Here is a 112,053-nt window from a genome sequence, read left to right on the forward strand (position 1 = left end):
CCTTGGACAGGGAAACTCCCACTGCGTACTCCTTCGTCGGGACTGCGCTGCGGGCCCGCCCCTCGCGGACCCCTTCATTTAATCTACAGCACTGTAGAAATTGGCTCGGGGCCGCCGTACGACCCCCGCAGGGGGCTCCGGGTCACTCCGTCAGCCCGGCGGCCACGGTCGCGCCCAGCTCCCAGCACGCCTCCAGGTCCGCTTTGGCGGGCTCCCCCGTCACGCTCACCGCGGGGGCCGCCCGCTGCCAGCCCAGCCCGGTGGTGACCGTCTCCAGGGCGCGCAGCGCGCCGGTCGTGTCGTTGCCGCCGTGCACCCAGGAGCCGAAGGGCCGGCCGCGCGTCTCGTCCAGGCACGGGTAGTAGACCTGGTCGAAGAAGTGCTTGAGGGCGCCGGACATGTAGCCCAGGTTGGCAGGGGTGCCGAGGAGGTAGCCGTCGGCCTCCAGCACGTCGACGGCCGTCGCGGCGAGCGCCGCGCGCCGCACCACCCGTACGCCCTCGATCTCGGGCGCGGTCGCCCCGTTCACGACGGCTTCGAGCAGCGCCTGGCAGTTCGGGGACGGGGTGTGATGCACGATCAGCAAGGTGGCCACACCCGAGAGCCTGCCGTCCGGCCCCGCGGACCGCAACCAAGCGCCGGGCCGCGGGGCGGGGGAGGCGGCGGGCCGCGGGGCGGGGCCATGCCGAGGGGCCGCCCCCCGAAGCGGGAGGCGGCCCCTCGTGACCGCGGTCGTACGCGCCCGTACGACGCCGTGGTGCCGTCAGGCGACCGGCGCCACCGCGTCCTTGCCGGCGGCCGGGCCCTCGCCGTCCGCCGGCCGCGCGGCGGCCGACTCCTCGGCGAGGCGCTCCATGCCGCTGGTGGTCTTCAGCGGCTTCTCCTTGAGGAAGACCACGGCGACCAGCGCCAGCAGCGCGAACGGCGTGGCGATCAGGAACAGGTCGGCGGTGGCGACCCCGTAGGCGTGCTCGACCAGGGCCCGCATCGGCGCGGGCAGCGTCGACATGTCGGGCACCCGGGTCTCGCCGTCCCCTGCCGGGGCGGCCATGCCGGCCTCCCGCAGACCGCGGGCCATCTCGTCGGCGACCCGGTTGGCGAGGATCGCGCCGAGGACGCTGGTGCCGATGGTGCCGCCCATGCTGCGGAAGAAGGACAGCACGGAGGTCGCGGTGCCCAGCTCGGCGGCGGGCACGTCGTTCTGCGCGGCCAGCACCAGGTTCTGCATCAGCATGCCGACGCCGACGCCGAGGATGGCCATGAAGAGGCTCAGCACGGCGAAGTCCGTACCGGCGTCGATCGTGGAGAGCAGCGCCAGGCCGACGGCCATGGTGATCGCGCCGGCCACCAGGTACCGCTTCCACTTGCCGGTCCGGCTGATGACCTGCCCGGCGACGGTGGAGGAGACCAGCAGGCCGAGGATCATCGGCAGGCTCATCAGACCCGCGGCGGTCGGCGTCTTGCCCAGGGAGATCTGGAAGTACTGCGAGAGGAAGACGGTCCCGCCGAACATGGCGACACCGACGAAGAGGCTCGCCACGGTGGTCAGCGTCACCGTGCGGTTGCGGAAGATGCCGAGCGGGATGACCGGCTCCGCGGCACGGGACTCGACGAAGACCGCGCCGACCAGCAGGACGACACCGCCACCGGCCAGGGCCGCGGTCTGCCAGGACGCCCAGTCGAACTCGTTGCCTGCCAGCGAGACCCAGATGAGCAGCGCGCAGACGCCGGCCACGATCAGGAAGGCGCCGAGCCAGTCGATGCGCACCTCGCGCCTGACCGTGGGCAGCCGCAGCGTGCGCTGGAGCAGCGCGATGGCGAGCAGCGCGAACGGCACGCCGATGAAGAAGCACCAGCGCCAGCCCAGCCACGAGGTGTCGACCAGCACGCCGCCCACCAGCGGACCGGCCACCGTGCCCACGGCGAAGACGGCACCGAAGATGCCGGCGTACTTGCCGAGCCGGCGGGGCGGGATCACGGAGGCCATCACGACCTGCGCGAGGGCCGTCAGACCACCCGCGCCGACGCCCTGCACCACCCGGCTGAAGATCAGCAGCTCGACGCCGTGCGAGAAGCCCGCCAGCAGCGAGCCGACGACGAAGAGGCCCAGCGAGAGCTGGAGCAGCAGCTTCTTGTTGAAGAGGTCGGACAGCTTGCCCCACAGGGGCACCGTCGCCGTCATGGCGAGCAGTTCGGAGGTGACGACCCAGGTGTAGGACGACTGGCTGGCGCCCAGGTCGGCGATGATCGTCGGCAGGGCGTTGGAGACCACCGTGCCGGCCAGGATGGCGACGAACATGCCGGCCATCAGGCCGGACATGGCCTGGAGTATCTGCCGGTGGGTCATGGAGGTGGGAGGCGCGTCGGCGGGCGCCTGGGCTGCGGTCACGGGCTTTCTTCGTCTCTTTCGGTGGTGATCGGCTGGTGCGCGCGGCCTGGGCGCCGACCGGCGTCGGCGGGCCCGGGGCGGGGCAGGCGAGGGTGTGGCGGGTGGTGCGGGCGGGGCGGGCGACCGCGCGGGTGGAGCGCGGGCGACCACGGGCCGGGCGGCGGGCCCGGGGCGGGGTCAGGCGGAGGGCGCCGGGAGACCGGCGGCCAGGAGGGCGAACACCTCCCGGAAGACGTCCGGGAAGGCCGTCTCCTGCTCGCGGGAGCACCAGTGCTCGACACTGACCCGCACCGCGGTCCCCGCCAGCGCGGCCAGCAGGCGCGGGTACAGCTCCAGGGCCCGGCGCCGCTCCTCGGCGCCCGTGCCCGGCGCGGCGACCGGCTCACCGGGGCGCAGGCGCGCGGCGATGGCCTCGGCCAGCGCGGTCTCGTCGGCCATGTGGGCGCCGAGGTTGCGGACCAGGAGGTGCGGAGAGGCGTTCAGCACGTCGGTGTGCAGCCGCCACAGCTCCCGCTGCTGCTCCGCCTCGGCCAGTTCGGCGCTGATCGCCTCGCGCAGGGCCTCCATCGGGCCGAGCCCGGCCGGGGCGTCGAGCAGGGCCTGCCGGATGCGGGCGCCCGCATCCGCGTCGATCACCACGAAGGCGTCGTCGCGGGTGTCGAAGTAGTTGAAGAAGGTGCGGACGGAGACGCCGGCCGCGGCGCTGATGGCCTCGACGGTGACCTTCTCGGCCCCGTGCTCGGCGGCGAGCCGGATCGCGGCTTCGGCGAGGGCGGCCCTGGTGGCCCGCTTCTTCCGCTCGCGCAGGCCGCCCCCCGCGGCACCGTTCTCCGACATGGGTTGCATGGTATGCAAAGATGCACGCTCTGCAAAATGAGAGGTCCCGGCCGCCCGCCGTGTGCGGGGGACCGGGACGAGGCCGGGCGTCCGGCCGTACGCGGTGGTCGCCGTACGGCCGTACGGCGACCACCGCGGGTCAGGCCGCGAGCCGTATCAGGGTCTCCTCGAAGGAGACCGCGCCCTCGGCGGGACGGTTGTTGTGCGGCAGCTTGGCCAGGGCGATCGCCATGCCGCAGTGGCCGGTGACCCCGGAGAAGACCAGGCCCCCGCCGATCGCGGCGGAGAGCCAGTGCGCCGGACGCCAGAACCGGCCGGCCACGAACCCCGCGGCGACCAGCGAACCGGCCGCGAACCGCACCTGGCGGTCCATGGGCCACACCGTACGGCCCTGCCGCTCGCGCTCGACCGGATGCCCGGCGGCCGTCCAGGCGCCGGTGCCGCCCTCCAGCCCGGCGGCCTCCACACCGAGGGAGGCGAGCCGGTCGCAGCCCGTGGCGGAGCGGTTGCCGGAGGCGCAGACGAGGAGCAGCGGACGGCGGGCGGCGGCGGCCGTCAGGGCCACGGCGGCCTCGTCCAGCCGGTCCAGCGGCACGTTGTGGGCGCCGGGAAGGTGGCCCCCGGCGTACTCGCCGGGGGAGCGCACGTCCACGACGGTGAACTCGCCGAGCCGGGCCGCGGCCTCGTCGGCGGTCAGGGCGGTGGGCGTTGCGATGGTGCTGGTCACGGAACCGGACCTTTCTCGGGAATGCTCAGGACGGGTCACCCGCACGGTACGATACCCGCGGGGGTATATGGAGGAGGATGTGTGGAACTCGACATGTCGGCCGCCGAGCTGAAGTCGGCGCTCAACCGGCTGCGGCGTGCTCAGGGGCAGCTCGCGGGGGTCATCCGGATGATCGAGGAGGGGCGGGACTGCGAAGAGGTGGTCACCCAGCTCGCCGCGGTCTCCCGGGCCCTGGACCGCGCCGGGTTCTCGATCATCGCCACCGGTCTGCAACAGTGCATGACCGGCGAGGACCCCGAGATGCGGGACTCGGCGCAGATGCGGGCCCGGCTGGAGAAGCTCTTCCTCTCCCTGGCCTGACCCGCCCGGCCGTTCACCGCACCGCCGTGGCGGCCATCGCCACGGCGACGGCCAGCAGCACGGAACCGAAGATCCGCCGCAGCGTGCCCGCGGAGACCCTCGCCGCCAGCCGCCGCCCGTCCCAGGCGCCGAGGACCGCCGCCGCGAGGAAGGGCAGCAGCGGCGCCAGGTCGAGGTGCGCGGCGGTGCCCGCCCGTGCCCCGAGCGCCACCACGGCGTTGACGAGGACCACCAGGAGGCTGGTGCCGACCGCCGCGCCCATCGGCACGGCCAGGACCGACACCAGCGCAGGCACCGCCAGGAAGCCGCCGCCGACGCCGAGGAACCCGGTCACCGCGCCGAGCCCGGCCCCGGCGCCCGCGGCCCCGGCGCCCGCGGCCCGGGGGGCCGACGCCGTGGTGCCGGCGCGGGGCGCGCGCCGGCGCAGCATGGCGAGGGCGGCGGCCCCCGCCAGTACCGCGAACATCAGCGTCAGCACCTGCTCCGGGACGCGCGCCGACAGCGCGCCGGCCACGGCGGCGGGCACCACCCCGGCCGCCGCGAAGAGCAGCCCGGACCGCCAGCGCACCGTGCCCGCGCGGGCGTGGCCGGCCAGCGCGGTGACCGAGGTGACGATCACCACGACCAGGCTCGCGGTGGTCGCCGCCGCCGGGGTGAAGCCGAGCAGCCAGACCAGCGCCGGCACGGTGAGGACGCTGCCCCCGGCGCCCAGCGCGCCGAGGGCCACCCCGGCCACCGCGCCGGCCGCCAGGGCGAGGAGGAGCGCGGTCATGCGGCGCCGACGCCCGCCCGCGCGCCGGCCGGACGGCCGGCCCGGGTGTCCGCCGGGGTGTCGGCCGGGGTGTCCGCCGGGGCGGTGGCCGGGAGGACGACGGTGAGGCCGGCCCCGGCCGCCGCCGCGAACCCGTCGTCGACGGCCACCACGTCGCGTCCGGCGGCGTCCAGCACGGAGGCGGCGATGGCCGCCCGCATCCCGCCGGCACAGTGCACCCACACCGTCCCCGGCTCCACCTCGTCCAGGCGCCCGCGGATCTCGTGGACCGGCAGGTGCGCGCTGCCCTCGACCCAGCCGTCGGCCGCGCGCTCGTTCTCCCGGCGCACGTCGACCACGACCACGTCCTCGCCCCGCGCCCGCGCCGCGGCCAGATCCGCGAAGGTCGCCCGCGGGAAGGAGGCGGGCGCGGTCCCCTCGGGGAGCCAGTCCGCCGGGGAGCCCACCGACGCCGCGGCCGGCCGGTCCACGCCCACCCGGGCCAGCTCCCGCTGGGCGCGGGCCAGGTCCTCGGCGCTGCCCGCGAGCAGCGTGACCGGCTTGCCCCACGGGATCATCCAGGCCAGGTAGGTGGCGAGCTGCCCCTCGACCTCGAAGTTCAGCGACCCGGCGACGTGCCCGGCGGCGAAGGAGACCCGGCCGCGCAGGTCCACCACCCACTCGCCGGCCGCGAGCCGCCGGGCGATCTCGGCGGCGTCCGCCCGCCGCGGCGCGGTGAGGTCCAGCGGCGCCGGGCCCCCGGCGTTCACCGGGCCCATGTGCGCGTAGTACGCGGGGACGTCGTCCAGCCCCGCCAGCAGCTCGGCGACGAAGGAGTCCACGTTCTTCAGGAGCGCCGGGTTGGCCGCCTTCTCGGCGCCTATGGTGCTGTGCGCGCCGCCGGACGGGCCGGAGGAGCAGAAGCTGCCGAAGCCGTGCGTGGGCAGCACCGCCACCCCGTCGTCCAGCTCCGCCGCGAGGCGGTGCGCCGAGGCGTGCTGCGCGCGGGCCAGCGGGGCGGTCAGGCGCGGGTCCACGAGGTCGGGCCGGCCCACGCCGCCGATCAGCAGCGAGCCGCCGGTGAAGGCGGCCACCGCGCGCCCGTCCTCCTCCAGGACGTACGAGGTGTGGTGCGGGGTGTGGCCCGGGGTCGCCACCGCGCGCAGCGCGAGACCGTCCTCGACGAACTCCACGTCCCCGTCGGCCACCGCCACCCGCGCGTACGACACCTCGGCACCGGCCGGCACCAGATAGCGCGCGCCGGTCAGCCGGGCCAGCTCCAGGCCACCGGTGACGTAGTCGTTGTGGACGTGGGTCTCGGCGACGGCGACGATACGGACCCCGCGCCCGGCGGCGGCGGCGATCACGCGGTCGATGTCCCGAGGCGGGTCCACCACGACGGCCGAGCGGGCGCCTCCGGCCAGGTGGCTGCGGTTGCCCAGCCCCTCGGTCTCCAGGACGTCGACAAAGAACACGGCACACTCTCCTCTCCGAATTACCCCCGGGGGTATCTCGTCGGCCAGCGTAGCAAAGATACCCAGGGGGGTATCTCCGGGGAGGGGCTCGGGCCCGCGCCCCTCCCCGGGGAACCCGCCCCAGCCGCCCCCCGCCCGCCCCTTCCCGCCCCCGTTCGGCGCCGCGGGTGACCCGAACGGCCCTGCCGGGTACCCGGCCCGCACGCGCAGGGTGGTGGGATGGCCACCGGGAGCCATCCAGGCCCGGCCGGCGCCCCGACCCGGAAAGGACCCCCGATGTCCGTCGACACGCAGCAGGCGCCCCCCGGTCTCACCGACGGGGAGCTGGCCGGCCTGGACGCCCACTGGCGCGCGGCGAACTACCTCTCCGCCGGCCAGATCTACCTCCTGGCCAACCCGCTGCTGACGGAACCGCTCCGCCCCGAGCACGTCAAACCCCGGCTGCTCGGCCACTGGGGCACGGCGCCCGGCCTCAACCTGGTCCACACCCACCTCAACCGGGTGATCAAGGACCGCGGCCTGGACGCGCTGTGCGTGTGGGGACCCGGCCACGGCGGGCCCGCCGTCCTCGCCAACTCCTGGCTCGACGGCTCGTACACCCGCACCTATCCGGACGTCACCCGGGACGCGGACGGCATGGCCCGGCTCTTCCGGCAGTTCTCGTTCCCGGGCGGCGTGCCGAGCCACGTGGCCCCCGAGACGCCCGGCTCCATCCACGAGGGCGGCGAACTCGGCTACTCCCTCGCGCACGCCTACGGCGCCGCCTTCGACCACCCGGAACTGCTGGTCGCCTGCGTGATCGGCGACGGCGAGGCGGAGACCGGCCCGCTGGCCGCCTCCTGGCACTCCAACAAGTTCCTCGACCCCGTGCACGACGGCGCCGTCCTGCCCATCCTGCACCTCAACGGCTACAAGATCGCCAACCCGGCGGTCCTGGCCCGTCTCCCCGAGGCCGAACTCGACGACCTGCTGCGCGGCTACGGCCACGACCCCATCCACGTCGCCGGTGACGACCCCGCCGCCGTCCACCGCGCGATGGCGTACGCCCTGGACACCGCCCTGGACCGCATCGCCTCCCTCCAGCGCGCCGCCCGTGAGGAGGGCGCCGACGGACGGCCCCGCTGGCCGGCGATCGTGCTGCGCACCCCCAAGGGCTGGACCGGCCCCCACGAGGTCGACGGCGTCCCCGTCGAGGGCACCTGGCGGGCCCATCAGGTGCCGCTGTCGGGCGTGCGGACCGACCCGGACCACCTGCGCCGGCTGGAGGAGTGGCTGCGCTCCTACCGGCCCGAGGACCTCTTCGACGCCCAGGGCGCCCCGCGCCCCGCCGTGCTGAGGTGCGTCCCCGACGGAGACCGCCGCCTCGGCGCGACCCCGTACGCCAACGGCGGGCTCATGCTCCGCGAACTGCCCCTGCCGCCGCTGGAGGAGTACGCCGTCCCCGTCGAGCGGCCCGGCGCCACCCTGCACGAACCGACCCGCGTCCTCGGCGACCTGCTCCGCGACGTCATGGCCGCCACCGCGGACCGCCGCGACTTCCGCCTCGTCGGCCCCGACGAGACCGCCTCCAACCGGCTCCAGGCCGTCTACGCCGCCAGCGGCAAGGCGTGGCAGGAACGCACCCTCCCCGTCGACGAGGACCTCGACCGGCACGGCAGGGTCATGGAGATCCTCTCCGAACACACCTGCCAGGGCTGGCTGGAGGGCTACCTCCTCACCGGCCGGCACGGACTCTTCTCCTGCTACGAGGCGTTCGTCCACATCGTCGACTCGATGGTCAACCAGCACATCAAATGGCTGCGCGTCACCCGCAAGCTGCCCTGGCGGGCCCCCATCGCCTCCCTCAACTACCTCCTCACCTCACACGTCTGGCGCCAGGACCACAACGGCTTCTCCCACCAGGACCCCGGCTTCGTCGACCACATCCTCAACAAGAGCCCCGAGGCGGTCCGCGTCTACCTGCCGCCGGACGCCAACACCCTGCTCTCCGTCGCCGACCACGCCCTGCGCAGCCGCGACTACGTCAACGTCGTCGTCGCCGGCAAACAGCCCTGCTTCGACTGGCTCACCCTGGAGGAGGCCCGGACGCACTGCGCGCGGGGCGCCGGCGTCTGGGAGTGGGCCGGCACGGAGGACGGCACCCGCGAACCCGACGTGGTCCTCGCCTGCGCCGGCGACGTGCCCACCCAGGAGGTGCTGGCCGCCGCCCAGTTGCTCCGCCGCCACCTGCCCGGACTCGCCGTCCGCGTCGTCAACGTCGTCGACATCGCCCGGCTGCTGCCCAGCGGCGAACACCCGCACGGCATGAGCGACTTCGAGTACGACGGGCTGTTCACCACCGACAAGCCGGTGATCTTCGCCTACCACGGCTACCCCTGGCTCATCCACCGCCTGGCCTACCGCCGCACCGGCCACCCCCACCTGCACGTGCGCGGCTACAAGGAGATCGGCACCACGACCACGCCCTTCGACATGGTCGTCGGCAACGACATGGACCGCTACCGCCTGGTCATGGACGTCATCGACCGGGTGCCCGGACTCGCCGTGCGCGCAGCCGCCGTACGGCAGCGGATGGAGGACACCCGGCTGCGCCACCACGACTGGGTCCGCGAACACGGCGTGGACCTGCCCGAGGTGGCCGACTGGTCCTGGGACGGCTGACCCGCCGCACCCCGCCGGCCCGCGGAGGGAGATTCGTGACCGCAACCGCCTCGACCTGGGACTACGTCCACTACGACCCCGCGGAGGAACGGCTGCGCGAGTCCCTGTGCACCCTGGGCAACGGCTACTTCGCCACCCGCGGCGCCCTGCCCGAGTGCGCCGCCGACGACATCCACTACCCGGGCACCTACGCCGCCGGCTGCTACAACCGGCTCACCTCCGCCGTCGCCGGACGCGAGGTGGAGAACGAGGACATGGTCAACCTGCCCAACTGGCTGCCGCTGCGCTTCCGCCTGCCCGGCGAGGAGTGGCTCACCCCCGACACCGGCAAGGTCCTCGACCACCGCCAGACCGTCCACCTGGACGACGGCGTACTGGAGCGCCGCACCCGCTACGGGCTGAGCGCCGGCCGCGTCCTGTCCGTGCGCCAACTCCGCCTCGTCCACATGGGCGACCCCCATCTCGCCGCGCTGCGCACCGAGTTCACCGTCTCGGAGGGCATCGCGGACCTCGACGTGGAGGCCGCCCTCGACGGCGGCGTCACCAACTCCGGCGTGCCCCGTTACCGGGAGCTGGCGGGCCGCCACCTCACCCACGTGCACACCGGCGGCGACGGCGACGGCACGGTGTGGCTGCGCTGCCGCACCCGCACCTCGGACATCCGGATCGGCCTGGCCGCCCGCACCACCGCCGGCGAACCCCTCACCCCGCGCCGCGAACCGCGCCGCATCTCCCAGCACACCACCCTGCGCCTGGAACCGGGCCGCACCACCACCCTCGACAAGATCGTGGCCCTGCACACCTCCCACGACCCGGCGATCAGCGACCCGCTCCAGGCCGCCGTGGACCGGGTGGCCGCCGCGCCCGGTTTCGGGGAACTGCTCGCCGGCCACCGCACCGCCTGGGGCCAGCTCTGGCGCCGCGCCGGACTGGAGGTCCCCGGCGAGGCCGGCGCCATCCTGCGCCTGCACCTCTTCCACGTCCTGCAGACCCTCTCCCCGCACACCGCCGAACTCGACGTGGGCGTCCCCGCCCGCGGCCTGCACGGCGAGGCGTACCGGGGCCACGTCTTCTGGGACGAGCTGTTCGTCCTGCCCTACCTCAACCTCCACTTCCCCGAGGTGTCCCGCGCCCTCCTCCACTACCGCCACCGCCGCCTGGAACGGGCCCGCGCCTCGGCCCGCGAGATCGGCCGGCGCGGCGCCCTGTACCCGTGGCAGAGCGGCAGCGACGGACGCGAGGAGAGCCAGCGGCTCCACCTCAACCCGCGCTCCGGCCGCTGGCTGCCGGACCACACCCACCTGCAATGGCACGTCGGCTCGGCCGTCGCCTACAACGTGGTGCAGTACTGCGAGGCCGGCGGCGACGCCGAGTTCCTGCACACCAAGGGCGCCGAGATGCTGCTCCAGATCGCCCGGTTCTGGGCCTCCACCGCCACCTGGGACGAGCGCCTGGGCCGCCACCGCATCCGCGGCGTCGTCGGCCCCGACGAGTACCACGACGCCTACCCCGGCGCCGCCGCCCCCGGCCTCGACGACAACGCGTACACCAACGTCACCGCCGCCTGGGTGCTCCAGCGCACCCTGGAGGTGCTGCGCGCCCTGCCCGGTCCCCGCCGCCGCGAACTCGTCGAGCGCACCGGCCTGGACGACAGCGAACTCGAACAGTGGGAGGACGTCTCCCGCACCCTGCACGTCCCCTTCCACGCGGGCGTCATCAGCCAGTTCGAGGGGTACGGGGACCTCGCCGAGCTGGACTGGGCGGGCTACCGCGCCCGCTACGGGGACATCCGGCGGCTGGACCGCATCCTGGAGGCCGAGGGCGACAGCGTCAACGACTACCAGGCGTCCAAGCAGGCCGACGTCCTCATGCTCGGCCACCTCTTCTCACCCGCCGAACTGCGCCGCCTCTTCGAGCGGCTCGGGTACCGGCTGGACGAGGAGACCTGGCGCCGCACCGTCGACCACTACCTGGCCCGCACCAGCCACGGCTCCACGCTCAGCGGACTCGTCCACGGCCGCATCCTGGCCCGCGCCCGCCGCGCCGAGGCGTGGACGTACTGCCAGGAGGCGCTGAAGGGCGACGTCGCCGACCTCCAGGGCGGGACCACGGGGGAGGGCATCCACCTCGGCGCCATGGCCGGCACCCTCGACCTCGTCCAGCGCGGACTGACCGGTCTGGAGACGCGCGAGGGCGCCCTCTGGCTCGACCCGGTACCGCTGCCGGAGCTGTCCTCGTACGGTTTCTCCATCCGCTACCAGGGCCACTGGGGCGTGCGGTTCCGGCTGGAGCACGGGCGGCTGGAGATCGCCGTACCCGCCTCCGACCTGCCGCCGATCGAGGTACGGCTGCCCGACCGCACCCTGGCACTCCAGCCCGGCGACACCTGCCGCCTGGTCCTCCCGGAGTGAACGGCCCCGCCGACGCCGTTCGCGGCGCCGGCGGGGCCGTGGCCCGGCTGTGCTAGCCCGGCAGGGGGTAGGTCACCACGGCCGGGTAGCCGTCCGGCCGGCCGTCGGTGTAGGTGAGGCTCAGCCGGGTGAACCGGGTCTGGCCCGCGTCCTGTTCCGCGACGCGCGCCCGGTCGAGCCGCACGGTCACGGGGTACGCGAGGAAGGTGCCCGCCGCGCAGTCGGGGTCGCAGTCGTTGACGTCGTTGACGCCGGTGGCCACCGCCGCCCGCGCGTCCCAGCGCGACCACTGCAACGAGGTCAGGACGCTGTTGCCGTCGCCGCAGGCGATGATGAACGCCTCGGGGCGCACCTCGGGCCGCTGCGCGCAGTCGATCAGCACGGGTTGTGGGGTGCGGTGTCGGGGGGTGGGGTCCCGGTCCGCCGACGGGGCGGCGGACGCGGTGCCCAGGGGCGCTGCGAGCGCGGCGGCGGCACACAGGGTGACCGCCGTCCTCGCCAGGTGTCCGACCATGTCTGCTCCCAGCCGTCTCGTGATCATCCGTCTGTGCCGTCCGTTGACGTACCGACCGTACGACTGTGTCCCGGATCGCACCACTCGTGCGGAGTATCCCCCTGGTCACCGACGGTGGTGGCGGGAGCCGCGTGGGCTGCGCTATGATCATCATGCAAGGAGCCGCCCGGTACCGGGTCCGGCCCCACGCGTTGGTGGTCCAAGGCAAGACGCCCCGCTTCCTGCGGGGAAATGCAGGTGCGAGACCTGCCCAGCGCTCGGAAGAAGGGCCCCGTCGCCGCGGAAGCGGAAGACGGGGCCCTTCTCGTGCGCCCGGCCCGGAAGCCGCCGTGCCCCGATGTGGGTACGCGGTCCACCGACGTTGCCGCGTACGGCGGTTCGTCCGATAACGCGCCGATTGCATCCACCGTGTGGTCCTGCGGTCCAGGCCGCAACTCCGATCCCCGAGCGGGTGTCTCATAAGCGCCAGGAACCGCTCCCCCCGAGCGAAGGACAGCGGTATGCACACCATGACGACCCCGAGCGTCCCCTCACCCGCCCTCCCCGGCGGCGGGTACGGACCGTACAACCCGTACCACTCCTACGAAGCCGACACCGACGGCGATTTCCTGCTCCGGCCGCCCCATCCGGTCGAACGCGTCCCGTGCCGGATCGACCCCGTCGACCTGCGCAGACTGGACCTGCACGCGCTGCTGACGGCGGCGGGCATCGCCCCCTCGCCCGGCGACCTGGAGGCCATCGAGCAGATCAGCCGGCTCCCCGGCAACGTCCACGCGGCCCTGCGCCGCTGGCTCGAACAGGCATGTGAAGGGCCCGGCCTCGCCTGATCCGGCGGTCGCGCCGCCCCGCCCTCCGGTGCCGACGGCCGGCCCGGAGGCTCAGCCGCTCAGGGCGAGGTAGGGCGCGACCGCCAGCAGGGTCACGATCAGCGCCCAGGTGAGGTGCCGGGCCGGCAGCGCGTGCGCGAGCCGCCAGCCGAGCAGCACCCCGGCCAGCTCGGGCACGCCGACCAGGGCGGCCAGCGGCCAGTCGACGGCGCCCTGGGCCACGTAGCCGAGCGTCCCCACACCGGCCACGACCACCGACTGCGCCTGCGCCGCGGCCAGTGACTCCAGCACCGGCACACCCAGCGCGACCAGCAGCGGCACGGTCAGCATCGGCCCGCCGATGCCGACCAGCCCGGAGGCGACCGCCACCGCGAACCCCAGGACGGCCACCACCGGCACCGGCGGATGGGACCGCGCCCCGGCCGGGCGGCGCCGCTCGCGGCACCAGACCAGCGCGGCCACCCCCGCGACGAACACCCCCAGCACCAGCCCGAACGCCCGCTGGGACACCGCCGAGTTGACCAGGACGCCCAGCGGCGTGCCGGCGACCGCGGTCGCGGCCAGGACGAGCGCCGTACGCCGGGTGGCGGGCTCGCGCAACTGCCCCGAGCGGGTGTAGGCGGCGGTGCCCAGCGCGCCGGTGGCGACATGGGTGACGATCGCCGTCCCCGCCACCTCGGCCGGGGTCAGCCCGGTCAGGGCGAACAGGCCGATCGTCGGCAGCACCCCGCCCGGACCGACGGCGGTGATCCCGACGCCCCCGGCCAGCCCGAGCAGGCCCAGGGCGATCAGGACGGGCAGGCTCGCCCCGGACATCGGCGGTCTCCTTCTCGTGAGGGGATGGCGCGGGCGGAGCGGGTCTCAGACGCCGGGGCCCGGCGCGGCGGTGCGGTGGAGGGTGGCGCGCAGGGTCATCCGGTCGGCGCGGACCCGGATCGACTCGACGTCCACGGGACGGCCGTCCGGCAGCCGGGTCAGCCGCTCCAGCGCGAAGACCGCCGCGCCCGCCCCGACCCCCAGCAGCGCCGCCGTGTCCGGGTCCGCGCCCACCGCGTGCACGGCCACCTCCGCCCGGCCGAGCGGGCCGCCCGCCGCCTCCTCGATCAGCGCGAAGACGTCCCGGCCCACCAGGTCACCGGCGATCACCGCCCGGCCGAGCGGCAGCGTCAGATAGCTGGTGTCCAGCGACAGCGGCAGCCCGTCGAGCCACCGCAGCCGCTCCACGTACACCCCGCCGGCCGTCGCGGGCACCTCCAGCCGGGCCGCGATCGCGGCGGGCAGCACCGCCACCTCCTCGGCGGCCCGGACCTCGTTGGTGACGGTGCCGTGGCCCGTCAGCTCCTCGGCGAGCCCGGTCAGCCGGTCCAGCCCGTGCCCGTACTTCGGCAGCACCACCACGGTCCCGACCCCGCGCCGCCGGGTGATGAGGCCCTCCCGGCAGAGCAGTGCCAGGGCCTCGCGGACCGCGTTGCGGGAGGCACCGAACTGCCGGCCGAGGTCGTGCTCGCCGGGCAGCCGGCCCCCGTCGAACCGGCCGTCGGTGATCTGCTGCCGCAGGACGTCGGCCATCCGCCGGGCCCGCTCGGCGCGGGGACGCCCCGCCTGGTGCTCCATGCCGCACACGGTAGACCGCCGCAGGTTTCGCCGGTGTTACGCCACCCATGCTGACCTGCGGAAACGTCTGACCTGCGCGGTCGTACGGGGAACGGGGAGCTGCGCCACCCGCACGCCCGTCCAAGGGGCCTGGCTCAGCTCCCGGTGCGCAGGTCGACGCCGCGCCGGGCCAGGGTGAGGACCCCGGCCACGACCAGCGTCACGCCGAGCAACTGGGGCAGGACCCACCAGCCGGTCCGGATCTCCTCCTGGTACAGGACCACGCCGAGCAGCAGGCTCACCGTCGCGTCCCCGAGGGTGAGGGCCGGCTGCGAGGCGACCAGCGGCCCGCCCTGCATGGCGTGCTCCAGCAGGAGCACCGCGCAGAGCCCGGACGCGGCGAACCCGTACGTCTGCCAGGTGGTCAGGAAGCCGGTCACCCCGTCCTGGCCGAGGACGCGCATCGAGTCCTTCATCAGCCCGGCGGTCAGCGCGAAGCACACGGCGGTGGCGGCGCCCAGGCAGCCGGCGCGGGCCTTGCCGACGGGGCGCCTCAGCCCGGCCGCGGCCAGCAGGACGGCGGCCCCGGCACAGGCGCCGAGCGCGGGCACCCAGCGGTCCATGGAGACGTGGATGTGACCGCTGTCCGGTGCCGCCGCCGCGAGCGCGATCCCCAGCCCGGCCACCACACCGCCCACGGCGAGCCACAGGCCCTGCGGCATCCGGTTGCCGGTGAAGAACGAGGCCAGCAGGAGGGCGAGGGGGAGTTCCAGCACGAACAGCGGCTGGACGAGGGAGAGCGGCCCGGTCGCCAGCGCCGCCGCCTGCCCGACCCCCGCGACGACCACGGCCAGCATGCCGCCGAGCCAGACCGGGCGGCGCAGCAGGTCGAGGACGAGCCCCGGACGGAAGCCCCGGGCCTGCGGCACCGTCAGCGCGGCCCGTCGTTGCAGCACCGTGGCCAGCGCGTTGCTGAACGCGGCGAGGAGGGCGAAGACCACCGGCAGCAGGAACTTCATGAACCGATCGTCACCCTGTTCCGCGCCGCCCGCGCGCCGCCTTGGCCGTCGTCCGTTCGTCGTCGTAGACGAGGAGCCCGTCGGGCCGCAGCCGTACGCCCGGGGTGGGGGAGTGGGGTGTCAGCCGGCCGTCGTGCCAGAGGTGGTCGGCGGGCACCCCGTGGGCGACGACGGCGACGTCCGCGATGATGCGGCGGTGACAGCGCCACCACAGCGACTCGGCGCACATCACGGCGGTGCGTTCGCGCGCCGCCCGCTCCAGCAGCTCGTCCATCGCGGCCAGGAACTCCGGGGTGCGGGTGTGGGCGGCGTAGCCCCGGAAGGAGGCGTTGCGCCACACGGTGTCCGGGGAGTCCGGCGGGGTGCGGCGGAATCCGCCCAGGCGCGGTTCCCACCGGTAGGCGATGCCCTCCTCCGGCATCCACCGGGCGAGCCGGTCGCGCAGCAGATCGGCGTCGCGGCGGCTGCCGGGGGCGGTGCGCACGTCGGTCACGGCCTCGACACCGGCCCCGCGCAGCAGCGCGGCCAGCGTCGCGCGGTCCGCGCTGCCGTGCCCGACGGTGACCAGAGGGGGCTGGGCCATGCCGTCCAGGTCCCCCCGCCGGCCCGGCCCATGCCACCGGCCGCCGCGTCGGGGCGGGGGCCGGTCAGGCGAAGGTGCGCCGGTAGGCGCGGGGGCTGACGCCCGTGGTGCGTTTGAAACGGTCCCGGAAGGCGGTGGGCGAGCCGAAGCCGACCTGCGCGGCGATGCGCTCCACCGTGTGCTCGGTGGTCTCCAGCAGGTGCTGCGCCTGGTGGACGCGGGCGCGGTGCAGCCACTGGAGCGGGGTGGTGCCGGTCTGCTCGCGGAAGCGGCGGATCAGGGTGCGGGTGCTCATCCCGGCGTGCGCGGCGATCTCGGCGAGGGTGAGGTCGCGGCCCAGGTTGTCGCGCAGCCAGTCGAGGAGGGGTTCCAGGGCGCCGCCCCGCGGGGTGGGCGGGTAGTCGTGGACGATGAACTGGGCCTGCCCGCCCTCGCGTTCGAGGGGCATGACGGAGAGCCGGGCGGCATGGGCGGCGACCGCCGAGCCGTGGTCGCGGCGGATCATGTACAGGCACAGGTCCAGTCCGGCGGCGGCCCCCGCCGAGGTGAGGATCTGCCCGTTGTCGACGTAGAGCACGTCCGGGTCCACCTCGACGGCCGGGTGGGCGCGGGCCAGCAGCCCGGCGGCGGCCCAGTGGGTGGTGGCCCGCAGTCCGTCGAGGAGCCCGGTGGCGGCCAGCGTGAAGGTGCCGGAGCAGATGGAGGCGATCCGGGTGCCCTCGGCGGCGGCCGTGCGCAGCGCCTCGTGGACGGCGGGCGAGGGTCCGTGGCCGGGCGTGGCCGTGCCGGGCACGATCACCGTGTCCGCGTCCCGCAGGCCCTCCAGCCCCCAGGGCGCCCGCAGGGTGAAGGCGCCTGCGGCGACCTCCGGGCGCTCGGCGCACACCCGGACCCGGTAGCCGGGCCGCCCGTCGGGGAGCCGGGTACGGGAGAAGACCTCGATCGGGGTGGACAGATCGAACGGGATCACGTGGTCCAGCGCGAGAACGGCGACGGTGTGCATGGCGCGAACCTACCCGCCCACAGGGGAGCGCCGGAGCCCTGGGTTCCCTCGATGTGCCTGGTCGTGGGCTTGTCACGGCGCGTGGCGTGATTTCGTCGGTCATCGGCATTCACGACAGGCGGGCTGAGGGCGGGCGAGCATGCCACTGGCCATCGGGGCACAGGCATTTGCCTACACCCTTTAGGTAGCCGCATAATCGGTGTCGGTGCCGGTGTCGGCACAGAGCGGCGGGAGGACGAGGATGGCGCGTGCGGGACTGACCACGGAACGCCTGGTGCGGGCGGGCGCGGAGCTGGCCGACGAGGTCGGCTTCGACCAGGTGACCGTCTCGGCCCTGGCCCGGCGCTTCGACGTCAAGGCCGCCAGCCTCTACTCCCACCTGCGCAACTCCCAGGATCTCAAGACCCGAATCGCCCTGCTGGCCCTCGCCGAACTCGCCGACCGGGCCGCCCTCGCGCTCGCCGGCCGCGCCGGCAAGGACGCCCTCGCCGCCTTCGCCGACGTCTACCGCGACTACGCGCGCGAGCACCCCGGCCGCTACGCCGCCGCACGGTTCCGGCTCGACCCCGAGACCGCCGCCGCCGGCGCGGGCGTCCGGCACGCCCAGATGACCCGCGCCATCCTGCGCGGCTACGACCTGGCCGAACCCGACCAGACCCACGCCGTACGGCTCCTCGGCAGCGTCTTCCACGGCTACGTCAGCCTCGAACTCTCCGGCGGCTTCGACCACAGCGCCCCCGACAGCGACACCAGTTGGGCGCGCGTCGTCGACGCGCTGGACGCCCTCCTGCGCAACTGGCCCGCCCCCTGACCGCACCCTCCCCGCACCCCAGACCCCCCGCACCACCACGGAGACGCCATGCGCGCCCACGACCACTGGACCACCACCCCGATCACCGCCGGGCTGCTGCGCGGCGCCCTCGACCTGGAAGTCACCGGACACGGCGTCCTCCCGCACCGGCTGCCCGCCCGCGCCCGTGCCCAGAACACCGACGGACAGCTCGCCATGGCCGAGTCCCAGCCCAGCGGCGTACGCCTGGCCTTCCGCACCCGGGCCACCGCCGTCGAACTGGACACCCTGCCCACCAAACGCGCCTACCCCGGCGCCCCGCCCCGTCCCGACGGCGTCTACGAACTGCTCGTCGACGGCCGCCCGGCCGGCCTCGGCACCGTGGCGGGCGGCAACACCCTCACCCTCGACCTGACCACCGGCGAGACCACCCTCACCCCCGGACCGGTCGGCACCCTGCGCTTCGACGGCCTCCCCGGGCACGCCAAGGACGTCGAGATCTGGCTGCCGCACAACGAGACCACCGAACTGGTCGCCCTGCGCACCGACGCCCCCGTCGAACCCGCCCCCGACCGCGGCCCGCGGGTGTGGCTGCACCACGGCAGCTCCATCAGCCACGGCTCCGACGCCGCGACCCCCACCACCATCTGGCCCGCCCTCGCCGCCTCGCTCGGCGGCGTGCACCTGATCAACCTCGGCTTCGGCGGCGGCGCCCTGCTGGACCCGTTCACCGCCCGCGCGCTGCGCGACACCCCCGCCGACCTGATCAGCCTCAAGCTGGGCATCAACCTGGTCAACGCCGACGTGATGCGCCTGCGCGCCTTCACGCCCGCCGTGCACGGCTTCCTCGACACGATCAGGGAGGGCCACCCGACCACGCCGCTGCTGGTCGTCTCCCCGATCCTGTGCCCCCTGCACGAGGACACGCCCGGCCCCAGCGCCCCGGACCTCGACGGCCTCGCCGACGGGCGGCTGCGCTTCGTGGCCCTGGGCGACCCGGCGGAACGCGCGAGCGGAAAGCTCACCCTCAACGCCATCCGCGACGAGCTGGCGCGCATCGTCGAGCAGCGCGCCGCCGACGATCCCCACCTCCACCACCTCGACGGCCGCGCCCTGTACGGCCCGGCCGACGCCGCCGAACTCCCCCTGCCCGACGGCCTCCACCCGGACGCCGCCACCCACCGCCGCATCGGCGAGCGCTTCGCCCGCCTGGCCTTCACCGGCGAGGGAGCCTTCGCGGCCTGAGCCGGGCGGGGGAGGCGGAAAACCAGGGGTGCCCACCACCCCCGCCCGCTACGGTCTCCCGCATGCCGGACGAGGACGGGTACTTCGCAGAGGGCGTCGCCGCACGCTACGACGAGACGCACGCGGACAGATCGGCGCCGGAAGCGGTGGACCCGGCGGTCGACCTGCTCGCCGGACTGGCCGGCGAGGGGCCCGCGCTCGAACTGGGCGTCGGCACCGGCCGCATCGCGCTGCCGCTGTCCCGTCGCGGTGTCCCGGTGCACGGCATCGACCTGTCCCGGGCGATGACCGCCCGGCTGCGCGCCAAACCCGGCGGCGACGCCGTCGCCGTCACCATCGGCGACTTCGCCACGACCCGGGTGCCGGGCACGTTCACCCTGGCCTACCTCGTCTTTAACACCATCAACAACCTGACCACGCAGGACGCCCAGGTGGAGTGCTTCCGCAACGCCGCCGCCCACCTCGCCCCCGGCGGCCGGTTCGTCGTCGAGGTGGGCGTGCCCCCGCTGCGGCTGCTGCCGCCGGGGCAGCGGGCGGTCCCCTTCCGCACCGAGGCCGACCACTGGGCGTTCGACACCATCGACACCGCCACCCAGGCGATGAGTTCGCACTACGTCACGCGGTCCGGCGGACACGTCACCCACGAGTCCATCCCGTTCCGGTACGTGTGGCCCTCCGAACTGGACCTGATGGCCCGGATCGCCGGACTGCGGCTGCGCGACCGGTGGGAGGGGTGGGCGCGGGAGCCGTTCACCCACGAGAGCCCCGGGCACGTCTCCGTCTGGGAGAAACCGGCCGGCTGAGCCCGCCCCGGCGAGGCCCGCCGGCTCAGCGGCGGGACAGGTACACGCCGAGCGCGCGGTGCAGCAGCCGGTTGAGCGGGTACTCCCACTCGCCGAGGTACTCGACGGCCTCACCGCCCGCCCCGATCTTGAACCGGAGCAGCCCGAGCAGCGGGTCGTCCGCGTCCAGACGGTCCCCGATACCGCGGAAGTCGTAGACGGACGCGCCCAGTTCGTGGGCGTCGGACATCATCCGCCACTGGAGGGCGTTGCTCGGCCGCACGTCGCGCCCCCGGCTCGTGGAGGCGCCGTAGGAGTACCAGACGTGGTCCCCGACGGTCAGCATCGTCGCCGCGGCCAGCACGTCCCCGTCGTGATGGGCGAGGTAGAGGCGCATGCGGTCCGGGTGCTCGGCGGTCAGCGCCGTCCACATCCGCCGGAAGTACGACAGCGGGCGCGGCGTGAACCGGTCCCGCTCCGCGGTCTCGACGTACAACTCGTGGAAGGCGCGCAGGTCCTCCTGGTCGCCGCGCACGACCTTGACCCCGGCCCGCTCCGCCTTCTTGATGTTGCGCCGCCACTGCTGGTTGAAGCCGCCCTGCACGTCCTCCAGCGACCGCCCGGCCAGCGGCACCCGGCACACGTGGCGCGGCTGGCCGGAGGCGAAGCCGTCCCCGCCGCCGTCCCCCGGCCGGCGCCAGCCCAGGGCCCGCAGCCGCCCGGCGATCCGGGCCGCGCCCGGGTCCTTCGCCGTGGGGGTGACGTCGCCCAGCCGGCGGACCCGGGGATCGGCGATGGCCGCCTTGACCGCGTCGGCGCTCCAGCACCGCGCCACCACCGGGGGCCCCATCCGCACCGCGAACGCCCCCTGCCCCTTCAGGTACGCCAGCATGGGCCGCAGCAGGCCGGCCAGGTCCACCGTCCCCCAGTGGAGGTCCGGGCCCTCGGGCAGATAGGCGAGGTACCGCTTGGGGCCGGGCAGCGGCAGCGGGCGCAGCAGCACCAGCCCGGCGCCGGTGAGGCGGCCCGCCCGGTCGAACCAGCCGAGGCTCTCCGCCCGCCACTCCGGCTTGACCTCGCCCCAGGCGGGGACCTGGAGGGGGCTGACGGAGGGCCGGTCCGCGATGAAGCGCAGGTGCTCCTCGCGGGTGATCGCCTTCAGCTCGTGGCTCATACGTGGTGCCCTCCGTGTCCGGTGATGTCCGATCCGCCTGGCGGCCGACGGACCCACCGCCCTCCACCCCCACCAGGGAATACCGGCCGCGGCGAAACCGCGCGGGCTACCGGCTGTTCGAGGGGGCCGTCCGGCCGAAGGCCCCCGGACGGCCCCCTCGGCGGGCGGGCGGGTGGGACGGACACCGACCGGGTCAGCGGGGGTCGAGCATGCCCTCGCGCAGGCGCCGCAGCAGCCGCGAGATCAGCCGGGACACGTGCATCTGCGAGACGCCGAGCCGTTCGCCGATCTCCTTCTGGGTGAGTTCCTCGACGAACCGCCAGTGGATGATCCGCCGGTCGCGCTCGCCCAGCCCGGCGATGATCGGCGCCAGGGCGTGGAAGTCGTCGACCAGCGCGAGCGTGGCGTCGTCGGCGCCGATGAAGTCCGCGAGGACCGACTCGCCGTCCTCGCTGTTGCCGATGGCCGCGTCCAGCGACGAGGAGTTGTAGCCGTTGGCCGCCAGCCGGGCCTCCACGACCTCGTCCTCCGGCAGGCTCATCAGCTCGGACAGCTCCCGGGTGGTGGGGTTGCGGCCCAGCCGGGAGCGGAGTTCCTCGGTGGCGCGGGCGAGGTGCACGCGCGCCTCCTGGAGCCGGCGCGGCACGTGCACCGCCCAGGAGGTGTCCCGGAAGAACCGCTTGATCTCGCCCACGATGTACGGCACCGCGAAGGAGGTGAACTCCACCTCGCGGGAGAGCTCGAACCGGTCGATCGCCTTGATCAGACCGATCATGCCGACCTGGACGATGTCCTCCATCTCCTCCGGACCGCGGCTGCGGAACCGGCCGGCCGCGAAGCGGACCAGGGACATGTTCATCTCGATCAGCGTGTTGCGCACGTACTGGTACTCGGCCGTGCCCTCCTCCAGCACCGCCAGCCGGTCGAAGAACCGCCGGGACAGCGCGCGGGCGTCACCGGGCGCCACCTTCGACGGATCGGCGATCTCCGGTACCACGGTGGTCACCCGGGTGGTGGTCACCTCTGTGCTCGCCTGCGCGGTCGTCGTCATCGTCTTCCCTCCCGATCCCGTCGGCGCTGTCACCGGCCGCCGACGACGCTGCGCCTACCCCGCCCGACCCCGGGCATGCCCCGCGTCCGCCGGCCCCGGCCCGCACGGATACGCCGGAGCGGGGGCGAAACGGAGAACAGACGGAGAACAGGCGGGGGGGCAAAGCGACGGAATCCGGACAAAAGGGGGAAGCTGGAAGGGGGTGCGCGCTCCGAGAAGGGAAGACGAGACATGTTCGAGGCTGACAACATCCGCGAGTGGCGTGGCCACGACGTCGTCGACAGCGAGGGCAAGAAGATCGGCAGCCTGGAGTCCATCTACGTGGACACGGCGACCGACCGGCCCGCGTTCGCCGCGGTCACCATCGGTATACCGACCCGTCGCCGGCTGGTCTTCGTCCCCCTGGACCGGTCCACCGTCGGACCGGGCTACCTGAAGGTGGTCTACGACCGTTCCCGGGTCAAGGACGCCCCCGGCATCGACATCGACGGAGAACTCTTCGCCGAGGCCGAGCGGGACGTCTTCACCCACTACGACCTGCCCTACGAGCAGGGCAGCCGGGGCGAACGCCGGCTCGCCCGCCGCTGACCCCGGCCCCTGATCCCCCGCCGGGGCGGCACGCCGGCCGCCCCGGCGAGGACAACGCCGAGGTCGGGCACGCGCGGCCCCGGGAACGCCCGCGTCCGTGACCATCCGTGCCGCCGGCCGGGGCACCCCGGCCGGCTACGTCGTACTCCGGCAACGACCACCGCCCCGTCACTGCCGTGCGCCGCCCCTGACCCGGCGGCCTCGGGCGGGCACCCTGGACGGCATGGCCCGCCTCCAGCACACCGTGACGCTCACGCCCCTGCCCCGGCCCTGGTTCGTCTCGCTGGTGGCCGCCTTCCACGATGTCGCGGAGAGCCTGGAGGCGGACGGGGAGCGGATGCGGCTGCCCGACGGGCGCCCGGCCGACCTGCTGCTGACCGAGGGCCGCCACCTGCGCCCCGGCGCCCGCTACCGGACCCCTGGCGAGGACGGTGTCCGCCCCGCCGACGGCGACCCGGTCGTCACCCTGACCGCCTGGGACCGGCGCCGGGAGACCGCGGTGGAGGCCGTCGTCGTCGAGGAGGACGGGGGACGCCGCACCGTGTTCGCCGGCGAGGCCGGGCTCCGCGCGGCCGACCGCCCCCGGGACGCGTGGCTCTCCGGGAGCCTCCGGTCGAGCGGCAAGGGCGCCCGGTACCTGGGCGGCGGGGCGGAGGCGCGCGTCGACCTCGACCGGTGGTGGTCGGCGGCGGCCGGCCGCGGCCCCCTCCTCGGCGGCCCGCCGTTGCGCGGGACCCTCACCCACGCGCTCGCCCACGCCACCGTGACCGTCGTGCCGCGCCCGGCCGACGACGGGGACTGGAGCGTGACCGTCCGGGTCCGCCTCCGGGGCCGCTCCTTCGCCCGCCCGCTGCTGCCCCTCGTCCTGCTCTTCCTGGGCCGCCGCCTGCGCACGGACTTCGCCGCCCGGCTCGACGACGCCGCCCGGGAGTGGAACGCACGGCTGCCCGCACTGCTCCGCCAGGACGCCGGCCGGCTCCGCGCCGACATCGCGGACGGACTCGTCACCGAGCCCGCCGAGTCGACGGAGCCCGCCGAGCCCACGGAGCCCGCCGGACCCGCGGAGTACAGCCCCGCCGAGGGAGTGGACCGGCGCGCGAGGGGCGCACGCGACACGTAAGTGAGCCCTATACGCGCCCCCTCGGCGGTACGGACAATGCGTCGAGACCGTGATCACGCGGCGGAGACTCGTCGTCGTCCACCCGCCGACTTCCGGGGAAAGCAGGTCGATCGCCGTGCTGTTGCGTCTGCCCACTACCGTGACCGAAGCTCAGGAGTGCCTGGCCGAGGGCGCCGTGCCCATCGGCGGAGCCACCCTCGTGTGGGCCACGTGGCAACGCGACGGCTTCCCGGAGCGCGCCGTCTCCCTGCGAGGTCTCCCCGAGGCCACCGCCGTCGAGGCGGACTCCCTCGGCGGTGCCGTCGTCCTGCACCGCATCGACGACCGCGTACCGGAGGTGCTGCGGCGCGCGGCGGCCTCCGTCGGCACCGGCGCCGTGCGCCGGACCGCGACCGTCGGCGGCAACATCGTCGGCAGCACCCTGCGCTGCCTGCTCCCCGCCGCCCTCGTGCTGGACGCCCGCCCCACCGTCCTCGCCCAGGACCGCGCCTACGAGACCGACCTGGCCGAACTCCTCGCCAAGCGGCACCTGCTGCTCAGCCTGCGCTGGCGCACCCCCCTGGCCAGCGGCTACCGCAAGGAGCCGGCCGAGGCCGGCGGACCGCCGCCCCTGGTCGTCGCCACCGCCGTGCACGAGGGCCCCGGGGGAGAGCGGGAACTGAGGATCGCCGTGCGCGAGGGGTACGACGTCGTCGGCGGCGCCGCCCCCTGCGACGAGGGCGCCGGCCAGGCCCTCGACGGCCTCGCGCGCACCGATGTCGGCGCGCTGCCGGCCGAGGCCCGGGACGTGGTCCGCGGTCAGGTCCGCGACGTCCTGGCGGGGCTCACCGGCCGCTGACACACCGGCCGGTGAGCCCCGCCAGGAGGCCCCCGGTCAGCCGTTCGCCAACTGGACCACCCGGTCCAGCCCCCCGTTGAACAGGTCGTGGTCCCCGACCGTCGGGCCCGACGAGGTGTACTGCCACATCGTGTGGAAGGACCATCCCGCGGGCAGCGGTCCCACCGTGGAGGCGTACCGGGCGATCCACAGCGGGTTCCTGTCGCCGAAGCCGCTGTAGTCCCCGGTGCACTGCTGCCACCAGTTGGTGGAGGTGTAGATCACCGCGTCCCGGCCGGTACGGACCTTGTACCGGTCGAGGAACGCGCGGATCCAGTCGACCATCTGATCGGCCGTGCGGCCGTAGCAGGTCGCGCCGTACGGGTTGTACTCGATGTCCAGGACGCCCGGAAGGGTGCTGCCGTCCTTGGACCAGCCGCCGCCGTTGTCGACGAAGTAGTCGGCCTGGGCGGCGCCGCCGGCGGTGTCCGGGGTCGCGAAGTGGTACGCACCCCGGACCATGCCGACGTCGTACGAGCCGTTGTACTGCTGGGCGTAGTAGGGGTTGCGGTAGGACGTCCCCTCGGTGGCCTTCACATAGGCCCATTTGACTCCGCTGTTCCAGAGGGTCGTCCAGGCGACGTTGCCCTGGTGGCTGGAGACGTCGACACCCTCGGTCTGGACGACCCGGGTGCCGGCGGCGGGCCGCCCCCGTACCCCTTCGTGGGCGAGGACACCCCCGCCCATCGAGGCGGTACCGCGTACCGACGGCCCGTCGTCACCGCCGGCCGAGGCCGGAGCGGCGGCCAGGGACGGGAGGAGGAGCGACGCGGCGAGAACGATGCCTGCCCTGAGCAGGCGTGAGTGGCTGGAGGCCACGGCTATGGGTCTGCGCATGCCCTCATGCATGCCGCCGCCCGGCCCCCGTCCACCGCCCAGTCCCCCGGACGGCCGCACACCTCTCCCCGAAAGGGGGAGGAGAGCACCTCGAACGGGATGTTCCGCTCCGCACCCGCCGTACATCGTGTACCCCCACGTCCACGCCAGAACGCCTGTATCACATCGCTGAGTTCGAGTAGTGGAATTCGAAGGAAATTCGCTCCTGCGCGGGGTCTCCGGCTGGTGCGGCCTCCAGACCGGGAGCGAGAACTAGCATGAACCGCATCCCCCGCCGGAGTGATCACCACGCGTCCGGCGGGACGTCTCCGACCCGCGGCCGACGCCCGTCGGCCGGCCCCCTTCCCCGCTCTCAAGGACCAGAGGGACCGCGGAATGTCAGTGTCTGCACCGCCCAGCCCACCCCGGACCACCCGGCCGCGCCGGCCGGCCCCGGCGCTCCCGCTCGCCGTGCCGGTCATCGCCGCCGCGGCGGCCGGCGCCGCGTGGGCGGTGGCGCCCGAGGCGGCCCGGGGCTGGACCGCGGCCGTCGCCCTGGTCGCCTGGGTCTGCGTCGTCACCGCCGTCGTCACCGGCCACCTCCTGGTCCGCAGGGCCCGCCGCACCGCCGCCGAACAGGCCGCCGAGACCAGCGCCCTGCGCGCCCGCATGGCCCACGAGAACGCCGGCTGCCTCCACCTGGTCAACGTCGTGCTCCCCGACATCGCCCGCCGGCTGCGCGACGGCGCCGGCGCCGACGAGGCCGTGGCGGGCGCGACCCCCGTCGCCGGTTCCCACCTGCACCAGGCCGCCCGCGGCTTCGCCGCCCAACTCGACGAGGCCGTACGCCACGCCGCCGACGCCGAGGCCCGCCACCAGCGCGCCCAGCACGAGCTGCACCGCCTCGGCACCGGCCTGGACCAGCTCGGCGGCACCCTCCTGCCCACCGCCGTCGGCCGACTGCGCGAGGGCACCTCCGCCGACCACGTCCTCGCCGAACTGGAGTGGCCCGAGAGCCCGCCCCTGCGCACCCTCGGCGAGCGCTTCGTCCGCGAACTCGCCCTCAGCGAGCGCCGCACCGCCGCCGCCCAGGCCGCCTCCGCCAAATCCCTCAGCCGCGTCCAGGCCAAGGCCGTCAGCATGCTCGCCGACCTCAGGGAGATGCAGGACCGCCACGGCGAGGACGTTCTCGGCGACCTGCTGCGCCTGGACCACGCCACCTCCCAGCTCGGCCTCATCACCGACCGGCTCGCCCTCCTGATGGGCGGACGCTCCAGCCGCGCCTGGAACAGGCCGATCGTCATGGAGAGCATCCTGCGCGGCGCCGTCGGCCGCATCGCCGCCTACCAGCGGGTCCGCATGCACTGCTCCACCACCGCCGCCATCTCCGGGTACGCCGCCGAGGGCGTCATGCACCTGCTGGCCGAACTCATGGACAACGCCGCCAACTTCTCGCCCCCCATCGACGAGGTCCACGTCTACGTGGAGGAACGTACCGCCGGGATCGTCGTCACCATCGAGGACAGCGGGCTCAAGATGGCCGACGCCGCCATGCGCCACGCCGAGGAGGCGGTCTCCGGACGCAGCACCGACCTGGCCCTTCTCCAGGGCACCCGCCTCGGACTCGCCGTGGTCGGACGCCTCGCCGCCAAGTACCGCATCGGCGTGAGCTACCGGCCCTCCTCCCGCGGCGGCACCGGCGTCGTCGTCCTGCTGCCGCCCCAGCTCCTCGCCCAGCAGCGCGAACCCGTCCCGCACACCAGGGCCACCCGCCCCGCCCCGGCCCCCGCCACCCCCGGACCCGCGCCCACCGCCGAGACCCCCGCCCCCGCCCGGCGCATCCCGGAGGCCCGGCACGCCCTGCGTACCGAACCGGCCGAGCGCCCGGCCAGGCGAGCGGCGGCGGCCACCCGGAACGGACTGCCCGTCCGCGCCCCCGGCCGCACCATGGCCCAGGCCGAACGCGAACGCCACGACCAGCACCTCTCCCGCACCGACGGCCCGGCGGCACAGGAGCCCGCCGCACCCCGCGACGCCGGAACCAGCTTCGGGGCCTTCCACCGAGGCCGTCGCGCCGGAGCGGCCGGCCCCACCACCGGCGGGGCCGCGGACACCGATCCGCCGGCCCCGGCGTAGGGCACCGCCGGCACGACGCATCCCCCCACGGCGCCCGTGCCCCGGCGCCCCTCGCCCTTCCCGCTCGTGAGATTGGAGGAAGGGGCCGGTGACCACAGATCCGGGAGCCACCGGCCCACCACCCGCCATGCAGACCACCGACAACAGCCTCACCTGGCTCCTGCAGAACCTCCTGGACCGCACCCCCGGCACCCGCCACGCCCTGGTCCTCTCCCGCGACGGCCTCAAGCTGTGCTGGACCGAACACCTCACCCTGGACCGGGCCGACCAGCTCTCCGCCATCTGCTCCGGCATCCAGGCCCTCGCCCAGGGCGCCTCCGTCGAGTTCGGCAACGGCTCCGGCGGCGTCCGGCACTCGATGACCGAGTTCCACGGCGGACTCCTCTTCATCATCGAGGCCGGCCAGGGCGCCCACCTCGCCGTCGTCGCCGCCGAGGACGCCGACCCCGGCGTCGTCGGCCACCAGATGACCGAGATGGTCGAGCAGATCGGCGAACACCTGCGGGCCGAACCGCGCCACGCCGCCGTCCCCGGGAGCACCACGTCGTGACACGCAAGCCCGTGGACACCGGCGCCCCCGACCGGCTCTACACCGTCACGGGCGGACGCAGCCGCGCCGACGACTCCTTCGACCTGGTCACCCTCGTGGTCAGCGAGTGCGAGCCGACGGCCGGGATGCAGTCGGAACACGTCAGAATCCTCGACCTGTGCCGGCACCCCACGGCCCTCGTCGAACTCGCCGCGGAACTGGCCCTGCCCATCACCGTGGTCCGCATCCTCCTCGGCGACCTCCACGCCACCGGCAAGATCACCGCCCGCCACCCCCGACTGGGGCAGTCCGCCGCCGCGCACCCCGATACCACCCTTCTCCAGGAGGTGCTCCATGGGCTCCGCAACCTCTGAAGCCTCCGCGCTGCCCGCCACCCGCACGCCCCTGGGCGACGCCGCCGAGACCGGCCTCAAGATCGTCGTCGTGGGCGGGTTCGGCGTCGGCAAGACCACCCTGGTCCGCTCGGTCAGCGAGATCCGGCCGCTCAACACCGAAGAGGTGATGACACAGGCCGGGATCGGCGTCGACGACCTCGGCGGGGTCGCCGCGAAGACCACCACCACCGTCGCCTTCGACTTCGGCCGGATCAGCCTCAACGAGCGCCTGGTGCTCTACCTGTTCGGCGCCCCCGGCCAGGAGCGGTTCTGGTTCCTGTGGGACCGGCTCTTCACCGGCACGCTCGGCGCCGTCGTCCTCGTCGACACCCGGCGCATGGACGACTCCTGGTACGCGATAGACCGCCTCGAACACCACGGCACGCCGTTCGTGGTCGCCGTCAACCGGTTCGACGAGGACACCGCCGCCCACTCCCTGGACGAGATCCGCCAGGCGCTCGCGCTGCCCGAAGGGGTCCCGCTGATCGAGTGCGACGCCCGGGTACGGACGTCGGGCAAACACGTCCTGGTCACCCTCGTGGACCACCTCTACCACATGGCTCTGGCCCAGGAGAGCGCCTCGTGACCGACATCGACCCCGCCCCGGACACCCTCACCGCGCCCGGCTGCCCCGCGTACCCCGACGCCGTGCCGCTGGCCGGACTGGAGTACCAGCAGACGCCGTCCGAGCTGTACCGCAGCCTGCGCCGGCGGCACGGCCCCGTCGCCCCCGTGCTGCTCGACGGGGACATCCCGGCCTGGCTGGTCCTCGGCTACACCGAGGTCACCTACGTCACCAGCCACGACGACCTGTTCGCCCGGGACTCCCGGCGCTGGAACCAGTGGCACGCCATCCCCGCGGACTGGCCGCTCCTGCCCTACGTCGGACACCAGCCCTCCGTCCTGTTCGCCGAGGGCGAGGAACACCGGCGCCGGGCCGGGGTGATCACCCAGGCGCTCGCGGGCATCGACCAGTTCGAACTGGCCCGGGACTGCCGCCAACTCGCCGGCCGGCTCATCGCCGGCTTCGCCGGCAGCGGCCGGGCCGAGCTGATGAGCGGGTACGCGCACGCCCTGCCGATGCGCGCCGCGGTGCGCTTCTGCGGCATGCCGGACGGCAGCCCCGAGACCCAGGGCCTCGTCGAGGACCTGCGGATCTCGCTCGACGCCGCGGAGGGCGACGACCCGGTCGCCGCGTACACCCGGGTCGGCGAGCGCATCCACCGGCTGGTCCGGGAGAAACGGGAGCGTCCCGGACCGGACGTCACCTCGCGGATGCTGACGCACCCGGCCGGGCTGAGCGACGAGGAGACCGTCCAGGACCTCATCTCGGTCATCGCCGCCGCCCAGCAGCCCACCGCGAACTGGATCGGCAACACCCTGCGGCTCCTGCTCACCGACGAGCGCTTCGCCGTGAACGTCTCCGGCGGACGGCTCAGCGTCGGCGAGGCCCTGAACGAGGTGCTGTGGCTGGACACCCCCACCCAGAACTTCATCGGACGCTGGGCCGTCCACGACACCCAGCTCGGCGGCCGTCAGATCCGGGCCGGCGACTGCCTCGTCCTCGGCCTGGCCGCGGCCAACACCGACCCGCAGATCTGGCCCGAGGCCCACGTCGGCGCCGAGAACTCGGCCCACCTCTCCTTCAGCAACGGCGAGCACCGCTGCCCGTACCCGGCGCCGCTGCTCGCCGACGTCATCGCCCGCACCGCGATCGAGACACTGCTGGAGCGGCTGCCCGACCTGGTGCTGGAGGTGGAGCCCGGCGAGCTGACCTGGCGGCCCTCCATCTGGATGCGCGGACTGAACGACCTGCCGGTCCTCTTCACCCCGGTGGCGCCCTGACCGGCGCCGCGCGCCGGATCAGACGGCGGGCGTGAAGCGCACCGGCAGCGACCGCGGCCCCCGGGTGAACACGCCCTCCTCCACCGGGTCGAAGCCGTCGGCGGGCCGCAGGCCGGGCATGGCGTCCAGGAGTCGGCCGACCCCGATCTCCACCTCCGCCTTGGCCAGCAGCGCGCCGACGCAGAAGTGGCGGCCGAGTGCGAAGGCCAGGTGGTCGGCGGCGGCCGAGAAGGCGGTCGACGAGGTGAGGTCGTCGCGGAGGATGTCGAAGCGGTCCGGGTCCCGGTATCGGCTCTCGTCCCGGTTGGCCGCCCCGATCAGGCAGGTGACGGTGGCGCCGGCGGGTATCGTGCCGCCGCTCAGCGTCACGTCGGCCGCCGCCTGGCGCATGATCATGTGCACCGGCGGGGTGTACCGCAGGGTCTCCGCGAAGGCGCGGGCGATTAGCGAGCGGTCCTCCCGTACGGCCGCCAGTTGCTCGGGGTGGGCCAGCAGGTTGGCGAAGATGCCGGCTATCGCCTTGTCGGTGGTCTCGCCGCCCGCCGCGAGCAGCAGGCTGCAGAACGCCTTGATGTCCTCGTCGCTCATCCGCACCCCGTCGACCTCGGCGGCGCAGAGGGTGGACAGCAGGTCGTCGCCCGGGTTCTCCCGGCGCTCCCGGATGATCGGGATCATGTACTCGGCGAACTCCACCCGGGTGCGCGCACCCTCCTCGGCCACCACCGGATCGCCCGAGAGGTTGCCGAGGAAGGCGATGACCGAGGTGTACCAGCGGTGGAAGCGGTCGTGGTCGGCCTTGTCCAGGCCCAGCATGTCCGCGATGACGTCGACCGGCAGGCGGGTGGCGAAGTCGGCCACCAGCTCGGCGCGGCCCGTGTGCCGGAACGCGTCGATCAGCTCCCGCGCGTTGCGCTCGATCACCGGGAGGAACTTCTCCCGCAGCTCCGCGCCGCGGAAGGCGGGGGCGATCAGCGCCCGCCGCACCGCGTGCTCCCGGCCGCTCATCTGGAGGATCGTCCGGCCGTGGACCGGCTCGATCTGCCAGTCGTAGTTGTCGGTGGTGAACCGCCCCTCCCGGTCCTTGAAGACGCGCTCCACGTCCTCGTAGCGGGAGACGATCCAGCTCCGGGTGGCCTCGTGCCAGAGGAGCGGGGCGGTCTCCCGCATCACCCGGTAGGCCGGGTAGGGGTCGGCGGCGAACTCGGGGGAGAGGATGTCGGGGACCTGCTGCGCAGTGGACATGGGGGCTCCTCGGTCGGCAACGTCCTTTTCGGACAAGGCTATTGACGAACCGTCGAACTCGACAGACCCCGTCCCCCGAGCCGGCTCAGCCCCGGATGTCGAACTCCGCCCGCACCGCGAGCAGCTCCGAGACGTCCGTGCCGGGGGCCAGCTCGCGCGGCGCCTCACCCCGGCAAAACAGCCGGGCCGGCCGCTCCCCGCCGAGTCCGGCGCGGCCGTCGGCGACCCGCAGCCAGCTCCCCTCGCGCAGGCCGAGCACGGGGACGTCGTTCTCCTCCAGGAACTCCGTCAGCCGCTCCTCGCGCGTCTCTCCCTTGTGGGTGGAGTCCGGGTCCGGGTCGAGGTAGTGCGGGTTGATCTGGAAGGGGACCAGCCCGAGCGCCGCGAAGGACGGCGGCTGCACGATCGGCATGTCGTTGGTGGTGCGCAGTGAGGGCGCCGCCATGTTGGTCCCCGCGCTCGCGCCCATGTACGGCAGCCCGCCCCGCACGGCCTCGGCCAGCGCCTCCCGCAGACCGGTGCGGTACAGCGCGCAGAGCAGCCGGAAGGAGTTGCCGCCGCCGACGAACACCGCGTCCGCCGCCCCGAGCGCGGCGAGCGGGTCGCCGTCCTCGTGCACGCCCCGCACCTCGATGCCGCTCGGGGCGAGCGCCCCGCGCACCCGGGCGGTGTAGGTGTCGTGGTCGGCGAGGGCGTACGGCACGAAGGCCAGCCGCGCCCCCTCGGGCAGGAAGCCGGTCACGGTGGCGAGGGCGTGTTCCAGGTAGCCGCGGCCGTACTGGGTGGAGTTGGACAGGAGCAGCAGTCTCACGGGGTGGTCCTCATCGGGTGGGTCGGTCTGTCAGGCCGTGCGGGAGCGGGGGCGGCGGTGGTGCTGCGGCGGCTGGGTCAGGCGCTGTTCCAGCAGGCGTACGGCACGGCGCAGGACGTCGAGCCGGTCCTCGGGGCCCTGGGGGAAGCGCTCCCCGGGCCCGCCCAGGCTGAGGCTGCCGTACGGCTCGGAGCCGAGGAAGACGGGCATCGCCACGGTGCCGATCCCGGCGTCGTACTCGCCGACCGTCCAGGCGTGGCCGTTCGCCCGCACCGTGCGGAACTCGCGCTCCAACTCGTCGGGGTCGGTGACGGTCCGCTCGGTGAAGCGGGCCATCGGCCGGCCGCGGAAGAGCCGGTGCCGCTGCTCGTCGGGGAGGAAGGCGTAGAACGACTTGCTGGTCGCCCCGGCGTGCGCCGGGTACAACTCGCCGACCAGCGGGTAGTACCGCAGCGGTCCCTCCTCGCCCTCGACCGCCGCCACGCACCGCATGTGGAAGCTGTCGGGCAGGCAGAACAGCACCGTGTCGCCGGTGGCCGCGCGCAGCTCCTGGAGGACCGGCTCGGCCAGCATCTCCAGGGTCCCCGAGCGCTCCCAGAGCCGGCCGAGCCGCAGCGCGGCCGGGCCGATGCGGTAGCGGCGGGTCGCCGGGTCGGAGACGAGGAAGCCGCGGCCCGCGAGGGTCGACAGCAGGCGCTGGGCGACCGAGGTGTCCCAGCCGAACTCCCCGGCGATCTCCGTCACGCCCCAGTCGGGCCGCGAGCGCTCGAACGCCAGCAGGACCAGCAGGGCGCGGTCGACGGTCTGCAGGGCCCCCGCCGGGGTCCTGCGGTCCGCGGGATGCGCGGTCATGGCGGCTCCTTCCGTCCCGGACGTACGCCACTGCCCCGTCCATCTCGCCATGCAGACATGAATTGCAGATAACGGGAAACAGTTGCGCAGCACCTTAACGGGTCCCGAACCTGCTTGTCAGCACCGCCCCCGGTGCGGATCAGGAGAACTGCCCCATGTTGAAGTACGTCCTGGATCTCGTGGATCTGCTCGACGATCCCGACGTCGACGGCAAGCGCGTCGCCGCCCACCTCGACACCCTCGCGGGGCCGGAGGGCTCCGGCGCCCAGGTCACCACCGTCACCGGCGAGCGCGGCTCCACGGACTTCGTGCTGGTACGCGTCCCGGGCCGCAACGGACGCGCGAGCGGCGGCACCGCCCGCACCCTCGGCGTGGTCGGCCGCCTCGGCGGCATCGGTGCCCGCCCCCAGGCGCTCGGTCTGGTCTCCGACGCCGACGGCGCCGTCGCCGCCCTCGCCACCGCCGCCAAGCTGCTCGACATGCGCCGTCGCGGCGACGTCCTGGAGGGCGACGTGGTCGTCGCCACGCACATCTGCCCGGACGCCCCCACCGCGCCGCACGACCCGGTGCCCTTCATGGACTCCCCGGTCGACATCGCCACCATGAACCGGCACGAGGTCACCGCCGACATGGAGGCGGTGCTCTCCATCGACACCACCAAGGGCAACCGGATCATCAACCACAAGGGCCTCGCCCTGTCGCCCACCGTGAAGGAGGGCTGGGTGCTCAGGGTCGGCGAGCGGCTGGGGGAGCTGCTCGCGGTGGTGACCGGTGAGCCGTTGGTCACGTACCCGGTGACCACCCAGGACATCACCCCGTACGGTAACGGTGTACATCACATCAATTCGATCCTCCAGCCGGCCACGGCGACCGCGTCCCCGGTCGTCGGCCTCGCGATCACCTCCGCGGCGGCGGTCCCCGGCTGCCAGACGGGCGCGAGCCACGAGACGGACATCGCGGCGGCGGCCCGGTTCGCCGTCGAGACCGCCAAGGCGTACGGCGGCGGCCTCCTCGACTTCCACGACGCCGTGGAGTTCGACGCGCTGGTGAGCCGCTACGGCTCACTGGCCCACCTCCAGACCTTCGGCCGCGTCCCCAAGGAGTCGTGATCGTGACTCGGCACGAGAACACCACCGCGCCCGAGGGCGGCGCGAGAGCCGTCGGCAGCGACGACTACGCCCTCTCCCGGGTCCCGCGCGACCAGCGCCTCGGCTTCTGGACCATGCTGCTCCAGTGGCTCGCCCAGTCGGGCTCGATCTCCCAGTTCACCCTGGGCGCCACCATCGGCGTCGGCATGTCCTTCGGGGACGCCTTCCTCGCCTTCACCCTCGGCGCGGTGATCCTGGAGGTCGTGATCTTCGCCATCGGCCTGGCCGGTATGCGCGAGGGCCTGGCGACCCCGCTGCTCACCCGCTGGGTCGGCTTCGGCCGCAACGGCTCGGCCCTGGTCAGCCTGGTCATCGCCATCAGCCTCGTCGGCTGGTTCGGCGTCCAGAACACGATCTTCGGTGACAGCGTCTCCGCGCTCGTCGGCGGCCCGTCCTGGATGTGGTGCGCCATCGCGGGCTTCGCCATCACGGTCCTGGTCATCTTCGGCTTCCGGTACATGGCCGTCTTCGCCAAGATCGTCACCCCGCTCTTCTTCGCCATGGTCGCCTGGTCGGTCACGGACGCGCTGAGCGACCACTCGCTCTCCGAGCTGATCCACTCCCCGGCCCCCGGCCAGGCCATCCCGCTCTCGGTCGCCGCGACCGCCATCGCCGGCGGCTACATGACCGGCGCGATCGTCTCCCCGGAGATGACCCGCTACAACAGCAGGAGCAGCCACGTCTTCCTGCAGAGTGCCTCGTCGATGATCCTCTCCGAGTACATCGTCGGCCTCACCGGCGTCCTGCTCGGCCACATGGTCGGCAGCGGCCAGGTCTCCCAGATCGTCCTGTCGACCTCGGGCGTCTTCGGCGTCCTCGTCGTCCTGATGTCCACCGCGAAGATCAACGACTGGAACCTGTACGGCTCCTCCCTCGGCGTCGTCAACTTCTTCCAGGTCGTCTTCGGCAAGCGCCTGCACCGCGGCGCCGTCACCATCGTCCTCGGCATCGCCGGCACCCTGCTCTCCGCGGTCGGCATCATGACCCACTTCACCGACTTCCTCTCGGTGCTGGGCGTGGCCATCCCGCCCATCGGCGGAATCATCGTCGCCGAGTACTGGGTGGTGCGCCGCATGCGCGCCCCGCTGGACGCCACCCGCGAGGCCGGCACCCTGCCCGCCACGTCGCCGACCTGGGTGCCGATGTCCCTGGTCATCTGGGCCGCCGCCTTCTGCGTCGGCAAGTTCTACGACGGCGGCATCCCCGCCCTCAACTCCCTGCTGACCGCCTTCGTCCTGTACTGCGTCCTCGGCTTCGCGGGCCTGGTCAGGACCTACGGCACCTCGACCCTCGACGACGACGGCACCGCCGGCCCGGACCCGGCCGCCGCCCCCGGCACGGCCACCGTAGGAGCACCATGAGCACCACCGCACCCGCCCCCGTCACCGCCTCCGAGGAGGCGCAGCGCGAGGTCGTCGAGTTGTGCGCCGAACTGATCCGCTTCGACACCTCCAACCCCACCGGCGACGAGCGGGACTGCGCCGACTGGGTCGTGGCCCGCCTCGCCGAGGCCGGCATCGCCTCCGAACTGGTCGAGAGCGCCCCCGGCCGCGCCAACGTCGTCGCCCGCATCGCCGGCGCGGACCCGGACCGCGGCGCCCTGCTCGTCCACGGCCACCTCGACGTGGTCCCCGCCGACCCCGCCGAATGGCGGGTCCCGCCCTTCTCCGGCGAGATCCGCGACGGGTACCTGTGGGGCCGCGGCGCCATCGACATGAAGGACACGGTGGCCGTCATGCTGGCCACCGCCCGGCACTTCGCCCGCACCGGCACCCGGCCCACCCGCGACCTCGTCCTCGCCTTCCTCGCCGACGAGGAGGCGGGCGGCGCGTACGGCGCCCACTGGCTGGTCGAGCACCGGCCCGACCTCTTCGCCGGGGTCACCGAGGCCATCGGCGAGGGCGGCGGCTTCAGCTACGCCCTCGACGAGCGCCGGCGCCTGTACCCCATCGAGAACGCCCAGCGCGGGATGGCCTGGATGGAGCTGACGGCCACCGGCCGGGCCGGGCACGGCTCCTCCCCGAACGACGAGAACGCCGTCACCGACCTCGCCGAGTCCCTCACCCGCATCGGCCGCCACACCTTCCCCGTCCGCCTGATCGAACCCGTACGCGCCCTGCTCACGGAGGCCGCCCGCCTCCAGGGCGTCGACGTCGACCTGGACACCGAGGACCCGGACGCCCTCGACGCCGAACTGGCCAAGCTCGGCCACGTCGCCGACTTCACGCAGGTCGTGCTCCGCAACTCGGCCAACCCGACCATGTTCTCGGCTGGCTACCAGACCAACGTCATCCCCGGCAAGGCCACCGCCCGCGTCGACGGCCGCTTCCTGCCCGGACACGAACAGGAACTGACCGACACCATCGACGCCCTGCTCGCCCCCTCCGTCACCCGCCGCTGGGTCAACCACGACATCGCCATGGAGACCGCCTTCGAGGGCCCCCTCGTCGACGCCATGTGCGACGCGGTGCGCGCCGAGGACCCGGACGGGCACCCGGTGCCCTACTGCAACCCGGGCGGCACCGACGCCAAGGCGTTCACCAAGCTCGGTATCCGCTGCTTCGGCTTCAAGGGCCTCAGGCTGCCGCACGACCTGGACTACGGCCGGCTCTTCCACGGCGTCGACGAGCGGGTCCCGCTGGAGGGGCTGCGCTTCGGCGTACGGGTCATGACCCGGCTCTGGCAGAGCTGCTGACCAGGGACGACGCCACGCCCCCGGCCCGGGAATGCGGGACCGGCCGGCGGCGTTGACCACCCCGTCCGGCGCCGCGCAAACCGGCACCGAGGCCCGCGCACCGGACGGGAAGGAGCACTCATGCCCCGCAGCACCGCACGCCCAATCGTCCGGCTGAGGTCGACCGCCGGGACCGGCGTCACCTACGTGACGCGCAAGAACCGGCTCACCCACCCCGACCGGCTCGTCCTCACCAAGTACGACCCGGTGGCGGACGCGCACGTCCCCTTCCGCGAGGAACGCTGACCCGCGCCGCCCGCCCCGTACACCGGCCCGGCCCCGCACCACGGGGCCGGGCCGGACCCGTCCCCGGGGGCCCGCGCCGGGACCCGGAGCGCCGCCTGGCACACTGCACGGGCGCCACCGCACCCCGGACCAGGAGGCCCCCGCCATGACCGAGCAGTTCGCGGCCCGCGCCGCCGGGTACGAGCGGCGCTTCAGCGCGGTCTTCGAGGAGTTCTTCGACACCCTCGGCACCACCCTGGACGCCCCCGCCTTCAGCCGCTTCACCCCCGAGTGCCTGGAGCTGCTGCGCGACCTCTCCCTGCGCGGCGGCAAGCGGATGCGGGTCGTCCTGCTGCACGAGGCCGCCCGCCTGGTCACCGACGCCCCCGTCGACGGACTCGACGCCGCCGCGCTCAGCATCGAACTGCTCCAGACCCACGGCCTGGTCCACGACGACCTCATCGACGACGGCGCCACCCGCCGCGGCGGCCCCTCCACCTACCACGCCTACCGCGCGCGGTACCCCGACCACCCCCGCGCCGCGCTCGGCCTCACCGTCCTCGCCGGGGACCTCGCCCTCGCCCTCTCCCTGCGCGTCCTGCTCGACGCCGACCTCCCCGCCGAGCTGCGCCGGGCCATGGCCGAGGTGCAGACCCGGGCCGCCGCCGACACCTTCGTCGGCCAGATCACCGACCTGGAACGGGACTTCACCGGCCCCGTCTCCGAGGACGTCCTCCACCAGGTGGCCGACCACAAGACGGCCCGCTACTCCGTCCTCGCCCCGCTGCGCCTCGGCCTCCTCGCCGCGGGCACCGACCCGGCCCCGTACGAGGAGGAACTGCGCGCCTACGCGCGCCTCGTCGGCATCTGCGGCCAGATGCGCGACGACCACCTCGACCTCTTCGGCGACGCGGCCGTGCTCGGCAAGCCGACCGGCGCCGACCTCCGCGAGGGCCGGCGCAGCTACACCGTCGTCCGCCTGCTGGAGGCCGCGAGCGGCACCGGACGCCGGGTGGTCGAGGACGCCCTCGGCGACCCGCACTGCACCCCGGAGACGGTCGCCGCCGTCCGCGAGATCGGCGAACGCCTCGGGGTCGGCGCCGCGATGGAACGCGAGATGCGCCGGCACGCCGAGCGGGCCCGCGCCCTCGCCGCCGGCTGGCGCCCGCGCTGGCGCGAGGACGCCGTCGCCTTCTTCGAGAACGTGCCGCTGTGGAGCGTCGAACGCACCCGCTGACCGGGGAGCCTCACCCGGCGGCGGCCGGTACGGGCGCCTCCGCGCCGGTGAGCAGGAGCGCCGCCGCCCCCTCCAGCCTGCGCCGCAGCTCCGCCGTGTCCGGAGCGAGGGCACCGACCAGCACCCCGCCGCCCAGCTCCATCACGGCGGTGCCCGGACCGGCGAGCGCGCCGCCCGCCCGCTCCGCGCGGACCGCGCCCGGGTCGACGACCAGCAAGGTCCCGGCCGTACGGTGCCCGCCGGTGACCGCCGGCCCGTCCCACCCCGGCGCCCCGGGACCCACCGCCAGCTCCTGGTCGTGGAGCGGGCCGGCCGGGGTCTCCACGCGGACCCGCTGCCGGTAGCGGCCCGGCGCCTCCCCGTGCCGGCCGAACAGCACCTCCTCGCGCACCACGAGCCGGGCCCCCTCCGCCAGCGCGATCCGCACATCGGTGCGGTGCCGGCAGCCCCGCCCGGCGATCACCAGCTCGGGCAGCCAGGCCAGGCACGCCCCGGCGCCGACCCGCACCCGCACGTCGAGCCGGGACTCCTCGCCGTACGTCCCCGGCAGCAGCAGGGTCGGCGCGATCTCGCCCAGCACCAGCGCGCTGCCCGCCCCGACCCGCACCTCCAGACGGAGCAGGTCGCCGCCGAGCGGGCCCGCCGCCCCGGCCGCCAGATGGACGCGGGCGGGCTCGGCGCACCGGCCGGCCCAGTCGGTGACCGGCGTGGGGGCGAGCGGGGCGGTGGTGCGCAGCATCAGGGGCCACCCCGAGCGCAGCACCGAGACGCGGGTGCCCGCCCGGCCCGGTGCACGGGCGGGGGCGCGTTCGGTGGCCAGCAGGGCCGTCGCGGCGGTCACGGCCGTCCCCTCAGCCGCCCTCGGCCAGGCGTTCGCGCACCCAGGTCGTGACCTCCCGCGCGGAGGGGTCCTCGACGAGGGAGAGGAAGCGCACGGGCCGGTCGCCGCGCTTCTCCTCGGCGTCCCGCGCCATCACCGACAGATCGGCGCCCACCTGCCGGGCGAGGTCCGTCTTGTTGACGACGAGCAGATCGGAGGCGATGACACCGGGGCCGCCCTTGCGGGGCACCTTGTCGCCGCCGGAGACGTCCACCACGAAGATCTGGTGGTGCACCAGCCCGTGGCTGAAGGTGGCGGTGAGGTTGTCCCCGCCGCTCTCCACGAGGACCAGGTCCAGCGGCGGCAGGCTCCGCTCCAGGTCCTCCACGGCCTCCAGGTTGGCGGAGATGTCGTCGCGGATCGCGGTGTGCGGACAGCAGCCGGTCTCCACCGCCCGGACCCGCTCGGCGGGCAGCACCCCGTTGCGCAGCAGGAAGTCGGCGTCCTCGGTGGTGTAGATGTCGTTGGTGACCACGGCCAGTCGGGTCTCGCCGGCCAGGGACCGGCAGAGCGCCGCCACCAGCGCGGTCTTGCCCGAGCCGACCGGCCCGCCGAGGCCGATGCGCAGCGGGCGCCCCGGGGTCCGCGGCAGCCGGCCGGCGGCGGTGGGCGCCGCGTGGTCGTGCGGGCGCCCGCCCCCGGCGGACACTTCCTCCCTCTCGTGCGGATCAGGACGCAAAGAGACGCACCTCCCAGGTGGCGTGGAGTTCGGCGGCGATGTCGAGCAGCGGAGCGCCGTACGAGGGGAGCCGGGCGGCCGGGGTGTCCGCCTCGCCGGCGGCCCGGACGGCGAGCCGGTCCAGTTCCGGCACCAGCCCGGCGAGGACCGCGTGCACGGCGAACGGGTCGAGGCCCAGCAGGCGGACCGCCGCCGTCGCGGGACCCGTCGCGGCGTCGTGCAGGGCGGCCGAGGCCGCCTCGCCCGGCCCGAGCCCCAGGGCGCGGGCCGCCGCGCCGAGCGCGACCGGCTGATGCCAGCCACCGGGCAGCGCCCCGGCCAGCGCGTCCAGCCCCGGGTGCGGCCGGACGCTCCGGGCGGCACGCAGCATCTGGCGGCCGAGCCGGCGGGAGGTGGCGCGCAGCGCGGGCGAGGGGGTACGGGCCTCGAACTCGCCGTCCAGCGCGCCGAGCCGGCCACGCCCGTCGGCTGCCGTGCCGTCACCGCCCCCTGCCGTGCCGCTTCCGTCCGCCGCCGTGCCGCGCCCGTCGGCCGCCGTGCCGTCGTCGAACGCGGCGCACGCGGCGGCGGCGAAGGCGGCGGTGGTGGCCCCGGTGGTGGCGAGGCGGCCCCGCAGGAACGCCTCCAGGCCGTCGGTGTCCCGCACCCGTCCGGCCGCCACGGCCGCCTCCAGACCGCCGGAGTGGGCGTGGCCGCCCGCCGGGAAGCGGCCGTCCGCCAGCATGAGGAGCCCCGCCGCGCCGACGGCCGGGGGCCGGGTCCCGGTCAAAAGAGGAAGTACCGGTGGTTCATGGGCAGTTCCGTGGCCGGCTCGTGGTCGACGACCTGACCGTCGATGCGGACGGTGTACGTGTCGGGGTCGACCTCGATGTGCGGCAGCGCGTCGTTCTCCGGCAGGTCCGCCTTGGTCCGCCCGCGCACGCTCTCCACCGGGACCAGCCGCCGTTCGATGTTCAGCCGGTCGGCGAGCCCGTCCTCGATCGCGGCGGGCGCGACGAACGCCACGCTGGTCGCCGCGGCGGCCCTGGTGTGCACGTTGTAGCCGAGCCTCGGCAGCACCGGCTGCGGCGTGGGCACGGCCGCGTTGGGGTCGCCGAGCAGGGCCATCGCCGCCATGCCCGACTTGTAGACCGCCGTCGGGCGCACCCCGAAGAGCGCGGGCTCCCACAGCACCAGGTCGGCCAGTTTGCCCGGCTCCACCGACCCGATCTCGCGCTCCAGACCGTGGATGGTGGCGGGGACGATCGTGTACTTGGCGACGTAGCGGCGGGCCCGCCGGTTGTCGGCCCGGCCGTCGCCGGGCAGGGAACCGCGCAGCCGCTTCATCACGTGCGCGGTCTGCCAGGTCCGCCGCACCACCTCGCCGAGCCGGCCCATCGCCTGGGCGTCGGAGGTCATCGCGGAGATCGCGCCCATGTCCTGGAGGATGTCCTCCGCCGCCATCGTCGAGGCGCGCACCCGGCTCTCCGCGAACGCCAGCTCGGCCGGCACGTTCGGATTGAGGTGATGGGCGATCAGGCAGATGTCGAGCTGCTCGTCGGCCGTGTTGACGGTGAACGGGCGGGTCGGCGTCGTCGAGGACGGCAGGACGCACGGCTCGCCCGCGATGCGGATGATGTCCGGGGCGTGCCCGCCGCCCGCGCCCTCGGTGTGGAAGGCGTGGAAGGTCCGGCCGCCGACCGTGCGCAGCAGGTCCTCCACGAACCCGGCCTCGTTCAGCGTGTCGCTGTGGATCGCCACCTGCACCCCGGCCGCGTCCGCGACGCGCAGCGCCGTGTCGATGACGGCCGGGGTGGCGCCCCAGTCCTCATGGCACTTGAAGCCGCCCATCCCCGAGCGCAGTTGCTCCCACAGCGACTCCTCGGAGACGGTGCTGCCCCGGCCCAGGAAGAGCAGGTTGACCGGCCACGGCTCGAACCCCTCCAGCATCCGCTCCATCCACCAGCCGCCCGGCGTGGCCAGGGCCGCCTTCGAACCGTCGGTGGGCCCGGTGCCGCCGCCGACCAGGGTCGTGGTGCCGGCCTCCAGCGCCACGACCGACATGTCGGGGGAGACGAAGTGCACATGGGTGTCGACGGTGCCGGCCGTCAGGATCAGCCCGCTGCCGTTGACCATCTCCGTGGACGGGCCGATCACCAGATCCGGGTGGACACCGTCCATGATGTCGGGGTTGCCGCACTTGCCGAGCGCCACGATGCGCCCGTCGCGGATGCCCACGTCGGCCTTGACCACACCCCAGTGGTCCAGCACCACCACCCCGCCGATCACGAGGTCGGGGGTGCCCTCGGCACGGGTGGCGTGGGACTGGCCCTGCGACTCCCGCCCCGACTTGCCGCCGCCGAAGACCGTCTCGTCCCCGCCGACGCACCGGTCCTCCTCCACCTCGATCAGGATGTCGGTGTCCGCGAGCCTGATCCGGTCGCCCGTGGTCGGCCCCAGCGAGGCCACGTAGGCGCGGCGGTCGATCTCAGCCATCGAGCGGACCTCCGCACTCGCCGCGCAGCCCGCGCACGATACGCCGGCCGCCGAGGGGGACGAGTTCGACCTCGACGGTGGCGCCCGGGTCGAAGCGCACCATGCCCCCGGCCAGGATGTTCAGCCGCTGCCCCCAGGCCCGCTCCCGGTCGAACCGGAGCGCCGGGTTGACCTCGGCGAAGTGGTAGTGGGAGCCGACGCTGACCGGGCGGTCCGCGGTGTTGACCACCGGGAGCCGGGTCACCGGCCGGCCCGCGTTGATGGTGACCGTGCCGCTGCCGTGGATGATCTGGCCCGGGGAACCGGGCAGCTCCGCCGAGTCGGCGCCGGGCTGCACCAGCCCCGTCGCGTCGCCCTTGCCCGATCCGGGGACCAGTGACCTGCCGCTGCCCGGCCGTTGCCGGCGCTCGCTCACTGGATCGGCCCCTGCACCGCGATCAGCTTCGTCCCGTCCAGGAACGTCGCCTCCACCTGTACCTGCGACAGCATGTCGGCGACCCCGTCCATCACCTCGTCCCGGCGCAGCACCCCGCGCCCGGCGTCCTGGAGGTCGGCCTTGGTGCGCCCGTCACGGGCCCCTTCGAGGAGGAAGGCGGAGATGAGCGCCGTGGCCTCCGGAAGGTTCAGTTTCAGGCCGCGCTCCCGGCGTTCCTGGGCGAGTCTGGCCGCCGTGTAGATCATCAGGCGCTCGCGCTCCTGAAGGCTGAGCAGCATCGCTGTCTCCGCTCTCTCCGGGGCCGGTCGGCGCGGACCGGCCGGATTCCGGTGTCCGGATCTCACCCTGGCACGCGGCACGGTGCTCCCGCCGGTGCTGTTGCGCCACACGGGGCGCGGGCCGGGGAGACGGACGTGCCCCGGGACGCGGGGTCCCGGGGCACGGTGGAGCGGGTACGGGGTGCGCCTGCCGTCAGCGGGTCACGGGACGAGCTTCAGCAGCAGGTTGGGGGAGCCGGTGCCGGGGCTCGTCACCTTGCCGCTGGTCGAGCCGTTCACCAGGGCGGTGGCGACCTGCGCCGGGGTGGCGGAGGTGTGGTTGGCGAGGTAGACCGCGGCGGCTCCGGCGACGTGCGGGGTCGCCATCGAGGTGCCGGAGATGGTGTTGGTCGCCGTGTCACTGGTGTGCCAGCCGGCCGTGATGGAGGAGCCGGGGGCGAAGAGGTCCAGGACGGCCCCGTAGTTCGAGTAGCTCGCCCGCGCGTCGGTGTTGGTGGTGGCGCCGACGGTGATGGCCTCCGTGACCCGGGCGGGGGAGTAGGAGGAGGCGTTGGCGTTGCTGTTGCCCGCGGCGATGGCGTAGGTCACGCCGCTGGCTATGGAGTTGCGCACGGCGGTGTCCAGGGTGGCGGAGGCGCCGCCGCCGAGCGAGAGGTTGGCGACCGAGGGGCCGGAGTGGTTGGCGGTCACCCAGTCGATGCCGGCGATGACCCCGGCGGTGGTGCCCGAACCGTTGTTGTCGAGCACGCGCACGGCCACGACCTTGGCCTTCTTGGCGACGCCGTAGGTCGACCCCGCGATGGTGGTGGCCACGTGGGTGCCGTGGCCGTTGCCGTCGGAGGCGATGGTGTCACCGTCGACGGCGTCGTACCCGTAGGAGGCACGGCCGCTGATCTGCTGGTGGGTGATGCGCACACCGGTGTCGATGACGTACGCGGTCACGCCGGTGCCGGCACTGTCCGGGTAGGTGTAGGTGCCGGACAGCGGCAGGGAGGTCTGGTCGATGCGGTCCAGCCCCCAGGGGGCGTTGGACTGGGTGGTGTCGGCGAGGCGGACGCGCTGGTCCTGCTCGACGGAGGCCACGGCCGGGTCGGCGGCGAGCCGCCGGGCCTCGGTCGCGGAGAGGGTGGCGGTGTAGCCGTTGAGCGCGCTGCCGAACGCCTTGCGCACCGTGCCGCCGTACCGCTCGACCAGGTCCTGGCCGGCCGTCGACGACGCCTTCAGCCCGGCGTCCGTGCGGAGGGTGACGATGTAGCTGTCCTTGACAGCCGTGGGCGATCCGGCCGCGAGGACGGTGCCTTCGGCGGGGGCGGCGTGGGCGGGCAGGGCGGTGAGCCCGCCGCCGAGGGCCAGGACGGCCGCACCGGCGAGGGTGCCGAGCCGGAATCTCTTGCTGCGCAGTCGTGCCATGACGAGGGGTCCTCCTCCTGGCGGCGCGCGCCGGGGTGGGGCGCGCGACTGTGGGGGTGTGCACGGGGCCGCGCACACGGCCGCGGACGCCTTTGCGTCCGCGGTCGTGGACCAGCGTCATGGCAAATGGCCTGCCAGACAAGGGAGTTGTAAGGCCGTCAACAAATCTGACATGAACACGCAACCAAGGGGAGGGGGGTCGGGGTGGTGTGGCGCGGTTTGCCCCGGGACGGGCCGGTGAAGGGGGGCGCGGGGACGGTGCCGCGAGGCGCCGGGCGCCCGAGCGGCACCCCGCGCCGACGGCCGGATGTGCGTACTTGCGTATCCGGGCGGGACGGATGTGCGGGGAGAGGAGCCGTGCCCGGGGCGGCCGGTGGGGCGGGGACCGTTCCCGGGCCGGCCGGGCGGGGGCTCTCCCCGGCCGGCCCTACGCCTGTTCGCCGCCGCCGGCGTCGCCCGCCTGTTCGGCGTCGGCGAGGGCGCGGTTGCGGCGCACGGAGGACCAGAAGGACCAGCCGATGAGGACGACGCCGACCAGGCCCGTGATGATCTCGTTGATCTGGTACTGGATGGTCACCAGGAGGATCACGGCGAGGGCGCCGATGGCGTAGTGGGCGCCGTGCTCCAGGTAGACGTAGTCGTCCAGGGTGCCCTGGCGGACCAGGTAGACGGTGAGCGACCGCACGTACATCGCGCCGATGCCCAGGCCGAGCGCCATCAGGACGATGTCGTTGGTGATGGCGAAGGCGCCGATCACGCCATCGAAGGAGAAGGAGGCGTCCAGCACCTCCAGGTACAGGAACATGAAGAAGGCGGCCTTGCCGGCCAGGGCGACGGCCGAACGCGGCTTGCCCGAGCGCTCGGCGGCCTCCTCGGCCTCGTGCTCGCGTTCCTCCTCCTCTTCGAGCTTGTCCTCGAAGTACCCGGAGAGCCCCCCGACGATCATGTAGGTGATCAGACCGGCCACACCCGCGGTCAGGACGGTCTCGGCCTTGTCGACCGTGGCCCCGCCGTGCTGGTGGGCGTTGGCGGCGAAGGTCATCGCCGAGACCAGCAGCACGACCAGCGCCACGCAGACCGACAGCATGTCGACCCTGCCCAGCTTGGCCAGCGGACGTTCCAGCCGGGCCAGCCACTTGACGTCCCGGTCCTCGAAGACGAAGTTCAGGAAGATCATCAGCAGGAACATGCCGCCGAACGCCGCGATCGCCGGATGCGCGTCGGTCACCAGCTCCTGATAGCGGTCCTTGTCGGTCAGCGCGAGGTGCACCGCCTCCCAGGGACCCAGCCGGGCGGTGACCGCCACGATGACCACCGGGAAGACCAGCCGCATGCCGAAGACGGCGATGAGGATGCCGATGGTGAGGAAGATCTTCTGCCAGAAGGCGTTCATCTTCTTCAGGACCCCGGCGTTGACCACCGCGTTGTCGAACGACAGCGAGATCTCCAGCACGGAGAGGATGGCCACCACGCCGAGCGCGGCCCACCCCCCGTAGAAGACCGCCGCGACCAGGCCGAGCGCGGTGACGGCGAAGGCCCAGCGGAACGTCCTCAGCAGCACGGGCAGCCCATTCCTGTCGTCACGTCGGCCGCGCGGGCCCCCTGCCCGGCGCCCACCACCGTTGTCTATCACGCCCCTGCCTCCGCGCCGCACCCTCGGGGCGGCGCTTTCCGGTCGTGTGATCGCACCACCTTCGAGGGGCGCGACGCCGTCACCGGCCGGGCCGAGTGGGCCGCCCGCCGCGCCGGGCGTCCGGGTCCGCAGGCGGCGCCCGTTGTCAGTGGCGGGTGCGAGAGTGCGGGGCATGGATGAGGAGGAGTTCATGCGGGGGCGGGTCTACGGCGCCGACCACGAGGACCCGGGCCCGCGCGCCGGACGCGACTACGCCCAGTTGGTCGGCGGACCGCTGGACGGCCTGCTCCTGGACCTCGGCGGCGACGGCCCCGCCCGGGATTCCGGGCGCGGGGTGGCCCTGGCGACGGAGCTGGGCCGCTACGGTCCCGGCGGCTCGGCGCTCTACGTGCCCCGGCCGGGCGACGCCCGCCGCTTCGACTGGCGCGGCGACCTTCCGTAGGCACACCGGCGCGCGGTCCGCCCGGCTCGCGTGCGCGGTCCAAGGGGCCACGGACGGGGAGGAGAAGGGCGGGGGCGAAGGACGGCCGGGACCACACCTTGACATGCGCACGGCGCACCGATGCTATGGGAGCGCTCCCATGCCTCTGCCGGGAGCACCCCGAGGCGCCCCCGTAGCTCCTCCTCCCTCTCTCTGGAGCCGCCGTGCGAACCACCGGACGTGATGCACGTGAAACAGCCGAGAACCCCGGGAAAACCCAGACCTCCGAGACCCCCCGGACCCGCGAGACCCCCGAGACCCCCCGGCCCTCCGCGGCGCGCGCCCCGCGGCGGAACCCCCTGGCCCGCCTGACGGCCGGCCTCGCCGCCCTGGTCGGGCTCGTCCTCGCCGGGGCCCTGTGCCCGGCCGGGGCGAGCGCCCGGGAGGCCGCGCCCCCCGCCGCCGCCCCCGGGCTGCACATCAGCGGGGGCCGGCTGCTGGAGGGCAACGGCAACGACTTCGTCATGCGCGGCGTCAACCACGCCCACACCTGGTACCCCGGCCGGACCGGGTCCTTCGCCGACATCAAGGCGCTCGGCGCCAACACCGTCCGCGTCGTCCTCTCCGACGGGCACCGCTGGACCCGCGACACCCCGGCCGACGTCGCCGCCGTCATCGAGCGCTGCAAGGCCAACCGGCTGATCTGCGTCCTGGAGGTGCACGACACGACCGGATACGGCGAGGACGGCGCCGCCGGCACCCTCGACCACGCCGCCGACTACTGGATCGGCCTCAAGGACGTCCTCGCCGGCCAGGAGGGCCACGTCATCGTCAACATCGGCAACGAGCCCTGGGGCAACACCGACCCCGCCGGATGGACCGCCCCGACCCTCGCCGCCGTCCGGAAACTGCGCGCCGCCGGTCTCGCCCACACGCTCATGGTCGACGCGCCCAACTGGGGCCAGGACTGGCAGGGCGTCATGAAGGCCCAGGCTCGCACCGTCCGCGACGCCGACCCCACCGGCAACCTGATCTTCTCGATCCACATGTACAGCGTCTTCGACACCGCCCAGAAGGTCACCGACTACCTCGACACCTTCGTCGCCGCCGGACTGCCCCTCGTCATCGGCGAGTTCGGCGGCCCCGCCGACCAGTACGGCGACCCGGACGAGAACACCATGATCACCGCCGCCCAGCGGCGCGGGCTCGGCTGGCTCGCCTGGTCCTGGAGCGGCAACACCGACCCGGTCCTCGACCTGGCCACCGGCTTCGACCCCGGCCGCCTCAGCGCCTGGGGCGAGCGCGTCTTCCACGGCCCCGACGGCATCGCCGCGACCTCCCGCGAGGCCACCGTCTACGGCGACCCCGGCACCCCGGGCACCCCCGCCGCCGCCTGCTCCGTCGCCTACCGGATCGTGGGGGAGTGGCCCGGCGGCTTCCAGGGCGAGATCACCCTCCGCAACACCGGCACCGCGCCCCTCCACTCCTGGACGCTCGCCTTCGCCTTCCCCGACGGACAGACCCTCACCAACCTGTGGGGCGGCACCCCCTCCCAGAACGGCGCCGCCGTCCGCGTCACCCCCGCCCCCTACACGGCCACCATCCCCGCCGGCGGCTCGGTCTCCCTCGGCTTCACCGCCGCCAAGGGCACCGCCAACACCGCGCCGGCCGCCTTCACCCTCGACGGCACCGCCTGCGCCACCACCTGATCCCGCCCGCACCACTCCCGCCCCCCTCGCCCCCCCCTTTTTCCGGTCCCCCGGCCCGCGCACATGGCGGCCGGGAGGTTGCCGGGAGGGGACGGAAGGACGCCCGCCGGGTAACCGTAGGACAGCGGACCCGGCGGGCCGGGAGTGGTCCGGCTCACATGGCGCACCGGGGACACCACCGACACCATGGTCTTTCGTCACCGGCAGGGCTGAAGGGATCAATCAATGTTCCGCAAGGTGCTCGTCGCCAACCGCGGTGAGATCGCGATCCGGGCGTTCCGCGCGGGTTACGAACTCGGCGCCCGGACCGTCGCCGTCTTCCCGCACGAGGACCGCAACTCGCTGCACCGGCTCAAGGCCGACGAGGCGTACGAGATCGGCGAACCCGGGCACCCCGTGCGCGCCTACCTCTCCGTGGACGAGATCGTCGCGGCGGCCCGGCGCGCGGGAGCCGACGCCGTCTACCCGGGGTACGGATTCCTCTCGGAGAACCCGGAACTGGCACGGGCCTGCGAGGCGGCCGGCATCACCTTCGTCGGCCCCAGCGCCCAGATCCTGGAACTGACCGGCAACAAGGCCCGCGCCGTCGCCGCCGCCCGCGAGGCCGGCGTCCCCGTCCTCGGCTCCTCGGCGCCCTCCACCGACGTCGACGAACTCGTGCGCGCCGCCGACGACATCGGCTTCCCCGTCTTCGTCAAGGCGGTCGCGGGAGGCGGCGGGCGCGGCATGCGCCGCGTCGAGGAGCCCGCCCAGCTCCGGGAGGCCGTCGAGGCCGCCTCGCGGGAGGCCGCCTCCGCCTTCGGCGACCCGACCGTCTTCCTGGAGAAGGCCGTCGTCGAACCCCGCCACATCGAGGTGCAGATCCTCGCCGACGGGCAGGGCGACGTGATCCACCTCTACGAGCGGGACTGCTCGGTGCAGCGCCGGCACCAGAAGGTGATCGAGCTGGCGCCCGCCCCCAACCTCGACCCGGAGCTGCGCGACCGGATCTGCGCCGACGCCGTCCGCTTCGCCCGGCAGATCGGCTACCGCAACGCCGGCACCGTCGAGTTCCTCGTCGACCGCGCGGGCCGGCACGTCTTCATCGAGATGAACCCGCGCATCCAGGTCGAGCACACGGTGACCGAGGAGGTCACCGACGTCGACCTCGTCCAGGCCCAACTGCGCATCGCCGCCGGTCAGACCCTCGCGGACCTCGGCCTCGCCCAGGAGAACATCACCCTGCGCGGCGCCGCCCTCCAGTGCCGCATCACCACCGAGGACCCCGCCAACGGCTTCCGCCCCGACACCGGCCGCATCAGCGCGTACCGTTCCCCGGGCGGCTCCGGCATCCGGCTCGACGGCGGCACCACCCACGCCGGCACCGAGATCAGCGCCCACTTCGACTCGATGCTGGTCAAGCTGACCTGCCGGGGCCGGGACTTCGCCGCCGCGGTCAGCCGGGCCCGGCGCGCGGTCGCCGAGTTCCGCATCCGCGGCGTCGCCACCAACATCCCGTTCCTCCAGGCCGTGCTGGACGACCCCGACTTCCGGGCCGGCCAGGTCACCACCTCGTTCATCGAACAGCGCCCGCACCTGCTGACCGCCCGGCACTCCGCCGACCGCGGCACCAAGCTCCTCACCTACCTCGCCGACGTCACCGTCAACAAGCCGCACGGCGAGCGGCCCGCGCTGATCGACCCGCTGACCAAGCTGGCCGCCCCGCCGGAGGGCACCCCGCCGGCCGGCTCCCGGCAGCGGCTGGCCGAACTCGGCCCCGAGGGCTTCGCCCGGTGGCTGCGCGAATCGCCCACCATCGGCGTCACCGACACCACCTTCCGCGACGCCCACCAGTCGCTGCTCGCCACCCGGGTCCGCACCAAGGACCTGCTCGCCGTCGCCCCCACGGTCGCCCACACCCTGCCGCAACTGCTCTCGCTGGAGTGCTGGGGCGGCGCCACCTACGACGTCGCCCTGCGCTTCCTCGCGGAGGACCCGTGGGAGCGGCTGGCCGCCCTGCGCGAGGCGGTGCCCAACATCTGCCTCCAGATGCTGCTGCGCGGCCGGAACACCGTGGGCTACACCCCGTACCCCACCGAGGTCACCGACGCCTTCGTCGAGGAGGCCGCGGCCACCGGCATCGACATCTTCCGCATCTTCGACGCCCTCAACGACGTCGGCCAGATGCGGCCCGCCATCGACGCCGTACGGCAGACCGGGACCGCCGTCGCCGAGGTGGCCCTGTGCTACACCGCCGACCTCTCCGACCCCGGCGAGCGGCTCTACACCCTCGACTACTACCTGCGCCTGGCCGAGCGGATCGTCGAGGCGGGCGCGCACGTCCTCGCCGTCAAGGACATGGCCGGCCTGCTGCGGGCACCGGCCGCGGCGACGCTCGTGTCCGCGCTGCGCCGCGAGTTCGACCTCCCCGTGCACCTGCACACCCACGACACCACCGGCGGACAGCTCGCCACCTACCTCGCCGCCGTGCAGGCCGGCGCGGACGCCGTCGACGGGGCCGTGGCCTCCATGGCCGGCACCACCTCCCAGCCCTCCCTGTCGGCGATCGTGGCCGCCACCGACCACACCGCCCGGCCCACCGGGCTCGACCTCCAGGCCGTCGGCGACCTGGAGCCGTACTGGGAGAGCGTCCGCAAGGTCTACGCCCCCTTCGAGGCCGGGCTCGCCGCGCCCACCGGCCGCGTCTACCACCACGAGATCCCCGGCGGGCAGCTCTCCAACCTGCGCACCCAGGCCATCGCCCTCGGCCTCGGCGACCGGTTCGAGGAGATCGAGGCGATGTACGCCGCCGCCGACCGCATGCTCGGCCGGCTGGTGAAGGTCACCCCCTCCTCGAAGGTCGTCGGCGACCTCGCGCTGCACCTGGTCGGCGCCGGGGTCGCGCCCGCGGACTTCGAGGAGTCGCCGGACCGGTTCGACATCCCCGACTCGGTGGTCGGCTTCCTCCGCGGTGAACTGGGCACCCCGCCGGGCGGCTGGCCCGAGCCGTTCCGCACCAAGGCGCTGCGCGGACGCGGCGAGGCCAAGCCGGTACCCGAGCTGAGCGCCGACGACCGCGCCGGGCTCGCCAAGGACCGCCGGGCCACGCTCAACCGGCTGCTCTTCCCCGGCCCGGCCCGCGAGTTCGCCTCCCACCGGGGCAGCTACGGCGACACCAGCGTCCTGGACAGCAAGGACTTCTTCTACGGGCTGCGCCCCGGCACCGAGTACACGGTCGACCTCGACCCGGGCGTGCGGCTGCTGATCGAGTTGCAGGCCGTCGGCGACGCCGACGAGCGCGGCATGCGCACGGTGATGTCGTCCCTCAACGGCCAGTTGCGGCCCATCCAGGTCCGCGACCGGGCGGCGGCCTCCGAGGTGCCGGCCACCGAGAAGGCCGACCGGTCCGACCCCGGGCAGGTCGCGGCGCCGTTCGCGGGCGTGGTGACCCTCGCCGTCGCCGAGGGCGACCGGGTCGAGGCCGGCGCCACGGTGGCCACCATCGAGGCGATGAAGATGGAGGCCGCGATCACCGCGCCGAAGGCCGGCACGGTGGCCCGGCTCGCCATCAACCGCGTCCAGCAGGTCGAGGGCGGCGACCTCCTGGTCCGGCTCGACTAGGGCGCACAGCCGTCCGGTCGGGCACGTGGGTGCGGGGAGGGGCGCTCCTCCCCGCACCGTCCGCCCGGGTACCGGACCGGCGCCGCTCAGGCGCCGGCCGGGCCCGCCTGCTGCACGACCTCGAAGGACCACAGCGTCGATCCGCTCGCCGCCGGCTTCGGACGCTCGGCGCCCTCCCCGCCGCCCTGGTGCGAGGAGCGCATCGGGCCCTCCATCCAGGCCGTGAAGGACGCCTCGTCACGCCAGCGGGTGTAGACGAGGTAGGTGTCGGTGCCCTCCAGGGGGCGCAGCAGCTCGAACCACTCGAAGCCGTCGGAGTTCTCCACCGCGTGGGCGCGGGAGGCGAAGCGCTTCTCCAGCGTCTCGCGCTGCTCGGCCGGAACGGTCAGTACGTTGATCTTGACTACGCTCATGTCCCCATCCTGCACCACCGCCCGCGGCGGCTCGCCCGCACCCCGTGCTCAGCACGGCTCGCGCCACACCCCCAGCTCCGGTTCCTTGACCATCGAGGAGAGCCGCAGCCGGCGCGACTGCGCGCAGAAATCGCCGGGGCGCTCGCTGTACTCCACGTGGAAGACCGCCTTGCCCGCCTCGACGAACGGCGTGAGCCGCTCGCACTCGCCGAACTCGGCGCACTGCTCGTTGACGGCGAAGTCGAAGTCGGCGACCAACTGGGGGATCTGCGGCAGGTCGTTCTTGAGGCCGACCGCGAGCCCGCGCTCGTGGGCGATCCGGGCGATCATCCGGTTGTAGGCGAGCTGGTCCCCGGCGGTCAGCGGGAAGCCGGTGTCCTCGTCGTAGGCGTCCACCAGATCCGGTTCGACCGCGTCGAAGCCCTTGTCCCGGCACATGTCGAAACGCCGCTCCATGATCGGCCGAAGGACGTCGATCCGGCGGATGTCGAGCCAGCGCTCCCCGTCCCAGCCGTTGGCCCGGCCCAGCACCGAGCCGGGGAAGTCCTCCCGGTCCGGCCGGAACTCCTCCCAGGCGCCGACGTTGACGTAACAGATCACCTTGCGGCCGTCGCGGTGCAGCCGGGCCACGTCCGCCGCGCTGTTCTCGAAGCCGTCGATGTCGTAGACGGGCACGTCGGCGGAGGGATCGACCCTGCCGTCGAGCTGCCACTGCCACGCCGACCCGGGGCGGGGCCGCCACCGCCCCGCACCGCCGCCGGAGCCCGTCTCCCGCGCGCCGTCCCCGGGCCCCGGCCCCGAGCACCCGGCCACCACCGCGACCGCCAGCACGGCCGCCGCCGCCCACCTCCCGCGCGCCATCACCGCTCCCCGGCCAGCGCGGGGGAGAGGGCCGCCCACGGATTGGGCGGCTCACCGGTCACCGGACCCGACACCGCGGCCCCCCGCTCGCGGGCCGTGCGCACCGCGAGCGGGGTCAGCGCGGCGGGCACCCCGTACACCAGGTGGCAGAACCGCTCCGGCGGATGGCGCAGCGTCCACGCCGGTCTGCTGAACGCCGACACGTAGGCGGACCACGGGCCCTCGAAGGTGACGAGGAGGTCGGCGATCCGGGCGTACCCCGGCGCCGGATGGACGCCAGGGTTCAGCACCACCGGCGCGGTGCCCCGCCGGCGCAGCGCGCGCACCAGCGCCCGGCAGGCGGGCAGTCCGGCCGCGGCGGCGCTCACCCGGTCCAGGAAGCAGCCGTCGGCCGCGTACCAGTCCCGGTGCCGGCGGGCGTCCTCGGCGATGTCCGCCGCCGGGCGCGTGCCGTAGTCGGTGTCGACGTAGCCGAGCAGCCGGGCGCCGGCCGAGCGCAGCGCCCCGGCCGCCGCGGCGAAGGCCGGATCGGGCTCCGGGCCGGGACCGCTCGCCGGGTTGAGCACCACCGCGTAGGTGCGGTCGGCGGCCCGGATCAGCCGGTGCCAGGCGCCCGGGTCCTCGGCCGGGTGGACGTAGAGCGGGATCAGCAGGCTCACGGCGCGGCCTCGCCTCGGGGTGCGGTCGGGACGGGCGGGACGGCGGCCCACAGGGCGGCCAGCGAGTCGTGCAGTCCGTACGCGGGCCGCCAGCCGAGCGCGTCGCGGGCGGCCCGGATGTCGGAGCACTGCCAGGAGACCCGCTCCGAGCGGGCGGAGCCGGCCCCGCTCTCCTCCACGCGCCCGGCGAAGCCCGCGGTGCCGGCGAGCGCCCGGACCAGGGTGCGGACGCGCACGGCCCGCCCGCCGCCGACGTTGAGGACGGGCGGCAGCGGGCCGGGCGCGGTCACCGCCCCTTCCACCGCGCGGGCCACGTCCCGTACGTCGACGAAGTCCCGGTAGGCCGACAGGTCGCCGAGCCGCACCACCGCGTCCGGGCCGTCGCCCGCCTCCCGCAGCAGCGCCGCGACCCGGCCCGGCAGCCCGGAGCGCGGTGAGCCCGGCCCCACCGGGTTGCCCACCCGCAGGACCACCGCGTCCAGGCCCGAGGAGGTCACCGCGACCGTGCCGGCCAGCTTCGTCGCCCCGTACGGGGCGAGCGGGCGGGTCGGCGCCGACTCGGGGGTGCGCTCGCCCGGGGCGCCCGGACCGTACTCGGCGGCGGAGCCGAGGTGGACCAGCCGGGCCGCGGGCAGGGCCCGGCCGAGGGCCGCGCACAGGGCGGCCGGGCCGCGGGCGTTGGCCTCGGCGAGCGTCACCGGATCGCCCCCGGTGGCGCCCGCGCAGTTGACGACGGCGTCCGGCGCCGCCGTCGCCAGCGCCTGCGCGAGCAGCGCGGGGGAGCCGGCGGCGAGGTCGACGCGGACGTCGCAGCCCGCGGAGCGGCCCCCGGTGAGGACCCGGGTGCCCGGCAGGGAGCCGAGCCGCTCGGCGACGTGGCCGCCGAGATGGCCGCCGGCGCCCAGGACGAGGATGCGCATACCGGCTCAGGCCCCCTTGAGCAGCAGGGACTTGCGGCTGGTGAACTCGGCGTTGGCCCGGTCGTAGTCGTCGGGCCGGCCGATGTCGAGCCAGTACCCGTCGAAGGCGTAGGCGTACGGCGGATCACCGGCCCGCAGCAGGTCCAGCACCAGTTCGTCGAAGCCGAGGGGCAGCCCGGCCGTGTACCCCTCCAGGGTCGCGCGGGAGAGCCCGTACACGCCCATCGAGACCCGGTAGTCCAGGCTGGGTTTCTCGGTGAAGTCCACCACCCGGTTCGCGTCGGTGGTGAGCACCCCGAAGTCGATGTGGACCCGGCGCGCGTAGGTGGCGATGGTCAGCGGGGCGCCGGCCGCGCGGTGGCGGCGCAGCACGTCGGCGTAGTCGAGGTCGGTGAGGATGTCGCCGTTCATCACCAGGAAGGACTCCGGCAGCCGCTCGCGCATCGTCAGCAGCGGCCCCATCGTGCCCAGCGGGCTCTCCTCCACGGCGTAGTCGACGGTCAGGCCCCACTGGGAGCCGTCGCCGACGTAGGCGCGGATGATCTCCCCGAGATGGCCGATGGCGAGCGTGCAACCGGTGAATCCGGCCCCGGCGAGCTGGCGCAGCACGATCTCCAGGATCGCGTGCTGGTCGCCGATGGGCACCAGCGGCTTGGGCAGCGCGGTGGTGTAGGGCCGCAGCCGGACGCCCTTGCCTCCGGCCAGGATCACTGCGTGCATGGGTTTCCCCTCGGTGGACGTGCCGGTCGTGGTCAGATGTTGTAGATGCCGGTCTTGTACCGGGCGAGGTTGGCCGGGTCGCGGAAGAACTCCACCGTGTGGGCGAGGCCCTCCTCCAGATCGTGCGCCGGCCGCCACCCGGTCGCCTCCCGCAGCCGGCTCGCGTCCGCGACCAGCCGCATCACCTCGGAGGCGGCGGGCCGCAGCCGCTCGGGGTCCTCCCGTACGTCGAGCGCGGTGCCCATCACCTTGCCGATCAGCGCCACCAGGTCCCCGACGGAGATCTCGCCGCCGGTCCCGGCGTTGAAGGTGCGGCCCACCACCCGCTCGGCCGGCGCCGTGCCGACCGCGAGGAACGCCCGCGCGGTGTCCGCGGCGTAGGTGAAGTCGCGGGTCGGGCGCAGGTCCCCCAGGGTCAGGACGCGCTCCCCGGCGGCGACCTGGCCGATCACGGTGGGGATCACGGCCCGCATCGACTGCCGGGGGCCGTAGGTGTTGAAGGGGCGCAGCGTCACCACGGGGGTGGCGAAACTGGCGTGGTAGGAGTCGGCGAGCCGGTCCCCGCCCGCCTTGGACGCCGCGTACGGCGACTGGGTCTGGACCGGGTGGTCCTCGGTGATCGGCACGGTCCGCGCGGTGCCGTAGGTCTCGCTGGTGGAGGTGTGCACCAGCCGGGGCGTGCCGAGGGCGCGCACGGCCTCCAGCACGTTCAGCGTGCCGGTGACGTTGGTGTCCACGTAGCTGTGCGGGGCCCGGTAGGAGTACGGGATGGCGATGAGGGCGGCCAGGTGGTAGACGCAGTCGGCGCCCTCGGCGAACTGCCGGACCGAGCCGGGGTCGCGGACGTCCCCGAGGACGATCTCGACCTGGTCCAGGACGTCCCCGGGGAGGGTCTCCAGCCAGCCGTAGGAGGAGAAGGAGTTGTACTGGGCCATGGCCCTCACCCGGTGCCCCGAGGCGACCAGCGCCTCGGTGAGGTGGGAGCCGATGAAGCCCTCGGCTCCGGTGACGGCGGCGAGCGGTGCGGTGGTCACGCGGGGGTCCTTCCGGTCGGGCGCGCGGCGGTCCGCGCGGGTCGGTGACGGGGTGCCGGACGGCGGTGTCCGGCGGGGTCAGGCATGGGCGGAGGGCCGCCCCAGCAGCCACAGCGCGCACCCCGTGAGACAGAGCGCGGCCACCGCGCAGCCGGCGGCGAGCACGCCCGGGTCGGAGCCCGCCCACGCGACGGCGCCGGCCACCGCCAGACAGAGCAGGGCCGGCGGCCAGGCCACCCCGAACGCCTGGAGCAGCAGCGCGGTCCACAGGGTCGCCGCGAGCGCCGCCAGGACGAGGGGATCGGCGCCGGTCAGCAGCGCCGCGGGCACCAGCGGGCCCACGTAGCAGAGCAGGCAGCCGGCGAGGACGGCGCCCGCGCGCAGCCGGAACCCGGCGGCGGTACGGGTGGCCCGGAGCGCGGCCACCGTCAGCCCCCGGCACCGGTACAGCAGCCACTCGGCCGGGCCCATGCTCACCGTCAGCACCACCACCGACCAGGGCTGGTGACGTCCCGCCAGTAGTACCAGCACCCCGGCGGCCAGCCCGAAGAGCCCGTACGGCAGCGACGGCAGCGGACGCGGCCGGACCGCGCCCGGCGCCGGCGGCGCAGCGAGCGCGCCGCGCAGCGCCCAGAGCGCGGCGGCGACCGCGCCGGCCGACGACAGCGGCGGCAGCCCCGCCCGCACCAGGGTCCCCGGCTCCCACCAGGGCAGCACGGCGGCACCGGCGGCCACCGGGACCAGCGCCGCCAGCAGCAGCCGCTCCCGGCCCAGGACCAGCAGCACCCCGGCCGCCGCGAGGTACGCCGACTGGACCGCCACCGCGGCCGCGACCGGGCCCGGCCCGGCGAGCAGGGCCCCGGCGGAGCCGGCCGCGACGGCCCCGAGCGGAGCCCCCTTCAGCAGCGTGCGGCCCGCCTCCCGGCGCCCGGCCGCCAGACGCAGGTGGGCGCGGTGGCCCAGCGCCTGGTTCCACGCCCAGGAGACGAGCCCGGCCGCCACCAGCGCCCGCAGCGCGCCGTCGGGAGGCAGCAGCCGGCCGGCCAGCGCGTAGCCCAGTCCGGGCAGCGCGAACAGCGCCCCGCGCAACGCGCAGCGCACGTGGTCGGGTCGCCACGGGTCGGCGGGGCGCGGCGGCTCGGGGTGGGCGCGCGGCACGGAGGCGAAGAGCGCCGCGGCGAGGGAGAACAGGTCGGGGTGGCCGTACCGGTCCCGGACCGTCTCCCCGGTCAGCCCCTCCGACTCCAGCAGCGCGGCCACCTCGTACGGGTGGACGGCGGGCGCGATCCGGTCGGCGAGGTCCGCCGCCAGCCGGTCCACCGCCTCTTGCCGCGGCCCGGCGCCTGGCAGGGCCAGGGTGAGGGTGCGCGCGTCGGCGAGCCGCAGCGAGAGGGTGTCCTCCCGGGTGCCGCCGGGTCCGCCGGGCTCCAGGGCCATGGGTCCGCTCATCCGGCCGCGCTCCCCACCCGCGTGCCGCCCGCCGCCCGGACGCCCGGCACCCGCGCGCCCGGGGCGGCCGGCGTCGCGGGGTCCGACAGCTCCCGGTAGACGGCGCGGAAGGTGTCGATGGTGCGGCGCAGCGTGAACTGCTCGATCACCCGCAGCCGGGCCGCCTCGCCCATCGCCCGGCGCCGCTCCGCGTCGCGCAGCAGTTCCAGCGCCGCCGCGGCCATCGCGGCCGGATCGCGCGGCGGCACCACCAGGCCGGTGTCGCCGACCGCCTCGCGGACCCCGCCGACGTCCGTGGAGACGGTGGCCCGGCCGCAGGACATGGCCTCGATCAGGGTGAAGGGGAAGCCCTCGCTGATGCTGGAGAGCATGACGACGCTCCCGGCGGCGTACGCGTCCCGGATGTCCTCCACCCGGCCCTCGAAGACGACCGCCTCCCCGTGCCCCAGCTCCGCCGCCAGCGCCCGGCACCGCTCCCGGTACGCCTCCCCGCCGCGCGGGGTGCCGCCGAACAACCGCAGCCTGGCGGTGGGGAGTTCGGCCCGGACCAGGGCGAAGGCCCGGATCAGGGTCTCCAAGTCCTTGATCGGGTCGACTCGCCCGGCCCAGCTCAGCACCGGCCCGCCCGGCTCGGGCCCGGCGGGCGGGAAGGCGGCCGGGTCCACCCCGTTGTAGACGGTGCGGATCGCCTCCGGGGCCGCGCCGCCGCGCTCCTCCCACAGCCGGTTGTAGCGGTTGCCCGGGGTGATGAGGGAGGCCCGCCGGTAGGTCTCCTCGGCCAGCAGCCGGAAGAAGCCCAGCATCAGCGCCTTCACCGGCCAGCGGTAGGCGGCGGTGCGGTAGCCGAGGTAGCGCTCGCGCAGGTAGACGCCGTGCTCGGTGAGGAGCAGCGGCACCCCGTACCGCTCCCGTGCCACCAGCCCCGGCAGGGCCGCGAGCCCGCCGCTGACCGCGTGTGCCACGCCGTCGCGGGGACCCGGCGCGGCCAGCGGGCGCAGGGCGTGCTCCAGCAGCCCGGTCGCGGTGACCGCGTCGTGCAGGGTGGGCCGGGCCTCGCGGACCGGTCCGGGCCGGTTCCACACCGAGGTCAGGACGGTGATCGCCCGGTCCCCGCGCAGGAACGGGCCGAGCCGGCCGTCCGCCGCGGCGTGCGCCAGCCGGTACAGCGCCGGGCCGAAGCCGTCCTCGGCGCGCGGATCGAGCAGGGCGGCGAGGAACCGCTCGTATGCCGCGGCGAGCCGGTGCCGCTCGCGTCCCCGGGGCGCGCGGCCCGGCGGCGCGGGCCCCCACAGCGGCACCGTGCGCACGTGCAGGACGTGCGGCGGGAGGTCCCAGACGAGGGGTTCGCGGCCGGTGCCGGTGACCGCGAGCACGGTGAAGTCGACGTTGCTCATGCCGCCGACGAGTTGGTCGCACCAGACGCTGACGCCGCCGTGACTGTGCGGATAGGTGCCTTCGGTGAGCAGGGTGACACGCGGCGCGTCGCGGTGCCGCGCGCCGTGGGGAGGGTGCATCGATGGGCTCCACGGCCGAGGAGGGGTGGCCGGGCCCCGTCGGGCCCGGCCGGTACGCGGGATCGCCGGTGCGGCTCAGCCCGCCGGGCCCTGCGGCGCCGGCGCGCTCACCGCGCGCGGGACGCGGGTGCGCGGCGCGGGCGCCGTCGGCGCGTGCCTGCTGCCGCCCGGCGCGGCGACGTCCGGCGCGGTGGCCGGGGCGGGCAGGGCCAGCGTGAGGGTGCCGCCGGAGGTGGCCCAGCCGGAGCGGGCGCCGGCGTAGGCGCTCCCGTAGGCGGTGGTGCCGTGCAGGGTGCCCGTGGGCACGGTCGCCGGGACGGCGAGGCCGCCGGGCGTCTCGACGGTGACCGAGGTGCCGATCCGGTACGCGGTGACCTGCCCGGCGTCGAGCGCGGTCCGCCACGCGGCGCGGCGGCTCAGCTCGGTGCCGATGTCGGCCATGCGCAGGTTCACCACGGGGGTGCCGGCGGCGAACAGGTCCTCGTAGGAGTCGAGGACGCCGTCGAGGACCGGGTAGGCGATGCGCTCCTCGGCCAGGTTCGACTGGTGGATGAAGTGGGGCCGCGGATCGTTGGCGAGGACGTGCCCGAGCGCGATGCGCGTCTCCAGCGGCACGATGTGCTCCGCGTAGCCGGTGGCGGTGTCCAGCGGCTCGGGCAGGCAGGTGGTGGTGGCCGGGTTGTCCTCGCAGATGCCGCTGCCGCCCTGGGCGCGGCTGGTGTAGATCCAGTTGTACTCGTCGACCTGTTCGGCGGCCCGGCCGGCGTTGTAGAAGACGTTCATCGGGTAGCGGGAGACCGTGGTGGCGCTGCCGACCCGGCGCTGGGCGGGGTCGCGCGAGTGGTCCGAGGCGAGCCAGGCGATGCCGTTGCCGGTGAGGGCGGGGCCCAGATGCGGGTTGTCCTCGGGCTGCTGCGGGGAGATCCGCAGGCCGGAGTGCTCACCGGTGACCAGTTCGTCGTCGCGCAGGGGCAGTTGGGCCGCATGGCCCCAGGCGCGGTTGGTGGCGATCTCGTCGGAGATCTCGTCCTCGCCGACCCAGTCGGTGCCGCCGCCCGGGAGGGTCGCGCAGGTCCATGGGACCACGCTGGTGTCCTGGCGGCAGCCGAGGAAGGCGTGCGTGTAGGTGTGGTTGACCCAGCGGAACCGGTCGCGTTCGGCGACGAACTTGTCGGCGAGGGCGTCCGCGCCGCCGTTCTCCTCGCGGTGGCCGACGCTGCCGAAGGCGTTGTAGGCCAGGTCGAGGGTGAAACCGCGCCGGTCCTGCCAGTCGGTGGCGTGGTCGACGTCGGCCGGGACCATGCGGATCGGGTCCGGTGTGCCCTCGCCCGGCGGGCAGTCCACGTCGCCGGGGGTGCAGTTCAGCTCGGTGTCCCAGCGGTCGTCGGCGGCGAGGACGTCGTCGACGTGGACCGCGAGGTAGTTGCGGTCCTCCCCCAGGTGCACCCCGTCGGTCATCCACTCCACGATGCCGCGGGCCAGCAGCCGGAACTGCCGCTGGTGTCGGTTGTAGACGAAGGTGACCACGAGTTCACGGCGGCCGTCGTGCCGGTACTCGCCCACCAGCGAGCCCTTCGACGGCCGCCCGGGTATGGACGCCTCCACGTACGGCACGAAGTCGGCGCCCGGCGCGGGCGCCGACAGGTAGGCGTAGGACTCGTCCACGGCGGGGGAGTTGTCCTCGAAGGGGACCTCCCCGGCCAGGTAGCCGAAGGGGCCCGCGAGACCGGCCGGCGTCACCTCGGCGCGGACGCCGTCCACGCTGCCGGCCCAGCCGTCGCCGACCGCGTACCGGAGCCCGACCTCCGGACGGGCGTAGGTGTAGGCGTCGACCTGCGGTACCGCGAAGGTCCGTTCGTAGTCGGCGAGGGCCGCCATCTCGGCGGAGCCCGCCGGGAACGGGTTGTCGTCGGGCAGGACGACGGCCTGGAACCGGGCGTGCGGCCGGCCGTCCACCGTGCCGGCGAGGAACCCGGAGTCGATCACGGGCCGTCCGGCGTCCGCCAGGTCGACCCGCGTGTAGGGCGTGCCCGCGGTCTCCAGCTCGGCGGCGATCGCCTCGGTGGCGGGCCCGCCGTCGCTCACGACCAGGACCCGCAGGTCGACGCGGGGCGCCGGGGCGTCGGCGTGGGCCGCCCCGGCCGGCGCCACGAGCGTGGCGAGCAGGACGGCGGCGGCGAGCGCCGCCGTGCGCATGGTCCGCTTCATGCGGTCGAATTCCTCCCCCAGGGCAGGGGTGGACCGGCCCCCGTGGGAGCCCACCCCCTCGCCGACGCCGCCGCCCCCCAAAGACGCGCGGTCGTCGACGTATCCGTCGTGTCACATGGTGAGGTCTGTGTGGAGCTTTTGTGTGCCTGCTGCGGAACTTGACGAAAAAGCACAGGTGTCCATTCGGGCCCGAAGCGCACCGTTCCGGTCGGCCGCGAACAGCGGGCGTACGCGGGCGGAAACCGCCGGTACGCCCGTGTCCTGCGGAGGTCCGCCGGGCCGGTGCCCGGAACGCCGCGGTCCGCACGGGGGGCCCGCCCGTACGGACCGCACGGCCCGCCCGTCCGGCCCCGGTGCGAGATCAGGTCACCCAGGGCCGCCCCAGGCGGAGACGGGAGGGGCGGTCAGGCGCAGACCACGCGCACCTCGGGCGTGTGCACCGGCCCGGCGCTGACACTGGTGCCGTCGCCGAACTCGGCGTAGTAGTACGAGTAGAAGCCGATGTTCCCGTTGCAGCCGGAGTCCTCGGCGACCTCCAGCGTCAGGGTGACGGTGCGGCTCTGGCCGGGCGGGACCGTGGTGCCGTAGTTGGCCCCGAGGTCGGCGGGCCCGGTGCCCGAGCACGGGACGGCGCCCCCGGCCGTGGTCAGCGCGCATCCGGTGAACGCGTACGCGAGGTCGGGGCGTTGGGTGGTCAGCCAGGTCGGGTCGATCGTCTGGTACACGAACCAGACGTCGTGGCTGTGGTGGTTGGTGAGCGTCATCGACAGGTTCACCGTGCCGCCGGGCAGGGTCGTGGCCGTGTCGGTGGCGAAGGTCAGCTCGGCCTGCTCCGGGCCGGCGGCGCTGGCGGAGGGCGCCAGGCCGAACAGGGCGAGGGCGAGCGCGATGAGCGTGGCGAGACCGAGGCGTCTCGTTCGTGTGGATCGCATGGCCCGGGAGACTAGGCAGGCCCCCGGCGCCCCGTCTGCACCGCCGGGACCCCCCGCGGAGCGCTTCGGCCGGAAGTGCCCGCCCGGTGAAGGAGTCGTGGCCGGGTGTTCACCGACGGGGGCGGGGGGCCTGTTCCCGCACCGCAGGGCGCGGGTGCGCCGCCGCGGCCCCCGGGACCGCCGCGTCCCGCCGTACGCGCGGCGGGCGCTGGGCGGCAATGGCGGATTCCGCCCGCGTACGCCGGGGAGGCCGCCATTGCCCGGGAGAGCCCGTACGCCCGGGGAGACCCCGTACGCCCGGGAGATCCGTGGACCTCCCGGGCGCACGCGGCCGTGGTGCCCGGCGTGGTGCCTGGCGTCGTGCCCGCCGTGGTGCCCGTCCGGCCGGTCAGGGGCGTGGTGCGGGCCCGTGACCGGGGGACGGCCCGGTCAGGGGAAGCGGGTGATCTTGGACGGGATGGTGTCCGACCCCGAGGTGGGGGCGCCCGTGTCGTTGATCACGTGGGCGTACTGGCCCATGCCGCCGAGGGAGATCACCATCAGGTGGCGCATGGTGATCCCCGGTTTCACCGGCACCTGGAAGCCGTGGTGCTGGACGATCGACGGGTCCGAGGTGAAGTTGCAGTAGCTGCCCAGCGCCCACGCCTCGTGCTGCTGCACCGAGTCGGCGACCTTGTAGGCCGCGTACCCGACGATGCCGTCGTGGGTGATGGCGGCGGCGTTCGGGGCGTCGTACGCCTTCTCGTTCTGGAAGAAGATGGTCCGTCCGCGTTCGCCGCTCCACACCACGTCGTACTTGTTGAAGTGCTCCACGAACAGTCCGGTCACGAGCACGTCGTCGCCCTTGACGAGCATGCCGTAGTCGGCCCGGTTGGTGTTCCAGCCGACGCCCGCGCCGTGGTCCGCGCGCCAGATCCAGGTGTGGTCGACGAGCACGTCGTCGCTCTCGATCACCACGGAGTTGGTGGCGAGACCGGGGCCCGCGCCGCCGACCCGGATGAACACGTCCTGCATGCTGGTCGGGTTGGCCGAGTGGTCGGCGCTCGCGCCGGGCGTGCCGATCCGCAGCAGGGTGTCGGAGTTGACCGGGCCGGCGTCGATGAGGAAGCCGGCCAGCCGCACGCCGTCGACGTCGCCCACGTGCATGGCGTCGACGCCGCCGTCCGGGACGATCGTGGCCAGCCCCAGACCGAGGACGACCGTGTTGGCACGGTTCACCTCGATGGTGCGGTCCAGGTGGTACACGCCCGGGGTGAAGAGCAGGTGCAGGCCCTGGGCGAGCGCCGCGTTGATGGTGGTCGCCGTCGCGCCGGGCTTGACCACGTAGAACTGGCTGAGCGGCAGCGAGGTGCCGCCCGCGTTGGCCGGCCAGGACACGCCCCGCGCGTTGGTCCGCTTGGCGGGCACGAACACCTTGTACTCGCTGCCGTCCAGGTACAGGAACGGCTTCTCGCGCGAGATCGGCGTGGTGTCGAGGGTGGTGTACGGGCCGGTGTCGAAGTTGGTCGCGGGCGCCCCCTGGACCCCGGTGAAGGTCATGTTCCAGACGCCGTTGGTCCAGCCGCCGACCGAGCTGTCGCGGGTGTACCACTGCTGCTGCGAGTACGGGCCCACCGTGCCGTCGATCTTCGAGTCGGCGATGTAGCCGCCGGAGGCCCAGCCGTAGCCGTCGGGCGCCAGGTTGAGGCCGCCCTGCACGTGGATGCGGCGGAACGGCGCGGCCTGCGCCACCGCCCAGCGGTTGGTGCCGTTGACCGGCCGGATGGCGAGGTTCTCCGCCGAACGCCAGAAGTTCTGGGTCGCGTTGCCGTTGAACCAGCCCGCGTCCACGGTGATGTCACCGTTGATCTGGGTGTCGTCCGGGTTGAGCCCGAGGCCCGAGACGGAGGTGTAGAAACCGAGTTGGGCGTTGATGTTGTTGTAGGTGCCCGGCTTCAGCAGGAACTGGTAGCGCCCGGAGCCGAAGTGGTTCGCCTCCTGCTGGGCGAAGACCTGGTCGAACTTCTGCTGGAGGCCCGGCGTCGAGGGGTCCACCACGATGACGTTCGGCCCCAGGTCGCCGCCGCCCTGCACCGGGGGAGTCCCGGTGGTTCCGGTGTGCACGGCCACCTCCCAGAGCGAGTAGCCGTAGGCGGTGCCGCGCGCGGTGCCGTAGATCCGCACGTAGCGGCCCGAACCGCTCACGTCGTAGGAGGTCTTGCCGCCGGTGGCGCCGGTGACGGTGCGCAGGGTCTGCCAGGAGTTCCCGTCCGAGGACGCCTCGATCCGGAAGTCCTTCCCGTACGCGGCCTCCCAGTCGAGGTCCACCCGGCACAGGTCGCGCACGGAGCCGAGGTCGACGCGGAGCCACTGCGGGTCGGACGCCTGGCTGGACCAGCGGGTGGCCGGGTCGCCGTCGAAGGCGGCGGAGGCCGGGGTGCCGGCGTTCTCGGTGGAGGAGGCGGTGGCGGGCCGGCCGCGCGCGGCGTCGGCCGCGTCGCAGCCGCCGGGCGCGGTGCCGCCGAAGCTGCCGAAGACCTGGAACTCCCAGAGCGAGTAGCCCCAGGAGGTGGCCCGGTGGACGCCCTGCATCCGCACGTACCGGCCCTGTCCGGAGAGTTCCAGGGTGTCGGTGCCGCCGTCGCCGCCGGTGACGGTGCGGGCGTCGGTCCAGGTGCTCGCGTCCGGCGAGAGCTGGATCTTGTAGTCCTTGCCGTACGCGGCCTCCCACTCCAGGACGATCCGGGTGACGGAGGCCGTCGCGCCCAGGTCGACCTGGAGCCACTGGTCGTCGCCCGCGGCGGAGGACCAGCGGGTGGACAGGTCGCCGTCGACGGCGGCGGAGGCGGGGGTGCCGGCGTTCTCGGCCGACGAGGAGGTCGCCGAACGGCCCTGCGACAGCGGGGTCTCGGCGGCGGTGGCCGGGGGCGAGGAGGGGAGGGCGAGGAGCGCCGCCGTGGCGGTGAGCGCGACACCCAGGGCTCTGAGTCTCATGCGATGTCTCATGCGACCGGCTTTCTGCCAGGTGGGGTGGGATGATGGGGTGACGGATGATCCGAAAACCCAACGCGACTGCGGTGTGGCTTAGTTCAAGGTGTGATTTAAGTGATGAGGCTTCTTCTCGGCAAGACCTCGGACGTAGCCGATTGTCAGTGTCGTACGGAAGAATGCCGTGACGAGAGATCATTCCCGGGTGGACCGGGTAGGTGCTCTCACGTCCCTGTCCCTGGAAAGGCCCCGCTGATGCCCCTCACCGCAGAGCTTCCCCCGCGTGTGTCCAGCGCGCGTCCGTGCCCGCCGCTCGGCCCGGTCGCCACCGCCGTGCTGCAGATCGTCGCCGACCGCCGCACCCCGGTCTTCGCCACCGTCCACACCAGCGGCCGGCGCCGGTACGGGTACTGGCGGCCCCTGGACTCCCGTACCGGCCGGGGAGGGTGCTACGTCGCCCTGCCCACCCCCGAGTGCGACGAGCTGTACGCCACCGGGCGGATAGAGCTGGGCGAGCCGGTCACCGATCCGTCCAGGACGACCTACCGGGTGCGGGCCACGGAGATACCCACGGCGGCGTCCGCGCGCGCGGCCCAGCGGTGGGCCCACGCGGCCTGAGACGCCGCCGGAGGGAGAAGGGCGCCGCGGCGGGCGCGTGAGGACGCACGGCACGTCGGGAAGGGACGGAGCGGCAAGAGCGGTACGGAGGCGCGGCCTGGCCCGAACGGCCGCGTCCGGCATGCCCGGAGGACCGGCCGGTCCCCGGTCTGCCGACGCACGGGACGCGGGAGGCGCAGCCCGCGGCCCGGCTCCGCCCTGCCCCGGCACACCGGCCGGGCGAGCACGGGCCGGGGAGGCGTACGGAGCCGAGAGTCCGTGCGGGCCGAGAGTGCGTGCGGGCCGCGAGGACGTACGGCCCGAGAGCGCGTACGGGCTCGGGGAGCGTACCCGCTCCCGGACCCTACGGGCCGGTCAGCCCGTGTCGTCCGTCGCGCGGCCCGCGGGCAGCAGCTCGCGGATGTCCGCGGGCAGCGCCCCGGCCACCTTCTCCATCAACTCCGGGGAGACCGCGGCGTCGAGCACCTCCAGGACGGCGGCGGACTCGCGCACCGCCGCGTCCTCGTCGGTCCCGGCCCGGCCGGCGACCCGGCCGGTGAACGTGGTCAGGCCGAACCGGCCGGAGACGGGCTGCGCGTGCCCCTGGCCGGGGGAGTCCGCCGCCTGCCGCATCGGCGCGGCCAGCTCCGGCGGCAACTGCGCCGCCACGTGACCGGCGAGCCCCGACGGCAGCCGCTCGGCGAGCGTCGTCAGCACGGCCAGCGTGGCCCGTTCGGCCGGCCCGCGGCTCGGCAGCCCGGCCAGCGACTGGACCTTCCCGATCATCTCGTCGTGCTGCATGGGGACGTCGTCCTTCCTCGGGGGAGCGGTGCGCCTGCCGTCAGCCCGCGACGTCGCCGGGTGCGCCGTCCCCGCTCTCCGGCCGCGCCGTCTCCTCGTCGGGCCCCGAGTGGCGTTCCGGGGCGCCGGGGGTGCAGAGGGCGCAGGCGGCCAGGGCCAGGGCCGCGGCGACCAGGTCCTCGACGGCGGCGGCCACCGGCGCGACCGAGGGCCGGCGCCGGGGGCCCGTCGTCCGCCAGCGCGCTCCCGCGAGCGCCGCCGCCAGCGCCGCCCCGGCCCCCACCGCCCCGGCGACCGGGGACAGCGGTGTCTCCGGGTCCGTCGGGGATGCCAGGGGATCGTCCCGGAGGGCGACGGCGACGCCGGTGAGGCCCCCGAAGGCGAGCCGCGGCACCAGCCCGCCGGGCCGGAGGCGGCTGGGGGTGGCCGGGTTCTTGTCCGCGACGAACTCGCCCGCCGCGGCGGCGGCCAGGAGCCCCCGCACCGCGGGCCGCGCGAGCCAGGGCGGCTCGCCGGGCGGGCCGGTGGCGGACCCGGCCGTCCAGGAGAGGGCCGCCGCACCCCACGTACTGCGCAGACCGCCCGCGGCGCCGATCAGGGCGGCGCGGGTCAGCGCGCGGACCGCGCGGCTCACGACGCACGCTCCCGGTCCGTGTCGGCCACGACGACGCCGTACGTGACCACCCCGTACGCGAGGTGCGGGAGCACGTCGGAGACCCAGTCGGCAGGCGACCAGGAACGGGGGTCGCCGACCCCGAGGCGGGCGATCGGCGTGTCGGTCGCGGCCATGGCGAGGGCCCCGGTGACGGCGGCACCCAGCCACAGCGGCATCCGGACGCCCGCCCGGCGCAGCAGCGACACGACGACGCCCGTGCCGGTCCCGACGGCGATGCCGGACAGCGCCCCGAGCCCGGAGAGCCGGTTGTCGCGGCCCTCCGTGTACGGGAGGGGGTGCCCGGCCCGCTCGGTGAGGGTGTCCACCACGGTCTCGGGGACGCCGCTGGCGGCTCTGCCGCGCAGCGCCATGTCGGCGTAGGTCAGGGTGTTCAGCGCGGTCGTGCCGGCGGCTCCCGCCGCGCAGCCGCGCAGGAAGCTACGGATCATGTCGCGCCGAGTGCCCGCGGCGCCCGCCGGGCAAACCGCCGCAGACCGGATGCGGGCGCCGCGCGTGGACACGGTCACGAGACGGGGTCGTACGAAAGGACGAGCGGCGTCCCCCGACCGGGTGAGCGGGGGACGGGGACCCGGGGCCCGCGGGGGCCCGAGGGCTGGCAGGCGGGGGATTACTCCGATAGCTTGCTCGCGTGGCCCCGCGTTCTCCCCCGTGCGCGGGGCCACACCAGTGCGGTCCGCGGGCGCCGGGGCGAGGCGGGCCGGAAGCCGTGATCACACGGCTGGTAGCGTCGCCTGGCCGCGAGGTGCGGCGCGAGAGAGGTGTCGGTGCGTTGGGCGGACGTCAGGACCGTGACTGGGTGGCGATGACCCCGGGCGACTTCGACCGGGAGGCCCCGCTGCGGCTGAACGTGGGGACCGGCCCGACCGCCGTTCCGGCCGAGCCCGACGCGTACGGCACCGCGCCCCTGTTCGGCGACTCGGCCCCCTCCCGCCCGGTCCCGCGACGTGACCGCCGACGCGGGGTGACCGCCCCCTCGACCGCCCAGCAGCGGCTCTTCTGACCCCGGGCCGGCCGGGGGGCGCCCCGGGGCTCAGCTCGCCAGCACCGGCGCCGGTCCCATCACCACCACCGGGGAGCGCTCCGGGTCCAGCGCCAGCAGCAGTTCGCGCATGTGCTCCTCGCGCAGGGAGACACAGGCGTTGGTGGGCCCCTCGTGGTCCACGTGCAGCCACACCCCGCCGCCCAGTTCCGCGCCCATCGGCCGGGTGTCGTCCAGCGGGGTGGTGCCCGGCACCCGGTTGTAGTCGATCGCCACCACGTAGTCGAAGGAGCCCTCCAGGTCCTCGCCGAGGTGCCCGGTGCCCGTCACCTCGAAGTCCGGGTCCTCGTCGTACGGCATCCGGGTCCCCGGGTCGGGCAGCCGGCCGCCCGCGTCGCTCAGCCCGAACACCCCGACGGGCGTGCGCAGATCACCCGCCCGGTGCTCCTCCGACCAGCCCCGCAGCCCGTTGTGGGCGGGCCACGGGCCGGCCACCGCCCGCCAGCCCTCCTCGGGGAACCGCTCGTAGAGCACCGCCCGCGCCCGGAACGTGTCCTCGCCCGGCCCCGTGACCACCAGGGCCTGCCGGGCCTCGTCCGGCACCCGGGCCCGCGTGACCGGGCCCAGCCCGGGAAGCGGGCGCGGGGCCGGGGCCGCCGAGGGCCCCGGGCGCGCGGACGCCACCGACGGCGACGGGGGCGCGGCGGCCGGCTGCCCCGGGGCACACCCGGTGCCGAGCGCGCCGGCGCACACCACGGCGCCGATCGCCAGGGCCAGGGCCTTGCTGACGGTCATCTCATCCTCCGGCTCGCTGCGTCGACTACTCATTGCTTGACCGCTTCCGCAACCGGTTGTGCGCCGCCCGGCACCTCTCGCCCGGATGGCGCAGAAGGGGGCGGCCACGGCGGCGCGAGGGCGCCCGGAAAGGCGCGTATTCGGGGGTCCGTGCGTTCGCCCGGTCGCAACACCGTTCCCATCGACACCCCTTACTCACTGGTGGGGTGCGGTGATGCCGTGTAGCGTCAGCGGCAGATGTCGTGGTTCGACCGGACCCGCCCGCGCCGTGGTGCGGGCGGTTCGCTGTGCACTGCCTGAGGACCAGGACGACCACCTCCGGACCCGCACGGTGCGGGTCCGACTACGGCTGAAAGGCAAAAGGCATGGCCAGCGGAACCGTGAAGTGGTTCAACTCGGAAAAGGGCTTCGGCTTCATCGCGCAGGACGGCGGCGGCCCGGACGTCTTCGCGCACTACTCCAACATCAACGCCAGCGGTTACCGCGAGCTCCAGGAAGGCCAGGCCGTCACGTTCGACGTCACGCAGGGCCAGAAGGGCCCGCAGGCGGAGAACATCACCCCCGCCTGACCCGGCGATCCGCCGAACGCGGCACGGTGCCCGCGGAAGCCACGCTTCCCGGCCACCGTGCCGCGGTGCGTTTCCGGCACCGACCGACGCCCATCACTGCCGGAAAACGGCAGTGCGCCGCCGCGCCCTCGTCGTGCAGCCTGGGTTCGCGGTGCCGCGGGCGCGGCGCCCGCGGTCGTCCCACCCCGGTTCCGCCGCGGCGCGTCGGCGGCCGGGACACGAGGGAGGGCGGGGGCGCGATGCCGACGGCGAGGGCCGGGGAGAGAGCACGCCTGGCGCGCAGGGAGCGCCGGGCGCGCAGGGCGGAGCTGGCCGCCGTCCTGGAGGCACCGGCGGCTCCCCTGACCTGGCGGGCCGGATGGCGCGGCAAGGCGCTCGGGGCCGTGCTGTGCCTGGGCTTCGTCACCCTGTCGGCATACCCCGAGGGCGCGAGCCTCGCCGAACCCCGGCCCAGCGCCCTCGTGTTCGCCCTGTGGACGCCCTTCGCCCTCGCCTGGTTCTCCTGCCGCGTCGGCATCTGGCGGATCACCGCCGACCGCGACGGGGTCCACCTGCGGCGGATGTGGCGCACCCGGCTCCTGTCGTGGTCCGAGATCCGGCACGTGGAGCTGCGGCACGACGGCAGCCTGGAGTTCTTCGGCCCGGACACTCCCGAGCCGATGGCGGGCCTCTTCGCCCCGCCCTGGCTGGCCCGCCGCACCGGAGGCACCGGCGCCGAGGCCGCCGACCTGATCACCGTCATGGCCGAACACCCCCGCCTGCGCCCCGCCGGACAGAGCCGGCCCGTGCCCGGGTTCGCCCGCTGGGTCCTCCTGCTGGCCGCCGTGATCTTCGTCATCGGACAGTTCCGGACCTGGTGACCGGCCCGCACTCCCCCCCGTCCGTCCGGCTCAGACGGGCAGCGGGGCGAAGGGCAGGAGGGCGTCGCCCTCCGGCCGGACGACGCCGCAACTGCCCTCGGGGACCTCGTTCCACACGCCCGGCAGATCGCCCAGCGGCTCCGACACGACGAGCCGGGTCCGGGGCGACGCCTCCCGCAGGAACGCGGTCCCGGGATGCAGCGCCCGCAGCGTCTCCACCCGGCTGCTGTAGTACAGCGAACGCGAGGCGCCCCGGCTGGAGTAGCGGAACGCCCAGAGCCGCACCCCGTCCGTCACCGCCACCGTCATCTGGAGCGGATCGCGCACCCCGCGCTCCCGGCCGGTCCGCTCCACCAGTCCCGCCATCCGCGCCACGGCCCCCGGCGGGTCCTCCTCCAGCCCGAAGGTGAGCGCCAGGAAGAACATCAGCTCCGAGTCGGTCGACCCCTCGATGCCGGTGAAGAGCCGCGGATCGACCGCCAGGGCCAGATCCCGCCGGACCCGGTCGAAGCCCTCCACGGCGCCGTTGTGCATCCACATCCAGCGGCCGTGCCGGAAGGGGTGGCAGTTGGTCTGCTGCACGGCGCTGCCCGTCGAGGCGCGGATGTGCGCGAAGAAGAGCGGCGAGCGGACGTGCCCGGCGATCTCCCGCAGCGAGCGGTTGCTCCACGCCGGGCCGATCTCCCGGACCACCGCGGGCGTCCGCATCTCCGGCCCGAACCAGCCGACGCCGAACCCGTCCCCGTTGGTCGTCTCCACGCCCATCCTGGCGTGCAGGCTCTGGTCGATCAGTGAGTGCTCCGGCTCGTAGAGCAGTGACTCCAGCAGGACCGGCGTCCCGGAGTAGGCAAGCCATCGGCACATCGTCTGCCGCCTCCCTGGCCCCGCGCCGAGCGGTGCGGGGCGTCGATCGTCAGTCGACCGGCCAGGTGTGGACCGGGGCGTTGAGGTGCATGTACTCCATGTACTGCTGCGTCATCCGGCGCAGGCACTCGTGCCGTCCCGCGTGGGTCGTGGCGTCGATGTGGTGGAACATCTCCTTCTGCCACACCGCCCCGTTGCGGACCGTGACGCAGCGCTGCTCGATGATGCCCAGCAGCGGTTCCCGCCAGGCCGCGTCCATCCCGGACAGCTCCAGCCCCCGGTGGGCCAGGGGCAGCAGCCGCCGCAGCACCAGCTCGGCCACCGGCACCTCGCCCACGCCGGGCCAGTACAGCCGCGCCTCGATGCCGTGCCGGGCCGCCGTGTGCAGGTTGTCCTCGGCGACCGAGAACGACATCCGCGACCACACCGGCCGGTCCTCCTCCACCAGGGCGCGGGTGAGCCCGTAGTAGAAGGCGCCGTTGGCGAGGGTGTCGGCCACCGTCGGACCGGCGGGCAGCACCCGGTTCTCCACCCGCACGTGCGGCTTGTCGTGGGAGACGGCGTACACCGGCCGGTTCCAGCGGTAGATCGTGCCGTTGTGCAGGGTGAGTTCGCCGAGGTCGGGGATGTCGCCGCGGTCCAGGGTCTCGATGGGGTCCTGCTCGTCGCAGAGCGGCAGCAGCGCCGGGAAGTAGCGCAGGTTCTCCTCGAAGAGGTCGAAGACGCTGTTGATCCACCGTTCCCCGAACCACACCCGGGGCCGCACCCCCTGTGCCTTGATCTCCTGCGGCCGGGTGTCCGTGGCCTGCTCGAACAGCGGCACCCGGCTCTCGTGCCACAGCTCCTTGCCCAGCACGAAGGGCGCGTTGGCGGCCAGCGCGACCTGCACCCCGGCGATCGCCTGCGCCGCGTTCCAGTACCCGGCGAAGTCCTCCGGCGAGACCTGGAGGTGGAACTGCGTGCTGGTGCACGCCGCCTCCGGGGTGATGGTGTCCGCGTAGGTCCGCAGCCGGTCCACGCCGTCCACCTCGATGCGCAGGTCCTCGCCGCGCGCCGCGAACACCTGGTCGTTGAGGAGCCGGTAGCGCGGGTTCTCCGACAGGCCGGCCTCGTCGACGTCGGCGCGGCGCAGCGTGGGCAGGATGCCGATCATGATCAGGTGGGCGCCGACCGAGCGGGCGCTGTCCTCCGCGTGGTTCAGCGCGGCGCGGATCTCGGTCTCCCAGGCGTCGGGGCCGCCCGCGGTCAGCCGCCGCGGCGGGATGTTGATCTCCAGGTTGAACCGGCCCAGCTCGGTGGACCACGCCGGATCGGCGATGGCCTCCAGCGCGTCCGCGTTGCGCATCGCCGGCTCGGCCCGCCCGTCGACCAGGTTGAGTTCGATCTCCAGGCCCACCTGGGGCCGCTCGGTCTCGAACCGTGACTCGCGCAGCATCTGGGCGAACGCGTCGAGGCACTCCTGCATCTTGATGCGGTACCGGCGCCGGTCCTCGCGGGTGAAGACCAGCTCCGGGACGTCTCGTCCCATCGGCCCTCCCGGGGTTCGCCTCCGCGGCCGCACTCCCTTCCACCCTCGCACCACCTGGCGCGGCCGACCAGGCGGGACGGCGGGGGCCCGCGGGGGCGCGTACGGCGGCGGGCGCCGACGGGTGCCGAAGCGGCACCGCCGGCGCCCGCTGCGCCATCGGAGTGACACGTGGTGGGGCCGGACGCCCCGCCGGGTCAGCCGGCCGCGAGCAGCTCCAGGGTGTCGATCACCCGGTGCGAGAAGCCCCACTCGTTGTCGTACCAGGCGACGACCTTGACGTGCCGGCCGTCGACCCGGGTGAGCGCCGCGTCGAAGATCGACGAGGCCGGGTTGCCGGTGATGTCCGAGGAGACCAGGGGGTCCTCGGAGTACTCCAGGACACCGGCGAGCGGGCCCTCGGCCGCGGCCCGGTAGGCGGCCAGCACGTCCTCGCGGGTCACGTCCCGCTCGACCGTCGTGTTCAGCTCGACGATGGAGCCCACCGGCACCGGTACGCGGATCGAGTCGCCGGAGAGCCTGCCGTCGAGGCGGGGCAGGACCAGGCCGATCGCCTTGGCGGCGCCCGTGGTGGTCGGCACGATGTTGACGGCGGCGGCGCGGGCCCGGCGGGCGTCGCGGTGCGGGCCGTCCTGGAGGTTCTGCTCCTGGGTGTAGGCGTGCACCGTGGTCATGAAGCCGTGCTCGATGCCGGCCAGGTCGTCCAGGACCGAGGCCAGCGGCGCCAGCGCGTTGGTCGTGCACGAGGCGTTCGAGACGATCGTGTGCGCGGCCGGGTCGTACGCGTCCGTGTTGACGCCGTAGGCCAGGGTGACGTCGGCACCGTCCGACGGCGCGCTGACCAGCACCTTCCTGGCACCCGCGTCCAGGTGGACGGCGGCGGCCTTGGCCGCGGTGAAGCGGCCGGTCGCCTCCAGGACGATGTCGACCTCCAGCTCGGCCCACGGCAGCCGGGCCGGCTCGCGCTCGGCGAGCACCCGGATGCGGCGGCCGTCGACGATCAGGGTGTCCCCGTCGACGGTCACCGGGCGGCCGAGGCGGCCGGCCGTCGTGTCGTAGGCGAGCAGCCGCGCGAGCGTGGCGGGCTCCGTGAGGTCGTTGACGGCGACGACCTCCAGTTCGCTGTCGCGCTCCAGCAGGGCGCGCAGCACGTTGCGTCCGATGCGGCCGAATCCGTTGACGGCGATGCGAGTCATGAGTGGTGTCCCTTCGGTTCGCCACCAGGCTCCCGCGTCCCGTGCGCGGGCGGCAGCGGCGCGGGTGCCACGGTTCGCAAGGATCACGCCAGGCCCGCGCCGCCTTCTTTCGCACGGGCCCGCGGCGGGGGCTACTCGCCCCGCGCGAAGGTGCGCCGGTACTCGCTCGGCGTGGTGCCCAGGATGCGCTGGAAGTGCAGCCGCAGGTTCGCGCCGGTGCCCAGGCCCACGTCGGCGGCGATCTGCTCGACCCCGCGCTCGGAGCGCTCCAGCAGTTCGCGGGCCACGTCGACCCGGGCGCGCATCACCCACTGCATCGGCGTGTACCCGGTGTCCTCCACGAACCGCCGGGACAGGGTGCGCGGCGACACGGCGGCGTGCCGGGCCAGCACCTGAAGGGTGAGGTGCTCGCCGAGCCGGCGCAGCGCCCACTCGCGGGTCGCGGCGAACCGCTCGCCCAGCGGCTCGGGCACGCTGCGCGGCACGTACTGGGCCTGGCCGCCGCTGCGGTACGGGGCGGCGACCAGCCGCCGGGCCGCGTGGTTGGAGGCGGCCACGCCGAGGTCGCCGCGGAGGATGTGCAGGCACAGGTCGATCCCCGAGGCCGCCCCCGCCGACGTCAGCACCCCGCCCTCGTCGACGAAGAGCACGTTCTCGTCGACCCGCACCCGCGGATGCCGCTCCGCCAGCGCGCGGGCGTAGTGCCAGTGCGTGGTGGCCCGCCGCCCGTCGAGCAGCCCCGTGGCCGCCAGCGCGAAGGCCCCCGTCGAGATGGCCGCGAGCCGCGCGCCCCGGCTGCGGGCGGCGACCAGCGCCGCGACCACGTCCGCCGGCGGGCTCTCGCGGTCCGGGAAGCGGTAGCCGGGGACGAAGACCAGATCGGCCCAGCCGAGCGCGTCCAGCCCGTGCGCCACGTGGTACGAGAGCCCGTCACCCCCCGTCACCAGTCCGGGGGACGACCCGCACATCCGTACCTCGTACGGCATGCTCGCCCGGGTCGTGAACACCTGTGCGGGGATACCCACGTCCAGGGGCTTGGCGCCCTCCAGGACGAGGACGGCGACCCGGCGCAGTCGGGGGCCCGCCGGGGCGGGCGCGGAAGGCTCGGACGACACCGCTCCAGCGTACGTGCGCCCCCGGCGCGGCCGACGGCGCCCCGGCAGGCCGCGCCCACGCCGATGACCAGCGCGGACACCGCCCCCCGGGTGCCCGCGGAACCGGCGCGCGGGCCCGGCGGACCGGCCCGCGCGCCGGCCTGGGGTGCCCGTTTTCTCACTGGTCGAGAAAGCCTGGTGATCGTCGGTCGCTTGTGGTTACCTGAGGTCATGATTGTTCTCGTGACCCGTCGCCACGTGGACTACCTGCGTGTCACGACCATGGGGTGTCCCACCGCCCGCTGACCCGGCGCCACGGTCCCGGCCCCTTCTCGCGCGCTCCGGCGCGCGCCGCGCCGGCCCGCCCCGTCCGCCGACGGGGCGCCCGCGCCCCCGGGACCCCGCCCGCTGCGCGACGACCGCGGCGTACCCGCTCCCCGGGAGCCTGCCGTACGCCGCTTTCCCACGCCCGCTCACCGGACCACCCCACCTGCCCTTCCCGGGCATCGCACGCGTACCAAGGAGAACCATGAGCCAGCCGATCGACGCCGTCACCGCCGGTCACACCCCCGAGGACGAGGGCGCCGCGCCCGACACCTCCGCGTGGTCCTTCGAGACCAAGCAGCTCCACGCCGGCAGTGCCCCCGACACGGCCACCGGCGCGCGGGCGGTCCCGATCTACCAGACCACCTCGTTCGTCTTCCGCGACACCCAGCACGCCGCCGACCTCTTCTCGCTGGCCGAGCCCGGGAACATCTACACCCGCATCCACAACCCCACCCAGGACGCCTTCGAGCAGCGCGTCGCCGCCCTCGAAGGCGGTGCCGCCGCCGTCGCCCTCGCCTCCGGACAGGCCGCCGAGACCCTCGCCCTGCTCACCGTGGCGAGCGCCGGCGACCACATCGTCTCCAGCTCCTCCCTGTACGGCGGCACGTACAACCTCCTGCGCCACACCCTGCCGAAGTTCGGCCTGGAGGTGACCTTCGTCGACGACCCGGACGACGTGGACGCCTGGCGGGCCGCCGTCCGGCCCAACACCAAGGCCCTGTTCGCCGAGACCCTCGGCAACCCGCGCGGCAACGTCCTCGACATCCGCTCCATCGCCGACGTCGCCCACGAGGCCGGCGTCCCGCTGATCGTCGACAACACCGTGCCCACCCCGTACCTGCTGCGCCCCATCGAGCACGGCGCGGACGTCGTCGTCCACTCGGCGACCAAGTTCATCGGCGGCCACGGCACCACCATCGGCGGTGTCGTCGTCGACGCGGGCACCTTCGACTTCGGCGCCGACCCCGAGCGGTTCCCCGACTTCAACGAGCCCGACCCCAGCTACCACGGCCTGCGCTACTGGCCGGCGCTCGGCCCCGGCGCGTACGCCATCAAGCTGCGCGTGCAGCTCCTGCGCGACCTCGGCCCCGCCATCTCCCCGAACTCCGCCTTCCTGCTGCTCCAGGGCGTGGAGACGCTGAGCCTGCGCATGGAGCGGCACTCCTCCAACGCCCAGGCCCTCGCCGAGTGGCTGGAGCAGCGCGACGAGGTCTCCGCCGTCCACTACCCCGGACTGCCCTCCAACCGCTGGTACGAGGCCGGGCGCCGCTACCTGCCGCGCGGCGCCGGGGCGGTGCTCTCCTTCGAGCTGCGCGGCGGCGCCGAGGCCGGCAAGCGGTTCGTGGACGGGGTGGAGCTGTTCAGCCACCTCGCCAACATCGGCGACGTGCGCAGCCTCATCATCCACCCCGCCTCCACCACGCACAGCCAGCTCGACGAGGAGCAGCTCGCCGCCACCGGCGCCTCCCCGGGCCTGGTCCGGCTCTCCGTCGGCATCGAGAACCTGGCCGACCTCAAGGCGGACCTGGAGGCGGGCTTCCGCGCGGCGAAGGAGGCGTCCTGAACATCACCGGAGCGCCCACTCCGGAGGCTCTCCTCCCTCCCGCCACCGGTGCGTGGCGGGAGGGGGACCCCCCAGGGCGCCGGCGCTGGTACCACCAGGCCGGCGCCCTGCCGCTGGAGGCGGGCGGAACACTCCCGGAGGTACGGATCGCGTACGAGACCTGGGGGCGGCTCGCGCCCGACGGCTCCAACGCGGTCCTCGTCCTGCACGCGCTGACCGGCGACAGCCACGTCGCCGGTCCGGCCGCTCCCGGACACCCCACCGCCGGCTGGTGGGACGCGCTGATCGGACCGGGCCGGGCCCTGGACACCGACCGCTGGTTCGTCGTCGCGCCGAACGTGCTCGGCGGCTGTCAGGGCAGTACGGGACCGGCCTCGCTGCGCCCCGACCGCCGCCGCTGGGGCGGATCGTTTCCGCGGCTGACCCAGCGCGACCAGGTGCGCGCCGAGGCGGGGCTCGCCGACGCGCTCGGCATCGACCGCTGGGCGCTGGTGGTCGGCGGCTCCATGGGCGGGATGCGCGCCCTGGAGTGGGCCGTCTCCCTCCCGGACCGCGTGGAGGCGCTGCTGCTGCTCGCCTGCCCGGCCGCCGCCGGCGCCGACCAGATCGCGTGGGCCACGGCGCAGGTCCACGCGATCCGCGCCGACCCGCACTGGCGCGGGGGCGACTACCACGACGCCGGACCGGGGCAGGGCCCCCACGCGGGGCTCGGCATCGCCCGCCGCATGGCCCACATCACCTACCGGGGCGCCGAGGAGCTGGAGACCCGCTTCGGCAACCGCCCCCAGCAGGGCGAGGACCCCTGGCGGGGCGGCCGGTACCAGGTCGAGTCGTACCTCGACCACCACGCGGCCAAGCTGGTCCGGCGCTTCGACGCCGCGAGCTACGTGGTCCTCGCCGAGGCGATGAACGCCCACGACGTCGGCCGGGGCCGCGGCGGCATCCGCGCCGCCCTGGGCCGGGTACGGGCCAGGACGCTGGTCGCGGGCATCGACACCGACCGCCTCTATCCGCCCGAGCAGCAGAAGGAGCTGGCCGCCGGCATCCCCTCCGCCGACGCGGTCCGCATGATCGCCTCGCCGTTCGGGCACGACGGGTTCCTCGTCGAGACCGGCGAGGTCTCCGCGCTGGTGCGCGAGCTGCTGGACGGGGTCCCGGAGCGCGTGACGGCAGGGGCCGGCTGACGCCCGGTGGGGACGCCGCACGGCGCACGCCCGGCCGGTGCCCTCGCCCGGCCGGGCCCGTCCGGGGCGGCCCGGCGCCGACGGCCCCCCAACAGGGCGCAGGTCAGAGGGCATTGCACGCTTAGGTAAGGCTTGCTTTACTGGCGTCGCTGTCTGTCCGAGGCCGTCCGCCCCGAGGAGGAACCCGTATGCGGGTCGTCATGTTCGGTTACCAGACCTGGGGTCACCGCACCCTGCAGGCCCTGCTGGAGTCCGAACACGACGTGGTCCTCGTCGTGACCCACCCCAGAAGCGACCACGCCTACGAGAAGATCTGGGACGACTCGGTCGCCGACCTCGCCGAGGAACACGGCATCCCCGTCCTGCTGCGCCACCGCCCCGACGACGAGGAGCTGTTCGCGCGCCTCACCGAAGCGGACCCCGACATCATCGTGGCCAACAACTGGCGCACCTGGATTCCGCCGCGCGTCTTCCGCCTGCCGCGCCACGGCACCCTGAACGTGCACGACTCCCTGCTGCCGAAGTACGCCGGCTTCTCCCCGCTGATCTGGGCCCTCATCAACGGCGAGAGCGAGGTCGGCGTCACCGCCCACCTCATGAACGACGAACTGGACGCCGGCGACATCGTCCGTCAGGAGGCCGTGCCCGTCGGCCCGTCGGACACCGCCACCGACCTCTTCCACAAGACCGTCGACCTCATCGCCCCGGTCACCATCGGCGCCCTCGGCCTCATCGCCGCCGGGCAGAGCGAGTTCACCCGGCAGGACCGCTCGGAGGCCAGCTTCTTCCACAAGCGCTCCGACGAGGACAGCCGCATCGACTGGAACTGGCCCGCCGCCGACCTCGAACGCCTGGTCCGCGCCCAGTCCGAGCCCTACCCCAGCGCCTACACCCACCACCGGGGCAAGCGGCTGGAGATCCTCGCCGCCCGCGTCTCCGAGGGCCGCTACGGCGGCACCCCCGGCCGCGTCTTCTACCGCGAGGGCGACGGCGTGGTCATCGTCGCCGGTGCCGACGCCCGCACCGGCCGCAACCACGGCCTCGCCCTCACCCGGGTCCGTACCGAGGACGGCCGCGAACTGGCCGCCGCCGACTACTTCACCGCCATGGGCGGCTACCTCACCCGGCACCCCTGACCCACCCTCACCCGCGGCGGGCCGGACCCGGGACGAACCCGGGGCCCACGGCCCGCCGCGCCCCTGCCCACGGCCCGCCCCGCTCCGGCCGGCCGCACCGATCGAGGAGGACTCGTGACCAACCCCTTCGAGGACGAGGACGGCGTCTACCTGGTCCTCGCCAACGACGAGGACCAGCACTCCCTGTGGCCCGCCTTCGCGGACGTCCCCACCGGATGGACCGTCGTCCACGGCGAGGACACCCGCGCCGCCTGCCTGGAGTACGTCGAGAAGAACTGGACCGACCTGCGCCCCCGCAGCCTGCGCGAGAGCGTCGCCGCCGACCCCGCCTGAGACCCGCCCCGCCCGAGACCCAGCCGCCTGGGACCCGCCTCGCCAGGGCCGGCCCGCGCCCCGGGCCGGCCCCCCGCTCACCCCGCCCGCCGCCGCGCGGCGGCAACCCGAACAGCGAGACCCACCGCATGCCCACCCTCTCCCACGACGGCCGGGAACTCTCCTACGACGACCAGGGCACCGGCGACCCCGTCGTCCTCGTGATGGGCGCCGGGGCCTCCCGCCGCACCTGGCACCTGCACCAGGTGCCCGCCCTGACCGCCGCCGGACACCGCGTCGTCACCCTCGACAACCGGGGCATGACCGGCGACGGACAGCCGCCCGGCACCCTCACCCTCGCCGCCATGGCCGGCGACGTGCTCGCCCTCGTCGACCACCTCGGCCTCGCCCCCTGCCGCCTCGTCGGCTTCTCCCTCGGCGCCACCATCGTCGCCGAGGCCCTGCTCGCCCGGCCCGGCGTCGCCCGCCAGGCCGTCTTCCTGGCCGGCTGCGCCCGGCCCGACGCCTTCAGCCGCGCCGTCACCCGCGCCGAGGCCGAACTCGCCCGCACCGGACTCGCCCTTCCCCCCGACGTGCACGCCGTCCACTCCGCCCTGCGCTACCTCTCGCCCGCCACCCTCCGCGACGAACGGGCCGTCACCGACTGGCTGGACCTCTTCCGGTTCGCCCCGCCACCGCCCGGCGCCGGCCACCTCCAGCGCCTCGCCCTGGAGGAACACGGCGACCGGCGGGACGCCTACCGCGCCATCCGCACCCCCGCCCTCTGCGTCGGCTACCGCGACGACGTCGCCATCCCGGCCGCCGCCACCCGGGAACTCGCCGCCTGCCTGCCCCACGCCCGCTACACCGAACTGGCCGACTGCGGACACTACGGCCACCTCGAACGCCCCGCCGAAGTCAACGCCGCCCTCCTGGACTTCTTCGCCGAGGACCGGGCATGACCTCCGGGGCCCGTGGCCGACCGCCCTCGGCCGGCCCGCGCACCCCGTGACCCCCCGGAGGACGCCGTGACCGACCCCCGTACCCCCGCGCCACCCGTCACCCTGCTCGACGTGCGCCTCGGCGCGGGCGGCCCGCCCAGCGACGTCCGCGTCGAGGACGGGCGCGTCATAGCCGTCCACCCGGCCGGAACGGCGCCCCGCGCCCCGGGCCCGCGCCTCGACCTCGACGGCCGCACCCTGCTGCCCGGACTCTGGGACCGCCACGTCCACATGGTCCAGTGGGCCGGCCTCCGCCGCCGCCTCGACCTCTCCGCCGCCGGCTCGGCCCGCGCCGCCGCCGGTGCCGCCGCCGTCCGCGCCGCCGGCCTGCCCCCGGGCGAACCGCTCGTCGGCTACGGCTTCCGCGACGGACTGTGGCCCGACACGCCCCACAAACGCCTGCTGGACGCCGTCGTACCGGACCGGCCCGCCCTGCTCATCGGCGCCGACCTGCACACCGCCTGGCTCAACTCGCCCGCCCTCGCCGCCGCCGGACACGGCGACCACCCCACCGGCCTGCTCCGCGAGGACGCCTGCATGCGGGCCATCGCCGAGGTCACCCGGACCACCCCCGAGACGACCGACCGCTGGGTCGACGAAGCCTGCCGGGCCGCCGCCGCCCGCGGCGTCACCGGCGTCGTCGACTTCGAGTACGCCGACAACGTCACCGACTGGACCCGCCGCGCCGCCGCCCGGCCCGTCCCGCTCCGCGTCGCCGCCGCCGTCTGGCCCCGCGACCTCGACGCCGTGCTCGCCCGCGGACTGCGCACCGGGACCCCGCTGCCCGCCGGGGACGGCCTGGTGCAGGTCGGCCCGCTCAAGGTGCTCTCCGACGGCTCCCTCAACACCCGTACCGCGCTCTGCCACGACCCCTATCCGGGCCTCGACCCCGCGGACCCCGCCTCCCACGGTCTGGAGGAGGTGCCCCTCGCCGACCTCGTCGCGCTGCTGCGCCGCGCCGCCGCCCACGGCCTCGTCCCCGCCGTGCACGCCATCGGGGACCGCGCCAACGAGGCCGCCCTGGACGCCTTCGAGGCGGTCCGCTGCCCCGGCCGGATCGAACACGGCCAGTTGCTCGCCGCCAAGGACGTGCCGCGCTTCGCGGAACTCGGCGTCACCGTCGGCGTCCAGCCCACCCACGCCGTGGACGACCGGGACATCGCCGACCGGCACTGGGCCGGCCGCACCCACCGGGCCTACGCCTTCGCCGACCTGCTCGCCGCCGGGGCCGAGCTGGAACTCGGCTCCGACGCCCCCGTCGCCCCGCTCGACCCCTGGCTGACCATCGCCTCGGCCGTCACCCGGACCGGCGACGGACGCCCGCCCTGGCACCCCGAGCAGCGCATCCCCGTCCGGGCGGCGCTCACCGCCTCCTGCCGCGGCCGGCGCCTGGTCCGCGTCGGGGACCCGGCCGACCTGGTCGTCACCGACGCCGACCCGCTCACCGCGGACCCGGACACCCTGCGCGCCATGCCGGTGCACGCCACGATGGTCGCCGGTACCTGGACCCACCCCCCGTCCTGAACGGCGACCGGGCCGGCCGGCCGTGCGGGCGCACGACTCGGCCGGCCCGGCGCCGGGCTCAGCCCAGCGGCTTGACGCGGATGTCGCGGAACCGCACCTTGTTCCCGTGGTCCTGCAACCGGATCGCCCCGGCCATGGGCGTCTCGGCCCGGCCCGAGGCGGTGGGCCCGTCGAGCACCACGTCGTCGTGGACCGTGACGCCGTTCCACACCACGCTCACCCGGGCGTCGGCCGTCTTGCGGCCGTCGGCACCGTAACGGGCGGACCGGAAGACCACGTCGTACGTCTGCCAGGTCTCCGGCGCCCGCGCCGCGTTCACGTCCGCCGCCTTCTTCAGGTACAGCGCCCCGGCCCCGTCGAGCGCCGGGGCGGGGGCGCCGTGGGAGTCGAGGATCTGCAACTCGTAGCGGTCCTGGAGGAAGACGCCGCTGTTGCCCCGGTCCTGCCCGGTCACCTCCGGCGGCAGCAGCGGCACCCGGAACTCCAGGTGCAGCGCGAAGTCCTGGTAGGCGTCCTTGGTGCGGATGTCGCCGCAGCACACCTCCATGGACCGCTCCTCGGCGGCCGGCCAGGCGAGCGGCCGGCCGTCCGTGTGCTGCCACTGCTCCCGCGAGGCGTCCGATCCGTCGAAGAGGACCGTCTCGGCGCCCTGCGGGCGGACGGTGATCAGGTCGAGGTTGACGTGGCCGGTGTCACCGGGGTCGTACCGGTAGGAGAGCGTGTTGGCGCCCGCCCGGAGCGTCACCCGCTCGGTCCGCGTCGACCAGGTGTCCCAGTCGCCGGTGGAGGGCAGTTCCGTCTGGCGCACCTTCTTCCCGTTGGCGTACAGGGACAGGGACTTGGTGCCCTGGAAGGGGTTCGGCCCGTTGGAGTAGCGCAGGTTCACGTCGTAGGAGCCGGCCCGGGGCACCGTCACGTCGAACGTGGTGGCGCCCTTGCCCTCGGTGGAGTAGCGGTCCACGAAACCGCTGCCGGAGTAGCCGGAGTGGTCGGTGTTGACGCCGGCGGTCCCGGTCAGCCGGGCCTCCTCCGCCTCGTAGAGCGGGCCGGGCTGCGGCTGGGTGCCGGGCACGGCGTTCAGCGTGTACCAGGCTTCGGTGCTCCACAGGCTCTCGCCGGAGGCCGAGGCGAAGGGGCGCGGCGAGCGCAGGTGCACGACCCGGCCCGGCTTCAGCCCGTCCAGCAGCACCCGGACGGTGCGGCCGTCCTTGGCGAGCGTCGCCGACCGTACGGCCAGCGACTCCTGGGCGATCTTGGGGCCGCCGTAGGACGCGGTCGGCGTGTACCGCCACTGCTCGGCGCGGTAGCGCTTGGCCAACTCCGCCGCCGTCTCGGCGGAGAGCGGCTGCGTGTACGTCAGGTCGAAGCCGCCGGAGACGGCCTTCATGCTCAGGATGTCGAAGGTGTCGCCGCCGTTGGGCGTGAGCTTCTGGAGCCCGAACCGCAGCTTGCCCTCCTGGCCCCAGTTGCCGTCGGCGCCCAGCCCGCCGGCGTAGACCGCGCCGTCGGGGCCCAGGGTGATCCGGTTGACGCCGGCCTCCAGGCCCTGGGTGTAGCGGAAGACGGCGCCCTGGTACTGGCCCTTGACCTTCTCCAGGTAGGCCCGCTGGAGGCCGCCGTAGGTGACGTCGCCGATCAGCATCTGTCCCGCGAACCGGCCCTTGGTCAGGTACAGCGGCGTGGAGGGCGAGTTGGCGATCTCGTTCTGCGGCAGCCACAGCACCGGCTCGGTGACGGGGGAGTCCTCGAACGGCCCGGCGGGCTCGGTGTAGTGGTTGAAGAAGCGGTCCTGCTTGATCTGGACCAGCTTGGACGAGGGGAGCCAGCCGCCCTGGTTGTCGGTGGCGAACAGGCCGCCCTCAGGCCCCCAGCCGATCCCGTTGGGCGTGCGCAGACCGCCCGCGATCGGACTGATCTTGCCCGTCCTTGCGTGCACCTTGTACGTGGTGCCGCGGCCCGGCGCGGGCTGCGGGACGGTGGTCGCGCCGCCCAGGTCGATGGCGACCGACAGGTTCACGTAGAAGTAGCCGTCGCGGTGGAGCAGCCCGAAGGCGAACTCGTGGAAGTTGCCGCCGTAGGGCCAGGTCGCCACCGTGCGGTACTCGTCCGTCACGCCGTCGCCGTCGCGGTCGACCAGGCGGGTCAGCTCGTGCTTCTGCGACACGTACAGCGAACCGTCGACGTACGCGATGCCCATCGGCTCGCGCAGCCCGCTCGCCACCTTCTTCACGGTGACCTTGTCCCGGCTGGTGGCGCCGGTGACGTGGTCGAGCAGGTACACCTCCCCGGCAACGTTGTCGCTGCCGCCCCACGTGGTGATCGCCAGGCGCCCGTCGGGCAGCCAGTCCATGCCGCTGACCTGCGGTTCGAAGCCCTGGGGGCGCAGGTCGGTGAGGGTGAGGTCGGGACGTACGGAGGTGAGCGGCAGACCGTCGCCGGGGGAGTCGCCGGACGCCTCGCACTCCTTGCGGCCCGGCGCGGTGACCCGGACGACCCCGGCGTCGGTGCTCAGCGCCTCGCGGGGCACGACGCTGAACTGGCTCTCGCCGGGCGGTTTCCAGGCGAGCTGGAGGCGTTCGTCGCCGTCGCGTTCGAAGTGGTCGATGCGCAGCGGGTGCGCTCCGGCGGTGAGGTGGACGGTGCCGTCCTTCGGTTCGGCGCCGTGCAGTCCGTCGTGGTCGACGACGGTGCTGCCGTCCAGACGGAGCCGGGAGCCGTCGTCGCTGGTGAGACGGAAGGTGTACGAGCCCTCGCTGGGCGCGACGAGGTAACCGGTCGCCTCGCTCACGAAGTTGGCGGAGAAGCCGCCGAAGTCGGCGGGGGTGGACCAGTCGACCGTCGGCATCAGCCGGTCGTGGTTGGGGGTCTGGCCCGGCTTGAGCGTGCACAGGGCGCTCAGCGGGGTCTGCATGTCGTACACGCGCAGGGTGACGCCGGGCTCCTGCGGCGGGAGGTCGGCGAAGGCGGGCGAGGGGGCGGCGGAGGCGGTCGAGGGGGCGGCGGAGGCGGCGCCGGCGGCCGGGGCGGTCAGCGCGCCGCCCGCCAGGACGCCCGCCGTCAGCAGGGGTATGAGGAGTCTTCTGGAGCGGGGGAACAGACGGTGGGGCAAGGGTCCTCCTGGGATGGGGACCGGACCGTGCCGGATGTCGCTCCGGTCGTCCGCGGCTGGACTGCGGTTCCGCCGCCAAGGTAGGAGACTTCTGCTTGACATGTCCATACTTTGTCACCGGTGTGTGAAAAGTAGGCCGGGCCGCGCGGGAAGCCCTCCGCCGCCCCCGGGCACCGGAGTTGAGGGACCGCGGCGCCGGATGCCGGGAACCTCCCGGAATGAGGTCCGTCACAGCGCCTTCCGGCCCGGCGGCCCGCTCTGGTACACGTGGCGGTGACCGCCCGTTCCCCCGTGAAAGCACCGCCCCATGGACGACCGCTCCGGCCACCTGGCCTTCACCCTCGACCTCACCCTGGAGGAGGCCCGCCGCCGGGCCGAGGTGATCGCCGCGCTCGGCCCCGACTGGGACCCCGTCGCCGCCCTCCGCGCCGAGGAGGCCGCCCGGGACCTGCTCTACTCGGGGCTCGACGCCGACCAGGAGCGGACCTACGCGATGCTGGTCGAGGCCGGGGTGCTGCCGGGACGGGACACGGGCGATGCGGCTGCCCATTGACCCCCAGGCGGACCGCGCCCGCCGCGCCTGGGTGCCCTGCCCCGCCTGCGACGACGCCCGCGACTGCGTGAGCTGCGCCGAGCGGCGCAACTGCGCGGCGCACTGGCGCTACCTCATCGCCAACGAGGGGCCCACGGTCCACCTCCAGTGCCCCGGCTGCACCCACACCTGGGCCCTGGACACCCGGCCGGGCCGGCGCCGCCCAGGCGCCTGAGCGGCCCCGCGCGGCCCGGCCCCCGCGCTCAGCAGATCCGGGGCAACTGCTCGCCGAGCGGCAGGTCCACCACCCGGGTACCGCCCAGCCCGGTACGGGCCACCACCATCCCGGGGTGCTCCGGCACCGCCTCGCCGACCACCGCCGCCTCCGCCCCGAGCGGGTGGGCCCGCATCGCGGCCAGGACGGCGTCGGCGTGCTCCCGGGGCACGAACGCGACGAGCTTGCCCTCGTTCGCCACGTACATCGGGTCCAGGCCCAGCACGGCACAGGCGTTGGCCACCGGCTCCGGCACCGGCACCGCGCCCTCCCGGATCACCACGCCCGTCCCGGAGGCGGCGGCGATCTCGTTGAGCGAGGCCGCCAGCCCGCCCCGGGTCGGGTCCCGCAGCACGTGCAGGTCGGGCGTGACCGCCAGCATGTCCCGCACCAGTCCGCCCAGGGCCGCGCAGTCGCTCTCGATCTCGACGCCGAACCGCAGGTTCTCCCGCTCGCTCAGGATCGCCACGCCGTGGGCGCCGATGCTCCCGCTGACGATGACGACGTCGCCGGGGACCACCCGCTCGGGACGCAGGTCGACACCGTCCGGGATGAGCCCGATGCCCGAGGTGGTGAGGTAGACGCCGTCGCCGTGCCCGGACTCGACCACCTTCGTGTCGCCGGTCACCACCCGGACCCCGGCGGTGCGCGCGGCCTCGCCCAGCGCCGCGGCCACCCGGGAGACGGTGTCGATCTCGACGCCCTCCTCCAGGATCATCCCGCAGGACAGGAAGGCGGCCCGCGCCCCGCTCATCGCCAGGTCGTTGACGGTGCCGTTGACCGCGAGGTCCCCGATGCTGCCGCCGGGGAAGAAGAGGGGCCGCACCACGAAGGAGTCGGTGGAGAACGCGAGCCGCGCGCCGCCGAGTTCGACCGCCGCGGCGTCGGTCAGCGCACCGGGCCCGGCCTCGCCCAGCCCCGGCAGCACCACCTGCTCCAGCAGTTCGGCCGAGAGGGCGCCGCCCCCGCCGTGCCCCATCACCACACGCGGTCCGTCGCGCAGCGGGGCGGGGCAGGTCCAGGCCAGCATGTCCGGGCGTACGGAGGTCTCAGACAACGCCGCTGCCCTCCAGGCTCTGCGTGGCGTGGGCCGGGCCGGCGGCCGGGGTGGCAGACGGCGTGGCGGGGATTGCCGCCGGGGTGGCCTTCGCCGACGGGGCCGGCAGGTCGAGCCGCCGGTACAGGTAGTAGGCGGCGCACGCGCCCTCGCTGGAGACCATCGTCGCCCCGAACGGCGTGCGCGGGGTGCAGGCCGTGCCGAAGACCTCGCACTCGTGCGGCTTCAGCAGCCCCTGGAGCACCTCGCCGCTGCGGCACTCCGGCGGCTCCACGGTGGTGAGGTCCTCGACCCGGAAGCGGTACTCCGCGTCGAAGTCCCGGTAGCGCTCGGCCAGCCGCCAGCCGCTGTCGGGGATGACCCCGATACCGCGCCAGGCCCGGTCGCTCACCTCGAAGACGTCGTCGAGCATGGCCTGCGCCGCGGGGTTGCCCTCGGGCCGTACGACCCGAGGATAGGCGTTCTCCACCACGTGCTCGCCGCGCTCCAGTTGCCGCACGGTGCGCCGCACGCCCTCCAGGATGTCCAGCGGCTCGAACCCGGTGACCACGATGGGCACCCCGAACCGCTCGGCCAGCCCCGGGTACTCCCGCGTCCCCATCACGCTGCACACGTGCCCGGCGGCGAGGAAGCCCTGCACCCGGCAGTCCGGGGACTCCATGATCGCCTCGATCGCGGGCGGCACCCGCACGTGCGAGACGAGCAGGCTGAAGTTGGGGATGGACCGCTTGCGGGCCTGGTGCACCGTCATCGCGTTGGGCGGGGCGGTGGTCTCGAAGCCGATGCCGAAGAACACGACCTGCCGGTCCGGGTTCTCCTCCGCGATCCGCAGCGCGTCCAGCGGCGAGTACACCACCCGGACGTCACCGCCCGCGCCGCGCACCTGGAAGAGGTCGCGGCCGGTGCCCGGCACGCGCAGCATGTCGCCGAAGGAACAGAAGATCACCTCGGGCCGGGAGGCGATCTCCAGCGCCTTGTCGATCACCTCCAGCGGCGTCACACAGACCGGGCACCCCGGACCATGGATCAACTCGACCTCCTCGGGGAGGAGTTGGTCGATCCCGTGCCGGATGATGGTGTGCGTCTGCCCACCGCACACCTCCATCAGCGCCCACGGCCGGGTGACCGTGGCCCGGATCTCGTCCAGCAGCCGCGCCGCCAACTGCGGGTTCTGGAACTCGTCGCTGTACTTCACCGCAGCACCTCTCCCGTGGCCGAGCCCCGCGGCTCCGGCCCGCCGTCGGCCGCCTCCGCGGCGGCCTGCTCCCATGGGTCGCCGAACTCCTCCTGGAGCAGCCCCAGGTTCTCGAACAGGTCGAGCGTCCTGCGGGCCGACTCCTCGTCCAGCCGCTGGAGGGCGAAGCCGACGTGCACGATCGCGTACTCACCCACCCGCAGATCGGGCAGGTACTCCAGGCACACCTCCTTGACCACCCCGCCGAAGTCGACGGTGGCCATCCGTGTCCCGTCCTTCTCCTCGATCTCCAGCACTCTGCCGGGTACCGCCAGGCACATCGCTCGTCTCCTCACTTGTCGTACGCCGGGATCGCCGGGACCGCGCCCGTTTGGCCGGGGCCCTCCGGTGCGCGGGCGGCCACGACGGCCTGGCCGAGCGCCAGCCCGCCGTCGTTCGGCGGGACGGCGCGGTGGCGCAGCACGGTGAACCCGTCCGCCTCCAGACCGCGCAGGCAGGCCGAGGCCAGCAGCGTGTTGGCGAACACGCCGCCGGTCAGCGCCACCGTCGACAGGCCCGACGCCTCGCGGGCCCGCCGGCACACGCTCCGCACCAGTTCGGCCACGGCCAGGTGGAAGCGGACGGCGATCGACTCCGGGGCGACATGGCGCCGTACGTCCTCGGCGACCGCGGCCAGCAGCGGACCCGCGTCCGCCGTCAGCGGGGCGCCGTCGCCGAGCCGGAAGCGGTAGCGCGGGTCCGCGTCCGCGCCGCCGGCCCGCACCGCCGCCGCCTCCAGCGCGATCGCGGCCTGCGCCTCGTGACCCGCGTGGTGGCACAGGCCCGCCAGGGAGGAGACGGCGTCGAAGAGCCGGCCCATGCTGGAGGTGGGCGCGCAGTTCAGCCCGCGCTCCAACTGCGCCCGCAGCAACGGCAGTTCCCCGTCCGGGCAGGCGGCCACCGGGGGCAGGCCGGGGTCCGGGGCGATCCCGGCGGCGTACAGGTGGGCCAGCGCCATCCGGTACGGCCGGCGCACCGCCGCGTCCCCGCCGGGCAGCGGCACGTACGCCAGGTGCGCGAACCGCCGGAACCCGCCGTACCCCGCGAGCAGGAACTCCCCGCCCCACACCGCGCCGTCCTCCCCGTGCCCGGTGCCGTCGAAGGCGACCCCGATCACCCGGCCGCCGTCCGCCACCCCGTGCTCGGCGAGCAGGGCGGCCACGTGCGCGTGATGGTGCTGGACCCGCGCCAGCGGGCGGCCCGCGCGGTGCCGCCGCGCCCAGGCACCCGACCGGTACCCGGGGTGCGCGTCGGCGGCGAGCAGGCCCGGCCGTACCCCGGTGACGGACTCCAACTGCCCGACGGCGCGGCCGAACTGCACCTGTGTGGCCAGGTCGTCCATGTCCCCGACGTGGGCCGAGAGCCAGGCCCGGCCGCCCTCGGCGAGGCAGAAGGCGTTCTTCAGGTCCCCGCCCACCGCGAGGACCGGCCGCACCGGCACGGGCAGCGTGAGCGGCAGCGGCGCGTAACCGCGCGAGCGGCGCAGCACCAGCGGCTCGCCGTCCAGGACGCGGACCACCGAGTCGTCGCAGGGCACGTGGATCGGCCGGTCGTGCACCAGGAAGGCGTCGGCCAGCGCGGAGAGCCGCTCCAGCGCCTCGGCGTCGTCGGTCACGATGGGCTCGCCGGACAGGTTGCCGCTCGTCATCACCAGCAGCCGCGGCCCGCCCGCGTCCGTGGCCAGCAGCAGGTGGTGCACGGGGGTGTACGGCAGCATCACGCCGAGGTCCGGGGAGCCCGGCGCCACCGCCTCGGCCGGCACGGGGGCACCGGGCGTGGCCCGTACCCCGCCGCGGCGCCTGAGCAGCACCACGGGCCGCACCCGCCCCGTGAGCAGCTCCCGTTCCCGCTCGTCGAGGTACACCAGGTGCTCGACGTCCCGCAGCCCGGCCGCCATCAGCGCGAACGGCTTGTCGCCGCGGGCCTTGCGCCGGCGCAATTCCGCGACCGCGTCCTGCCGGGTGGCGTCGCAGGCGAGGTGGTAGCCGCCGAGGCCCTTGACCGCGAGGACGGCACCGGCGGCGAGCAGCGCCCGCGCCGCCGCCACCGGATCGCCGCCCGCGCCCGCCTCCCGCCCGTCCGCCGTGACGAGCCGCAGCCGCGGACCGCAGGACGGACAGGCGACCGGTTGCGCGTGGAAGCGGCGGTCGGCCGGGTCGTGGTACTCGCGGGCGCACTCCGGACAGAGCGGGAACCCCGCCATCGTGGTGTGCTCACGGTCGTAGGGCAGACCGGTGACGATGGTGAACCGCGGACCGCAGTGGGTGCAGGTGATGAACGGGTGGCCGTGGCGCCGGTCCCCGGGGTCGGCGAGTTCGGCCAGACAGGCGTCGCAGGTCGCGGTGTCGGGCGACACCAGTGTGCGCACCGGGCCGCCGCCGCGCGAGGCGACGATGGCGAAGCCGCTCTCCTCGGCGGGCGGCAGCTCGCTCGACTCCACCGACTCGACCACCGCGAGCGGCGGCGCCTCGGCGGCGAGCCTCGCCCGGAACCCCTCCACGTCCGCCGGCGTCCCCTGCACCTCGACGACCACGCCGTCACCGGTGTTGGTGACGTGCCCGGCGAGGCCCAGCCCGGTCGCCAGCCCGTACACGAACGGGCGGAAACCCACGCCCTGCACGACGCCCCGCACCACGACGCGGGCCCGGCGCACACCGGGCGCCGCCTCCCCGGGCGGGGCGGCGGTATCGGGGGCGGTGCTCACGCCCGCGCCATCACCGGGGCGTGCACGGCGTCCCCCTCGGCGGCCCGCAGCGCCCGGTCCACCAGGACCCCGGCGCCCTCCCCGGTGCGTACGGAGGTCAGCACCACCTCCACGCCCGGGTTGACGCGCTCCACGTGGGCGCGGAAGGCGTCCTCGTCGAACTCGGCCGGAGCGGCCAGGTCGGACTTGGTGACGATCACCAGATGGGCCAGGCCGAAGGCGGCCGGGTACTTGAGGGGCTTGTCCTCGCCCTCGGTGACGGAGGCGAGGACGACGCGCAGCGACTCGCCGAGGTCGTAGGAGGCGGGGCAGACGAGGTTGCCCACGTTCTCCACGAAGAGCAGCCGGGTCTCCTCCGGCAGCCAGTCGTGCAGGTGCCCGGCGAGCATGTCCGCCTCCAGGTGGCACAGCCCGTCGGTGAGCACCTGCTTGACCGGCACGCCCGAACGGGCCAGGCGGACCGCGTCGTTCTCGGTGGCGAGGTCCGCGGTGAGGGCGGCGACGGACGTCCCGCGCTCCCGGGCGAGGCGCAGCTCACGCTCCAGCAGGGCCGTCTTGCCGCTGCCGGGGCTGGACAGGAGGTTGACCACCGTGGTGCCCCGGGCGGTCAGTTCGGTGCGCAGGATGCGTGCCGCCATCGAGTTCTTGGCGAGCACGGCCTGCTTGAGGTCGACTGTGCGGCACATCGTCAGTTCTCCTCGCGGTGCGGGATGGGGGCGGGCGCGGGTGCGGGCGGCCGGGCCCAGCGCACCTCGGTGATGGTCAGTTCCCGGCCCGCCGGCAGTGCGGTGGCGGCCGAGCGGCACCCGGGACAGGTCAGGTCCGGGGGCATGCCCGTCGCCCACTCCCGGCCGCACGGCGTACAGGAGGCCCGGCCGGGTACCGCCCGGACCAGCAGTTCGGCGCCGTCCAGCAGCGTTCCGGCACAGACCAGTTCGAAGCAGAAGTGGAGGGAGTCCGGGACCACGCCGGCCAGTTCGCCGATGTCGAGTCGGACCCGCTCGACACCGGTGGCGCCGTGGGCCCGCGCGGCCTGCTCGACCTGGTCGGCCACGGACAGGGCGACGGACATCTCGTGCATCGCCTCTCCGTCCTCGGGCCGGTGCGGTCCCGGCCATTACAGGGGGCGCGGCGGCACCGCGCCGACCGGCACGCCGGTACGGCGCGGGCGCGTACCCCGTTCGGTCGCCGCGGTGCCGCCGGGCCTCGCCGACGCCGGGTCACATGCGGCGGATGCGCAGGTAACGCAGCAGGTCCGGCCAGACGTTGGCGGCGATCAGGGCGATCCCGGTGGCGGTGGCGGCGGCAGCGGCCCCGCCGATCAGACGTCTCTTCATGGCGCCTCTCCGTGGAGGGTGGTTCGCCGTACGGATCGGAACGTCCGTACGGGCGGGTCGGAAGGGAGGGCGGCGGGGTCGCGGACGAGGTCGGCGGCCATGCCCGCCGCGTGCGGGACCGCCGCCGCGACCGGCGGGCTCAGCCCGATGCCCTCGTCGAGGGTCTGCGGCTCGCAGCCCACCACCAGGACGCGCCGCGGGGGCGTCGCCCCGGTCCCGGTACAGAGCGTGTGCAGCAGGGCCAGCACCGCGTCCGGGGACATGCCGTGGCCGTCCAGGGCGGCCCCGGCGGGCGCCGGCCGGCCGGTGTCCGAGGCGGCGTCGATCAGGTAGAGGGTGCCCGGTTCGCCGCCCCGGGCCGTCGCGTCGACGAGGACCAGGGTGTCGTACCCGTCGAGCAGCCGGTAGGCGAGGTGGACGCCGCGGATGCCGATGTCGGCCACCTCGACGCCCTCGGGCAGCTCCGTACCGGCCAGGTGCCGGGCGACCTCGACGCCGAAACCGTCGTCGCCGAGGAACACGTTGCCGACCCCGGCGATCAGGGTCCGCGGCCGGGTGGCCGGCCCCGCGCTCACGGCGCCTCCCCGGCGGCGCCGGTCGCCTCGGCGGGCCGGTCCGCCAGGGCGCACACCTCGACCTCGTCGGGCTGGAAGTAGAGGAACCGGCCCTGTTCGCGCCGGATGTCGGCGCCCGGGTCGTCGTCGACGGTGACCGCGATGTGCACGCCCCCGTCCACGTCGTGCAGCACCGCCTCCACCAGCGCCCGCCGGCCCCGCAGGAAGAGGTCCTGGGCGTCGCTGCGCCGCAGTTGGGGCCGCAGCACGACCCGGCTGCCCGCGCGCACCGCCTGCCCGTCGACCAGGACGTGGTCGCGGGCCGGGTCCACCGAGGCGTCGGCGCCCGGGTCCCACCAGGGCACCTCGGGCCGCAGCGGACCTTGCGGACCGAAACCGGAGGCGGAGGCCGCCGGGCCCGCGCCGGGCTGCGCCGCGGCCCCGGGCAGCCCCGGGACGTCCGGCGCCCGCGGCACCCCGCCCTCGCGCAGCCCCCGGATCGCGCCGTGCAGCCGCTCCAGGACCTCCACCGGCATCGCCTCGGTCAGCTCGATCACCGCCGCCGCCCGATCGTCCGTGCCCCGGGCCTCCCGCTTCTCGTCCTCGGTGAGGGCGGCCGTGCGCAGCGCCAGGATCTCGTCGATCTCCGTGGCGTCGTACAGCGCGCCGGGGCTCTCCGGAGCGATCGCCGGATGGTCCTCCAGGATGATCGGCGAGGAGAGCACCAGATCGCGGGCGCCCGGCTCGCCCGCCAGCACCGGCCAGGTGTGCAGGTTGCGGCAGGCGGCGACGGCACCCCGCGCCCACTCGGGCGGGTCGGTCGGCGACAGGAAACCCCCGGCGCTCAGGCACAGCAGCGTGTGCGTGGCCACCAGCGACCTCGGCAGCGCCGCGTCCCGCGCCGCCCCGTCACCGGCCACCCATCCGGAGGTGTTCTCCACCACCACGCGGAGCCGCTGCGTGGCGTACGGGCCGTCCAACGGATGGGCCGACAGGCGCAGTACGCCGCCGACCTCCTCGCGGCGCCGCAGCAGCCGGCCCACCACCCGGCCGTCCTCGTCGGTCACCGGCTCGCTCTCCTCGCCGGCCGGGCGGCCGAACGGGACGACGATGCCCTCGCCCCGGAGCGCGTCCACCGGGACGGTGACCCGCACCCGCTCCTCGTGCCCCTCGTCCCAGGGCACCAGCACCCGGTCCGCCAGGGCCAGTTCGTCCACGGTGGTGAAGCCGCCGTCCGGCAGCGCCCGTTGCACGGTGCGCCGCCGCGCGTGCAGGAAGCGCACCTCGACGGCGAGCGTCGCGCCCCGGCGCGGCTCCATCAGCAACTCGGTGTGCTGGAAGTCATGTTCCGACTCGGCCGCCGCCCAGGACGGCGGCACCAGCACCCCGAACTGCCAGCGCAGCCGGTTCTTCGCCGCCGACGCCCGGTACGGGTAGAGCACGTACCCCTCGAAGAGCACGGCGTCGGCGACCTCGCGGGCGGCCGACAGCCGGGCCTCGGTCGCGGCGGTGAAGGTCGTCGCGGTCACGGTGTCCTCTCCCCGGCAGAGTCCAGCAGTTCCCCGACGGCCGCCTCCCACGAGGGCAGCGCCCGCCGCGAGCGGTAGGCGAGCAGCGCGTCCATCGCGTCCCGGGGCAGCCTGATCCAGCCCTGGCCCGGGAAGTGCTGCTCGACCATCTCCCGCCACGTCGACACCGGCATCCGGCAGACCGCCTCCCGGTCCCACGGCACGGGCTCCACGTGGAAGCCGCCCGCCCCGGTGAAGGCGGTACCAGAGAACAGCATCAGCAGCGGCACCTCGCCCTCCGCCAGGGCGTGGAAGTACCGGGTGGAGGCGACGTCCATGTCGTACGTACAGCCCACGGTCACCTCCGCCTCCGTCTCCCCGGTGAACCCCCGCACCATCAACGGCACATGGGCGAACTGCACCGGGTTGAGGCTGCTGCCCCAGCGGGACCGTTCACCGAACAGGTCGGCCAGGGCCGCCGCCTCGGCGTCGTCGTAGCCCCGGCGGGCGGGCTCGATACGGATCTGGCAGCGCAGCGCCAGCGCGTGCACCCGCACCCCGGGGGAGGCCGTGATCCGCAGCCCGAAGACCAGCGTCGGCCCCGCGGCGTACGGATCGGCGCGCACCCCGGTGCAGGTGAAGGCGAACTCGGTCACGGCCGGCCCCCTCGGTGGTCGCGGGCCCGTTCGCGCACCCGGGCGAAGAAGGCGTCCAGGTCCGCGCGGGCCTCGGCGCCCCCGTCGAACCCCTGCCAGCGCAGCCGCATCCGGCCCACCAGTTCGTAACAGACGTCGACCGGCACCAGGAAGCACTCCACGAGCCCCTCGTGCCGGCGCAGCAGCAGCGCCTCCACGTCGGGCGCGAGCAGCCCCGCCAGCGCGGACGCGTCCCGCACCGACTGCCAGGCCCCGGCGTCCGGTTCGCCCTCGGTGGCACCGGCCGGGCTCGGATAGAAGGCGACCGGGCGGCCCAGCGCCGAGTCGTGGAAGAAGAAGGCGACGCCGACCGGGATGCGCAGCCGCTCCCAGGTCACCCCGTCGATGCCGTGCCCGGGATCGCGCAGGTACCGGCCGGGCACCGCCCGGAACCGGCCCGCCGCCGCCTCCGGCCGCTCCAGCAGCGTCGCGCACGGAGCGCAGGCACAGGCCAGCGAGCGCCGCTCGGTGTCGACGAGGTGGCGGTGTCCCCCGGCGGCCACCGCCACCCCGCACAGCTCGCAGCGCTCCTCGCGCGGCGCCCGGGGCGCCGTGAACCGGGCCAGCCCGCGCGGGGCGGTGGGCGGCCCGGCCACGCGCGGGCTCACCACGCCGCGGGGGCCGGCGGCCGGCCGCACGTCCCGGACGCGGCCGGCGGGGCCGCGCCGATCTGGAGCAGGACCGGAGCCCCCGCCTCCTCCTCCAGCACCACCCGCGTGACCTCCGGCACCAGGCACGCCAGCGCGTCCCGCGCCGCCTGCTCGACCGCGGCGAGCGACCCGCCGCAGCCGCAGCCGCCCGAACCGGAGGTCCGCAGCCGCAGTTCGCCCGTGGCCGCGTCGAAACCGGCGTTCTCCACCGGCTGCCCCAGCCCGTCCAGGGCCCGCGCGATGCGCTCGGGCACCTCCTGCGGATGCAGCCCGTGCAGCACCAGGAGCCCGGCGACCAGCTCGTCGGAGAGCAGCGCCTCCCGGACCCCGCCGGCCCGCGCCCCGGGATCGCGGCCCAGCAGCTCCATCGTCCGGGCCAGCCCGGCGCCGTAGAACTCCATGAGCAGCCGCACCAGTTCCTCGGCCGCCTCGACCGCCGCCCGGTCCCCGGAGGCCGTCAGCCGGTCCAGGACCTCCTCGACCATCCGCCCGGCCCGCTCCGCGTCGGACCCGCTCCGCGCCCCGCTCATCCGGCCAGACCGCTCAGACCGGTGGGCACGTGCATCGACTTGACCGTCTTGCCGCCGCCCACGTACATGTGCACCCCGCACGGCAGACACGGGTCGAAGCTGCGCACCGCGCGCATGATGTCGATGCCCTTGAAGTTCTCCGGCGGGTTCTCCTCGAAGATCGGCGTGTTCTGCACCGCGTCCTCGTACGGGCCGGGGGTGCCGTAGCTGTCGCGGGTGGAGGCGTTCCACGGAGTCGGCGGATACGGATGGTAGTTGGCGATCTTCCCGTCCCGGATCACCATGTGGTGCGAGAGCACGCCGCGCACCGCCTCGGTGAAGCCGACCCCGATGGACTCCTGCGGCACCTCGAACTTCTCCCAGGTCTGGGTGCGCCCCGCCCGCACCTCCGCGAGGCCCTGCTCCGCGCAGTGCAGGGCGATGGCGGCGGCGTACGCCTGGAAGTAGGTGCGGGCCCGGTTGCGCTCCAGGGCGTTGCTCCACCGCGGGATCTTCCACTCGAAGGTGGTCTCCGGCTTGGTGAGGGTGCGCGGCAGGTTGATGACGACGCTGTGCCCGGTGGCCTTGACGTAGCCGACGTCGACCAGCCCGGACAGGGCGGTGGACCACAGGCGGGCGAGGGGGCCGCCGCCGGTGTCCAGCGGCAGGTGGTCCTTGCCGTCGAACCAGCGCGGCGACATCACCCAACTGTATTTGTCGTCGAAGTCCCGCTTCTGCGGCTGCGGGATGGTGTGCTGGTTCCACGGGTGGCGCGCGTCGACCGGGTTGCCGAGCGGGTCGTGGGTGACGAACCGCTCCTGCCCCGCCCAGTCCTCGTAGTACGAACTGCCCAGCAGGATGCGGATGCCGAGGTTGATCTCGGTGAGGTCGTTGGTGACCAGCTTGCCGTCGACGATCACGCCCGGGGTGACGAACATGCGCCGGCCCCAGTCGGACATGTTGGCGTAGGTGAAGTCGCAGTGCTCCGGGTCGTTGAGCGCGCCCCAGCAGCCGAGCAGCACCCGCCGGCGCCCGACCTCCTCGTACCCGGGCAGCGCCTCGTAGAAGAAGTCGAACAGGTCGTCGTGGAGCGGGACGACGCGCTTCATGAACTCCACGTAGCGCATGAGGCGGGACAGGTAGTCCGTGAAGAGCTGGACCGAGCCGATGGTGCCGACGCCGCCCGGGTACAGCGTGGAGGGGTGCACATGGCGCCCCTCCATCAGGCAGAACATCTCCCGCGTGTACCGGCTGACCTGGAGGGCCTCCCGGTAGAACTCGCCCTCCAGCGGGTTGAGCGAGCGCATGATGTCGGCGATCGTGCGGTAGCCGTGCTCGGCCGCGTGCGGGGCCTCGGTGCGCTCGGCCAGCTCCAGCACGCCCGGGTTGGTCTCGCGGACCATCTTCTCGCAGTAGTCGACCCCGACCAGGTTCTCCTGGAAGATGTTGTGGTCGAACATGTACTCCGCGGCCTCGCCGAGGTTGATGATCCACTCGCCGAGGTGGGGCGGCTTCACCCCGTACGCCATGTTCTGCGCGTACACCGAGCAGGTGGCGTGGTTGTCGCCGCAGATGCCGCAGATGCGGCTGGTGATGAAGTGCGCGTCACGCGGGTCCTTGCCCCGCATGAAGACGCTGTAGCCGCGGAAGACCGACGAGGTGCTGTAGCACTCGGCGACCCGCTTCTGCTTGAAGTCGATCTTCGTGTGGATGCCGAGGCTGCCCACGATCCGGGTGATCGGGTCCCACGCCATCTCCACCAGGCCGGTGTCGTCACCGGTCGTCGAGGTCGCCATGGTGTCTGTGCTGCCCTTCGGTCGGTCGGGTGGGTGCGCGGCACGTCGCGTCCGCGGGGCGGGGGAGCGGGGCGCGTCTCACCAGGGCGGCCGGTAGCCGGTGGTGATCTTCTCGCCCGTGTGCCGCCACTTCGGTTCCTTGTCCACGGTCCTGGCCGTGATGGTGCGCAGCCTGCGGATCACCGCCCCGTAGGCACCGCTAGCGGTGCTGGAGATCTTTCCGCCGGGGGGTTCGTCCATGAACGGCATGAACTTGTCGGGGAAGCCCGGCATGGTGCAGGCGATGCAGATGCCGCCCACGTTCGGACAGCCGCCGATCCCGTTCATCCAGCCGCGCTTGGGCACGTTGCACTTGACGACCGGACCCCAGCAGCCCAGCTTCACCAGGCACTTGGGGGAGTCGTACTCGGTGGCGAACTGGCCCTGCTCGTAGTAGCCCGCCCGGTCGCAGCCCTCGTGCACGGTGGCCCCGAAGAGCCAGGACGGGCGCAGCTTGTCGTCGAGCGGGATCATCGGCGCCGACCCCACCGCCTGGTAGAGCAGGTACGTGAGGGTCTCGGCGAAGTTGTCGGGCTGGATGGGGCAGCCCGGCACGCAGACGATCGGGATGCCCGCCTGCGAGGTCCAGTCCCAGCCCAGGTAGTCCGGCACGCCCATGGCGCCGGTCGGGTTCCCCGCCATGGCGTGGATGCCGCCGTAGGTGGCACAGGTGCCGATGGCCACCACGGCGAGGGCCTTCGGGGCGAGCCGGTCGATCCACTCGCTGGTCGTGATGGGCTGGCCGGTCTCCGGGTCGTCCCCGAACCCGCACCAGTAACCCTCCTGCTTGATGGACTCGTTGGGGATCGAGCCCTCGATCACCAGGACGAACGGGTCGATCTCGCCGCGCTCGCCCTTGAAGAACCACTCGATGAACGTGTCGGCGCCGCCGACCGGCCCGCACTCGAAGTCGATCAGCGGCCAGTGCACCGCGATCCTCGGCAGGCCGGGCAGTCCGCCCAGGGCGATCTCCTCGATGCTGGGCTGCATCGCGGCCGTCAGGGCGACCGAGTCGCCGTCGCAACTGAGTCCCGCGTTGATCCAGAGGATGTGGATCGGCTTCTCGTCGGTGCCGGGAGCCGCGGAGGTGTCCGGCTCCCCGCGCGTGGCCGGGGTTGCTGCGTTCATCGGTGCCTCCCGGGGAGGTGTGGTGGAGCCGGTGAGGCGGCTCCGGTCCCTGCTAAGAGTCGGGCAGCGCGGTGCTCGCCGCACCGGCGGCGGCCGTCGCGCCGGCGCCGGGTTCCTTGCGGGCGAAGGCCCGGCGCAGCGCGTGGTACGGCGCGTGGGGGTCGTAGAAAATCCTGCGCATGCGATCCAGCTCGCGCCCGCGTACCGCGGCCAGCGGGGTGACGGACTCGCGTCGCTCGATCTCCGCCTTCTTCGCCGCGAGGCGTTCCTGCGCCGCCCCGGACCCGGCCAGCCCTTCGGCCAGGCGGGTGACGTCCGCGGGGAAACGGCCGGGCGGGCAGGACACGACGCGGTCGACGAGCCCGATCTCCCGCGCCCGTACCGCCCCGACCGGAAGCGCCTCCCGGACGAGACGGTCCGCCGTCGCGTCGCCGACCCGGCGCGGCAGCGAGTACGTCCAGAACTCGGAGCCGTACAGGCCCATGTGCCGGTAGTGCGGGTTGAGCACCGAACCGGAACGGCACCAGACCTCGTCGGCCGCGAGCGCCAGCATCACGCCGCCGGCCGCCGCGTTGCCCCCGATCGCGGCGACCACGAGGCGGTCGGCGGTGGTCAGCACGGCCTCCACCAGGTCGTCCATCGCGTTGATGGCGGCCCAGGACTCGGCGGCCGGATCGGCGGCGGCCTCGATGACGCCGAGGTGGATGCCGTTGGAGAAGAAGTCACGGTCCCCGCCGAGCACCAGTACCGAGGTGGGCCGCTCGCACGCGGCCCGGTAGGCGGCCAGCAGCCGCCGGCAGTGGCCGGGGGACATCGCGCCGCCCGGGAAGCGGAACGACAGCACGCCGACCGGGCCCCGCTCCCGGTACCGGATGTCGCACCAGTCGGGGTCGTCCGCGCCGGGCAGTACGGGCGGCGGCAGATCGGGCAGCGGCGGCAGGTCCGCGCCCAGGGCGGTCACGGCGGGCAGCTTGCAGGCGCGCGGGGCGCCGGGGCCGGTGCGTTCGCGCAGCTCGGGCAGCCAGACCGCGCCGTCGGCGGTGGCCCGGCAGACCGCGCCGGCCCGGGTGGCGAGCAGGTCGCCGGGGCGTCCGCGCAGCCGGTGCTCGGGATGGCCGCCGTGCAGGTACCACTCGCGGCCCAGCAGCCGGTCCAGGACACCGGGCTGGGAGTCGGCGGCGCGCAGGGTGCGCAGCACCTTCCCGGTGGCGTCGGCCGCCCAGTCGATACGCCGGGCCGCCTGCCGCATCACCGGCCGGGTCCGGGCGCCCGGCACGGCCGCCAGGGTGCTCTGGTCGTCGGGCACGTGGGTGCCGGAGGCGAAGCGGGCGACCGCGCTCAGCACCGCCTCCAGGGCCGCGTCGGAGACCTCGTTGCGGTAGGCGTCGCTCTTGCCCGTCCGGGGCAGCCGGCACGCCGCCGTCGCCCAGACCGGACCCGCGTCCATCTCCTCCCGGGCCTCCAGGACGGTGACGCCCCACTGCGCGATGCCCTGCTGGATCGCCCAGTCCAGGGAGGAGGGCCCGCGGTCGCCGACCGGACCGGGGTGGACGATCAGGCAGGTCAGCCGCGTCCACACCTCCGGCGGCACCACCGTCCTCAGCATCGGGGCGATGACCAGGTCGGGCGCGTGCCGGTCCACCGCGTCGACCACGTCGGCCGGCCGGGGCGTGACCTCGGCCGCGACGGTGTGCCCGTGTTCGCGCAGTTCGGCGTGGACGCGCTGGGTGAGGCTGTTGAAGGCGCTGGCGATGAGCAGGATGCGCATGACGACCCTTCCGGGGGTGCTGCCGCCGCCGGCGGTGAGGCGACCGGCTGCCTGCGATGGTCCGGCATGCCGGTCGCCGGGCCGCGCCGCGAATCCCGCTCCTCACCCCTCGGGATGACGGTTCCCGCCACATGGTGGGCGCCCGTCGGAACCCCGCCGCCCCCACCCGGGGGACCCCGCCCCGGCGGACACCCGAGATGACCGCGCGGCCCGGGGGTGGGAAAATCGCAAGGGTACGGGGCACCGCCTCGCGCGTGCCCTCCTACGACGGACAGGTGGGCCGACATGGCCAGGGAACACAAGCCGTCGAAGCCGGTGCAAGGCCGCCCCGGCAGCCGTCACCAGGGGGCCGGACACCACGGCTGGTCCCCGGACGTCGACGAGACGCGGCAGCAGGACAATCCGAGCGCGCACCGGTCGTTCCACGCCGGGGAACACGCGCCGCCCAAGGGCCGGGGACGCGAACGCTCCCGGGAAGAGGACACGCCGGTCACCGGGGACCGGAGCGAGAGCCGCTCCCGGCGCGGTGAGCGGCGATCGGGCCGCCGGGAGGAAGGGATGCGGGACACCGGCCGCCGCGGCCGGTCCGGACGTCCCAGCGGCACCAAGGACGACTCCGCCTTCACCGGGGTGGACCCCGGACCCCCGGGCGACGAACAGCGTCCGGGCTGACCCGGGACGCCGACGACGTGACGCGCCGCCCGGCCGGACACCGGGCGGCGCGTCACGTCAGGGGCGCCGGGCCCTCCGCTCGGCCGGACCGGGGACCGTCCCCCGGCGCGGGTGACCGGGTCCGCGCCGGGACGTTGAGTCCGCACGCCGGGGGTGGCAGGGTACTGCGCCGTGCGGGCGCCCGGTCCCGCCCCGGGAGGAGCGAACCTGATGACGTACGGCTGCATCGCGTCGATGAAGACCAAGCCCGGCTTCCGCGACGAGGTGGCCTCCCTGCTCCTCGGCGCCGCCGACGGCCTGCGCGGGGCCGGCTGCGACCTCTACCTCGTGGGCCTCGCGGACGACGACGAGGTGACGATCTGGGTGACCGAGGTGTGGCGCTCCAAGGAGCACCACGACGCCTCGCTGACCCGCACCGACGCCAGGACCGCCATCGGCCGCGCCATGCCGATGCTGACGGGGGACTTCACCAAGCAGGAGCTGTCGGTCGCCGGCGGCCTCGGGCTCTGACCTCATCCGGCGCCCCAGTCCCACGTGTCGAAGTACGCGGCCACGCCGGTGCGCCGGGCGCCGGCGATCGCGCGGAGCCGGGCGAAGTCCCGCGCCGGCATCAGCGGCCGCCACTCCTCCATGCCGAGGACACGGACCTCGTCGTGCTCCTCGGGGTCCAGGGCGATGCCCCGGATCTGCTCCTCGTCGAGCCGGCCCCCGTCGAAGACCAGCCCCACCGTGCTGTACGGCCACTCGTCGCCGGGCAGCCCGTAGACCGCCGCCAGCAGCCGGGGCGGCCCGGCGACGGTGATGCCGGTCTCCTCCCGGCACTCGCGGACCGCCGTCTGCCAGGGCCGCTCGCCGGGCTCCATGGTGCCGCCGGGCGGCTGCCACGGGTGCGCCGGGCTGTAGACGGAGTGGAGTTGCAGGGGCCGGTCCCGTTCGTCGGTGAAGTAGACGCAGGCGAAGCCGGTGGCCTTCATCAGGGTCTCGGCGTACTCCTCGGGCGGCAGCCACCCGTTCCCCTTCCCTGTCCCCGGCCCCGGCCCCGGCCCCGGCCTCGGGCCCGGGGTCCCCGGCCCCTGTTCCTGTTCCGGTTCCGGGGAGGGGGGTCCGGCCGGGCGGGGGAGGGAGCCCGCGGGGAGCGGCCGGGCGCCCGTCACCGGCTCTCCTCGCGCCGGGGCCCGGCGCCGCGGCGCGGGGACGGGATGCCGTCGGCGGGCGGCGCGGTGAGCCCGTACTGCGCGGCCTGGGCCTCGAACATCTCGCGGTACAGCCCGCCGGTACGCGCCATGAGCTGGTCGTGGTCGCCCTCCTCGGCGATGGTCCCGCCGTCGATCACGTAGATGCGGTCGGCCTTCGCGGTCGCCGCGAGCCGGTGGGTGACGAGGACGACGGCGTGGTCCTCGGCGGCGAGGGCCCACAGCCCGTCGAACGCCTCGATCTCGGCGCGCGGATCGAGGGCGGAGGTGGGCTCGTCGACGAGGAAGAAGGGCGCGTCGCGGTAGCGGCTGCGGGCGTTGCCCAGCTTCTGCCACTGTCCGCCGCTGAGCTGGACGCCCCGCTCGTACCCCTTGAAGACGATCGAGTCCCAGGCGTGCGGCAGCCCTTCGACCAGGGTGCGCACGTCCGCCGCCTCGGCGGCGGCCTTGACCCGCTCCATGTCGCGGGGGCGTTCGCCGGCGCCGATGGCCACGTTGGTCGCGGCGGTCATCTCCCACTGCGGGAAGTCCTGGGAGAGCAGCCCGACGCAGCCGAACACCTGGGCGCGGTCGGCCTCCCGCAGCTCCACCCGCTCGCCGCCCGCCCCCTGCCACCACACCTGCCCCTCGGTCGGCAGCAGCAGTCCGGCCAGGACCTTGGTGAGGGTGGTCTTGCCCGAGCCGTTGGCGCCGACCAGGGCGGTCACCTCGCCGCGGCGCACCCTGAGGCTGACGCCCTTGAGGGAGGGGGAGGCGGCGCCGGGGTAGGTGAACGACACGTCCTCGACGACGACGGACCGCACCAGGGCGGGCAGGTCCCGTCCGGTCCGGGGGATGGCGTGCCGGGCCGCCACGTCGGTCGCGTTCTTCGTGTCGGTGAGGAACAGCATCTCCTCGTACAGCCGGTTTACCTGCTGGACCAGGGAGGTGAGCCGGGCGGTGGAGGTGCGGATCGCGATGACGGCCGTGCCGCCCACGGCGAGCGGGAGCCCGCCGGTGGTCAGCAGCCACCACAGCATCCCGTAGCAGCCGAGCGAGGCGATCCCGGAGAAGGCGCCGGCGACCAGGTCGGTGTGGGCCTGCGCCCGCGCGAGGCGGCGCTGCTCGCCCTCCATCTGGCGGGACATCTCCTCGTAGCCGCGCAGCAGTTTCGTCCCGGCCCCGTGCGCGCGGATCTCGCCGGCGGCGTGCGGGCGGGTGAGGTAGGCGAGCAGCGAGGCGACCGCGCGCCGGTGGTCGACCCAGTGCAGCCGCGAGGAGTACTCGCGGCGGGCGGAGCGGACCGCGCCCCAGCCCTTGGGCAGGGCGATGGTCAGCAGCATCGGCAGCAGGGTCCAGTGCAGGGTGGCCAGCACCACCGCCGCGGCGACCATGCCGATGAGGACGTTGCCCACGCCCACCGACAGCCGGAGCATGTGCCGCGCCGAGTCGGTGCCGAACTTCCCCGCCTCCAGGATGCGCTGGACCTCGGGGCGCTCGGTGGCGGCGACCTCGACGCGGGTGACGGCCTCGTGGTAGCGGGCGGAGATGGCCCGCTCCACCTGCGGTTCCAGCCGGCCGGACAGCGCCGTGGACCAGGCGGCCAGGACCGCCGCCGCCACCGACACGGCCGCCAGGACGGTCAGCGAGGGCAGCGCCTCTCGCAGCTTGTCGGCGGTGGGGCCGTCGGCGAAAAGCCGGGTGAGGATGCCGTTGACCGCGACCAGGCCCCAGGCCGCGGTGACGCCCTGTCCGATCTGCGCGAGCACGACCCCGGTGAGCGCCCGCGGGTCCGCCTCCCAGCCCGTGCGCAGCACCATGCCCGCCATACGGGGCAGGGCGGCGGCCATCTGCCCGAACCCCATCCGGGTCAGCGCGCCCGCGTGGTGCACGAAGGACTGGTCCCAGCGCAGCCGGCCCCCGTACAGCTCCTGTTCGGCCTCGGAGATGGTGCCCGACGGCTCCTGGCGCCTCCCCCGCGGCCTCACGGGCGGCACCGCCCCGACGCGGTGCTCCGGGAGCGGTCGTACGGGGCGTACGGGGCGGTCCGTGACGAGGGGGCGGTCCGGGAGCCGTCCCGGCGCCGGCGGGACGGAGGGCGGGTCAGCGGGGCGCGCGGTGCGCCGGGGGGTCGCTTCACAGTGGTGTCCTTCCTGGCACGGGAGCCCGGAGCGGCCCGGGGGTCCGCGGCCGTCCACGGGGGGCCGCAGGGGGTCCGCGGGGGTCCGCGGCGGTCACGGCGGTCCGGGACCGTCCGGTCCGGTCCGGGGACTCCTCCGGGAGCGGGGCTCCTTCTCCTTCGTGCGGCTCAACGAGGCCGAGCCAGGTTTCGAACACATGTGTTTCGGCCGTGTGCCGACCCCCGGGACAGAGCGCATCGCGCGGACCGCGGCCAAGCCGGCCCTTGCGCCGCACAGCCGGCCTCATGTCCCGACATGGCCGAAACGCCGACGATGTGCCCGGGAGCGCCCCGCGCGTGGCGGGGCGGTGCTCGCAGGGGGCCCCGGCGGAGGAGGCGCCCCGCTCGCCCGTGATCAGCCTTCCGTCGCGCGGGAGTCGACGAGGCCCCCGCGCGGGAGGGGGCCCTCCGCCCGGCTCGGGGCGGACTCGCGGACCACCACCGAGGTGGGCAGCACCACCGGCGCGGAGGGGGAGGCGCCCCCGGTCAGGCGGGCGAGGAGCAGGCGGGCGGCGGTCTCGCCCATCAGCCGCATCGGCTGCCGGACGGTGGTCAGCGCGGGCCGGGTGAGACGGGCCGCCGGGATGTCGTCGAACCCGATCACCGCGACGTCCTCCGGCACCCGCAGCCCCGCCGCGTGCACGGCGGCCATGGCGCCCACCGCCGCCAGGTCGTTGAGCGCGAACACGGCGTCGAACTCCCGCCCCCGGGCCAGCAGCCGGCGCACCACCTCGCGGCCGTCGGCCTCGGTGAAGTCGCTCTCGGCCACCGCCATGGGGCCCGGCTTCCGGCCATGGGCCGCGTAGACCTCGCGGAAGCCGGCGACCCGGTCCCGTACGCAGCCGAACCGCGTCGGTCCGGCGAGGACGAGCGGCCGGTGGCGGCCCGTGGACAGCAGGTGGCGTGCCGCCGCGGCACCCCCCTCGCGGTTGGCGGCGGTGACGTACGGGAACTCGGGATGATGGCCCCGGTCGTCGATGAGCACCACCGGAAGTCCCTTGCGGTGCAGGGCCGTCAGCGTGTCGAGGGTGTCCTCCGGCTCCACCACCAGCAGCCCGTCGAAGGCGCCCGCCGACACCTGGCCGGTGAACCGCTCCACCGATTCGGCACCCCGGTTGCAAGTGAAGAGCAGCAGCCCGAACTCGGCCGCCTCCACCGTGTCGACGACCCCCTGGACGACCTCGCCCATCCACGGCCAGGTCAGCGACGGGACGAGCATGCCGATGGTGCGGCTGTGCCCCCGGGCCAGCCCCACCGCCCCGGAACTGGGTACGTAACCCAGCCGGTCGATCACGTCACGTACCCGTGCGGCCGTCGAACGGTCCACCTCCCCACGGGTGTTGAGCACCCGCGAGACGGTCGTCTTGCTCACCCCGGCCGCTCGGGCCACGTCGGCGATGGTGACTCGCATCGCAACCTCCGCTGTGCAGGGCCGGGGGCCGCGACCACCCGCGGCGGAACCGCTTCCGGCGCGCGACGACCGAGTGAAACAGCAACGTCCCGGGAGCGTCAACACCCCGTGCCCCACGGGGGAGTGGGCCCGCGAGGCGTGGGCGGCAGGCCCGGTCTCCCCCGGGCGGAAGCCCCGGCGGCCTCCGGAACGTACCGATCACGGCGCACAGTATTGACGGATACATGTCATATAGGTTCACTCACTCGGCAAGGCCGGAACCGGTACCGGAACCGGTTCCGGGAAGAACAGTCCCCACCACTTCCCCAGGAGGAGTGCTGTGTCCGTACGCTTCCCCCGACCCCCCACCCGGCGCCCCCGAGCACGCCGCGCCTGGACGACCGCCCTGGCGGCCCTCGGCCTGCTGTTCGCCACCCTCTACGCGGGCACCGCGCCCGCCGGAACCGGCCGTGACGGCACCCGGATCGACGCCGTCCCCCAGGGCGCCGAGGTCGTCCGGGTGGCGGAGTTCCTCGCCGAATGCCCCTACAGCCACCGTCTGCCCGACGACCCGATCGTCTTCCCCGGGCTGCCCGGCGCCTCCCACATGCACAGCTTCTTCGGCAGCCGCGTGACCAACGCCCACACCCGCGTCACCGACCTGCTGGGCTCCCAGACCACCTGCGCCCCGGCCGTGGACACCTCGTCCTACTGGGTCCCCACCCTCTACCGCGACGACCAGCCGGTCGAACCGACCGGAACCACCTTCTACTACCTCGGCGAAGGCGTCCACGACGACGTCATCCAGCGCATCCGGCCCTTCCCGCAGGGCCTGCGCGTCGTCGCCGGCAACGCCAAGGCCACCGGCGTCAACGACCCCAGCTCCGTGGCCCGCTGGTCCTGCCTGCACCACGGCGAGGTCGCCCCCTCGAAGGACTTCGTCACCTGCCCGGCCGGCTCGATGCTGGAGTCCTACCTGGACTTCCCGCAGTGCTGGAACGGCAAGGACCTGGACTCCGCCGACCACCAGAGCCACATGTCCTACCCGGTGGCCGGCACCTGCCCCGCCAGCCACCCCGTACCCGTGCCCAAGCTGCGCCAGGTCCTGCGCTACCCGGTCTCCGGCGGCACCCAGGGCCTGCGCCTCGCCTCCGGGCCCGGCTACACGATGCACGGTGACTTCTTCAACGCGTGGCCCGAGGCCGAACTCGCCCGACGGGTCACCAACTGCATCAACGTCATCGTCAAGTGCGGCGCGGACGGCACCCCGTCCTGACCCTGCGGCACCACCGGCATGAACAGCACCACGAGCACCACGATCACCCCGGAACGGCGAACCGAGCGGAGGGGCCGACATGGCCGACACCACCGACAGGGCGGACACGGCACGGCCGGCCGGAGCGGTCCGGCGGGCCCTCACCACGACCGCCCTGCTCTGCGCGCTCGCCGTACCGGGGTGCTCCGCCCCGGCCACGACGGACACCCCGTCCGCACCGGCCTCCGCCGGCGCGTCCGGCGCCGCCACCGGCCCGAAGACCGGCACGGATACGGGCGACACCGGTACGGGCAACACCGGCACCGGCCTGGCGGGCGGGCTCAGCGGCACCGACATCGGCTGGCTCCAGTTGACGATCGCCATGGACGACCAGGCCCGGGACATCCTGGAACGGGCACCCGACCGCGCCGGAGACCCCGCCCTCGCGGACTGGGCGGCCCGCCTCGCCGCCCACCACCGCACCGAACTGACCGCCCTGCGCGCCCTGTCGGCCGAGGCCGGCCTGCCGGACGGCAACCCCCACGAGGGGCACGAGATGCCCGGCATGGCGAGCGCCGCCGCCCTCCGCGAACTGGAGACGGCCCGCGGCCCCGCCTTCGACCGGCTGCTGCGCACCACGCTCCACGCCCACCTGCGCCAGACGGTGAAGCTGGCCGACGCCCTGCTCGCCGCCGACGCCGACCCCCGAACCAGGGAACTCGCCCGGGACGCCCGGGAGTCGGCGGCCGACGCCGAACGCACCATGCCCCCGGCCTGACGGGACAGGACCGGGGGCGCGGTGACGTCCGTCAGCGCACCTGCCACTTCTGGTTGGCGTTGCCCGTGCACGTCCAGATCTGTGCCCGGGTGCCGTCGGCGGAGGAATTGCCGGTGGCGTCCAGGCACTTGTCGGCCGCGGTGTTCACCAGGTCACCGGCCGCCGTCTCGTACCGCCAGCGCTGGGCGCCCGTGCCGTTGCACGTATAGAGCTGGACCTGCGCGCCGTCGGCCGTCGAACCCGCCGTCACGTCCAGGCACTTGCCCAGCGCCTGCACCGAACCGTCCGCCTGGAGCGTCCAGCGCTGCGCCTGCGACCCGTTGCACTCCCAGAGCTGGACCGGGGTGCCGTCGGCGCTCGACCCGCCCGCCACGTCCAGGCACTTGCCGCCGAGCCCGACCAGCGTGCCCGAGGTCTGCGGGCCACCGCTCTGCGTGCCCGACCAGGTGAAGGTGGCCGACGTCCGGCCCGGCAGCGTGTACGTGAAGTGCTGTCCGCCCCAGGTGACGGTGGTCTGCCGGGCGCTCGTCGAGTCGTTGTAGGCGATCAGCGCCTTCGACCCGTCGGGGTTGCGCCAGGCCACGTTCGGCACGGCCGAACTCGCCGTCGAGGCGATCCGGTGGGCGCCCGGCTTCACGAACTTGGTGAGGTGGCCCATCGTGTAGTACTCGACGGTGTAGTCGACCTGGCCGTGCCGCGCGTCCCCGTTGTGCACGGTGATCAGCCCGTCGCAGGTGCCGCAACCGCCGTTGTGCGGGCCCCGGTTCTGGTCCACGGCGAGGGACCACTTGGTCACCGACTTCGCCCAGTTGCGGGTGTAGTCGATGATGTTCATCATGTCCTCGCGCTGCTGGTGGCCGATCCAGGTGCCACCGGAGTGCTCGGTCTGGAAGGCGTCCAGCGCCGGGTACCTGTTGTGGATCTCGGTCTGCTTGGCGACGTCGCCGCCGTAGCCGTGCCAGGCGATGCCGCCGAAGTTCGGATGGTCGCGGACCGCCGGGTCGTCCACCGTCTGCGCGGCGTACGCGTCGTAGGTGTCCCAGTTCCAGTCGTGCGCCAGCACCTTGGCGCCCAGCCCGGCCGACCGCAGCCTGGGCAGCAGCTCGCTCTTGGTGAAGTAGGCGAGCCCGGAGGCGTTCCAGCTCATGGACGGGTAACCCGAACAGCAGGTCGGCTCGTTCTGCACGGTGACGTAGTCGACGGGCACGCCCTGGTCGCGCCAGCCCTGGAGGTACTTCACGAAGTAGTCGGCGTACGTGCCGTAGTGCTCGGCCTTCAGCCAGCCCCCGTTGAGCTGTCCGCTGTCCTTCATCCAGGCGGGCGCGGTCCACGGGGAGGCGGCCGTGGTGAGGGCGGGGTTGAGCTGCTTGGCCTGCCTGGTCAGGGGCAGGACGTCCTGGAGGTCGTGGGCGAGGGAGAACCTGGCCAGCGTGGGGTCGGTCTGCCCGTCCGGCAGGTCGTCGTAGGTGTAGCCGAAGCGGGCGAGGTCGGAGCCGCCCATCGGATTGCGGACGAAGGACAGGCCGATGCCGTCGGTGGGGGAGAAGAGCTTGCGCATCGTCTCGTCCCGGGTGGCCTGGGAGAGTGCCCCGGAGCCCTTCATCAGCCAGGCCGCGGTGTCCGTGAAGGAGGCTCCGCCGCCGGTGAAGGTCTGGTGGCGGGTGTTCTCGTCGACGGTGATGCCGGTGCCGCCGCCACCGGTGCCGGACTGGAAGGAGAACGGGGTCTGCCGTTCCAGTCCGCGGGTGACGTGCCGGCCGCCGCCGTCGTCGGTGGTCGTGAGCCAGACCGTGACCTGTTCGCCCGCGGCCCGCGCGGGCGCGGCGGCGGCCGACAGGCCGGTCGCGGCGAGCGCTCCGGCCAGGAGCACCCGGGCCAGCCGGAGGACCGTTCCGGCCGGCCTTCGCGTGGATCTCGTCATGGGGAATGCCCTTCTCGACACGGTGCGTGGGGGGTCGGGGTGGTGGTGCCGTGGACGAGCCGCGGGGCGGGAAGGGCCCGGATCAGCCGCGGTACTGGGCGAGGACGCGGGTGAAGTCCCACGGCTGCTGGGAGACGCCCGAGCAGGTGTCGGCGCCGCCGCCGGAGCACGGCCGGTCGCGGTTGACGGACCAGAACGTCAGCCGGGCGAGGTGGTGCTGCTGGGCGTAGGCCAGGATGGTGCGGAAGTCGGCGACCGTGATGACCTCGCCGACGTCGGTGACGCCGTTCATCGACGAGATGCCCATGTGCCGGTACGCCTGGTCGTCGCCGTACCCGTACGCGTTCTTCACCGCGGTCTTCAGACCCTCGGCGGCGCGGGTGGTGAGGGTGCCCATGTTCTGGCCGTTGCCGCCGAAGTTGAACGGCATGATGGTCCAGGCGTCGACCGTGAGCCCGGCCGCCGCCGCCCGGTTGATCAGGCTGGTGTCGGGGCCGTTCTGCCCGGTGCCGAAGGTGACGTACACCTTGATGCCGGGGTTGTTCGCCTTGACGGTCTTCAGCGCGTCCACGGTCCGCTGCTGGACGGCCGGGCTGTCGTAGGCGGCGGCCTCGATGTCGATGTCGATGGCCTTGAGCCCGTAGGCGTTGATCACCTTCTGGTACGCGGCGGCCAGTTCCCCGGCACTGGCACAGGAGCTCTCCAGCTTGTTGCCGCTCCAGCCGCCGAAGGAGGGGATGACGTCCCCGCCGTTGGCGCGCACGGTGGTGACCGTCTGCTGGTCGACCCCGCCGGTCAGCGGGCGGCTGCCGTCCCACTGCGGGTTGCAGTAGCCGTTGCTGA

106 protein-coding genes (2 of these 106 cut by a window edge) are annotated in these 112,053 nt (G+C 74.5%); 39 read left to right on the forward strand and 67 right to left on the reverse strand.

What is annotated here, in order from left to right:
* The 5 genes from J5Y05_RS07515 to J5Y05_RS07535 form a co-directional block, all read right to left on the reverse strand.
* Nucleotides 1-22, reverse strand: partial view of a TerD family protein gene (locus J5Y05_RS07515; RefSeq protein WP_210869300.1) — the 5' portion only. The gene continues 554 nt to the left of window position 1, outside the view; 22 of the gene's 576 nt are visible here — the first part of the coding sequence; its start codon is at nt 20-22; its stop codon lies beyond the left edge, outside the window.
* A 120-nt stretch (nt 23-142) separates the two neighbouring features.
* Nucleotides 143-595 (reverse strand): flavodoxin family protein, encoded by a 453-nt coding sequence (locus J5Y05_RS07520; RefSeq protein ID WP_210869302.1) that lies wholly within the window; start codon nt 593-595, stop codon nt 143-145.
* A gap of 168 nt (nt 596-763) precedes the next feature.
* The gene (locus J5Y05_RS07525) at nt 764-2,347 is read right to left on the reverse strand and encodes an MDR family MFS transporter (protein WP_247614372.1); all 1,584 of its coding nucleotides are present in this window, start codon (nt 2,345-2,347) and stop codon (nt 764-766) included.
* 219 nt (nt 2,348-2,566) lie between these two features.
* Nucleotides 2,567-3,235: a TetR/AcrR family transcriptional regulator gene (locus J5Y05_RS07530; RefSeq protein ID WP_210869306.1), complete on the reverse strand. Its 669-nt coding sequence runs from the start codon at nt 3,233-3,235 to the stop codon at nt 2,567-2,569.
* Between the two features lie 130 nt (nt 3,236-3,365).
* A complete protein-coding gene (locus J5Y05_RS07535; RefSeq protein ID WP_210869812.1) occupies nt 3,366-3,941 on the reverse strand; it encodes a rhodanese-like domain-containing protein in 576 nt (191 codons plus the stop codon).
* Nucleotides 3,942-4,034: 93 nt separating this feature from the next.
* Here J5Y05_RS07535 and J5Y05_RS07540 point away from each other — a divergent pair, with 93 nt between their 5' ends.
* Nucleotides 4,035-4,313: a metal-sensitive transcriptional regulator gene (locus J5Y05_RS07540; protein WP_210869308.1), complete on the forward strand. Its 279-nt coding sequence runs from the start codon at nt 4,035-4,037 to the stop codon at nt 4,311-4,313.
* A 13-nt stretch (nt 4,314-4,326) separates the two neighbouring features.
* Here J5Y05_RS07540 and J5Y05_RS07545 read toward each other — a convergent pair whose 3' ends face one another.
* The gene (locus J5Y05_RS07545) at nt 4,327-5,085 is read right to left on the reverse strand and encodes a sulfite exporter TauE/SafE family protein (RefSeq protein WP_210869310.1); all 759 of its coding nucleotides are present in this window, start codon (nt 5,083-5,085) and stop codon (nt 4,327-4,329) included.
* On the reverse strand, nt 5,082-6,539 hold the full coding sequence (locus tag J5Y05_RS07550; protein WP_307853755.1) for a rhodanese-like domain-containing protein: 1,458 nt from the start codon (nt 6,537-6,539) through the stop codon (nt 5,082-5,084). Before J5Y05_RS07550 ends, J5Y05_RS07545 begins: the two co-directional genes overlap by 4 nt.
* 276 nt (nt 6,540-6,815) lie before the next feature.
* Here J5Y05_RS07550 and J5Y05_RS07555 point away from each other — a divergent pair, with 276 nt between their 5' ends.
* Together J5Y05_RS07555 and J5Y05_RS07560 are read left to right on the forward strand one after the other, a co-directional pair.
* On the forward strand, nt 6,816-9,200 hold the full coding sequence (locus J5Y05_RS07555) for a phosphoketolase family protein (protein WP_210869311.1): 2,385 nt from the start codon (nt 6,816-6,818) through the stop codon (nt 9,198-9,200).
* A 35-nt stretch (nt 9,201-9,235) separates the two neighbouring features.
* Complete coding sequence (locus J5Y05_RS07560) at nt 9,236-11,611, forward strand: glycoside hydrolase family 65 protein (protein ID WP_210869313.1); 2,376 nt, start codon at nt 9,236-9,238, stop codon at nt 11,609-11,611.
* A 52-nt stretch (nt 11,612-11,663) separates the two neighbouring features.
* Here the strand turns inward: J5Y05_RS07560 and J5Y05_RS07565 are convergent, their stop codons facing one another.
* On the reverse strand, nt 11,664-12,125 hold the full coding sequence (locus J5Y05_RS07565; RefSeq protein ID WP_210869315.1) for a hypothetical protein: 462 nt from the start codon (nt 12,123-12,125) through the stop codon (nt 11,664-11,666).
* Between the two features lie 500 nt (nt 12,126-12,625).
* Between J5Y05_RS07565 and J5Y05_RS07570 the strand changes: the two genes are divergently transcribed.
* On the forward strand, nt 12,626-12,952 hold the full coding sequence (locus J5Y05_RS07570; protein WP_210869317.1) for a hypothetical protein: 327 nt from the start codon (nt 12,626-12,628) through the stop codon (nt 12,950-12,952).
* A 51-nt stretch (nt 12,953-13,003) separates the two neighbouring features.
* On the opposite strand, the gene J5Y05_RS07575 is transcribed toward J5Y05_RS07570, so the two are convergent.
* From J5Y05_RS07575 to J5Y05_RS07595, 5 genes are all read right to left on the reverse strand, one after another.
* Nucleotides 13,004-13,768, reverse strand: coding sequence for a sulfite exporter TauE/SafE family protein (locus J5Y05_RS07575; RefSeq protein ID WP_210869319.1), 765 nt, complete (start codon nt 13,766-13,768; stop codon nt 13,004-13,006).
* A gap of 45 nt (nt 13,769-13,813) precedes the next feature.
* Nucleotides 13,814-14,566, reverse strand: coding sequence for a GntR family transcriptional regulator (locus tag J5Y05_RS07580; protein WP_247614068.1), 753 nt, complete (start codon nt 14,564-14,566; stop codon nt 13,814-13,816).
* Nucleotides 14,567-14,700: 134 nt separating this feature from the next.
* Complete coding sequence (locus J5Y05_RS07585; RefSeq protein WP_210869321.1) at nt 14,701-15,564, reverse strand: DMT family transporter; 864 nt, start codon at nt 15,562-15,564, stop codon at nt 14,701-14,703.
* A gap of 10 nt (nt 15,565-15,574) precedes the next feature.
* Nucleotides 15,575-16,147, reverse strand: a complete 573-nt coding sequence (locus tag J5Y05_RS07590) for a DUF488 domain-containing protein (RefSeq protein WP_210869323.1) — start codon at nt 16,145-16,147, stop codon at nt 15,575-15,577.
* A gap of 64 nt (nt 16,148-16,211) precedes the next feature.
* Entirely contained in the window at nt 16,212-17,150 is a 939-nt protein-coding gene (locus tag J5Y05_RS07595; RefSeq protein ID WP_210869325.1) for a GlxA family transcriptional regulator, read from the reverse strand.
* A gap of 241 nt (nt 17,151-17,391) precedes the next feature.
* Here J5Y05_RS07595 and J5Y05_RS07600 point away from each other — a divergent pair, with 241 nt between their 5' ends.
* From J5Y05_RS07600 to J5Y05_RS07610, 3 genes are all read left to right on the forward strand, one after another.
* Nucleotides 17,392-17,961, forward strand: coding sequence for a TetR/AcrR family transcriptional regulator (locus tag J5Y05_RS07600; protein ID WP_210869327.1), 570 nt, complete (start codon nt 17,392-17,394; stop codon nt 17,959-17,961).
* A 48-nt stretch (nt 17,962-18,009) separates the two neighbouring features.
* Nucleotides 18,010-19,185: a GDSL-type esterase/lipase family protein gene (locus J5Y05_RS07605; protein ID WP_210869328.1), complete on the forward strand. Its 1,176-nt coding sequence runs from the start codon at nt 18,010-18,012 to the stop codon at nt 19,183-19,185.
* Between the two features lie 62 nt (nt 19,186-19,247).
* Nucleotides 19,248-19,988: a class I SAM-dependent DNA methyltransferase gene (locus tag J5Y05_RS07610; RefSeq protein WP_210869331.1), complete on the forward strand. Its 741-nt coding sequence runs from the start codon at nt 19,248-19,250 to the stop codon at nt 19,986-19,988.
* A gap of 25 nt (nt 19,989-20,013) precedes the next feature.
* Here J5Y05_RS07610 and J5Y05_RS07615 read toward each other — a convergent pair whose 3' ends face one another.
* Nucleotides 20,014-21,141, reverse strand: coding sequence for a lipid II:glycine glycyltransferase FemX (locus J5Y05_RS07615; protein WP_210869332.1), 1,128 nt, complete (start codon nt 21,139-21,141; stop codon nt 20,014-20,016).
* A gap of 193 nt (nt 21,142-21,334) precedes the next feature.
* A complete protein-coding gene (locus J5Y05_RS07620; protein ID WP_210869334.1) occupies nt 21,335-22,192 on the reverse strand; it encodes a SigB/SigF/SigG family RNA polymerase sigma factor in 858 nt (285 codons plus the stop codon).
* Nucleotides 22,193-22,423: 231 nt separating this feature from the next.
* On the opposite strand from J5Y05_RS07620, the gene J5Y05_RS07625 reads away from it, so the two are divergent.
* The 3 genes from J5Y05_RS07625 (at nt 22,424) to J5Y05_RS07635 (ending at nt 24,738) form a co-directional block, all read left to right on the forward strand.
* The gene (locus J5Y05_RS07625; protein WP_210869337.1) at nt 22,424-22,780 is read left to right on the forward strand and encodes a PRC-barrel domain-containing protein; all 357 of its coding nucleotides are present in this window, start codon (nt 22,424-22,426) and stop codon (nt 22,778-22,780) included.
* A 223-nt stretch (nt 22,781-23,003) separates the two neighbouring features.
* Nucleotides 23,004-23,900, forward strand: coding sequence for a hypothetical protein (locus J5Y05_RS07630; protein WP_210869339.1), 897 nt, complete (start codon nt 23,004-23,006; stop codon nt 23,898-23,900).
* 115 nt (nt 23,901-24,015) lie between these two features.
* Nucleotides 24,016-24,738 carry an FAD binding domain-containing protein gene (locus J5Y05_RS07635; RefSeq protein WP_210869341.1) on the forward strand — a complete coding sequence of 241 codons (723 nt, stop codon included), beginning with the start codon at nt 24,016-24,018 and terminating at the stop codon, nt 24,736-24,738.
* A 36-nt stretch (nt 24,739-24,774) separates the two neighbouring features.
* Here the strand turns inward: J5Y05_RS07635 and J5Y05_RS07640 are convergent, their stop codons facing one another.
* Nucleotides 24,775-25,614, reverse strand: a complete 840-nt coding sequence (locus tag J5Y05_RS07640) for a lysozyme (RefSeq protein WP_210869343.1) — start codon at nt 25,612-25,614, stop codon at nt 24,775-24,777.
* 375 nt (nt 25,615-25,989) lie between these two features.
* On the opposite strand from J5Y05_RS07640, the gene J5Y05_RS07645 reads away from it, so the two are divergent.
* The 5 genes from J5Y05_RS07645 (at nt 25,990) to J5Y05_RS07665 (ending at nt 30,498) form a co-directional block, all read left to right on the forward strand.
* A complete protein-coding gene (locus tag J5Y05_RS07645; RefSeq protein WP_210869345.1) occupies nt 25,990-27,729 on the forward strand; it encodes a sensor histidine kinase in 1,740 nt (579 codons plus the stop codon).
* Nucleotides 27,730-27,856: 127 nt separating this feature from the next.
* Nucleotides 27,857-28,279, forward strand: a complete 423-nt coding sequence (locus J5Y05_RS07650; protein ID WP_210869816.1) for a roadblock/LC7 domain-containing protein — start codon at nt 27,857-27,859, stop codon at nt 28,277-28,279.
* A complete protein-coding gene (locus J5Y05_RS07655; protein WP_210869347.1) occupies nt 28,276-28,632 on the forward strand; it encodes a DUF742 domain-containing protein in 357 nt (118 codons plus the stop codon). The genes J5Y05_RS07650 and J5Y05_RS07655 overlap by 4 nt, the downstream gene beginning before the upstream one ends.
* Nucleotides 28,613-29,239: a GTP-binding protein gene (locus tag J5Y05_RS07660; protein WP_210869349.1), complete on the forward strand. Its 627-nt coding sequence runs from the start codon at nt 28,613-28,615 to the stop codon at nt 29,237-29,239. Before J5Y05_RS07655 ends, J5Y05_RS07660 begins: the two co-directional genes overlap by 20 nt.
* Nucleotides 29,236-30,498 carry a cytochrome P450 gene (locus tag J5Y05_RS07665; RefSeq protein WP_210869351.1) on the forward strand — a complete coding sequence of 421 codons (1,263 nt, stop codon included), beginning with the start codon at nt 29,236-29,238 and terminating at the stop codon, nt 30,496-30,498. The genes J5Y05_RS07660 and J5Y05_RS07665 overlap by 4 nt, the downstream gene beginning before the upstream one ends.
* An 18-nt stretch (nt 30,499-30,516) precedes the next feature.
* Here the strand turns inward: J5Y05_RS07665 and J5Y05_RS07670 are convergent, their stop codons facing one another.
* The 3 genes from J5Y05_RS07670 to J5Y05_RS07680 form a co-directional block, all read right to left on the reverse strand.
* Entirely contained in the window at nt 30,517-31,740 is a 1,224-nt protein-coding gene (locus J5Y05_RS07670) for a cytochrome P450 (protein WP_210869353.1), read from the reverse strand.
* 85 nt (nt 31,741-31,825) lie between these two features.
* A complete protein-coding gene (gene pepE / locus J5Y05_RS07675) occupies nt 31,826-32,551 on the reverse strand; it encodes a dipeptidase PepE (RefSeq protein WP_210869355.1) in 726 nt (241 codons plus the stop codon).
* Between the two features lie 30 nt (nt 32,552-32,581).
* Nucleotides 32,582-33,403 (reverse strand): IclR family transcriptional regulator, encoded by an 822-nt coding sequence (locus tag J5Y05_RS07680; protein WP_210869357.1) that lies wholly within the window; start codon nt 33,401-33,403, stop codon nt 32,582-32,584.
* Nucleotides 33,404-33,558: 155 nt separating this feature from the next.
* Here J5Y05_RS07680 and J5Y05_RS07685 point away from each other — a divergent pair, with 155 nt between their 5' ends.
* From J5Y05_RS07685 to J5Y05_RS07705, 5 genes are all read left to right on the forward strand, one after another.
* The gene (locus J5Y05_RS07685) at nt 33,559-34,512 is read left to right on the forward strand and encodes a DUF1177 domain-containing protein (protein ID WP_210869359.1); all 954 of its coding nucleotides are present in this window, start codon (nt 33,559-33,561) and stop codon (nt 34,510-34,512) included.
* A gap of 2 nt (nt 34,513-34,514) precedes the next feature.
* The gene (locus J5Y05_RS07690) at nt 34,515-35,912 is read left to right on the forward strand and encodes a cytosine permease (RefSeq protein ID WP_210869361.1); all 1,398 of its coding nucleotides are present in this window, start codon (nt 34,515-34,517) and stop codon (nt 35,910-35,912) included.
* Complete coding sequence (locus J5Y05_RS07695) at nt 35,909-37,246, forward strand: M20/M25/M40 family metallo-hydrolase (protein ID WP_210869363.1); 1,338 nt, start codon at nt 35,909-35,911, stop codon at nt 37,244-37,246. The genes J5Y05_RS07690 and J5Y05_RS07695 overlap by 4 nt, the downstream gene beginning before the upstream one ends.
* A gap of 120 nt (nt 37,247-37,366) precedes the next feature.
* The gene (rpmG, locus tag J5Y05_RS07700) at nt 37,367-37,531 is read left to right on the forward strand and encodes a 50S ribosomal protein L33 (protein WP_210869365.1); all 165 of its coding nucleotides are present in this window, start codon (nt 37,367-37,369) and stop codon (nt 37,529-37,531) included.
* 145 nt (nt 37,532-37,676) lie between these two features.
* Nucleotides 37,677-38,747, forward strand: a complete 1,071-nt coding sequence (locus tag J5Y05_RS07705; protein ID WP_210869367.1) for a polyprenyl synthetase family protein — start codon at nt 37,677-37,679, stop codon at nt 38,745-38,747.
* Nucleotides 38,748-38,757: 10 nt separating this feature from the next.
* On the opposite strand, the gene J5Y05_RS07710 is transcribed toward J5Y05_RS07705, so the two are convergent.
* The 8 genes from J5Y05_RS07710 to J5Y05_RS07745 form a co-directional block, all read right to left on the reverse strand.
* Entirely contained in the window at nt 38,758-39,588 is an 831-nt protein-coding gene (locus tag J5Y05_RS07710) for an urease accessory protein UreD (protein WP_210869369.1), read from the reverse strand.
* A 10-nt stretch (nt 39,589-39,598) separates the two neighbouring features.
* A complete protein-coding gene (ureG, locus tag J5Y05_RS07715; RefSeq protein WP_372450467.1) occupies nt 39,599-40,276 on the reverse strand; it encodes an urease accessory protein UreG in 678 nt (225 codons plus the stop codon).
* Between the two features lie 19 nt (nt 40,277-40,295).
* Complete coding sequence (locus J5Y05_RS07720) at nt 40,296-41,030, reverse strand: urease accessory protein UreF (protein WP_210869821.1); 735 nt, start codon at nt 41,028-41,030, stop codon at nt 40,296-40,298.
* A gap of 41 nt (nt 41,031-41,071) precedes the next feature.
* On the reverse strand, nt 41,072-42,781 hold the full coding sequence (locus J5Y05_RS07725) for an urease subunit alpha (RefSeq protein WP_210869371.1): 1,710 nt from the start codon (nt 42,779-42,781) through the stop codon (nt 41,072-41,074).
* The gene (locus J5Y05_RS07730; protein ID WP_247614382.1) at nt 42,774-43,091 is read right to left on the reverse strand and encodes an urease subunit beta; all 318 of its coding nucleotides are present in this window, start codon (nt 43,089-43,091) and stop codon (nt 42,774-42,776) included. Before J5Y05_RS07730 ends, J5Y05_RS07725 begins: the two co-directional genes overlap by 8 nt.
* Before the next feature lie 101 nt (nt 43,092-43,192).
* The gene (locus tag J5Y05_RS07735) at nt 43,193-43,495 is read right to left on the reverse strand and encodes an urease subunit gamma (RefSeq protein WP_030420541.1); all 303 of its coding nucleotides are present in this window, start codon (nt 43,493-43,495) and stop codon (nt 43,193-43,195) included.
* A gap of 201 nt (nt 43,496-43,696) precedes the next feature.
* Nucleotides 43,697-44,905, reverse strand: coding sequence for a S8 family peptidase (locus J5Y05_RS07740; RefSeq protein ID WP_210869375.1), 1,209 nt, complete (start codon nt 44,903-44,905; stop codon nt 43,697-43,699).
* A 427-nt stretch (nt 44,906-45,332) separates the two neighbouring features.
* Nucleotides 45,333-46,466, reverse strand: coding sequence for a DUF475 domain-containing protein (locus J5Y05_RS07745; RefSeq protein WP_210869377.1), 1,134 nt, complete (start codon nt 46,464-46,466; stop codon nt 45,333-45,335).
* A 244-nt stretch (nt 46,467-46,710) separates the two neighbouring features.
* Here J5Y05_RS07745 and J5Y05_RS07750 point away from each other — a divergent pair, with 244 nt between their 5' ends.
* The 3 genes from J5Y05_RS07750 (at nt 46,711) to J5Y05_RS07760 (ending at nt 52,268) form a co-directional block, all read left to right on the forward strand.
* On the forward strand, nt 46,711-46,980 hold the full coding sequence (locus J5Y05_RS07750) for a hypothetical protein (protein ID WP_210869379.1): 270 nt from the start codon (nt 46,711-46,713) through the stop codon (nt 46,978-46,980).
* A 338-nt stretch (nt 46,981-47,318) separates the two neighbouring features.
* On the forward strand, nt 47,319-48,668 hold the full coding sequence (locus tag J5Y05_RS07755; protein WP_210869823.1) for a cellulase family glycosylhydrolase: 1,350 nt from the start codon (nt 47,319-47,321) through the stop codon (nt 48,666-48,668).
* A 225-nt stretch (nt 48,669-48,893) separates the two neighbouring features.
* Nucleotides 48,894-52,268 (forward strand): pyruvate carboxylase, encoded by a 3,375-nt coding sequence (locus J5Y05_RS07760; protein WP_210869380.1) that lies wholly within the window; start codon nt 48,894-48,896, stop codon nt 52,266-52,268.
* Nucleotides 52,269-52,354: 86 nt separating this feature from the next.
* Here J5Y05_RS07760 and J5Y05_RS07765 read toward each other — a convergent pair whose 3' ends face one another.
* From J5Y05_RS07765 to J5Y05_RS07815, 11 genes are all read right to left on the reverse strand, one after another.
* Entirely contained in the window at nt 52,355-52,681 is a 327-nt protein-coding gene (locus J5Y05_RS07765) for an antibiotic biosynthesis monooxygenase family protein (RefSeq protein ID WP_210869382.1), read from the reverse strand.
* 48 nt (nt 52,682-52,729) lie between these two features.
* Nucleotides 52,730-53,542 carry an endo alpha-1,4 polygalactosaminidase gene (locus J5Y05_RS07770; RefSeq protein WP_210869384.1) on the reverse strand — a complete coding sequence of 271 codons (813 nt, stop codon included), beginning with the start codon at nt 53,540-53,542 and terminating at the stop codon, nt 52,730-52,732.
* Nucleotides 53,542-54,201 (reverse strand): spherulation-specific family 4 protein, encoded by a 660-nt coding sequence (locus J5Y05_RS07775; RefSeq protein WP_210869386.1) that lies wholly within the window; start codon nt 54,199-54,201, stop codon nt 53,542-53,544. The genes J5Y05_RS07770 and J5Y05_RS07775 overlap by 1 nt, the downstream gene beginning before the upstream one ends.
* Nucleotides 54,198-55,121 carry an NAD-dependent epimerase/dehydratase family protein gene (locus tag J5Y05_RS07780; RefSeq protein WP_210869388.1) on the reverse strand — a complete coding sequence of 308 codons (924 nt, stop codon included), beginning with the start codon at nt 55,119-55,121 and terminating at the stop codon, nt 54,198-54,200. Before J5Y05_RS07780 ends, J5Y05_RS07775 begins: the two co-directional genes overlap by 4 nt.
* A gap of 6 nt (nt 55,122-55,127) precedes the next feature.
* Entirely contained in the window at nt 55,128-55,841 is a 714-nt protein-coding gene (locus J5Y05_RS07785) for a nucleotidyltransferase family protein (RefSeq protein ID WP_210869390.1), read from the reverse strand.
* Between the two features lie 32 nt (nt 55,842-55,873).
* Nucleotides 55,874-56,875 carry an SDR family NAD(P)-dependent oxidoreductase gene (locus tag J5Y05_RS07790; protein WP_210869392.1) on the reverse strand — a complete coding sequence of 334 codons (1,002 nt, stop codon included), beginning with the start codon at nt 56,873-56,875 and terminating at the stop codon, nt 55,874-55,876.
* A 78-nt stretch (nt 56,876-56,953) separates the two neighbouring features.
* Nucleotides 56,954-58,324 carry a hypothetical protein gene (locus tag J5Y05_RS07795; RefSeq protein ID WP_210869394.1) on the reverse strand — a complete coding sequence of 457 codons (1,371 nt, stop codon included), beginning with the start codon at nt 58,322-58,324 and terminating at the stop codon, nt 56,954-56,956.
* The gene (gene pelF / locus J5Y05_RS07800) at nt 58,321-59,838 is read right to left on the reverse strand and encodes a GT4 family glycosyltransferase PelF (RefSeq protein ID WP_210869396.1); all 1,518 of its coding nucleotides are present in this window, start codon (nt 59,836-59,838) and stop codon (nt 58,321-58,323) included. Before pelF ends, J5Y05_RS07795 begins: the two co-directional genes overlap by 4 nt.
* Nucleotides 59,839-59,913: 75 nt before the next feature.
* Nucleotides 59,914-62,046, reverse strand: a complete 2,133-nt coding sequence (locus J5Y05_RS07805) for a hypothetical protein (RefSeq protein ID WP_210869397.1) — start codon at nt 62,044-62,046, stop codon at nt 59,914-59,916.
* Nucleotides 62,047-62,450: 404 nt separating this feature from the next.
* Nucleotides 62,451-62,978, reverse strand: coding sequence for a hypothetical protein (locus J5Y05_RS07810; RefSeq protein WP_210869399.1), 528 nt, complete (start codon nt 62,976-62,978; stop codon nt 62,451-62,453).
* 429 nt (nt 62,979-63,407) lie between these two features.
* Entirely contained in the window at nt 63,408-65,951 is a 2,544-nt protein-coding gene (locus J5Y05_RS07815; RefSeq protein ID WP_210869401.1) for a discoidin domain-containing protein, read from the reverse strand.
* A 279-nt stretch (nt 65,952-66,230) separates the two neighbouring features.
* Between J5Y05_RS07815 and J5Y05_RS07820 the strand changes: the two genes are divergently transcribed.
* The gene (locus J5Y05_RS07820) at nt 66,231-66,563 is read left to right on the forward strand and encodes a hypothetical protein (protein ID WP_307853756.1); all 333 of its coding nucleotides are present in this window, start codon (nt 66,231-66,233) and stop codon (nt 66,561-66,563) included.
* 354 nt (nt 66,564-66,917) lie between these two features.
* Here J5Y05_RS07820 and J5Y05_RS07825 read toward each other — a convergent pair whose 3' ends face one another.
* Genes J5Y05_RS07825 through J5Y05_RS07835 form a run of 3 tightly spaced genes read right to left on the reverse strand, consistent with a single transcriptional unit; the run spans nt 66,918 to nt 68,447 of the window.
* A complete protein-coding gene (locus tag J5Y05_RS07825; RefSeq protein WP_210869403.1) occupies nt 66,918-67,343 on the reverse strand; it encodes a DUF2267 domain-containing protein in 426 nt (141 codons plus the stop codon).
* 40 nt (nt 67,344-67,383) lie between these two features.
* On the reverse strand, nt 67,384-67,977 hold the full coding sequence (locus J5Y05_RS07830) for a DUF4126 family protein (RefSeq protein ID WP_210869405.1): 594 nt from the start codon (nt 67,975-67,977) through the stop codon (nt 67,384-67,386).
* Nucleotides 67,974-68,447 (reverse strand): hypothetical protein, encoded by a 474-nt coding sequence (locus tag J5Y05_RS07835; protein ID WP_210869407.1) that lies wholly within the window; start codon nt 68,445-68,447, stop codon nt 67,974-67,976. Before J5Y05_RS07835 ends, J5Y05_RS07830 begins: the two co-directional genes overlap by 4 nt.
* Before the next feature lie 341 nt (nt 68,448-68,788).
* Between J5Y05_RS07835 and J5Y05_RS07840 the strand changes: the two genes are divergently transcribed.
* A complete protein-coding gene (locus tag J5Y05_RS07840) occupies nt 68,789-69,019 on the forward strand; it encodes a hypothetical protein (protein ID WP_210869409.1) in 231 nt (76 codons plus the stop codon).
* Between the two features lie 30 nt (nt 69,020-69,049).
* On the opposite strand, the gene J5Y05_RS07845 is transcribed toward J5Y05_RS07840, so the two are convergent.
* On the reverse strand, nt 69,050-69,793 hold the full coding sequence (locus tag J5Y05_RS07845; RefSeq protein WP_210869411.1) for a hypothetical protein: 744 nt from the start codon (nt 69,791-69,793) through the stop codon (nt 69,050-69,052).
* A 365-nt stretch (nt 69,794-70,158) separates the two neighbouring features.
* On the opposite strand from J5Y05_RS07845, the gene J5Y05_RS07850 reads away from it, so the two are divergent.
* Both J5Y05_RS07850 and J5Y05_RS07855 read left to right on the forward strand, forming a co-directional pair.
* Nucleotides 70,159-70,362: a cold-shock protein gene (locus J5Y05_RS07850; protein ID WP_030422747.1), complete on the forward strand. Its 204-nt coding sequence runs from the start codon at nt 70,159-70,161 to the stop codon at nt 70,360-70,362.
* A 239-nt stretch (nt 70,363-70,601) separates the two neighbouring features.
* Nucleotides 70,602-71,222, forward strand: a complete 621-nt coding sequence (locus J5Y05_RS07855) for a PH domain-containing protein (protein WP_210869413.1) — start codon at nt 70,602-70,604, stop codon at nt 71,220-71,222.
* A 30-nt stretch (nt 71,223-71,252) separates the two neighbouring features.
* Here the strand turns inward: J5Y05_RS07855 and J5Y05_RS07860 are convergent, their stop codons facing one another.
* The 4 genes from J5Y05_RS07860 to J5Y05_RS07875 form a co-directional block, all read right to left on the reverse strand.
* On the reverse strand, nt 71,253-72,086 hold the full coding sequence (locus J5Y05_RS07860) for a class II glutamine amidotransferase (protein ID WP_210869415.1): 834 nt from the start codon (nt 72,084-72,086) through the stop codon (nt 71,253-71,255).
* A gap of 49 nt (nt 72,087-72,135) precedes the next feature.
* Complete coding sequence (locus J5Y05_RS07865; protein ID WP_210869416.1) at nt 72,136-73,614, reverse strand: glutamate-cysteine ligase family protein; 1,479 nt, start codon at nt 73,612-73,614, stop codon at nt 72,136-72,138.
* Between the two features lie 194 nt (nt 73,615-73,808).
* Nucleotides 73,809-74,807, reverse strand: coding sequence for a type I glyceraldehyde-3-phosphate dehydrogenase (gap, locus tag J5Y05_RS07870; RefSeq protein ID WP_210869419.1), 999 nt, complete (start codon nt 74,805-74,807; stop codon nt 73,809-73,811).
* 131 nt (nt 74,808-74,938) lie between these two features.
* Nucleotides 74,939-75,922 carry a GlxA family transcriptional regulator gene (locus J5Y05_RS07875; RefSeq protein ID WP_210869420.1) on the reverse strand — a complete coding sequence of 328 codons (984 nt, stop codon included), beginning with the start codon at nt 75,920-75,922 and terminating at the stop codon, nt 74,939-74,941.
* 508 nt (nt 75,923-76,430) lie between these two features.
* Here J5Y05_RS07875 and J5Y05_RS07880 point away from each other — a divergent pair.
* The 6 genes from J5Y05_RS07880 to J5Y05_RS07905 all read left to right on the forward strand — a co-directional run bounded on the left by J5Y05_RS07880 (nt 76,431) and on the right by J5Y05_RS07905 (nt 82,949).
* Nucleotides 76,431-77,792, forward strand: a complete 1,362-nt coding sequence (locus J5Y05_RS07880) for a bifunctional o-acetylhomoserine/o-acetylserine sulfhydrylase (protein WP_210869422.1) — start codon at nt 76,431-76,433, stop codon at nt 77,790-77,792.
* A 2-nt stretch (nt 77,793-77,794) separates the two neighbouring features.
* Nucleotides 77,795-78,976, forward strand: a complete 1,182-nt coding sequence (metX, locus tag J5Y05_RS07885) for a homoserine O-acetyltransferase MetX (protein ID WP_210869825.1) — start codon at nt 77,795-77,797, stop codon at nt 78,974-78,976.
* A gap of 188 nt (nt 78,977-79,164) precedes the next feature.
* Nucleotides 79,165-80,112 carry a methionyl-tRNA formyltransferase gene (locus J5Y05_RS07890; protein WP_210869424.1) on the forward strand — a complete coding sequence of 316 codons (948 nt, stop codon included), beginning with the start codon at nt 79,165-79,167 and terminating at the stop codon, nt 80,110-80,112.
* Nucleotides 80,113-80,226: 114 nt separating this feature from the next.
* The gene (locus J5Y05_RS07895) at nt 80,227-80,445 is read left to right on the forward strand and encodes an MbtH family protein (protein ID WP_210869426.1); all 219 of its coding nucleotides are present in this window, start codon (nt 80,227-80,229) and stop codon (nt 80,443-80,445) included.
* A 128-nt stretch (nt 80,446-80,573) separates the two neighbouring features.
* The gene (locus tag J5Y05_RS07900; protein ID WP_210869428.1) at nt 80,574-81,386 is read left to right on the forward strand and encodes an alpha/beta fold hydrolase; all 813 of its coding nucleotides are present in this window, start codon (nt 80,574-80,576) and stop codon (nt 81,384-81,386) included.
* 66 nt (nt 81,387-81,452) lie between these two features.
* On the forward strand, nt 81,453-82,949 hold the full coding sequence (locus J5Y05_RS07905; RefSeq protein WP_210869429.1) for an amidohydrolase: 1,497 nt from the start codon (nt 81,453-81,455) through the stop codon (nt 82,947-82,949).
* A 58-nt stretch (nt 82,950-83,007) separates the two neighbouring features.
* On the opposite strand, the gene J5Y05_RS07910 is transcribed toward J5Y05_RS07905, so the two are convergent.
* The gene (locus J5Y05_RS07910) at nt 83,008-86,058 is read right to left on the reverse strand and encodes a 3-keto-alpha-glucoside-1,2-lyase-like domain-containing protein (RefSeq protein WP_210869432.1); all 3,051 of its coding nucleotides are present in this window, start codon (nt 86,056-86,058) and stop codon (nt 83,008-83,010) included.
* A 307-nt stretch (nt 86,059-86,365) separates the two neighbouring features.
* Here J5Y05_RS07910 and J5Y05_RS07915 point away from each other — a divergent pair, with 307 nt between their 5' ends.
* Entirely contained in the window at nt 86,366-86,611 is a 246-nt protein-coding gene (locus J5Y05_RS07915) for a DUF6400 family protein (protein ID WP_210869434.1), read from the forward strand.
* Nucleotides 86,595-86,825, forward strand: coding sequence for a hypothetical protein (locus J5Y05_RS07920; protein WP_210869436.1), 231 nt, complete (start codon nt 86,595-86,597; stop codon nt 86,823-86,825). The genes J5Y05_RS07915 and J5Y05_RS07920 overlap by 17 nt, the downstream gene beginning before the upstream one ends.
* Nucleotides 86,826-86,853: 28 nt before the next feature.
* Here the strand turns inward: J5Y05_RS07920 and hypE are convergent, their stop codons facing one another.
* From hypE to J5Y05_RS07990, 15 genes are all read right to left on the reverse strand, one after another.
* Nucleotides 86,854-87,894 (reverse strand): hydrogenase expression/formation protein HypE, encoded by a 1,041-nt coding sequence (hypE, locus tag J5Y05_RS07925; RefSeq protein ID WP_210869827.1) that lies wholly within the window; start codon nt 87,892-87,894, stop codon nt 86,854-86,856.
* Nucleotides 87,895-87,913: 19 nt separating this feature from the next.
* Nucleotides 87,914-89,116, reverse strand: coding sequence for a hydrogenase formation protein HypD (hypD, locus tag J5Y05_RS07930; protein ID WP_210869438.1), 1,203 nt, complete (start codon nt 89,114-89,116; stop codon nt 87,914-87,916).
* Entirely contained in the window at nt 89,113-89,436 is a 324-nt protein-coding gene (locus J5Y05_RS07935) for a HypC/HybG/HupF family hydrogenase formation chaperone (protein WP_210869440.1), read from the reverse strand. The genes hypD and J5Y05_RS07935 overlap by 4 nt, the downstream gene beginning before the upstream one ends.
* A gap of 11 nt (nt 89,437-89,447) precedes the next feature.
* Nucleotides 89,448-91,859 (reverse strand): carbamoyltransferase HypF, encoded by a 2,412-nt coding sequence (gene hypF, locus J5Y05_RS07940; RefSeq protein WP_307853759.1) that lies wholly within the window; start codon nt 91,857-91,859, stop codon nt 89,448-89,450.
* A complete protein-coding gene (hypB, locus tag J5Y05_RS07945) occupies nt 91,856-92,545 on the reverse strand; it encodes a hydrogenase nickel incorporation protein HypB (RefSeq protein ID WP_210869442.1) in 690 nt (229 codons plus the stop codon). The genes hypF and hypB overlap by 4 nt, the downstream gene beginning before the upstream one ends.
* 2 nt (nt 92,546-92,547) lie before the next feature.
* Complete coding sequence (hypA, locus tag J5Y05_RS07950) at nt 92,548-92,940, reverse strand: hydrogenase maturation nickel metallochaperone HypA (RefSeq protein ID WP_210869443.1); 393 nt, start codon at nt 92,938-92,940, stop codon at nt 92,548-92,550.
* Between the two features lie 139 nt (nt 92,941-93,079).
* On the reverse strand, nt 93,080-93,196 hold the full coding sequence (locus J5Y05_RS32590) for a DUF6893 family small protein (RefSeq protein ID WP_372450468.1): 117 nt from the start codon (nt 93,194-93,196) through the stop codon (nt 93,080-93,082).
* Entirely contained in the window at nt 93,193-93,771 is a 579-nt protein-coding gene (locus J5Y05_RS07955) for a hydrogenase maturation protease (RefSeq protein ID WP_210869445.1), read from the reverse strand. The genes J5Y05_RS32590 and J5Y05_RS07955 overlap by 4 nt, the downstream gene beginning before the upstream one ends.
* On the reverse strand, nt 93,768-95,279 hold the full coding sequence (locus J5Y05_RS07960) for a hypothetical protein (protein ID WP_210869447.1): 1,512 nt from the start codon (nt 95,277-95,279) through the stop codon (nt 93,768-93,770). The genes J5Y05_RS07955 and J5Y05_RS07960 overlap by 4 nt, the downstream gene beginning before the upstream one ends.
* The gene (locus tag J5Y05_RS07965) at nt 95,276-95,914 is read right to left on the reverse strand and encodes a DUF6084 family protein (RefSeq protein WP_210869449.1); all 639 of its coding nucleotides are present in this window, start codon (nt 95,912-95,914) and stop codon (nt 95,276-95,278) included. The genes J5Y05_RS07960 and J5Y05_RS07965 overlap by 4 nt, the downstream gene beginning before the upstream one ends.
* Entirely contained in the window at nt 95,911-96,549 is a 639-nt protein-coding gene (locus tag J5Y05_RS07970; protein WP_210869451.1) for a DUF5947 family protein, read from the reverse strand. Before J5Y05_RS07970 ends, J5Y05_RS07965 begins: the two co-directional genes overlap by 4 nt.
* An 8-nt stretch (nt 96,550-96,557) precedes the next feature.
* Nucleotides 96,558-97,133 (reverse strand): NifU-related iron-sulfur-binding protein, encoded by a 576-nt coding sequence (locus J5Y05_RS07975; protein WP_210869452.1) that lies wholly within the window; start codon nt 97,131-97,133, stop codon nt 96,558-96,560.
* Complete coding sequence (locus J5Y05_RS07980; protein ID WP_210869454.1) at nt 97,130-98,908, reverse strand: nickel-dependent hydrogenase large subunit; 1,779 nt, start codon at nt 98,906-98,908, stop codon at nt 97,130-97,132. The genes J5Y05_RS07975 and J5Y05_RS07980 overlap by 4 nt, the downstream gene beginning before the upstream one ends.
* 78 nt (nt 98,909-98,986) lie before the next feature.
* Nucleotides 98,987-100,075 (reverse strand): NADH-quinone oxidoreductase subunit B family protein, encoded by a 1,089-nt coding sequence (locus tag J5Y05_RS07985; protein WP_210869457.1) that lies wholly within the window; start codon nt 100,073-100,075, stop codon nt 98,987-98,989.
* A gap of 52 nt (nt 100,076-100,127) precedes the next feature.
* Nucleotides 100,128-101,843, reverse strand: coding sequence for a hydrogenase maturation protein (locus tag J5Y05_RS07990; RefSeq protein ID WP_210869459.1), 1,716 nt, complete (start codon nt 101,841-101,843; stop codon nt 100,128-100,130).
* A 285-nt stretch (nt 101,844-102,128) separates the two neighbouring features.
* On the opposite strand from J5Y05_RS07990, the gene J5Y05_RS07995 reads away from it, so the two are divergent.
* On the forward strand, nt 102,129-102,515 hold the full coding sequence (locus J5Y05_RS07995; protein WP_210869461.1) for a hypothetical protein: 387 nt from the start codon (nt 102,129-102,131) through the stop codon (nt 102,513-102,515).
* A 210-nt stretch (nt 102,516-102,725) separates the two neighbouring features.
* Complete coding sequence (locus tag J5Y05_RS08000; protein ID WP_210869463.1) at nt 102,726-103,025, forward strand: putative quinol monooxygenase; 300 nt, start codon at nt 102,726-102,728, stop codon at nt 103,023-103,025.
* 2 nt (nt 103,026-103,027) lie between these two features.
* Here the strand turns inward: J5Y05_RS08000 and J5Y05_RS08005 are convergent, their stop codons facing one another.
* From J5Y05_RS08005 to J5Y05_RS08015, 3 genes are all read right to left on the reverse strand, one after another.
* Nucleotides 103,028-103,489: an NUDIX domain-containing protein gene (locus J5Y05_RS08005; protein ID WP_210869465.1), complete on the reverse strand. Its 462-nt coding sequence runs from the start codon at nt 103,487-103,489 to the stop codon at nt 103,028-103,030.
* 176 nt (nt 103,490-103,665) lie between these two features.
* Entirely contained in the window at nt 103,666-105,552 is a 1,887-nt protein-coding gene (locus J5Y05_RS08010; protein WP_210869831.1) for an ATP-binding cassette domain-containing protein, read from the reverse strand.
* A 669-nt stretch (nt 105,553-106,221) separates the two neighbouring features.
* Nucleotides 106,222-107,277, reverse strand: coding sequence for a LacI family DNA-binding transcriptional regulator (locus J5Y05_RS08015; RefSeq protein ID WP_210869467.1), 1,056 nt, complete (start codon nt 107,275-107,277; stop codon nt 106,222-106,224).
* 319 nt (nt 107,278-107,596) lie between these two features.
* On the opposite strand from J5Y05_RS08015, the gene J5Y05_RS08020 reads away from it, so the two are divergent.
* Together J5Y05_RS08020 and J5Y05_RS08025 are read left to right on the forward strand one after the other, a co-directional pair.
* Nucleotides 107,597-108,532, forward strand: a complete 936-nt coding sequence (locus J5Y05_RS08020) for a DUF1996 domain-containing protein (protein ID WP_210869469.1) — start codon at nt 107,597-107,599, stop codon at nt 108,530-108,532.
* A gap of 79 nt (nt 108,533-108,611) precedes the next feature.
* Nucleotides 108,612-109,289, forward strand: a complete 678-nt coding sequence (locus J5Y05_RS08025) for a DUF305 domain-containing protein (RefSeq protein WP_210869471.1) — start codon at nt 108,612-108,614, stop codon at nt 109,287-109,289.
* 31 nt (nt 109,290-109,320) lie between these two features.
* Here J5Y05_RS08025 and J5Y05_RS08030 read toward each other — a convergent pair whose 3' ends face one another.
* Nucleotides 109,321-111,210 (reverse strand): ricin-type beta-trefoil lectin domain protein, encoded by a 1,890-nt coding sequence (locus J5Y05_RS08030; protein ID WP_210869473.1) that lies wholly within the window; start codon nt 111,208-111,210, stop codon nt 109,321-109,323.
* A gap of 82 nt (nt 111,211-111,292) precedes the next feature.
* Nucleotides 111,293-112,053: the 3' portion of a ricin-type beta-trefoil lectin domain protein gene (locus J5Y05_RS08035; protein ID WP_210869475.1), read on the reverse strand. It continues 616 nt past the right edge of the window; only the last 761 of its 1,377 coding nucleotides appear in the window; the start codon falls outside the window, past its right edge; it ends in the stop codon at nt 111,293-111,295.

The sequence above is a fragment of the Streptomyces tagetis genome (assembly GCF_018069565.1).
GTDB classification, from domain to species: Bacteria; Actinomycetota; Actinomycetes; order Streptomycetales; family Streptomycetaceae; genus Streptomyces; species Streptomyces tagetis.

Coding starts and splice junctions, on each gene's coding strand:
- J5Y05_RS07565 (WP_210869315.1), bottom strand. CDS start 12,125: ATGGTCGGACACCTGGCGAGGACGGCGGTCACCCTGTGTGCCGCCGCC.
- J5Y05_RS07850 (WP_030422747.1), top strand. CDS start 70,159: ATGGCCAGCGGAACCGTGAAGTGGTTCAACTCGGAAAAGGGCTTCGGC.
- J5Y05_RS07570 (WP_210869317.1), top strand. CDS start 12,626: ATGCACACCATGACGACCCCGAGCGTCCCCTCACCCGCCCTCCCCGGC.
- J5Y05_RS07765 (WP_210869382.1), bottom strand. CDS start 52,681: ATGAGCGTAGTCAAGATCAACGTACTGACCGTTCCGGCCGAGCAGCGC.
- J5Y05_RS07780 (WP_210869388.1), bottom strand. CDS start 55,121: ATGCGCATCCTCGTCCTGGGCGCCGGCGGCCATCTCGGCGGCCACGTC.
- J5Y05_RS07815 (WP_210869401.1), bottom strand. CDS start 65,951: ATGAGACTCAGAGCCCTGGGTGTCGCGCTCACCGCCACGGCGGCGCTC.
- J5Y05_RS07915 (WP_210869434.1), top strand. CDS start 86,366: ATGGACGACCGCTCCGGCCACCTGGCCTTCACCCTCGACCTCACCCTG.
- J5Y05_RS07590 (WP_210869323.1), bottom strand. CDS start 16,147: ATGGCCCAGCCCCCTCTGGTCACCGTCGGGCACGGCAGCGCGGACCGC.
- J5Y05_RS07605 (WP_210869328.1), top strand. CDS start 18,010: ATGCGCGCCCACGACCACTGGACCACCACCCCGATCACCGCCGGGCTG.
- J5Y05_RS07580 (WP_247614068.1), bottom strand. CDS start 14,566: ATGGAGCACCAGGCGGGGCGTCCCCGCGCCGAGCGGGCCCGGCGGATG.
- J5Y05_RS07740 (WP_210869375.1), bottom strand. CDS start 44,905: ATGGCACGACTGCGCAGCAAGAGATTCCGGCTCGGCACCCTCGCCGGT.
- J5Y05_RS07995 (WP_210869461.1), top strand. CDS start 102,129: ATGGCCAGGGAACACAAGCCGTCGAAGCCGGTGCAAGGCCGCCCCGGC.
- hypA (WP_210869443.1), bottom strand. CDS start 92,940: ATGCACGAGATGTCCGTCGCCCTGTCCGTGGCCGACCAGGTCGAGCAG.
- J5Y05_RS07705 (WP_210869367.1), top strand. CDS start 37,677: ATGACCGAGCAGTTCGCGGCCCGCGCCGCCGGGTACGAGCGGCGCTTC.
- J5Y05_RS07980 (WP_210869454.1), bottom strand. CDS start 98,908: ATGGCGACCTCGACGACCGGTGACGACACCGGCCTGGTGGAGATGGCG.
- J5Y05_RS07935 (WP_210869440.1), bottom strand. CDS start 89,436: ATGTGCCTGGCGGTACCCGGCAGAGTGCTGGAGATCGAGGAGAAGGAC.
- J5Y05_RS07680 (WP_210869357.1), bottom strand. CDS start 33,403: ATGACCGCGCATCCCGCGGACCGCAGGACCCCGGCGGGGGCCCTGCAG.
- J5Y05_RS07825 (WP_210869403.1), bottom strand. CDS start 67,343: ATGCAGCACGACGAGATGATCGGGAAGGTCCAGTCGCTGGCCGGGCTG.
- J5Y05_RS07720 (WP_210869821.1), bottom strand. CDS start 41,030: ATGCTGGCGGACGGCCGCTTCCCGGCGGGCGGCCACGCCCACTCCGGC.
- J5Y05_RS08010 (WP_210869831.1), bottom strand. CDS start 105,552: ATGGGGTTCGGGCAGATGGCCGCCGCCCTGCCCCGTATGGCGGGCATG.
- J5Y05_RS07530 (WP_210869306.1), bottom strand. CDS start 3,235: ATGCAACCCATGTCGGAGAACGGTGCCGCGGGGGGCGGCCTGCGCGAG.
- J5Y05_RS07810 (WP_210869399.1), bottom strand. CDS start 62,978: ATGCGATCCACACGAACGAGACGCCTCGGTCTCGCCACGCTCATCGCG.
- J5Y05_RS07920 (WP_210869436.1), top strand. CDS start 86,595: ATGCGGCTGCCCATTGACCCCCAGGCGGACCGCGCCCGCCGCGCCTGG.
- J5Y05_RS07625 (WP_210869337.1), top strand. CDS start 22,424: ATGTTCGAGGCTGACAACATCCGCGAGTGGCGTGGCCACGACGTCGTC.
- J5Y05_RS32590 (WP_372450468.1), bottom strand. CDS start 93,196: ATGAAGAGACGTCTGATCGGCGGGGCCGCTGCCGCCGCCACCGCCACC.
- J5Y05_RS07660 (WP_210869349.1), top strand. CDS start 28,613: ATGGGCTCCGCAACCTCTGAAGCCTCCGCGCTGCCCGCCACCCGCACG.
- J5Y05_RS07615 (WP_210869332.1), bottom strand. CDS start 21,141: ATGAGCCACGAGCTGAAGGCGATCACCCGCGAGGAGCACCTGCGCTTC.
- J5Y05_RS07750 (WP_210869379.1), top strand. CDS start 46,711: ATGGATGAGGAGGAGTTCATGCGGGGGCGGGTCTACGGCGCCGACCAC.
- J5Y05_RS07785 (WP_210869390.1), bottom strand. CDS start 55,841: ATGCACGCAGTGATCCTGGCCGGAGGCAAGGGCGTCCGGCTGCGGCCC.
- J5Y05_RS07865 (WP_210869416.1), bottom strand. CDS start 73,614: ATGGGACGAGACGTCCCGGAGCTGGTCTTCACCCGCGAGGACCGGCGC.
- J5Y05_RS07835 (WP_210869407.1), bottom strand. CDS start 68,447: ATGATCCGTAGCTTCCTGCGCGGCTGCGCGGCGGGAGCCGCCGGCACG.
- J5Y05_RS07610 (WP_210869331.1), top strand. CDS start 19,248: ATGCCGGACGAGGACGGGTACTTCGCAGAGGGCGTCGCCGCACGCTAC.
- J5Y05_RS07585 (WP_210869321.1), bottom strand. CDS start 15,564: ATGAAGTTCCTGCTGCCGGTGGTCTTCGCCCTCCTCGCCGCGTTCAGC.
- pelF (WP_210869396.1), bottom strand. CDS start 59,838: ATGCACCCTCCCCACGGCGCGCGGCACCGCGACGCGCCGCGTGTCACC.
- rpmG (WP_210869365.1), top strand. CDS start 37,367: ATGCCCCGCAGCACCGCACGCCCAATCGTCCGGCTGAGGTCGACCGCC.
- J5Y05_RS07595 (WP_210869325.1), bottom strand. CDS start 17,150: ATGCACACCGTCGCCGTTCTCGCGCTGGACCACGTGATCCCGTTCGAT.
- J5Y05_RS07985 (WP_210869457.1), bottom strand. CDS start 100,075: ATGAACGCAGCAACCCCGGCCACGCGCGGGGAGCCGGACACCTCCGCG.
- J5Y05_RS07805 (WP_210869397.1), bottom strand. CDS start 62,046: ATGAAGCGGACCATGCGCACGGCGGCGCTCGCCGCCGCCGTCCTGCTC.
- J5Y05_RS07975 (WP_210869452.1), bottom strand. CDS start 97,133: ATGAGCGGGGCGCGGAGCGGGTCCGACGCGGAGCGGGCCGGGCGGATG.
- J5Y05_RS07890 (WP_210869424.1), top strand. CDS start 79,165: ATGCGGGTCGTCATGTTCGGTTACCAGACCTGGGGTCACCGCACCCTG.
- J5Y05_RS07620 (WP_210869334.1), bottom strand. CDS start 22,192: ATGACGACGACCGCGCAGGCGAGCACAGAGGTGACCACCACCCGGGTG.
- J5Y05_RS07880 (WP_210869422.1), top strand. CDS start 76,431: ATGAGCCAGCCGATCGACGCCGTCACCGCCGGTCACACCCCCGAGGAC.
- J5Y05_RS07525 (WP_247614372.1), bottom strand. CDS start 2,347: ATGACCCACCGGCAGATACTCCAGGCCATGTCCGGCCTGATGGCCGGC.
- J5Y05_RS08005 (WP_210869465.1), bottom strand. CDS start 103,489: ATGAAGGCCACCGGCTTCGCCTGCGTCTACTTCACCGACGAACGGGAC.
- J5Y05_RS07640 (WP_210869343.1), bottom strand. CDS start 25,614: ATGCGCAGACCCATAGCCGTGGCCTCCAGCCACTCACGCCTGCTCAGG.
- hypE (WP_210869827.1), bottom strand. CDS start 87,894: ATGCTGGCCTGGACCTGCCCCGCCCCGCTGCGCGACGGACCGCGTGTG.
- J5Y05_RS07900 (WP_210869428.1), top strand. CDS start 80,574: ATGCCCACCCTCTCCCACGACGGCCGGGAACTCTCCTACGACGACCAG.
- J5Y05_RS07855 (WP_210869413.1), top strand. CDS start 70,602: ATGCCGACGGCGAGGGCCGGGGAGAGAGCACGCCTGGCGCGCAGGGAG.
- J5Y05_RS07845 (WP_210869411.1), bottom strand. CDS start 69,793: ATGACCGTCAGCAAGGCCCTGGCCCTGGCGATCGGCGCCGTGGTGTGC.
- J5Y05_RS08000 (WP_210869463.1), top strand. CDS start 102,726: ATGACGTACGGCTGCATCGCGTCGATGAAGACCAAGCCCGGCTTCCGC.
- J5Y05_RS08015 (WP_210869467.1), bottom strand. CDS start 107,277: ATGCGAGTCACCATCGCCGACGTGGCCCGAGCGGCCGGGGTGAGCAAG.
- J5Y05_RS07795 (WP_210869394.1), bottom strand. CDS start 58,324: ATGAGCGGACCCATGGCCCTGGAGCCCGGCGGACCCGGCGGCACCCGG.
- gap (WP_210869419.1), bottom strand. CDS start 74,807: ATGACTCGCATCGCCGTCAACGGATTCGGCCGCATCGGACGCAACGTG.
- J5Y05_RS07990 (WP_210869459.1), bottom strand. CDS start 101,843: ATGCGCATCCTGCTCATCGCCAGCGCCTTCAACAGCCTCACCCAGCGC.
- J5Y05_RS07545 (WP_210869310.1), bottom strand. CDS start 5,085: ATGACCGCGCTCCTCCTCGCCCTGGCGGCCGGCGCGGTGGCCGGGGTG.
- J5Y05_RS07650 (WP_210869816.1), top strand. CDS start 27,857: ATGCAGACCACCGACAACAGCCTCACCTGGCTCCTGCAGAACCTCCTG.
- J5Y05_RS08025 (WP_210869471.1), top strand. CDS start 108,612: ATGGCCGACACCACCGACAGGGCGGACACGGCACGGCCGGCCGGAGCG.
- J5Y05_RS07645 (WP_210869345.1), top strand. CDS start 25,990: ATGTCAGTGTCTGCACCGCCCAGCCCACCCCGGACCACCCGGCCGCGC.
- hypB (WP_210869442.1), bottom strand. CDS start 92,545: ATGTGCCGCACAGTCGACCTCAAGCAGGCCGTGCTCGCCAAGAACTCG.
- J5Y05_RS07685 (WP_210869359.1), top strand. CDS start 33,559: ATGTTGAAGTACGTCCTGGATCTCGTGGATCTGCTCGACGATCCCGAC.
- J5Y05_RS07760 (WP_210869380.1), top strand. CDS start 48,894: ATGTTCCGCAAGGTGCTCGTCGCCAACCGCGGTGAGATCGCGATCCGG.
- J5Y05_RS07670 (WP_210869353.1), bottom strand. CDS start 31,740: ATGTCCACTGCGCAGCAGGTCCCCGACATCCTCTCCCCCGAGTTCGCC.
- J5Y05_RS07770 (WP_210869384.1), bottom strand. CDS start 53,542: ATGGCGCGCGGGAGGTGGGCGGCGGCGGCCGTGCTGGCGGTCGCGGTG.
- J5Y05_RS07575 (WP_210869319.1), bottom strand. CDS start 13,768: ATGTCCGGGGCGAGCCTGCCCGTCCTGATCGCCCTGGGCCTGCTCGGG.
- J5Y05_RS07555 (WP_210869311.1), top strand. CDS start 6,816: ATGTCCGTCGACACGCAGCAGGCGCCCCCCGGTCTCACCGACGGGGAG.
- J5Y05_RS07630 (WP_210869339.1), top strand. CDS start 23,004: ATGGCCCGCCTCCAGCACACCGTGACGCTCACGCCCCTGCCCCGGCCC.
- J5Y05_RS07695 (WP_210869363.1), top strand. CDS start 35,909: ATGAGCACCACCGCACCCGCCCCCGTCACCGCCTCCGAGGAGGCGCAG.
- J5Y05_RS07860 (WP_210869415.1), bottom strand. CDS start 72,086: ATGTGCCGATGGCTTGCCTACTCCGGGACGCCGGTCCTGCTGGAGTCA.
- J5Y05_RS08030 (WP_210869473.1), bottom strand. CDS start 111,210: ATGACGAGATCCACGCGAAGGCCGGCCGGAACGGTCCTCCGGCTGGCC.
- J5Y05_RS07600 (WP_210869327.1), top strand. CDS start 17,392: ATGGCGCGTGCGGGACTGACCACGGAACGCCTGGTGCGGGCGGGCGCG.
- J5Y05_RS07725 (WP_210869371.1), bottom strand. CDS start 42,781: ATGGCTGAGATCGACCGCCGCGCCTACGTGGCCTCGCTGGGGCCGACC.
- J5Y05_RS07735 (WP_030420541.1), bottom strand. CDS start 43,495: ATGCTGCTCAGCCTTCAGGAGCGCGAGCGCCTGATGATCTACACGGCG.